Below are 98786 nucleotides of genomic sequence, written 5' to 3' on the forward strand. Positions count from 1 at the left end.
GACGGCGCCAATTTCGAGATGACCTCCGGCGTCGCCGACGCCTTGGCCCTCGGTCCTGACGGATCGATCGGCGCGGTGGTCGACTGGAAGAGTGATGTCGATCCTGATGCAAAGACTGTGAAACTCTATCGCGGTCAGGTTAGCGAATATCTCGCGGCAACCGGCGCGCCCACGGGACTCATCGTTTTTTTGACGTCCGGTCGAGTCGAGAAAATCGCGCCGGCGATTGGCTCGGCGCGGGTCTGATGGACGTCGAGAAAGTGAATTCACTCTAGACGATTGGTTCAACAGAGGTCGGCAAGCGTTGGTGGATATTTGGCAGCCTGCGGCCGAAGGGGCCGGAAATGCTGCCACTCCCGTATCGGTTATCTGTTTGCTAAGGTACAGCTTATGCGTTAGTCCGAATAAATATTGCCGAAGGGGCAACGAACAAAATGCATGTTCATTCTCTCGCCTTCAAAAATTTCCGACGATTGAAGGACGCACGGATCGATTTTGCCCATGACCTGACGATTTTCGTCGGGGCCAATAACAGCGGGAAGACGTCGGCCACTCACGCAATTGAGCTTTTCCTTTCGGGTGGTAAGGACAAGTTTACGGTTCACGACTTTTGCGCGGACTGCTGGACCGACTTCGAGAACTTCCCGGCCGAAGGCGCGGCCGACGCGAAGGTAGAATTTCCGGCCATATCCCTTGATGTCTGGATTGGCGTAGACGCGGACAATCTCTATCGCGTGGTCGAGTTGCTGCCGCGCGCCGCGTGGGAAGGATCGCTGGTCGGACTTCGGATCGAATTCGCGGCTAAGGATGCCGCGCAGACCCTCGCGAACTTCAGGGCAAAGGCGGCCGAAGCAGCCAAATTTGCAAAGACCAAGGAAAAAGACGGGCAGGACTACAAGCCTTGGCCGCGCAACATGCGCGACTATCTCTCCCGAGAGCTGAAGAACGAATATGGCCTGCGCTACTTCATTCTGGATGAGGCGCAGCTCAAGGCGAAAAGTGCCGACGCGGCCTATGCGCCCAAAGAGATCATCGGTGATGCCGAGCGATCTGGACACACCGTCATCAACTCGCTGATCAAAGTCGACTTCCTTAGCGCTCAGCGCCACCTAAGCGACGGGAACGCTCAGGCAAGGACGGAAGACCTCTCGAAACGGCTGAGCCGATTCTACACACGCAATCAGAAGAAACGGGAAGACGATCACAACGCGTTGCGAGCCCTCGCGCTCTCCGAAAACCAGCTCACCATACACTTTGCCGACGTATTTAGCGACACGTTCAAGTCGCTCCGCAAGCTTGGCTATCCAGGCCTCGCAAACCCCAGCCTCGAGATTCGCGCCGCGCTCAAGTTGGAGCGTCTCATGGGCGATCAGCAGGCGAAAGTTCACTACCTGTTAGAAGAGGCGACTGCCGACGCGGAAGCTCTCGCGCTCCCTGACAGCTATAACGGACTTGGGTTCAAGAACCTCATCTACATGGGCGTTGAACTCCTAGATCTGCATTCGGACTGGTCCACCACCGAGGAAGGCGAGGAAGACAAACGACAGCCTATCCACCTCATTTTCATTGAGGAGCCGGAGGCGCACATGCATGCCCAGCTCCAACAGGCATTTGTGCGCAAGCTCACCGACCTGATTCCACCTGCGGGTGGTGACGGTTATGCGACGCAATTTGTGATCACCACACACTCGCCGCACATTCTCTATGAGCGTGGTTTCCAGCCGATCCGCTACTTCAGACGCTCGCCGGAGACCGGCGCGAAGCAGAGCTCAGCCGTTTTCAACCTGTCGGTGTTTTACGATCAGAACGAGCCCGACCGGGATTTCCTTCAACGCTATATGAAGCTGACGCATTGCGACCTCTTCTTCGCGGATGCGGCCATTCTGGTTGAAGGAAACGTCGAGCGTCTGGTCCTGCCGCTGATGATAGCGCGAGGTGCCAAGAAACTCGGCGCGGCCTATCTGAGTATCCTCGAAGTGGGCGGCGCCTTTGCCTACCGCTTCCGCAAGCTGATCGAATTCCTCGGACTGCCGACGCTGATCGTAACCGACCTCGACAGTGTGCATCCACCATCGCCGAAAAAGGAAGAAGAAGCGGCAGCGGAAGACGACGCGGCCGCCGAAGCGGCGCAAGCGGCTGAAGACGCCGAAGACGAAGATGACGATGACGACGTGGGCCAAGACGTGGAAGGTGAGAAAAAGCCCAAGCCAAAGTCGAAATGTCCCGCGGGAACGCCGGGCGCAATCACTGCGAACCAGACCCTGCTGCAATGGCTTCCCGGCAAGTCATTGGTCGATGAGCTCCTGGCTGCGCCGGTCGGCAACAGACTTCAGGCTCCTACGGCGGATGGCGGCGCGCATGTGATGGTCGCCTATCAGTGCCCCGTGAATGCGACGTGGGGCACGGATACGCTCGAGCTCAAGAGTCGTACGCTTGAGGAGGCGTTCGCCTATGAAAATCTCGTCTGGTGCCAAAAGAAGGAGCATCACGAGGTTGGGCTCCGCTGGGCCAAATCGTCCACGATGTCGCTCGAAGACCTTGCTGCCAAAATCCACAAGCGGGTGAAGGGTGAAAGCTTCAAGAAGACGAACTTCGCGCTGGGGCTCCTGGCTAGCAACGATGCGAGCTGGGTTGTCCCCGCCTATATCCAGCTGGGTCTCGACTGGCTCACTAAGCATGTCGCGATCGGTGACGACACGATCGAGAGCGCCGCCGCGAAGCTGGAGCCTGCTCCTGACGCTGCCCGCAACGCTGTTGAGGCGACCGTATGACGAGCCGAGCGGGCAAGCCGGATACGCAGGCTGATATCGAGCTTCGGACTCTTCTTGACGCTGACGCTTCGACGGGCTTCGTCATGGTCTCGGGCGCGGGCTCGGGGAAAACCACTTCGATCATCAAGGCGCTCGATCACCTCCGAAAAACACGCGGACCGTACCTTCGCCAACGGGCAAAGAAGATTGCCTGCATCACCTACACCGAGGTCGCTGTCGGTGAGATATGGGGCGACGTCGGGAACGATCCGCTCTTCCACGTTTCGACCATTCACAGCTTCCTCTGGACCGCCCTCAAGCCTTTTCAGGCAGACATCGCAAGCTGGGTGGATCGCCGGCTCGATCAGAAGATCGCCGACACTGAAGAGAAGATCGCAGCCTTTACGAAACGGACGCAGGAGAAGACGCGGGTTCAGGCTGCGGCCGATATCGAGCGCTACCGCGAGCAGAAGTTGAAGATCGTCTCTGTTGACCGTTTCACCTATGGCGTCGGGAGTGACTACCCAAAAGGGATCTTGGGGCATGATGATGTGATCAGACTGTCGACCGAGCTCATCCGCTCCCAACCTCTCATCGCCAAGGTCGTCGGTCAGAAATACCCGTTCGTTTTCGTGGACGAGAGCCAGGACACAGCTCCCGAGGTGGTTGAGGCGCTCAAGGCAATATCGGAAGCGCTGGGTTCGAAGTTCTGCCTCGGCTTTATCGGCGACCCGATGCAGAAGATATACACCGCTGGCGCGGGGGTGATTGAGCCTCTCGCCGGATGGAAGCCCATCAAAAAGCCAGAAAACTTCCGGTGCCCTGTGGCAGTCCTGAAGGTCATCAATAACATCAGGGCCAGCGGCGACGGTCTGACCCAGACGGGCGGTAAGACTGAACTCGTTGGAGAAGAGCGAAAGCCCGTTCAAGGCACGGCAAAGCTTCTAGTCGTTCCCAAGGATGACCGGAGCGGGCGGTTGGCCGCAGCTCGCCAATGGCTAGCGGATCAACATGGCGATCCCCTCTGGCTCAGCGATGAGCCGGAAGCCGATGTGAAGGTGTTGGTGATCGCGCACCGCATGGCCGCCAGCCGTCTCGGCTTTGGCGGTCTCTACGAGGCCTTCCACGACAAAACGTCTGAAGGGCTGAAGGATGGGTTCGATGATGGCTCGCATTGGTCGGTACAGCCCTTCCTGAAGTTTCTGATGCCGCTGGTCCTGGCCAGCCGAGCTAACGATCAGTTCGAGGCGATGAATCTGTTGCGCCGCTTCGCTCCGTCTCTTCAGCGCGAATACGCGCGCGCGAACGCGTTGCCGGCGATCCTCAAGGAGCTGGACAGAGAAGTGAAGACCCTCGCCGAGGTATGCGGCGCGACCTCAACCGTTGCTGCGTTCGAGGCACTGAGGCATCTTCGGGATGGCAGGATGTTCAGGCTGGATGATCGCCTTCTGACGGCGATGGCCGAATACAACGCATCCGTTCCGCCCACGGACTCAGGCGACGCGGCAGCTTTGCAAAAGCTACTTCACACTCCAATGGAGGAGCTCTGGTGCTACCGGACCTACATTGAGGAGCAGTCGCCCTTCGAGACGCATCAGGGGGTCAAGGGGGCTGAGTTCAGCCGCGTCCTGACAGTTCTCGATGACGAGGAAGGCCGCCACAACCAGTTCTCATACGGGAAACTTTTCGGCATCACGCCGCCGTCCGATACGGACCGAACGAACCTGAGTGAGGGCAAGGAGACAACTTTCGACCGCACTCGGCGTCTGCTGTATGTGTGCTGCTCGCGTGCCGGAAAAGATCTGGCTGTGATTTTCTTCGCGGACGATCCTGCGGCGGCGCATGCCGCTATCGCGGGCCTTGGACTGTTCCCGGCCGGGGACGTCCACAATCTTGCGATCGTCTAATCCGAGATGCATGCTGCGGCCTCGCCACCACGTGATCGAGCACCGGCAGCATTTTAGACCGATCTGATAGTTCGGCGGACCGGCGGCGCGGCGTTATGCCATTCCAAGTCACGGAGGCGGTCATCGCCAGCGAGCGCACACAATTCCCGATTATAGGCGCCGATGACCAGACATATTCGACCGGTGGTGAATTACTACTCGTTTATGTGCGATCCGCTTTCGTCTGCGGTTAGACGATACGTCATTCTTTAGCAGTCGAGCTTGACCGGTGGCCACTAGCCACTTATGTCTCGTGGTATCGGTCATATACGACGCGTGGTTAGCCCTTGCCACGAAGCTGAAAGGCCCGCATTTATTGTTCAAACAAGCGGTGAGGCAAGACTACCATGGATGGAACCACTCAGCAATCAAGCGAAACGGCGGGCCCGACGCCCTTCGTGAGAACAACCAACAAAGCGTCAGCCGAGAAATGGGGGCAAGCGGTGATGGATCTCGGCTTCTGCCTGGTTCCTTCGCTTCTTCTTCGTGCACAGCGGCGCCTGAACCTGAATCCGACGCAGCTCGCGGTTTTGCTACAGCTCTGCGATTTCTGGTGGGATAAGGAACGAAAGCCGTTCCCCAGCAAAGAAACTCTCTCTCAGCGGCTCAGCCTCAGCGAGCGACAAATTCAACGATATATCGCCGAACTCGAACAAGAGGGGCTCGTCAAGCGCATCGAACGCCGCGCGGCCAATGGCGGCAAGCTGAGCAATACCTATGACCTCTCCGGTCTGGTGAAGCGCCTGCAAAGCCTGGAACCGGAGTTTCGCGAAGTGGAGGAGGCCAGCAAGGCAGCGCGCAAGGCCGTTTCGAAGCGAGGCTATAAGCCGCCGGCCCGGCAGACGTCCGCCAAAACGACTTCCGCATAGGCGGTCCGAAGGTCGTACGGACCCCATAAAAAGCTGAGCCCCGGGCGCATGCCAGAGGCAGAGGCGTATCCAGGGCTTACGAGGACAATATGAATTCCAACGAGCCAGTAGTCAAGGGCGCCTTCTCGTATACGGACACATTGCTCGACGGCTTGGAGACGTCACTGTCACCGGAGCGAATGACCGCTTATTTATCTCGGACTGGCGGGGACCGTCTAGGCGCGGTGCGTCTATACACGTGGAATACCGCGGTCAGCGCCGCTTTTTATGGACCGCTGCAAGGCCTCGAGGTGGCCCTCCGCAACGCTATGCACCGCGAGCTGAGCGCCAAATACGGGGCCGACTGGTACGATAATTCAGCCTGCGGCCTCGATGCTGGAACAGAAGCGAGAATCGCCGCGGCGCGCGCCGATCTGGCGCGAGATCAATATGTCGATGATCCGCCTCATATGGTCGCGGCGCTTTCGTTCGGGTTTTGGGTCGGATTGTTGGGCTCCGGCGGCAGGCTCTCTGGATACGGTAAAGCCAACTACGAAATGACCCTCTGGCGGCCGGCGCTGTATCGGGCGTTCCGCCATGTCAAAATCAATCGCAAAAACGCGCACGCGCCGCTCGATTATTTGCGAACATTCAGAAATAGAATCGCCCACCACGAGCCGATTCTCGATCGCCACCTGGCAAAAGATTATACCTCGATTCTTCAAGTCGCCGGCTGGATTTCGCCCCCAACCCAAACGTGGATTTCTCACCACAGCCGGGTCCCTGCGCTGCTCGCGCAGTCTTCCGACGATCCTCACCTCATGTTTTGATCAGTTTATCATCAATGTCTGCACTTGCCGCGACACAAATTCCAAAACCGGCCGACGAACAAGCCTTCGAGCGGGCTTCGGTTGTGCTTTTTCGCTGCCTTCTTGGCGACCCGAATGTTTCGCGACACGGTCGCAGAGGCCAACGGCAAAACGGTGTCGACCTGGTGGGGATAAGGAATGGCGATCCGGCTCATCTCGTCGGCATCCAATGCAAGCTCAAGGGCGCCGGCCATGAGCTCTCGGAGAAAGAGGTTCGGGACGAACTCACCAAGGCTCTCACCTTTAGTCCAGAACTGCGCGAATATTTCATCGTCACCACATCGCCAGACGACGTCGACCTTCAGCAGCTCGCTCGCGAGCTGGCAGTTGATCTGATCGCGAAAGGTCGACGTCTCCTCATTCATGTCTGGGGCTGGAACACGCTCGAGGAGCGAATCAGCGAACACGCCGACGCCCTCAAAGCCTTCGATCCCGGCCACGGCGTCTTCAGCGAGCAGATCCTCGAAAAAGTGACCGAAGGAGTCGACTTGCAAGTCGACATCAAAAACGATCTTGCCTTAGGTTTCTCAGCGATCAATTCCTCCCTAGCGCAGATTGTCGACCGGGCGCTTATTGCGCATCCCAGCGACGCAACGGTCGCTGCAAACGTGCTCGAAGCCCACCTCGATGCGGAAATCGATGAATTTCGTGACCTAGCGAATACCGGCAAACCCCGCACCGCGCTGTCGCTCCTAGAAAAACTTCGAGACCGCGTTGCAATTTCAGCATCCGGCAGAATTTTGTTTCGCATCAAGGCCAATATTGGGAGCTGCCTCCTGGCGTTGGGCGAAGACGCCAAAGCAGCCCAGCTCCTCGCCGACGCCTTTGACCATGCGCCGACCGAGCCCAAGGCCGTCGCCAACAAGGCTTTGTCGCTACTCCTTCAGGGAAACTGGCGCCAGCTTATGGAATTTGGCGAAGCCGCACTGCGCGTAGATCCGACGAATGAGGGCGTTGCAGGCTATCTCGTGCAGGCGGCCCGCTTCGACGAAGCCATCGACGAACCAATGACCCTATTGCCTCGCGACGTCAAATCATCAGCGGCCGTCGCCGTCGGCCGAATAGCGTTCTTGCAGCACCGAGGCCGAAACCTTGATTGGTGGCAAGCAGCTCGGGAAGCCCGTGATGCGCATCCTGAAGACCCGCTTGCCCAACAATTTGCCGCCGAAGCCGACCTTGACCAGATCCTGCGCGATCCGCATTACCAGCGAAAGCGTCTGTTTGGTCCCGGTGAACGTGGCCGGCTCATGGCCGCGACATCTCTGCTGCTTTCGCTTTGGGATAGAGCGCGCGTCAGCGAAGCAATCGTTCGTCCTGAGCACATTACGCTCTGCAGCAATCTCGTAGTCGCTTTCTTCGCTTTGGAAGATTTTGCTAAAGCCATTGAGATTGCGCGGCAAGGCCTGGCGCTTTCGCCCGACAACTCCGAACTCGTCGAGAGGGCCATGGCGGCGGCGATCGACGGCGTCGACGATCAGTTAGCGCGTGAGTTGCTGCCGAAGCTGCCGTCTAGTCCGGAATCCGTGATTCTTGCCTTTCGCTTTCATGCGCACCACAGCGACTGGGCGAAGGTAGCCGAGATTTGCCAAACGCATCGTGATCAGATCCCCGAGGTCGAGCGCGCTTTGGTCACGACAGCGGGCCAGCTAGCAGAACTGAAAGCTGCCGGCGCCAAAAATGTCGAGGAGGAAATCCACCTCGCCACGGTCAACGCCGCGGATGACCCGAGAGCGAGCATCGTCGCCGCTGACTTCGCAATGACGTTCGGCTTTGAAGCAATCGCCGACGAAGCTTACAAGAACGCGCTAAGGAACATCGACGCCAACAGCCATATCGCCTCCCGCCTCATGGTTTCGATGCACGGCGCGAAACGCGGCGACTGGAAATCGGTAGCAGATTTGCTTGACGGACAAGTCGGTGAAGAGCGCGACAGCCGCGAGCTTCGAACCCTCGCGACCGCGCTCGTAAACGACCTGCCGATACGTAAACGCGCCACCCGCTTCTTCGAACGCCTACCTCAATCGATCGGGAGCCTCCCCTTCTACCTCCACGCTTCGGGACTGATGCATTTCAATCGCGGCGCGCTGAAACAGGCGGAGGCCGATCTTCGCAAAGCGATCGATGTTGGCCATAACCTGACCAACTATCTCGCCCTTTTCGCCATTCTTCGCCGAACCGAACAAGCGGAGAAGATCTTACCAATCCTGGAAACGCTCGAACTTGCAACGCTGCAAGGCACGCCAGGCCAGAAAATGCACTTGGCTCAGGCGCTCCTGGCGGCGGGCCAAAAAGAGCGCGCCCTTGCCTTCGCTTACGCAACTTTGACGTCAGCGCCGAACGACCCCGACGCGGCACTTCGCTATTTTGGCCTATTAATGGCCGATCCGGATTCCCGTGTCATCCCGCCAACAACCCGGGTCGGTGTCGACGCTTGGGTCCGCTTGGAAGGCGTCAACGGAGAAACGTTTCGATTTATCATTGAGGATGGCGTTGATCGTCCGGCGGACGGTATTTTGAGCCCAAAACATCCGATCGCCGCAGCGGCGATCGGATTGGAGGTCGACGCTTCCTTCGAGCAGAAAAAAGCCATTGGAGGCGATACCACATGGCGGGTTGCCGAAATAAAGCACAAATATCTGCATGCGCTGCACGACGTGATGGAGAATTTTCAAACCCGGTTTCCAGAGTTGACGGGCATTCATAAATTTTCGATCCGCGACGGCGACATCCAACCCGCGCTCGATGAGGTGCGACGGGTATCCGAGGCGAACAGACAACTAGCCGATCTCTATTTGGCTCAACATCTCCCATTAGCTCTCGCCGCCGCCGCGGTCGGGAGAGATGTTATTAGTTTCGCGGACTATGTTAGGACGCTCGACCGCAACATTGAAGTGTGCGTCGGAACCGTTCCCGAGCGACTTGCCACGCTCAACATCATCATACAAAATCGCACGAACGGTGCCGTTCTCGATACATATACCGCGTGGACTGCGGCGACGATGGATATACTTGATGTTCTCGTCGCCGTCTTCGGAAGGCTCATTGTCCCGCAATCCGTTCTCGATGATTTGCGCCTAATTCAAGCGAAAAATGACCGCCCTGCAGGTCGAGCGATGACCATCGCGTGGCACGACGGGCAATATTTCAGACAAGAATTCACGAAGGAGGACATAGAGGCGCGTTATCGTTTCATCGGCGATCAGATCAAAAAACTCGAGGCGCGTTGTCAAGTTGCGCCCAGCGACGCGCCGGATGACCCTTCAGAGGTTGCGGCCATTTTGACTGAAACCTTCGGACCGCATGTGCTTGATGCGGCCAATTTTGCCGCCGATGGCATCGTACTGCTGTCCGAAGACATGTATTATCGCCAAGTCGCAGAAGAAGCTGTCGCCGCCAAAGGAACCTGGCTCCAGCCGGTTCTCGCCTTCGCCCGCGATCAAGGAATGATTTCGCGTGAAAGATATGCTGACGCTGCGCTCAAACTTGCGTTGCGGCAACACAGCCATCTGGCTCTCGAACCAGAGACTCTTGCCGAGATTTTTCTCGCCGACACTACTGAAACTCTGGATCTATTTCGTTCCGCAGCTGCTTTTATCGGCACCAAGACCGCCGACATGAAGTCCCACCTGATTGTTGCGTCGACGTTTCTTCAAAGGCTTTGGAGCGCCCAGGCTGCCGTGTCGCTTAAAGCAATGCGTGCGACGGCTCTGGTATTGCACCGCCTGACCACCCATCACGCTATTGAATGGCCACTTGCTCTCGCTTTTGTGAAGGACGGAGCAGATTGGCGGCTGCAACAATATGTCGATTCGTGGGTGATCGGACATTTCCTGCCTATCACTAAGCTTGCCGCCGCTGAGTGCGATCTCATTGCGTTTCAGGCGACCTTGCAAATCCGCATTTATTCAAGAAAGCGAAGCCATTCAGCGCTAGCTTCGACTTCGTGGCCATTTGGCTATTAGACGCGGCATGTTGAATCTGCATCACAAGAGCGCCGGCGCGACCCGTCCCGACTTTCTCGTGCCGGCCTCATCGCCCTCCTTGAGTGTTGAAGTCGTCGGATTGGGCCGTTGGCATCACAACCGACTATCGTTTTTGTCTTGCCACGGGATCACAGAATGCCCCAGGCGCGATAGCGCCGCCGCCCGGTAAGCTCGCGCAACCCCAGTTCGACGATGAGGTTTTGTCCGGCCCGAGCCGAAACCTTGAGCTCCTGCGCCAGCAGCTCTGCGGTGACGATCGGCTTCGCTAGAGCTAGATCCAACGCCTGCGGCAGGTGCGAACTCCCCCTCCGATTTTTAAGTTTTCCCGCGCGCGACGCCCGCGCCAACAGCCAGCGGTCGTGATCCTTCAGCCCCTGTTCGGCGGCGGCCAGAATCGACGCCAGCCAGTACAGGATTTTCGAGGTCGAATCCCCTTGTTTGAGCCGCAGCCGCGGGACCGCTCGGGCGCCGGAGTTCACGCAGAGCAGATGGCTCCTAGTTTTGCCGCGCTGGCGCAACAGCGCCGCCGCGAGCAGCCGCCCCAACCAGGGCGCGTGCTGCAGCGGTTCGATGTCGTCCCAAAGAGCGGCGAGCATCGCCGCCGCGAGGGTCGGCGGCAGGCTGGAGGTCTGATCGACCGCTTCCCGCCATTGCTCCATCCGCTCATCCTCGTCCCAGTCGAGATCGTAAACCAAAGGATCGCGCTCCTCCGGATCGAGCGCCGGCTTGCGTTCGAGCGCGCGCGCGGCGCCGGCGAGCGCGGCGTCGAGCGCCGCCAATTCGGCAGCGAGCGGATCGTCCGAGTCCGGATCGCCGTCGTCGAGCCAGGGCCCCTCCCCGTCCGCCTCGTCGCTCTCCGACGGAGTCTCGGCCCTCCCCTCCCCTTCCGGCAAGAACGCGCCGCCGCGCAGTGCGGCGAGGCCTTCGGCCGACAGCGCCCAGCCCGGCGCCATGGAGAGGATTCGCCGGCGCGCGCCGAGCACGCGGCCGGCGCGGATAATTTCCGCGGTCGGGGCGCGGGCGTCCATCTGGGCGTCGTGCAGGACGAGGTCTTCGAGATGCGCCAGCCCGCCCTCGATCCACAGCGAGGCGCAGGCGTCGGAGAAATGCGTGCGCGAAACCCACCCCTCCCGGATCGGACTCGCCCGCAGCCGCTCGTCGAGCCGGGCAAGCGCGTCTTCGGCCAGAGCCAGAGGGGCATTGATTTTCGCCCAATCGAGCCTTTCGACGATTTTTGCGTCGGCTTTCACGCGCCTGTGTTTCCTGAGAATATTTCGCTATACCGAAGCTAACATAGCTTTCACTTCCGTCATAGGCGCAACTGTTTAGCGCGTCGTCTCACTATCGACAGGGATAGCTCTCCGAAGCCTCCAAGGGGCATTGGGAGGATCAATCGACGGAACGATAGGCCTGGCATTATTTCCCTCGGCGGAGGGCCCAGCCAGCCACACGCGACGCGTTTTTCCGGCTAGAAGCCCTTATAATCCTGGCTTTCCGCTTTCAAAGCCTGTGGGCGCCTGCAACGCGCCGAGCCTGTCTTGCCCATCCGAAGCGCTGAATCGGCCTCTATGGCCCGCCGTGGGGATCGATGAACGACGCCTGCAAACGGCCGTTTGCTAACAACTTCCGATATTGTACAAACGCCTCAAATACCGCCTTTGTCGGCGAGCCGGAATTTGTGAGATTCCACGCCTTGGGCGGCGTTTCGCGCGTAATTATGAGACTCCCGGAGCGCGATTATGAGACTGGGCCGAGCGTAATTTGTAAGACAGAGCCTCTGACGACCCGCGGCGTGACGTTCCGGCTCCAGCCGACAGCACGGGTCCTGCCGCGCGAAGGCGTTGAAGGTGGGTGTAAACTTGCCGACGCAGTGCGGACGGCCACGGCCGTAAGGCCTCGTGCACGCGCGCTTCCCCCTCGGCGTCACTGGCCGCAATGACCCGAGCGGCGTGTGCTGCGGGGTCGTCCGCCAGGCGAGCGATGGCGATCGCCAGGGCATAATTCCGCAGAATCGAGCCTCGAGCGAGCTCGGTTAGCGCAGGGGAGGCCGGCTTATCGAGCAGCGGCGCGACGCGATCGTATTCCGGCACGACGACAAGCAGCGCCTGGCGGGCAACTGGCCGTTGAATGACTTGATTGTCGCCCTGCGCCGACTGCGGGAGCACCGGCGGCTCATCGAGGGACGGCGGCGCCATGCGGCGATGCCGTATGGTCAGGAATTGCACCAGATCGGGGACTGACGGCAAGCTATCGTCCCTGTCCTCGGCCCAGGCCCCAAGCCGAGCTGAGCCGCGCCTGGCCAGGCGATCAAGCAGATCAGGCGTTCCGCCCGGCAGCAGCGCCCTCAAAATGCGCCGGGCCGGCGACCGCAGCCTGTTTTCATGCGTGGAGCACCAGAAAGACCAGGGCAACGCTGCATCTTTCCGGCGGATCGCCGGGCTGGCGCCGCATTCGGGACAGAGGAACCGAGTCTTGGTGGAAATCAAGAACTGGGCGTACGGGGCGATTTCCCGGAACGTCATCGCATCAAGGGCTGCGGGCGTCAGCCCGGTGCGCGCGGCGAGCAATAGGCTTTCGGTGTCCTGCAAACCCCGTTCGAGCGTTGTCGCGCGTTTCCCGGCGAGACCGCAATGATCGAGAAGGCCGGAGGTTGTGGTCTCGTAGAGGCTCGCCAAGCGCGCAAGCCACGACGACAGCCGTTCGCCGGGCGCGGGGCGTGGCGCGACCGGCCATCGCTTGATTGGCGGCCTGCCGCTCACACCGGCTCTCCCAGCAACGGCGACAGGATTCGAGGATCCTCGACATTGCCGCCAAGGATGCGTTCCTCGCCGCTTTCGAGCGCGGCGATGGCGAGTTTCGTCATCAGCGAGAATATTCCCGCCGTGATTCCGCCCGTCGCCTCGACGATGCGTTTGAGCGCGCGATCGTTGATTTCGCTTGGCCGGCGGAGCGGCAGCGTGCGCAGCAGACTGCCGATCAGCCCGGCGAAATCCTCGTCGTTTCGCCACGGCGGGAGGGTAAAGGCCTCGAAGCGACGCACCAGCTGCTCGTCGGTTCGAAGCGCGTTGCGCGCCTGCTGGGTGCCGACACATACGAGCGGGATCCGCAGTTCGTTTCCCAGGAAGCGAAGCATGTTCAGGAATCGCGCTTGTTCGCGCACCGTGCCCGCCCGCAGGCTGTGGACCTCATCGATGACGAGAACCCTGGGCTGGATTTCGATCAAGAGGCGCAGCACCAGGCTTTCCAACCGACCAAGTGTCGCCCGAGGCGGCTCCGGCGCCCCGATCGCGGCCAGAAGCCGCTTGTAGAAGCGCGCCTCGTCGGGTCCCGAGACCATCTGCACGACGATGACCGGCATATGCTCGACGCCCTTCGTTGCGTCAAAATGCGTCGGGTGGTCGCGGGCAAATTTCTCGACAATCATCGTCTTGCCCATGCCGCTCGCGCCCACAATCAAAAGATTGGGCATGCGAGCGCGCTGCGGAAACGCGATAAGCTCCTCGAGCTTGGTGAGCGCGTGCTGCGCCCGGGGATAGCGGATCCAGCGGTCAGCGCGAATTTTGCGGATGCGTTCCTCGGCGCCCAGCGCCGCCGTTGGCCGGCTGGCGGGAAAGAGATGTCCGAAATCGTCAATCATCCCATTCCTCCACCTCGAAATAGGGCAACAGCCGCGAAGAATCGTCCTTCGGCTGCTCGAGATTGGGCGAAACGTCGATTATTCTGATTTCCGGCGCACGCGCGCGCCGCGCCGTGTCCATGCGCGTCGCCTTGGTTGCACGGATGGCTTCGTCCACCAAGTCGCGCTGGGCAAGAATGGTGGCGAAGATGATTTCCTCATCGACGGCCTTGCGACCCGCCGCCCGCAGGGCGCGCAGCGCTGCCCGGTGTTCCCACAGCGCGATAGCAGGCCGCGTCAGGTCGGCTGGTCTGGCTTCAAAATATCCCTGCCCCGTCGCGACAAACACCACGGAAAGGTCCCGCGGATCATACTTGATCGTAAATTTTTCCTCGCTGCGGCCCATGAGCCGGCGGAGCTCGTCCGACCAGTAGCGGATGTGGAAGAGGTGTAGCCCGTCGCGTTGCAAGAGGCGCTTCTCGGCAGGCAAGAAGTCAATCAGAAACTGCCTCGGATCGGCGGGCGCCCGGACTGCCACCGTTTCGATGCGCGCCTTCCACGCCGCGACGGGAGGCATATCAAGCGCCTTGTGAATCCGTGCGTGGTATGCGCCGACGATTTCAAGCGCGAGGTAGGTTTCCAGTTCACGCAACGTCATCGCCGCATGCGCTTCGGGATTGAGCGCTCCGCGCTCACGAACGTTCGAAAAATGTGAACCTGGAAGGAGATGAAGGGCCCCCATCATCGTCCCGATCAACCGTTCTATGTGTCCGCCAAAGCGAGGCGTTCCGGGAGGACGGTAGGCGAGATCAATCCGGTATTCGGCGCAGGCCCGCTCGAAGGCAAGCGCATGAAACTCCGCGCCATTATCGACGTGGATGGTGTTCGGAATCCCATGTGCAGGCCAATCCGCCGCAATCGCACGAGCGGCGAGCCAACTGGTCTTGTCCATGACTGAGTGAGTCAGGCATAGCGCCACCGACAGCAACGAAGGCGGCTCCAGCGAGAGGTGGAATCCCATCGCCATGCGTGTGTTGACATCAATGGCGAGCGTCAACGTTGGCCGGCCCAGCGGAAGCCTGCTCACCGGATCGACCACCGTGACGTCCACCTTGGTGTGATCGATCTGGACAATGCTGAGCGGCGCGGCGGCTTCAAGCGTTCCGGGCGTCGCCAGAAAGACAGGGTCCGACTTGTCTTTGCCTTCTCGCTTACGAAGCAGTTCGCCCGGATTCTGGCTGGCAAGCCAGCGCCCAAGCCGACGAATCGAGGGCGCGGACAGCCCCGCCCGGCGGCAATCAGCGGCGACTTCGCGCCAAAAGCGCGTTTGCGTTGGCCGCCGATGCGTCGCGTAAAAATCCCGGAAATGCCATTCGACAATCGACTGGACCGCTGGCGCCAGCGGCTGCATCCCGGAATTCGGCCCAGGGCGGCGCGCCAGGAGCGTGCTGACTCGACCGTCCGCACGAAATCGTTTCAGCCAGCGAAACAAGGTCGCCCGGCTAACCCCGAGAACCGTCATTGCATGCCGGATCTCACCCGCCGATGGCCGATCTGGCAATCGCGACAGAACTTCTGCCCGGCGTTGCGCCTCCATCCAGGCTTCATGGTCCACACTGCTGTAATCCATGGACAGCCTCGCCATGCGGCTGCAAGCTGGTCTCATAAATTCCGAATCAGTTCCGAGGCCAGTCTCAATAACCCCGAATCAATCTCACAAATGCGCCAAGTCTAAGGCTTTGAAATCCCAAGGTCGCCAATCTCAATAACCCTGGCAATCCGACAACGTTTCCGGCTCATGTCGATCCGATCGACAGATTCGAATTCGTCCGAAACCTGCTTGACCACGTGCGCCGTTGCGCGCGCACCGTTTTATAATGCCCTAACTTGAGCCACCAGCCCATGGCGTCAGCACTCGCAGCAACACATTTCAAAGAAATGCGCCCTTGAAGGCGGCTGCGCTTCACGATATGGTCATGATAGTTATAATGACCATTTTTGGAGGATGCTTATGGCGCACGCCAACCATCACTGGACGGTCGCCGACGCCAAAGCTCGGTTGTCTGAACTCATCGAGTCAGCGCGCCGGGAAGGCCCGCAAACGATCACGAAGAACGGCCGATCGACGGCCGTCCTCGTCTCCGTGGAGGAATGGGAGCGCAAGACCACGCGGTCCGGCTCGCTCGCGGAATTCCTGCTCAATTCTCCATTGCGAGGCGCCGATCTCGACATTGAGCGGTCGCAGGACGATGCGCGAGAAATCGACCTGTGAGCTTCCTCATCGACACGAACGTGATTTCGGAACTCACCAGACCAAATCCCGATCCGCGAGTCGTTTCATTCCTGCACGAGACCGACGAGGATCGCCTCTTCGTCAGCGTCATCACATTGGGTGAGCTGCGCCGAGGCGTAGCGCTCAAGGCGGACGGACGCGCAAAATCCGCGCTCGACGCTTGGCTTCGCCTGGACTTGCGCGAAAGATTCGCCGGCCGGATCGTCGATGTCACCGCGCCGGTCGCCGACATGTGGGGGGAATTGATGGCGACGGCCAAGCGACAGGGGACGGTACTGCATGCGATGGACGGATTCCTCGCAGCAACGGCCCTTGTCCACGACAAGACACTCGTGACGCGCAATATCAAGGATTTTGCGCCGTTCGAAGTATCCCTTCTCAATCCCTGGACGCCAATCGCCAAGACCGATTGAAGGCGGCCACCATCAACAATCGGATCGGACACCTCAATGGAGCTGACCACACAAAGGTGACGAAGCTTCCGTCAAAATCCACACACGGGCCTTCTGGCCGCCTTCTGGGCTACGCCCGCGTCTCGACCGAGGATCAGGCGACCGATGCCCAGACCGACGAGCTGCGCGCCGCCGGCTGCGCGACGCTCTACCAGGAGCATGGCTCCGGCGCCTCACGCGCGCGTCCAGAACTCGCCCGGCTAATGCGCGAGATCCGCGCTGGCGACGTCCTCGTCGTCGTGCGCCTCGACCGTCTGGCGCGATCCGTTAGCCATCTGCTCGAAGTGATCGAACGCCTGGAAGCGAAGGGCGCGCATTTTCGATCATTGCGCGATCCTATCGACACATCGACGCCGCAGGGCATGTTCACGCTCCAAGTCCTCGGCGCCGTCGCCCAGCTCGAGCGCGCCCTGATCTCCGAACGAACGAAAGCTGGAATCAAAGCCGCGCGCGCGCGCGGCAAACTGCCGGGCAATCCCGGATTGCGCGCCAAGGACCCGGCCGCCATTCGCAAGGCTGCGGAGGCGCGCAATCGTGTCTTCACTGGCGACGTCATCGCGTCAATGGACCGTTGGCTTCCGACCGTCCGCCGGATGCGGCCGTCTAGCCCGTGGGAAGACGTCGTTCGCGTGCTGAACATGGAGACCGGCGTTCTCTGGACGGTCGAGCGTCTCCGCCGCGCCGTGCGCCGAACGGTTCGCGAGCGCCTGGCTGACCCAAAACTGTTGGAGCGAAGCCCGCGCAGAGCGCCAGAAGACCGGCTGATGATACTGGTCGCCGGCATCGCCATGGCCAATCCCGACATGCCGCTGCGCGCGATCGGCGCCCAACTCGAGGCCATGCGCGAGCGCACACCCCGCGGGGGCCGGCAATGGGCTGCGTCGTCAGTCAAAAACCTGCTCGACCAGGCGGCCAAGCTTGGCCTGGCTCCGACCGCCCCGAATCTCGAAGAATGAAAACTCTGATAGTCGAACCCGGTGTGCATGCGTCACGCCGTCTTCTTGTCGCGTTTCCGGGCGCCGATCAGCGCCATCAACATCGGACCAATCGAAAACTCCGCAGCCTCCGCCTTGCGCGTAAGTTCTCGCAAATAGCCGCCGGCGCTGTTGATCGCGGTGCCCTTTTGCAGGATCGCGGCGACCGCAATCGCCGCCTGAACCTCGCCCATCGCGGCCTGCGCTTGCTCCCAGGCGCTTGGACTGACGCCGAGCATTGGGCGAACCACGGCGGTTGTGGCCATGAAGTCGCGCCAGTTTGAAATCCCGCCTTTGGCGTAATCGACGATGTCGGGACAAGCGTCCAGGATCATCCCCAACGGGTAGGATCCTTCCGGCATCCTCCGCGGTTCCGGATTTGCCTCGACCGTTGCCCCCTGCTTTTTCGGAAAGCCACGTTCAAGTTCAATAAGAGAGTCTGGATTTGAATTCTGTATGTGCCGCTCAGTTTGAGACTCATTGCCGCTTAAATTTTCAGATTTAATATGAGTTTCCAACAACGTGAGCACTTCGTCGGCGAGCATCGAGAGCTCATCGGCGATCGGCGCGAGTTCGTCTCGCATCGCCGTGCGCGGAATCCGCTCGACTATGCCGCGATAGAGCGTGTGAACCTCGTCCCAGTTGGCCAGCCCCTGCCCTGCTTGGCGTGTTGGCACGCTTTCCTCGATGCCGGTCGCGATCATCTTGGCAATGTCGCGCCGACAGAGCGTGATGCGCTCGCGGACGAGTTTCAGCGCCCGCGCTTCGGCGCTGACCTCTTCAGCCAAGGCTTCGAATTCCTCGGATCGAACCACAAGCGGCGAAAGGTCGAAGCCAAAGGCGATCTCCACCTCCCCTTCCCTGTCCTTTCGCGCATAGCGCTTGCCATTGGGGCTGTCGCGCCGGACAATGAGGCCGGCGTCCACGAGCGACGCGAGATGACGCCGCAGCGTTGCCGGCGCCATTCCGTGCGCGCGCAGCGACAACTGCTGGTTCGACGGGAAGACGATCAAGGCATCTCCGGTCAGCGCCGTTTCGGGATGAAACGACAGAAGCGCATCGAGCACGGCAAGCGCCCGCTCGGATACGCCGATGCGAGCCTTAGCCGTGCAGATCGCCCGAAATACTTTCCATTTGTGCACCACCTTTTCGGGCAGGCGCGTTTTTGCAATCGCTTGGTTGGCCACATGGGCGAGCGTTAGCGATCGCCGCCCGAAGGGCGTCGTGGAGGTATGTGGTTCCATATCTTTTGCCCTCATCTGGCAAAAGAAATCCGCTCGCCGAAACGGCGTCAGCCTCTCGCGAGACTCTTGACAATGATTCGCGGAAGTGGGAATCTCAACTTGCTTAGGATTGAGAAGGGCTTCCGGGACGCTGTTTCGGTGGCCTTTTTCTTTTGCGGGGTTAATCTCCGTTCATTGTTGAAGTCGCGTCTTGCCGGAACTCCTCGTAAATTCGAGAGAGATGCGCCGACAAATAATCTCCGAAAGCACCAGCACTCGGCTCCTTGGCCTTGATCGCCAGAATGAATCGCTTTCCTTCACTCGTCATTTCAGCGGTAAGGGCTCCATCCGACGGTGCCCAGCTTCGCTTAGCCGAAGCGCTTTGCGCGTGTGGGCCTTTTTTGATCGATTTTATTCTGGCGACCAATGCATTGAATTTCTGGTCGCTCGTCAGCGCAGTAAAATCATCCCCATCGATAAAGCTCAACGCGCTGTCCAGATGAGAAGGCTTCTCAAGCAGCAATTTCAGCTCATACCAGCGATCGCGGCCTATCCCCTTCGCGGCGCCGACGGCTCCAAGGATTTTCTCCGGCAGCGCGGCTACGGAAAGCATTTTGGAGAGCGTGGCGCGATCGATACCAAGCGCCTTTAGAACGAGGGCGTTGTCATCATCGTAGTGCAGCCGGACGAGGCGGGCCGCAAAAGACGCCTTCTCGATAAACGACAGGTTCGCGCGGGCGGAATTTTCCTGGCCTTGCGCGACAACGTGCTCTGCGTCTTTCATCTCTTTGACAACGGCGCGTACTTTGCGGCCGAGCAATTTTGCGGCCTTCAGCCGACGATGGCCAAACACCACCATGTAGCGCGACAGCGTCGAAGGATGGGGGCGCACGAGGATAGGCGAATCCTGCCCGTGGTCCTGGATCGCCGCCAGCAATTCGGCGAATTCCTCCTCGTCAGAATCGATTCTGTCCTGAACGAACGAGACGTCGACGATGGCTGGATCGAGGTCAACAATCGTTTCCCCTTCGATGAGCTTGTCGGCGCGCGACGCCATCTCTCCAATGGAGCTAAGAATCGATTTCGAAGCCCCTCTTGCCGCATATTCCAATACGGGCTGCGGATGCTCTGGCTTGTCGTCGGCGAGCACATTGGCGAAAGGGTTTTTACGGGCCATCCGCATCTCCTATCGGCTTAACATATTGAATGAGCGTCGGCTTTTGGACGTTTTGACGGCAGTCAACATTAGGGCCTTCCCCATGCGCGATGGATCAGGCCCTGAATTTCAAAATTCACAGCGTCCATGCATTCGATCGCGCGATCATATGTGTCGCGATTGAAATTAGCCTTTTCGACCTCATAGAGGGTCTGCTTGGTCAGGCCCGCATCGGAAATGGCGGTCGACTTGACCATCGGGCTTCTTAAAATTTCCTCGGTCAGCATCGATTGCATGAAGCCCAGCATCTGCACCTGCGGCACATCTGTGGGTTCGTAGCGTGTGATCAGATAGCGGAGCCAGTCCATTCTCACGTTGGCGCCTGCGCGTTTGATCGTCTTTGTGATATTGCCGAGCATCAGCAAAAACTGGCTCATGGACATCAGATCGAGCATTTGCGGATGAACCGTGATCAGAACGGAAGTAGCCGCCGTCAATGCAGTGAGCGTGAGATAGCCCAGCTGAGGTGGGCAATCGATCACCACGACGTCATAGCGCCCATCAACATCAGCGAGGGCATTGCCTAGCCGCGTGAAAAATCGCTTACCTTCCTGCGAGGTCTGCATCGCAAGTGGCGTCTCGTATTCATATTCCTGCAGCTCCAGATTGGCCGGAATAATATCGAGCAGCGGAAAGTTGGTCTTCAGAATGATATCCTTGATGGATTTTCTCTGTTCGTCGTAGCGAAGGGCATCATAAAGCGAGGGATCGCGGTCGATTTCCGGTTGAAAGCCGTGCAGGGCCGAGAGCGACGCCTGCGGGTCGAGATCGATGGCGAGAACACGGTGGCCTGTCAGCGCGAGGTGTTGCCCCAAATGCGCCGCCGTGGTCGTCTTGCCTGACCCTCCTTTGAAATTGGCGACGGCGATGACCTGAAGTTTTTCATCGCCTTTTCGGTGCGGAACGTATTTTCGGGCGTCGGAGCGGCCATTCTTGTCGAGATAATGCCGAAGTTCGATCATCTGCGCCGCGTCGTACAATCGGCGGCCGCCCGCAACGACCAGCGGTTCCGGTCCTTTGCCTTCAAGGTGAAGCCGTTTCAGGTTATTGGGACTGACCCCGAGATAATGGGCGACTTCAGCCATGGGGAAGCGGCGAAGCGTTTTCTTGGCGTCGGGCGGAAATTTTTCCTGCCGCAACTGATCGAGCTTGCGCGAAATTTCCGCGCCCTGGGCAAGGATCGTATCGTCAAATTCAAAAGAAGGGAGAGGAAGCATGACGACCTTCAGAGATCCTGGCGCTAATTGAGCCGATAGGGCGGTATTGGCGCCAGTATCTCCGATTCTCTTCTGTTGGCAAGAAATATTAGGTTAATGGAAAGTTAATGGAAATAGAGGGCGGCAGATCAACGCCGATTGATATGAATTTGCCAATCTCAGCCCCCTATCCAGCAAACGATGACATGCTCCTTCGGCCTGGTCTCGCTCCATCCTTGCCACCACAAAGGTTTGAACGTCCAACATCCGTTTAACATATTGAAACAGCGTTCTCTTTCTATTGTTTTGACGGCGGTCAACATCCAACCCGTGGCGAGATGTTCCGCAAAAGTTTGCCACGGCAACTGAGACCGCCCTGGCTGTCGCCGTTCGGTTGGCCGGGCGCTGATATCCGCGCCCGACAACTGCCTAGATTGCCAGAGTTACGGCCCGCCCACCCTCGACAGAATAACGGGAAGCTTGTCGCGCTCGCACCGGAAAATTACATTTCATCAGGACATTCGCTTTCGCCGCATAGCGGAAAGCGACGGGAAGATGTCGAACTGGCCGTCAGCGGTGTGCCGGATCAAAGATCTGAAAACGCCCCCAAATTTTCCACGGGTTTCTCGTCCGCGCGGACCATTTTTTTGTTCGTCGTCGCAAGCAAGCTGGTGGACATAGATGGAGACGATTCCAGCCCGATATTGGCCGATTAATCGCGCACCTTCGTTCCAGGCGTCGGGGCTGGCGCCGAAACTCGGTCGAAGCGTCCTGCCGGCCTCGATGATGTGGGTTTGAGACCGGACAATGCCGCAAAACTCAGTGAGCGAAGGACCCGCCTGATGAATGAGGGCGAGAGGAATTTCGCGGTTTTCCTCTCGCTCGTTACATCGAACGCCGCTCCCCACTTCTTTATCGGAGGACCTCGCGCCAAAGGCGCGTCCTATTTTCCTCGCAATACGCGATGATCCGGCGATCGCACTGATATTTGAAGCTAACGGCAGCGGTTACCCGGTTAGCCGAGGCGCTGTTTTGCATAAATCGCGGCGTAATCATCGGACCCGTCAGGCGTCCGAATTTCGACGTTCTCAAGTTCGGGATGGCGTTCGCGGAAATGTTCGGGAGCCTCACGACCAGGCTTGTCGGGATCTGCGAACACAATCACGCGGCGCACGATTGCCGGCAGAATAACAAGCGGCAAGCGACTCGAGCCGCAAGACGCCCATGTTGGAACGCCTGTTGTCAGGCGACATCTTGGGGTGAGAAATCGAATGCAACGAAATCAAGTGTTTAGGCTTCGCCATGATATTTATGAATATCCATCTAATTTGATAATCTGCGTTGACTTGGCCATCAATTGTGAGAATTTTGGTGCCGAACGTTAGAGCAAATTCGGTGGCCGGAATGAGCGACGATGAACGCGTCTTTGACGATGACGAAAAGCAGCGCGCATGGCTCGCGGGACTGGCGCGCGTTTTGGCTAATCCCGCCATGCTTCGGGATCTGCGCAGGGCGACCCTTCTGAGGGGCCAGCGAAACTTCGATAAATTCTGCCGCGAAGCGAAATTCGAACTGCCCGAGGCCGCCGACGCAAGCCATCAATAGTGAGAATGTTGCAGGACGAAATTCTCACTATTGATGGCCAAATCCCAAATAATCTTCATATTCTCATTCCAAGGTGGCTCCTGACAACAGGATCGTTCATGCTCACAAATTGAACGCGTGGAATTCGACGTTGCTGCCCACGGCACTGATCGTGTTGCCAAAATTTTCGAGAGTTCACGCCGTTTGCGCGTGGAGGCTTCGGTCGCTCTTAGGGTCCACGCCTTGGAATTCGCCGATTTAGTGTCGGGCCTGCTGTCAGGCGACATCTCGGGGTGAGAAATCGAATGCAACGAAATCAAGTGTTTAGGCTTCGCCATGATATTTGAGAATATCCATCTAATTTGATAATCTGCGTTGACTTGGCCATCAATTGTGAGAATTTTGGCGCCGAACGTTGGAGCAAATTCGGTGGCCGGAATGAGCGACGATGAACGCGTCTTTGACGATGACGAAAAGCAGCGCGCATGGCTCGAGGGATGCAGGCGCGAAGAGGCGATCAGCCGCCTTTTGGAGCGGCACGGCGACACGCGCCTTTCGATAGGGGACGTCGATGAGGTTGCCTGGGAATTGGGCGTCAGTCGAGCGACGCTGTACCGGCTGATCACAGCTTACAGGGCGAAGCGAACCGTCAGCTCCGTTGAACCGCGCAGCCGGGGGCGGCGCAAGAACGCTTTCGTGTTGGACCGCAAGCGGGAGAAGCTGATTTCGCAGGCGATTCGGGAAATCTATTTGAAGCCCGAACGGCCGACGATGACTTATTTGATCGAACAGGTGAGGGCGAAATGCGGGCGCGCCGAATTGCCCGCGCCGGACCGGCGGACGATCAAAGCGCGGGTTGACCGGATCGACAAGCGCGTGGCGGCGCTGAAACGCAAAGACAGCAAAGGCGCCAAGGCCACGAAGGCGGTTCCTGGTCAATACGTCGCTTCGCGGCCCTTGGAGGTCGTGCAGATCGATCACACCGAGGTTGATCTTTTTCTGGTGGACGAGACGACGCGCGAAGCGATGGGCGTTCGCCCTTGGGTGACTCTGGCGATCGACGTTTTCACCCGCATGGTGGTCGGGTTCCATTTGTCGATGGATAAGCCATCCCGGGTGTCCATCGGTCTTTGCATGCTCAACGCGGTCTACGACAAGAGCGCGTGGCTGAAAGAAAACGCGATCGACGCGCGTTGGCCGGTGGCGGGGCTGCCCGAAGCTCTTCATGCCGACAATGGCGCAGACTTCAGAAGCAAGGCGTTTTCCTGGGCGTGCCGGGAGGAGGGCATAAAACTCATTTGGCGGCCGGTTGGCGCGCCGTACTACGGCGGCCACATCGAGCGGCTGATCGGCACGATCATGGGGCGCGTGCACTTTTATCCTGGGACGACCTTCTCCAACTCCACGGCGCGGCAGGACAACGACTCCGCCCGGTTCTCGGCCATGACGTTCCGGGAGTTCGAGTGCGCCCTGGGCTGGGAAATCGCTGGGCGTTACAATCAGGAAATACACAGCGCCCTCCTGCGTCCGCCCATTGCGGTCTGGGACGAACACGAGGCGTCGACCACGCTGAGAATGCCAAAGGACCGAATGACCTTCTGGGTGTCTTTCCTGCCTGACGCGTATCGAAAACTCAGACCGGACGGCATCTGGATTCATGATCTCCCCTATTGGTCGAACGCCCTGTCGGCCGAGGTCGGCAGGCACGCAGGCGATTTGCTGATCAAGTATGACCCAAGGGATGTGTCGCGGATTTTCGTCCAACACCCGTCGTCGGGCCATTTCATCGAGGCCCGCGCGCGCAATCTTGGGTTCCCTGCGATCAGCCTGCGCGAATGGAGGCTGGCCAGGAAAGCGCTGCGACAGAAGGGCAGGGGAGAGCGTGACAACGACCAGCTCATGCGGACGGCGTTGGCCCAACGCCAAATTGTCGCCGATGCAATCGCCAAGACCGCGGCGGCGCGCAAAACGTCGCCAAGGCCACAAATAGCGGTGGACGACTTCGATTCTGGATCGATGACCGGCATCGACTCGCGCATACCAAGCCGACTGGAGCTTTTGGACCGGCAACCTAATGTTAAAGCCAAGCCACCTGACGGATGAAGCGGCGAACGTCCTTCTCGGCACACCTGACGAGCGGGTCTATCATATCCAATCGAAGCGGTGGATCGCCTATCCAAAAGGCGTCCAGATTCTCGACCAGTTGAGCAAAATGCTCAAGCATCCGCGCACCACGCGGATGCCCTCGCTGATCGTGTACGGCGACAGCGGGATGGGAAAATCCATGCTGGTGGACAAGTTCATGGCGGACTGCGCGACGGGCACTGGGACCGACCGGGCGCCGAATCCCAACAAAGTTCTCGTTGTCGAGCTGAGCGGGCGCCCCACCGAACGAAGGCTCTTCTCACAAATCCTCGACGCCGTCGATGCGCCCCATAGCCCGCGCGCCAGTATCGTCGATGTGGAGAGGGGCGCCATCAACATTCTTCGCGACATTGGCGTCCAAATCCTCGTCATCGACGAGATCCACAATATTCTCGCCGGTTCATGGCGGGAACAGCGTATCGTCCTGAACACCCTGAAATTCCTGAGCAACGAGCTCAAAGTTTCGCTCGTCTGTTTCGGGATATTGGAGGCGAGAGACGCCATCAACGGCGACGTTCAATTGGCGCGCCGCTTCGACGCCGTTACATTGCCGCGATGGACCGCAGGCAAAGAGTTCGAGCAACTCGTCCTCGCAATCGTCCGCAACCTCCCTTTGCGGGAGCCAAGCGTCCTGACCGTGAAGGGTCTGCGCTGCGTTCTCCAACTCAGCGGCGGCGTCAGCTCCCGCATATTTCGCATGCTCAACGACCTCGCGATCCAGGCGATTGAAACGGGCGAAGAACGCATCACTGACATGTCGATCGAGAAATATAAGCCGGTTTCGGAAAACGAGGTGGCTTTCCAGTGAGCTGCGGGATCGAACCCAACGCCAAACCATTGCCGGTCGTCCTCAATGCGGCGCGCGACGAATTGCTCTCGTCCTGGCTTGCTCGACACGCCCGATTTTACGGCGTAACGGGTCCATTTTTTGCCAAGTGGCTCGGCCTGGGCGACACTCGACTCTCGGCGCTCGACCGTCGCCTCGGCTTGGGGCAAGTCGCTCTATTGGCGGAAAGGTTCCGCTGCGATCCGGCGGCGCTAATCGATATGACCCATATCGACAAAAGTGACGGCCAAGTTAGCGATCTCATCAGCCGGGGCAGGCGACCGCAAATCTGCCACCCCTGCGCGGATCGCTACGGTCAAGACGGCGCCGAAGGCGCCGTTCCAAAACATTGGAGCAAGGCGTGGCGAATTACGTGTCCCGCCTGCGGCCTTGCCTTTACGGACACGAACGAGCATCACGCCAGTCGCGCGACGCTTTTGGAGACGACGCCATTTGACGACCTGTGGTCGGAGGCCATCGCAGGCGAACAAATTGTCGAGCGATATCTCGCGGACGGAGGACACGACGAAAGCTCGCCGATCGCAATCCTGAAACTATTGCTGGTTCAGACCTGGAAGCCAATCACTCGCGATCTCGAACATCCCGTCGTCGGATGGGTATTGGGCACGCTTTTCCCAGATTTTGATGCACGCGCGCGACCCATCAAGCGGCGCGTCACGCATGCGGCGATCACGACGCTTCCCATAGAGTTCCGGCCGGCATTGCTCGCGGGGCTGGCGCGCGTTTTGGCCAATCCCGCAGTGCTTCGGGAGCTGCGCAGGGCGACCCTTCTGAGGGGCCAGAGAAACTTCGATAAATTCTGCCGCGAAGCGAAATTCGAACTGCCCGAGGCCGCCGACACGAGCCATCAATAGTGAGAATATTGAAGGACGAAATTCTCGCTATTGATGGCCAAATCCTAAATAATCTTCATATTCTCATTCCAAGGTGGCTCCTGACAGCCGTTTTTTGCGACGCAATTTCATCAACTGATTTCAGGCGATAGGACTGCCTGCGGAATAGTCGAATTGAAATCCATTGTCAGAAAACGCGGTCGGATCTTCTGCAAGCCCCTGAATCTTCATTTCCCTCAAATTTATCGCCTGTCGCGACGCATGCCGGCTGAGCAAATCTCTGCGGCGCCGGGCGAATGGATAGCTGGAAGCCACGTCGAATTTTCTCTCTCCGGCGAGGCGTCTTCGCGGTCCGGAATTGTCTGTGTCGAACCCATCGAACATCTGGCGCCGTCCGACCAAAATTCGCTGGTCCTGCGCCACCACTGGTCGCGCTCTCGGGCTCAGGCCTATCTTCAAGGCGTGGAAGATAGCAATTCCGTCCTGCCGATCGGCGGCGTTTTCGTTTCCGACCAAGCCTTCTTCACATTGATCCAACGCGCCACGTCTAAAGCCTGGCGAGGCCCCGCCATTTTCTACCTCGCCGACCTCTTCGAAGACGACGGGGTATTGGGCGCCCAGAACTGGGAGACGTCGGCTGCTTGCGACGGAATCATCAAGCGCACCGACATATTTTGCAATGGCTGAATGCGGAAGACCCCGGCTTGTTAGCCGGGGTCTTGTGCTGAGGCTCAGTCGGCCCGGCGGCCGCTGGGGCGGGACCAGATCAGCGAGAAACCATCGCCGTCCTCGTCGTCGAAGAGGTTGGCGTAGATCGGGGCGGTGAAGCTCGGATCGTCGAGCTTGAGGCCAAGATAGTCGCGGCCTTCGTTGGAGCGCTTGGACCAGGCGGCGCCGATTTCGACGCGGCCCACCATGACCCGGTGGCTGGGGGCGTTGTCGCCGGTGGCGCGGGTGTCGGGGACGATGCGCACGCCCTTGGCCCGGACGCTGAGGGTGACGATTTCGCCGCTGAATTCATTCGAGGCGGTCTTTTTGAAGGTGCCGATGGTCGCCATTGTAAGTCTCCGTTTTTGTGGTCCGAGCCCGCACCGTTGCGGCCTCGATGGCGATTGACCGGCCGGAGGCGACCGACGCCGCACCCATCCGGGCCGGAGCGCAGCGGAGGATGGCGGGGAGCGACTTTCTTGCCTCGCGAGGAATGGGCGATCCGGGGTCCCCGCGCGGCTTGGCCCGCGTGGGGTGGTCCCCAGGGGAAGAAAGTCGTGACGCGCCGTTGCGGCATAGGCGGTCGAGGCGAAGCCGGCCTTCGGCCAAATCGCGCAACAGAAGAGGCCGTTCCGGAGCGGTCGATGGACAGGAAACATGGGAGAGGGGCGGCGACCTTTGTGCTTTTCACAGTGGCCATCCGCGGGGAGGTACGGTAATTCCACGCTCGATCACCGCGCTTCAGAGAATGAGCACATCGATTCCAGTATAGCGCCGATCCGCGCCGCGTTCTTGGGCATTGCCCAGCGGCGCCCCGGCGGCCGTCCCCCAGGGCTGGACCTAGAGCTCGCTCCATCCGCCAACTCGGCAACGATCTTGTCGGTGATTTCGGAACAGATGTGCACTTTACCTCAGCGCGCTGGCTATAGAAGGTGGAGCTATTGTTTTTTGCGAGATTCCTGTTTGAGCCGATCTGAATTTGATGACGCGTCCGCCACCGCGGCTTTGGTCCCTGCCCGGCAATGATGCGACGCCATTCAGCCGCGAGGACGATCCGCCTGAGCGCGTCGCGCTGAGAATTCTCGTCGATGATGATTTAAAGGAATACGCCCCGCCCTGGTCATACGAATTCCGGGACGGCGACTTTTTCGCCATTGGATCCGGCCTGGCGCTTCACGAAAGTCTATCCGTTCGCGGATGGGCGCTATGGCGCGAATAAGCCTGGCGACGCCATCGGGCACATTTTATCACCGCAAAGTCGACGTCAGTCTGTGACCGCAAAGGGGGCGTTGTGGGGTCTCCCCGCAGAAGGGGGTGCGCCGGCGACCATGGCGCCGGTCAGGGGGAAGGCTTTCCCCGACGAAGAGAGCGAGTCTTTGAATTTGCACAACCTCGGCGCATACACCGAATTCAAGGGTGCGGAAGCAGATCTGGAATTTCTTCAATGAGGTGTTTTACACGTTGAAGGCATGTATCAGCGAGTTCCCGCCACGGCTCCTGAATCGCCAATTCCATCAATTCGGCCTTGGCGTATCCCGGCTTTATCGCTGCGAGCCGAGCCAGGATCGCCGCTTTCTTGCCCGCGATAAGTGGGAGATTCTCCGCGAGCAATTCAGATGCGAAGCGATCGACCACGGCAATATCAAAAATATCTCTGACTTTGAGCTGCGGGCCGCGGTAATGAAGCTTTTTGATCGCGATCTCGACGGGATGCTCTATCGAAACCGTGTTGCCATCAATTGATTTCGCCAAATCGGGGATCGACGTGAATTTCGATGCGACGATGAAGTCGATTTCGCCTTCGGGATAGACAAGCTTCAGATAATGAGCCGTCTCATCATAGGCGTCGCAGCTCCAAATATCCTCGGAAACAAGGCGAGGAGAGATATAGGAAAGATATTGCGGATCGTCGATAAAGGCGTCGACGTCCTTGCTTAATCGATGGTCCGTATGAACCATAAGCGCGGTTCCACCGCCCAAGACCCAACTCGGTACTGGCCGGCCTAACTGTTCGAGCTTGAAGAGGCCGCTAATTGTGCGCTTAAGCAGCAGACGCCAATAAGACAAACTGCTCCTCCAAGCCGGGATTGCTCTCGCCGGAGAAGTCTTTGACGGCTTCGTAGGACGCCGTGAGATTGCTCTGAGAAACGCCGTGCTCCGACGCAAAGCTCAGCACTAGCTCAGGCTTCAATTCCGTAAAAAAGCTAGCGAGATGCGCAGGCCAACCCGCAATCATCATCTTAGCGAGGCATTCCTCAAGAATAGCAGACGAAATATTCCGGCTGTACGGCGCGTTCACGGTCGCGAGCACGAGCTTATCCACCCAGGAGATTGCCCCGGGTACGACAGGCGATTCAGAGTGGGCGGCCAACGTAACCATCATAAATATATAAGCCTTAACGCAGAAATAGTCGAGCAATGCCAGAAACCGTCCCTTCCGAACCGTTTCCCTTGCGAGAGCGATTACATGCTCTGCGTCGCTGATGTGCCCGGCGTGGATTCCCCCTATGTCGAAGCGATGGCGTCCGATTCCGCGTAAACCTTCAAACATCGAAGCCTCGGTATCTTGGCCACCGACGGATCGAAGACGTGCGAGGCTAGCGTTTCGCCTCTTTCATCGCACTGGCTATCGCCATTGTTTCGACTGAAACCCGCGTGACGCGGGCGATCAGGTCGATGACCTTTTCCTTGTAGTCGGCGAAACGGTAGGTGTTGAATTTCTCGCGGATAGTCGGGTCTTTCGGGGTCTTTTCCTTGTATTGATCCAATATCCAGTCGAGGCCGGAGCGGTTGCCAAGGCGGTAGGCGAAAGCCTCGGGCGGGATGCCGGTCAGCGTGGTTTCAGAATCCAGCTTGATGATCCCATCATTGGGCAGGGATTTGAGGATCGGCTTGGCCGCCACTCCTGCCGCACGGGCGCGCGGGTCCGGCGTCTCAACCCGGGCGAGCGGCCAGGGATCCACGGTTTCAAAGCCGATATGCAGGCGCATCAGCTTATCGCCCCAGTCCGCCCAGCTCCAGAAATCGGGGTAGAAGGGCAGCCGGGGGAACTCGCGCTTGAGGTTCTGCGCATATTTTTCGCGATAGGTCGGATCATGCAGCACGCCATACACATAGTGGAAGATGGCGTCCTTGGTGATCGGCTTCGCCTTGGTTTTTCCATAGCGTTTTTCAAATTGTTTCAGCGCCCAATCGGTGATGTTGTCTTGTTTGCCATTCGATGCAGAATAATAAGAGCGTGACAAAACTTGAGCGGCGCTCGGCATAAAAAAGTCTTTGTTCGGAATTTCTGTTACCGCCAAAGCGGAGAACAACGCCCTGTCTTCGGCAACATAGCAGATGCCAATGTTCTGGCCCGCGCTCGGCCCGAATAGATGCGGTACTTGATAAACCATCTCGTTTAATTGACCGCTGAAATAAAGTCTCTTTTTTGTAAAAGGTCGATAATCGCTGGATGATCGCAAATCACGGTCGTACGTATATATTTTTCCACTATTTAAATCGCGTTTAACCGCTCTCGTCCATTTTATATTCGTGTTCAACTTATCTATAGATACGCTTTTGTGTCGTAATTTTGAAAATTTGTCACGATCTGGATTATAAGAATCAATAAGGAAGCCGACCTTCTTCTCTAATTGAGTATCATCACAGGAATATACCCATTCGTCGCGATTGGTAACAACGCCCAACGAAAATAGTTTGAAAATCGCCTTTTCCTGCCCTTTGGCAGTGGAGGCCTTCGTGCGCTTATCCGCCACCGGAATGAGGCTATCCCAATCGTTGTCAGTCAGGTTCACCCAATTGGCGCTCTTGTCCGGCGTGATCTGCTCGTACTGAATTTGCGCAGCCGAGGTGCTGCCCAAAAAGGCCAGCTTATCTTCCGCCGTGTCCATTTCCGGGCGACGAGCGTAAAAAATATAGCTGCTCTTGAGGGCTCGTTTCTTCACCATGAAGGAAATGGCGACGCCAGTCTGAATGCCAAAGACGTTATGTTTCGTGCCAGATAACTTTGGATTGGCGCGCACGTCGCCACCGAGATCGACGACATAAATCTCGGCGAAATCCTGAGCAACGCAGCGGCGAAAGCCATCAAAAGTGCGGCTGTCGATAAAACTGCGGTTGGTGATGAAGGCCAGCACGCCATCGTCATGCATGCGATCCGAGGCCCAACGGAAAAACCGCGCATACATGTCGTAAAGCTTGGTTTTTTGCGCCGTGCTCTGCTTGATGTACGTGTCCTTTATGCGTGAATCGATTTCCGCATATTCTCGGTTTTTGTTGTTGTCGTTTTCATTTTGCTGGTTGGCGTTATATGGCGGATTGCCGATGACGATAGAAATCTTGCGATTATTTTGCCGTGTGATGCGCGCAATATTTTCTTCGGAAAGCGAGCCGAACAAGTCGCCGACGTGCTGTCCGGTTCGAATGCCCAAGGATTTGACATTATCCAGCGTGTCGACAAAGCAGAGGTTGGGATATTCGCCGAACTGACCGGTGATAGTCGCGTAGGTTGCCTCAATATTCAGGTTGGCGACATAATAGGGCAGGATCGCCACTTCATTCGCATGTAGTTCCTCCTTGTATTTATGAATGAGCTTCTGTGGCTGCCCGCGAAAATGTTCGAGCAGCTCGCAGATAAATGTGCCGGTGCCGGTCGCCGGATCGAGGATTTCGACATGCGGGTCGATCAGCGCCTTGCCGAAAATGCTTGTGGCACAGCCAGTCCGCCCCCTCGACCATGAATTTGACGATCTCATGCGGCGTATAGACCACACCGAGCCGGTCCGCCGCCTTTGGATTATAGACCTTGTAGAACCTCTCATAGATGACCTTCAAGAAGGTCTGTTTCTCGATATGGCTGGTAATCTGCGCGGCGTTGGCGCGGATGGCCGCGTAATAGGGTTCCAGGGCCTTCAGCGTGTCGCGCTTGATCCCCTTGGTGAAGAATTTTTCTTCCAGCCCGTAAAGCTGCTTGGCGATATTGTTTTCGCGGTGGAAGTCTCCATCGCTGAAGACATGGGCGAAGATTTCCTCGGTCAGGATATGCTGGATCAGCATTTCCTGAATATCGGCCTCGGTCACCGCCGGATTGATCGTGCCCTTGGCCTGTTTCAGGAAGACGTTGGCCGCTTTGCGGAATGGCGCGTTATCCGCGTATGCGTCGGTAATGCGGGCGCGCAAAGCCGCGAGGACTGCAGGCAGGTCGGTCGAAAACTGCGCAACCGCCTTGCGGAAATCGGCGATTTCCTGCCGCTCGTAACCGAAAAACAGGGCCAGCAGACGCGCCAGCTCATCGGTGTCGAGCATCTTGCAGCGCAGCACTTCCCGCCGGTTCTGGATCAGGACAGCGGTGCGCGTGTCCTCGAAAATGATATTGTCCTGCGGATAGCCCTTGGCCAGCTTTTTGGCGATTTCGCCGTCGAGGTCGTCGGCGGTGTCCTTGGCCTCCCAATATCCGAGCGGCACGCGCAGATCGTGCAGAATGGTCCCGTCGGGCCGGATGCGATTCTTCTGCGGCGACTGAAACTCGTATTGGTTGATAAAAATGAGATGGTTCTGCTTGGCCCAGGTCTTGAGCAAATCCTTGAAGGCTTCGCTCGTTATGCCTTCCGTGCTTGAGCCGGAGTATTTTTTGTAACGATCAATCTCATTCAAATATTTCTGGATCAGCAATTGGCTCATGAACCGTCCTCTGCCGCAAAGTCTACCCGGCCAAGGCAGGGGCACGCAATTCCAGTGGAGCTTTCGCCCTCCACACCGGGCTCGTCAAGGCCGCCTCTGGGCCGAAATGCTGTCGGTCGCCACCGAACCACACTGCCCGACTTTGTCGCGTCAGATCGGGGCGCGAGGGGATCACCCGAACTGTGTGGTTGCCGATTTTGATGGCGACCTTGAAAGATAGCGATAAAAGGCGCATATTTTGCCGGTAAATTCAGGCAAAGGATCGGACATTGGCTCAGACGCGTAAAGGTAGGATCCAGACTTCAGCGGGCGGCAGCGCTGCGGTTAAGCGCGCGTCTTCGAGCGGTCAATTCGTGAGAACTGAATTGGGAGCGCCACTGATCGCCGGGTTTATCGATGAGGGCGGTCATGTCGCCGTACAACGGATTGCCGAGAGTTTCGGCATGTCCAAGGGTCAGCTCGCCGAAACGGTCGGTCTAGGACGCGAGACGTTCCACAAATCGGCTCGCACAAATGCGGTTAAAACCCAAAGTCGCGTTCGGGAGATGTTGGAGATCGTGAGCCGGATTTCCACTTGGGCCGGCGGCCAAAATCAAGCGATGGCGTGGTATCGCGCGCAGCCCATCGCCGCATTCGGCGGCCGGACTGCGGAAGCTTTGGTCAAGTCTGGCCAAGCAGCGGCCGTCCGCGACTATCTCGACCATCTCGCGATGGGCGGATTTGCGTGAGGTTTGAGCAAACGTGCTTTCGCGCGCACGATCCTCGGTGGGCGTTCAAGCCCCTCTCTGGCGACGGAGCAGCAATCCGGGGAGCCCGCTTTAACCCAAGAGGCATGCCTGCTCTTTACCTCGGCCTGGATATCATGACCGCTGTGAAGGAGGCCAATCAGGGTTTCGCTCACAAGATCGATCCATGCATCTTGTGCTCCTATGAGGTCGCCTGCGACGACATCGCCGATTTGCGGACTGTTGAGTGCCGCGCCGAACATTCCGTTCAGATGGAAGATTTGGCATGCGGCTGGTTCGCTTTGCTGGCGGCCGGCAAAGAGCCGCCGACGTGGGAAATAGTCCGCCGGTTACACAGTGAGGGTAAGGCTGGCATTCTTGTCCCGAGCTTTGCCCCTGGAGCAACCGCGGAGGACCATAACCTTGTTCTCTGGCGGTGGGATGAAAATCCACCGCACCAAGTTCGCGTATTCGACCCCAGCGGACGATTGCCGAAAGATCAGCTCTCGTGGCGCTAGGAAAAGCGCTCGATCCATTTGAGGTCATTGAAATCGAACCGTGGCTTGGAGCCAACCTTGAGCTTGGCCGGTCCATTCGATGGTCGACCTGGCAACGATCAAGACCCAATTGCTGGAAAGGCGTTACCGCGCCGACGAGGTTCCTGCCGTGGGCGGAGCCGGCGTCTATGCGTTTTTTCTGGCCGGGACGAACCTCATTGTTGTTCTGGCGTGCGTTTCGCTGACCGCCGTCGGCCCGACACCAGCAGACGCCGCAGATAGCCGTCGCCCTGCTTGCTGGTGCTCATCACGTGATCTTTGCCGCCACTCGGATTCTGAACTTTGGCTTTCGGCAGATTTCTTGTTGGATGCGGCAGAGGTGCAATCAACGATCGTTGAACCCAGCGGGATCTTCTCCCGATATCGCTCAAACTGTCTGAGGCAGAGCGCCGCAGAGCGCGTAAAATTGATGAGGCGAACGACATCGTGGAACTCATCGTCGCCAGCGGTCAAATGTCCACAACCGGAGTTCGAATATCTGACCGCGCCAATCACGAGTGGGACAGAGATTACAAAAAATAATTGCCGGCGGGGTCGTTCCACGGATGCGTCAGAGTCGCTTTCGCATGCTCAGACTACCTCAATATAGTTCAGGACCCGAAAATGTCGTCGAGCGCCGTTGCGGGAGGCAGCGCTCGACAACTTGCGTCACATAGCCAAAAGCTCCTTTCGTCGCAATTATCCGGCGACGTCAATCACCCCGGCATAGTGAGTTGGGTTTTCGGCTTGTTCTTCTGTGAACTTTTTTCAAATAGACTAGTCATTTGTGGACTTATCTAGAAGTGAACACCACCGAGCGCGAGCGCAAGGCATCCCAAGACCAAATCCTAAGGTAAAGTAGAGGAAAATACTTCCCACGTCAATCCGAATGCGCGACCCCTTCCGTACAAATGAAACGCCTAGGAGATCACGCGGCCCTCAAGTCAAACTAACCCAAGACTGGGCATCTCCCGTTTTCGCGAGCCGGTCAGGCTACACGACTTCCCGGGTTGCCGCGGCCACTTCGGGCTCGAAATCGCTTGGCTGTGGAAGCGTCTTGAGGACCATCACGGACACATTGCACAGGCTTTTGCACAGGCTGACCGCCAATGAAAGAGTTAGTTCGCACTGATTCAAGGGGTCGGCGATGCCTGCTTCCCACAAGTCCACGGCGTCGCGTCTGGTACGCGCGTCCCAGTCGAACCAAACGTCCTCCCTCGGCTGCCAAGCCAAACTCATCTCTCCCACATTGGCCAGTATAGCGCTCCGTGGGGCTCTCAAGGCCGATGCCACCGCCTGGAGGCCAGCCCTGCGCGCCAGACACTCCTCTTCGGCCAATCCCGCCTCAATTTCTCGCGCCGCCCGAATGTAGGCGGAACCGCCGCCAGCGACAACACCGGATGCCAGAGCAGCTCGAGTAGGCGCGCACGAAGAACATGCTGCTGTGGCAGAAGCGGACATGGGCGACTTTGACTGTCGTGGTGACGCCGTCGAGCAGGACGATCTCGTGGCTCTGGAGGCGACCATGCCAATCGTAGCTGACCGACCCGAAGCGCCAGGCGCGCCGCCAGGTCTTGGCGTAGCGGCGCACCGCGTCGTAGCCGCCCTCGTAGCCAAGATCGCGCAGCGTCTCGAAAATCCGGATCAGCGTGAGCCGCTCTCGCGCCGGCTTCTCGCCGTTCGACGTGAGCAATCGTTCCAGATCCTTTGCCCAACGCCCAAGTTTGGGCCGCGGCTGAACCTCGCGCTGATAATCGAAGGCGGTCACGCCCGAACGAAGAACCTTGCGAACCGTATTCCGCGAAAGCCTCAGCTCGCGCGAAATCTCCTTGATCGACTTGCCTTTGACAAAATGCTCACGCCGAATCCGGCCAATTGTCTCCACAATCAACATCCCCGCCCGCCCGCTTGCCAATGCAAAACGGGCAGCTCTTCAGGCCAACCTGTCGGGGGGCAATTTTGGAAGCCGATCCCCCGTTCATGGGGTTAAATTTGGGCTCTGACGCAATTTTGATGGCAATCTCTCCTATTGAAAGCCGATGACGCGCGCCCGGAGCAGGTCGATTTTTCGCCTGCCGTACATTTGACGCTTCACGAGCTTTAGTTTGGTAATCTGACCCTCGGTCTAAACCCGGGGCGGTTCATCAGAGCCCCGTGGGAGAATCGGCTGCGTCCGCCGCTGGGAACTTGGCTACGCCGCGACTGCGTAATTCCATGAAGCGGTTTTGCCCGGTTCGCCACCGCCGCCAGAGACGCGTCGAGGACCGTGAGCACCTCCGGGGTTTGGCAGAAGCCAAAGTAGCCGCTCCCCGCCCATGGCGGGCAACCGCCTGCCGTGGTTTATTGGAACAGGATTGAACCCGACCAGCAGGCCCAGACAGTAGCTTAAATCACCACGGAATTTGTCCAACCAACGGGGAGTAGCTCAGACTCAACAAGTTTTTAGATCGGCTCTTAAACCTGAATCGAACGCAATTGACGTGCGCTGCGATCGAGTTTGCGTCTGAGCAGCAAGCGAAGTGTAGCCGCGTTGGAATAACCTACCTGTTGGGCAATCTGCTCGACGCTGGCGCTCGTGGTATGCAAAAGATGGGCTGCACATTCCACTCGTAGATCCTGGAAATATGACAGCGGAGATTTGCCGAGCGCGCCGCGCAGCCGACGCGCCAAAGTGCGTTCGCTTGCTCCGGCTGCAAACGCCGCGTCCTTCAAGGAAAAACCGTCAGCCAGATGGTTGCGAGCCCAGCGCTCAAAGCGATCGAGAACAGGATCGCAATGCCCGAGATGATTGGGAACAACGTAAGGCGCCTGGGAGCGTCGCGGATCGGCAACAAAATACTTCGCAGTTAGGGCTGCTAGCTCCGGATCGGAACGCCGTACGAGATGTAAAGCTAGATCGACGTGGGCCAGGGCAGCGCCCGCAGTGACGATTCGGCCCGACTCCACGAGCATGCGCGATTCGTCGAGGCTGACCAAAGAGTAACGGGTTCGAAACAGAGCCGCTAGCCACCAGCTGGTCGTCGCAGACAAACCGTTAAGGAGCCGGGCTTCGGCTAGAATGAAAGTTGCTGTACAGGCTGCTGCGATCAACGCTCCTTGCCCGTTCCAGTGGCGCAGTAGCCGGCCGGCCTCGGCGACATCCCGTCGTTGAAGGGCGATTAGCAGCGTTTCCGGTTTTTTGGCGCCAAGGGCGGGAACGATTACCATGTCCGGGCGCGGCAAGCCCGTCCCAGTTACAACGGGCACAATCAAGCCCTGAGCTGTCGTCACTTGTTTGCGCACGCCCAGGAGCGTCACCGAAAATCGAGGCGTCGCAAGGCCCGCGGACTCGGCCAGTTCGTTCGCGACGGCGAAGACGTCAAGCAGAGCGCCTAGGCCGGTATCAAACGCCCCGTCCAGTGTCAGGAGATAAATGATCATGGCGAGAATGGTACCATTATTGGCGAACTTGCCAAGTTACAAAACCAGCAGTATCGCCTATGCTTTCGCCGTTGCCACCATGAAAAAGTGAGGTCGTAAATGGTCAAATTAGCGTTGTTTGCGCGTCTGGAAGCCAAGCCGGGCCAAGAGGCCGCATTGCAGACATTTCTCGAAAGCGGCTTGGCCCTTGCCAACGCCGAATCGCTGACGCCGGTTTGGTTTGCTTTGCGCTTTGGCGCGTCCACATTCGGGATCTTTGACGCGTTCGCCGACGAAATCGGACGCGAAGCTCATCTCAATGGAAGCATCGCCGCAGCACTAATGGCGCGCGCCGACGAGCTGCTGGCCGAGCCGCCACGCATTGAGAAAGTTGATGTGCTTGCGGCTAAACTCCCTGGTTAGCTGAAAGACCGCAGACCAGGTTGCGGCGCAGTATTGATGGCGCTCTGAGTCTCAGAGCGCCATTCTATCGTGGCTCGTAACAAATCCATTGTCGACCGCCAGTTCATCGGCCTTTTAATCAATTTGAGTTTGTTTATCTGGGCTCCGATCTGGCGTTTCGACCATGGTGATGTGAGCGCAGCTCGGACGACGGCCTTGACTAATACAACACTGCCGATGAAGGACGCCCGATGATGGCGAGTGAGCCTTGATGCTTTGCTTTTCTCGCATACAAACCAGCTATCGTCGGCAAACTCGAGGCGACGGGCTTGGCGAAAAAGACGGATCTAAAATGCAGCGGCTACTAAGCCGCCGCACTTTAACGATTGAACGCGGCGCGAAAACGACCTTGCGTCGCATGGCAGGCGCTTCTCGCTCCCGCCATAACTTTTTACGCCAATCAGAAGTCCATGCCGCCCATGCCGCCGCCCGCCGGCATGGAGGGACCGGCGTCCTTCTTCGGCGCTTCGGTGATGATCGCCTCGGTGGTGACGATCAGGCCGGCAATTGAAGCGGCGTCTTGGATGGCGGTGCGCACGACCTTGGTGGGGTCGATGATGCCCGCCTTGACCATGTCGACGTATTCGCCGGACTGAGCGTCATATCCGAAGTTGTAGTCAGGCGATTCGATCAGCCTGCCGACCACGACCGCGCCATCGGCGCCGGCATTGTCGACGATCTGGCGCGCCGGGGTCTGCACGGCCTTGCGGACGATGTCCACGCCGGTCTTCTGATCGGCGTTGGCGACCTTCACGGCGTCGAGCGCCTTGATGGATCGGAGTAGAGCCACGGCGCCACCAGGAAGGACGCCTTCTTCGACTGCCGCGCGGGTGGCGTTGAGGGCGTCTTCGACGCGGTCCTTCTTTTCCTTCACTTCGACTTCGGTCGCGCCGCCGACGCGGATGATCGCGACGCCGCCGGCCAGCTTGGCCAGACGCTCCTGCAGCTTCTCACGGTCGTAGTCCGAGGTGGTTTCCTCGACCTGGGCCTTGATCTGGGCGATGCGGGCCTCGATCTCGGGCTTGCCGCCATTGCCGTCGACAATGGTGGTGTGCTCCTTGTCGAGACGCACCTTTTTCGCGCGGCCAAGCTTGTCCAGGGTGACGTTTTCGAGCTTGATGCCGATGTCTTCCGACACGACCTGACCGGCGGTCAGGATGGCGATATCCTCCAGCATGGCCTTGCGGCGATCGCCAAAGCCCGGCGCCTTGACGGCGGCGATCTTCAAGCCGCCGCGCAGCTTGTTGACGACGAGTGTGGCCAGGGCTTCGCCTTCGACGTCTTCCGCGATGATCAGCAAGGGCTTGCCGGTCTGGACCACGGCTTCGAGCACCGGCAGCAACGGCTGCAGGGTCGAGACCTTCTTTTCGACGATGAGGATATAGGGGTCTTCCAGCTCGGCGATCATCTTCTCGGCATTGGTGATGAAATAGGGCGAGAGATAGCCGCGGTCGAACTGCATGCCTTCTACGATGTCGGTCTCGGTCTCGAGGCTCTTGGCCTCTTCCACCGTGATCACGCCTTCATTGCCGACCTTCTGCATCGCCTTGGCGATTTCCTGGCCGATGAAGGTGTCGCCATTGGCCGCAATCGTGCCGACCTGGGCGATTTCGTCGTTGGACGTCACCTTCTTGGAATTCTTCTTGAGGTCGGCCACGATGGCTTCGACAGCAAGATCGATTCCGCGCTTGAGATCCATTGGGTTGAGGCCGGCGGCGACCGCCTTGGTGCCTTCGCGAACGATGGAGGCCGCCAGAACGGTGGCGGTGGTGGTGCCGTCGCCGGCGATGTCATTCTGCTTGGAGGCGACTTCGCGCACCAGCTGGGCGCCGAGATTCTCGAAGCGGTCAGCCAGTTCGATTTCCTTGGCGACGGTGACGCCGTCCTTGGTGATGCGCGGAGCGCCGAAGGACTTTTCGATCACGACGTTGCGGCCCTTGGGGCCCAAAGTGACCTTGACGGCATTGGCGAGAATTTCAACACCGCGCAGCAAACGGTCGCGGGCGTCGGTGGAAAAACGGACGTCTTTGGCAGCCATGTTTTAGCTCCTGAGATGGGTAAAAAGGGGTTTTGGGAAGAAGTCAGCCGACGACGCCGAGAATGTCGGATTCCTTCATGATCAGGAGGTCCTGACCGTCGATCTTGACTTCGGTGCCGGACCATTTGCCGAACAGCACACGGTCGCCCGCCTTGACGTCGAGCGGCACGAGCTTGCCGGCTTCGTCGCGCGCGCCGGGGCCGACGGCGACGATTTCGCCTTCTTGGGGCTTTTCCTTGGCGGTGTCGGGAATGATGATGCCGCCCTTGGTCTTCTCTTCGCCTTCGAGGCGCTTGACGACGACGCGGTCATGCAGGGGACGGAAAGTCATGATTTTATTTCCTGTCGATTGACGCCAAACCCGACCTTCGAGCAGGGCTGTGAATTCGCGCGCCAATTAGCACTCATCGAGCTAGAGTGCCAATAGGCCGATGCGGAGATAGGGTCAGTGCAAGTGCTTTGTCAATCCGTCCTCTGTCGTTCGACAGAATCGTCATCGGATTTTCGCGCCCTACCCTTCTCATCAGCAGTCCGGGCGGCTATCTTCAAGCGCTGTCGCGGCATCGACGCTCACGGAAGCGTTTCATCAAGAAAATTGGCAGATGCGGCATAACACTTGCCCCGTCACCGCCGATGCCGTCCGATCCGGACCCGTCATGCCGCCTAGACCCTGTGTTCGCCGTGTAAAGCGATGGCGGCCCGCCCCACTGCATGTCCCTGATCGAGGATTGCGCCGGGCTGGCCGGCTCCGAGCCTCAGACATGGGGGACGGGCCTAATGAGTAATATCGTTTTCGTGGGACCGGATGTCCATAAGGCGACTATCGCTGTCGCCGTCGCAGACGGCGCTTGCGGCGGCGAGGTTCGCGAACTCGGCTACTTTCTCAACCGTCCCGATCACATCGCCAAATTGGTTGAACGGCTTGCGAAGGGCGGTCGTTCCTCGTCGTTCTGCTACGAGGCCGGACCTTGCGGATATGGCCTTTATCGTCAGCTGACCGGCCTTGGCCAGGAATGCATGGTGGCGGCGCCGTCCCTCATTCCCTTGAAGACGGGAGAGTCAAACCATCGCAGAAGCGGAAAAGGCGCGTAAAAATTCTGCGACCTGAGGAGACAAAGCGCTGATGGCGACCGAAAAGGCTGCGTTTCGCATCTGCAATTTTGTTTTCCCAGGCCACTATTCAGATTTTGTTAACCTGACCCGATTGCCCTAGCCACGGCGGCGCATCCGCTTGCCGTCGGGCAGCATGTGCGTAATACTATTCAAAACTTGGGTTCGGTCTCGATTCAAGTTGCAGAGTAAGCCATGCCCATCCTTGATATCACGCCGATCGAAGGCAGCTCCGACGAAGCCGAGGCGCGGCCGTTGCAGAAAGTGGCGGACGCCGTTCACGAAGCGATCGAGGCGCGGAAGGAAACCATCGCATCTTCATTCGGGAAGTGCCGCCCCACCATTTTTCCGTCGGCGGGGTAGCGAAAGCGGAGAACTAGCGGCGTCTGCCCGGGGGCGCTGTCTTTATCCTTATGGCCGGATTGGGGAGGAACGCATGACCATACGCTCTGGAAGCTGCCTGTGCGGCAAATCGCATTTCGCGCTCGACGACGAACAGCCGACCGTCGCCATCTGCCATTGCACCCATTGCCAGAAATCGACCTCCTCGGCCTATTCGGTCAATGCGATTTCGCCGCGCGCAAAACTCACCGTTTCCGGCCCGCTGAAAAAATTCGCCGACAAGGGCGACAGCGGAGGCGCGGTCGATCGCTGGTTCTGCGCGGATTGCGGATCGCAGGTATGGACCGAGGCCGAGGCCATGCCCGGCGCCGCCATTGTCAAGGCGGGTTGTTTTGACGACACCAGCTGGCTGAAACCGACTCTGGAGATCTACTGCGACTCTCGGCAGAAATGGACGCCGCTTGTCGAGGGCGCCGCCAGTTTCGCCAAAATGCCGGGTTGAGTCGGAGCCAACGATTCAGGCGATGAATTGGCCACGCCGCCATTTTCGCAAAAAACGCGGCGACCCCTGCCGAGCGGGTCGGGCCGGGGACTGAGTTCTTTTGGCCACCCCCATTTAAAGTCCCCCATAGGGGATCCGTAAATCCCTCGCCTTTAGGCGACCGGGATGCGATCCTATCTGGATGCAGGACTACAAGCGCGGCAGTCACACCGATATGGGACTGCAAGTACCGCATCGTCTGGGTCACGAAATATCGGTACCCAATATTGGTTGGGGACGTAGGCGAGCGAACGCGTGAATTATTGCGAGAAATCGCTCGGGCAAATGAGATGACGATCTATGCCGGAGCGATCAATCGAGACCATGTGCATATGCTGATCTCAATTCCTCCGCAGCGTTCGGTTTCTCGGGCGGTGCAGTCGTTGAAGGGGAAAAGCTCGCACAAACTTCTGTCGGAATATCAAGCGCTTCGCAAACGCTATTGGGGCCAGCACTTGTGGGCAACTTGACAGACGAAGTCTGGAAACAGTATATTGAGGACAAGAAACCGGAGCAGCCGGATGATAGCTTCAAGGTTGTGTAGTCTTATCGGCCCAAGGGGCCGATCGATCCGCCTTTTAGCCGTAACCTGAAGCCACCGCCTTTAGGCGGTGGAGCGTTTACAATGGAGTCTGGCCAGCGCAGCTACGGTGATGATCGGTTCCACCCAAAGAGTTATCGGTCTCGGCAAAATACTCTTCTTTCCCGACCAGAAAAACTGTTCGCTCACCTGACTTCTTGGCGCTTGGTAGAGGCCACGCCCCTTACGTTCGATTAGACCCCCGTCGAGGGCTAGATGTGAGCTTGCAATAGGTTGTCCATCCGGACTGGACCGAGGAAAGTGGAGTTGCGAAGCTTCTCCTTTTCCCGGAGGCCCGGATGAACATCCATAAGAATGCCCGTTTGACGCCGCACGGTCGAGCGGAATTGGCGCGCCGCGTCGTCGAAGGCGGCCACTCGATCGGCGAAGTCGCGGACGCAACCGGCACCGTGGTGTCATCGGCATGAATGTGATCGCCCCGCAGGACATGAGCTTTCAGCGAGGCCAGGACCGGATCAAGCGTCACGACGCAGCCGCCGACCCAATCGGCCAGGGTCAACGTGTCGATCTCAACCCCTCGCGGGCGTAAGTGGCGCGCTGGCGATTGAGCGGCTGATGCAACAGGAACTTCCCCACCAGGATCATCGCCAGCAGGCGCGGGCCGGCAAATCCGCGCGCGATCGGATGCGAGGGCGCCGGCGTTCGGTAATCGCCTCGCAATCGCGGCATGTGAACTTTTCGCGCACATGCTCGATAATCTTCCATTGCCGGGGCTCGCTTTCGAGCGTCCTGGTCACAACCTCGCCGAGCTTGTGCCGTCGCGCGCCTCCGCATTTGCCGCAGGCGCAAGGCGCCGGCTCGACAACCCGCTCGACCGGCATATTTTCCGGAAGCTTGCGCGGCCCACGCGGCGCCCGCTTGTGCTTTTCCTTGGCGGCTTTCGTCGCGGCGATCTCGGCTTTGGCTTCTCCGGCGCCCAGCGTCTCTTCCAGATCCTCGATCGCCGGTTCGAGCTGTTCGATCAGCTGTTTGCCGCGCTCGGAGGATTGTCCGAACTTTTCACGCCGGGCCTTGGCCGACAAGAACTTCAGGCGCTCGATCTCCAGCCGGATGACCATGGCTTCGCTCTGCGCCGCTATCCTTTCCGCCTGTTCCTGCGCCAAAAGTTCGCCCTGCGCGAGGATCATCGCGTGGGCGCTGGCGAGGTCGGAAGGGAGAGGATCGGAGGGGTTTTCCCCGCTCCGATTGAACCATATTTTCCGTTGAAAATCGGCCAAAAAAACAGCCTGAGTCAATCAGCCGCACGCCACCCTGCCGTCTCCGGACGCCATGTTTTCTGAGGCATTCGCCAGTCGATTCCGGAAAGCAAATAGGATAATTGCGCCGTCGAAATTGTTACCACGCCGTCGGCCATCGAGGGCCACAGAAAACGGCCGCGTTCAAACCTTTTCGTGAACAGACACGCGCCCTTATAGCGCGACAATCTGGGTGAGAGGCCGTGTTGCCTCACCGAAGAATGTTCCCGAAGCCCCTTGGCTGTTGCCTCAACCATTTTGCTCCCGGCATTTTCGCTAAAATTTCCGCTGGAGCAAGGGTGACGGCGAGGTGTTTGGCTGCAACCGCCAACATCGTCGGCCATTCATTATCGCGGAGAGCCGTCTTGGCGAGCGGGTCGGGTTTGTCAATGATCGCACCGCGACCGCCTTTGGCGGCGGCCCGAAGGGCCGTCATTGACAAAGCCGGCTCCGTCTCGCCGATAATGGTGGTGGTGCGATGAACGGCCAACCCGGGTCAACTTCCTCTGTCTTCTGGGACGTCGAGCGGCGGAGTTCTGGCGGATCAAACACCAGATCATGAGCGCGCTCGCTGCGCCAAACTTTCAGCCGACGTTGCAAGGTGCGCAGCAGGCATGCGGGATAGTCGCCAGGATATTCAGCTTGAAGCTTGGCGAGCAATTCGCTGCCCGATCGCCACGGTTCGGCCAAGAACCAGGCTCGCAGTTGAGTCGTGACGGCGACGAGTGGGTCGGGTCGACGTCGTTCGCGTTTTGGTTTCGGCTTGGCTCGATCGGTCGGCCGCGCTTGACCGTCCTTCCAGGCAATGCGTAAGCCTGACAGGAATTGCTCGATGGGCAAAGGGGCCGTCTTCTCCTGCGCGGGCGCTGAAACATCGGCCAATTCGACGAGGCGACTTTGGCAAGCGCGGATTTCGCGCAAGAGCGCGATCGGGTCGAGACCGCGATATGTCACCTGCAACCGTTCGCGCGCGGTTTCAGGCAGGCGGGCGTCGGCGAGCAGGCGTTGGTGTGGGGTCGTTGGCGCGTCATAGCGTTTGCGCACGTGCGCGCCATCGCGCTCTTTGCTCAGCAATTTGAACGAGGGCTGGAAGAAGTTCACGAACAACCGGGACGCGCGATAGAGCTGCGCCAACGCCGCGGCCGCCGTCAGCCCTTCAAACCGTCGATAGCCGACCATCCGGCGAACGATGGCCCCGTTCTTCTGCTCGACGAAGGCTTGGTCGTTCTTTTTATATGGTCGGCATCGCGTGAACACGACGCCGGCCTCTTCGCAATAGGTCTTGATGGTCTCGTTCAGGAAAACCGTGTCGTTGTCCGTGTCGAAGCCAAGCAACGCGAAAGGCAGCTGCTTGCGCAATTCGGTCAAGACTTCGCGCAACAAATGTTGCTCGCGCACAAGCAGCGGGGCGCATTCCGTCCAGCCGGTCGCTACATCGGTGAGAACGAAGGTGTAAAGAAACCCGCCGCGCGGAGAGGGTCCGCTATGGGCGACGAGATCGGCTTCGACGAAGCCCGGCTGCGGGTCTTGCCAGTCGGCGAAAGTGCGCACCGCCACGCTGCGTCTGAGCGCGCTTGAGGCCTGTCGACGGGCGACGCCGAGACGGGATTTTTCGCGGACAGGCCGCAGCGACCTGTCGATGGTCGCGGCGCTCATCGCCAGGATCTTGGATGTGATTTCCGGCGCCGGCGACAAATGGCCGTGGCGTTCCATCGCCTCGATAAGCAAGGGCAGCAAAGGCTTCAGCCTTTTGCCGCAGACCCGGTCGGACGCCTCCCAGAGCACGATCAAAGCGGAGCGCGCGGGCTCGTCATAAACCCGTCGCAGCGCCCTGCGAACCGCCGGCCGTTCTTCCTTGCTGGCCCGCAGAAGACGCATCGCGTGCTTTCGGTGATAGCCAGAGACGAGGACGAACTCGTCGAGGAGTCGCGTCTTTTCGGCGCGATCGGCCTTACTATAACGCTGCGCGACAGCCGCCGTCATTTCCCTGCGCGTGGCCATGCTCATCCGCCTCATCGTCTACCCCATGCTCTAATCGCTCTCGGGAGCAAATTAGATGAGGCAACGAGGCGCTATTCAGGAGCATTTCGCATGAGGCAATGCGTCGGCGTCGGCGATATTGGCGATTGTGGCCTGCGCCGCCGGGCGTCCCGGCCCCCGTTTTCGCTCGATGGCCTGCCGGCGACGATAGCTTTCGACGTTCAGCTCGAAGATCTTGGCGTGGTGGACGAGGCGATCGACGGCGGCGAGCGTCATGGCGGGATCGCCCTGTTGGGCGGTTTGAGCGGGAGCGGCGTGCCGCCGATGAGTATGCGTCCGGCATGGACCGCCTGTGATTTCGCTGGCAGATCGGTAAGACACTATACGTATGCATAGTCATACTCACAGTGTCGAAAAGCTGGCGATCGTCGAGACGGGGCGTCGCCGCCGTTGGTCCGATGAGGAGAAGCTGCGGATCGTGAGCGAAAGCATGGCGGGTCCTCGCCTGGTTTCGGCGACGGCGCGGCGCCACGGGATTTCGCCGGGCCAATTATTCACCTGGCGTCGCGAGCTGCGCGTTCAGCCGCAACGGCCCGCCATCGAGCCGCCGCAGATGGTTCGCGTCTGCGTTGAGGCCGCCCCCAAGGCGAGCGGCTCGCCATCAATGGTCGAGATCATTCTTCCAAGCGGCGTCCGGCTCGTTGTCGCGTCCGACATTGATCCCGTTGCCCTGAGGCGGATCATGAACGTCATGGCGCCGAGGTGATCGGGCTGTCGAGCGACGTTCGCGTCTGGCTGGCGACGGGCCACACCGACATGCGCAAAGGCTTCAACTCTCTGGCGTTGCAGGTACAGGAAACGCTGAAACGCAATCCGCACAACGGAAATCTCTTTTGTTTCCGCGGTCGCCGCGGCGATCTTTTGAAGGTGATCTGGCATGATGGCCAAGGGGCCTGCCTTTTCGTGAAAAGGCTGGAGCGCGGCCGGTTCTTGTGGCCTTCCATGGCCGATGGCGTGGTGACGATTTCGGCAGCCCAGCTGTCCTATCTTCTGTCCGGGATCGACTGGCGCATGCCGCAGAAAACATGGCGTCCGGAGGCGGCGGGGTGATCTGCGACCGATTGACTCGGGCCGCTGTTTTGGGACGATTTCGGCGGACAGATATGGTTCAATCGGAGCGTGGAAAACGCCTTCGACCCACTTCCTTCCGACCTCGCCAGCGCCCATGCGATGATCCTCGTGCAGCGCGAACAGCTGGCGCAGCAGCAGGCGGAAAATCTCGCCGCGCAGAGTGAGGTCAAAGTCACCCGGCTGGAGATCGAGCGCCTGAAGTTCCTGCTCGCCAAGGCCCGGCGTGAACAGTTCGGACAATCATCGGAGCGCGGCAAGCAGCTGATCGAACAGCTCGAACTGGCGATCGAGGATCTGGAGGAAACGCAAGGCGCCGAACAAGCCAAAGCCGAGATCGCCGCTCCGGAAGCGACGAAGGAAAATCACAGGCGCGCGCTGCGCGGACCGCGCAAATTGCCGGACGATCTGCCGGTCGAGCGGGTTGTCGAGCCGGCGCCTTGCGCTTGCGGCAAATGCGGCAGTCAGCGGTTGCGCAAGCTGGGCGAGGTCGTGACCCGGTCGCTGGAAAGCGAACCGCGGCGCTGGAAAATCATCGAGCATGTGCGCGAAAAATTTACCTGCCGCGATTGCGAGGCGATCACCGAACCGCCGGCGCCCTCGCATCCGATCGCGCGCGGCTTCGCCGGCCCCAGCCTGCTCGCCATGATCCTGGTGTCGAAGTTCCTGCTGCATCAGCCGCTCAATCGCCAGAGCGCAACCTACGCCCGCGAAGGCATCGAAATCGACACCTCCACGCTCGCCGATTGGGTCGGCGCCTGCGTGGTGACGCTCGATCCGATCCTGGCCGCGCTGAAAGCCCACGTGCTGCGCGGCGCGCGCATCCATGCCGATGACACTACGGTTCCCGTACTGGCCAAAGGCAAGACCGTGACCGGCCGGTTATGGACCTATGTCCGCGACGACCGGCCGTTCGGGGGCAAGGGTCCGCCGGCGGCCTTCTTCGAATACTCGCGCAATCGCGCCGGCGAACACCCGCAAAAGCATCTCACCGGCTGGACCGGGATCATGCAGGCCGACGCCTATACCGGCTACAACGCGCTTTACGAGGCGGCGCGCAAGCCCGCGCCGATCAAGGAGGCGGCCTGCTGGGCGCACTGGCGGCGCAAACTGTTCGACCACGCCAAATCGGGCAAGGCGCCGATCGCGGTCGAGGCGGTGCGCCGCATGGATGAGATCTTCGCCTGCGAGCGGACGATCACCGGCAAACCGCCCGATGAGCGCGTCGCCTTGCGAAAGGAAACCGTTGCGCCGCTCGTCGCCGACTTGCGCGTCTGGCTGTCCGAACAGCGCGCGAAACTGTCGGCCAAGACCGATCTCGCGAAGGACATCAATTACGGCCTGTCGCGATGGGTCGAGTTTGCGCGTTTCCTTGACGAAGGCCGAGTCTGCCTCACCAATAACGCCGCCGAGCGCGCCCTGAGAGGCATAGCGGTCGGGCGACGCAACTGGACGTTCGCCGGTTCCGATGCCGGGGGACGCCGGGCCGCAGCGGTTTTCACGCTGGTCGAGACGTGCAAGCTCAACGATATTGATCCGCAGGCTTGGCTCGCCGACGTCCTGGCGCGCCTGCCAGATCATCCCGCCAAGCAGATCGACGACCTGCTGCCGTGGAAATGGAAAGAGCGCCAACTCGCCGCCACTGTCGCCGCATGATCGCTGAAGCGGTCAAATCCGAGGCTGCTGCGGCGCCGGTCGGATGCGTACGCCGATGAACACTTCAAGGCGGGTCGTCATAAAGCCGCACGCGCAGCCGACACCCGATCGGCCGCGAGGGGACCGTGTAGAACACCTTGCGCAATGTGAAGCCGCCCGAGGAGGTGACGTTGACGCCGACCTCCTCATAATCGCTGGTGCGCCGCTCTGGCAGGGTTTTCAGCTGAGCGCGCTCCGCTTCGTTGTGCCGGCTGACGATCTCGTCGACTAACCGACGGTAGGCGGGCAGATCCTCGAAGTCGGCGCTTATGCGCATAAGCAGCGCGTCCTTGATGGTCGCCTTGAGATGGCCGTGCGAGCCTTCGACAGAGCCGTTTTCGCTCGCTTTCCGATCAGCGCTGCAAGATCCCCCGGCGTCAATTTCGCCTTATCCTCGCGAAGTCCGCGGTCCCCGCTTCGTCGAAGATGCAAATTCAGGTTTGTTTCGATCGGACATCGAACCCGGCGTAAACACTACCGGTTCCCGCCGGGAGGCTTATCCCGTTGAATCCGGTAGCCCTACATGTAGGGTTTTGAGCGGCGGCAATCGCGCGGCCACCCGGACGCTTTTCGTCGACAGTCACCGCCATTCCGCTCTACTATCAATTATATATCCGGGTCGGCGCATTTCTGGGCCTTCGTCTCGGGAGCGTTGGACTTTGCCAATCCGTCGATTGCTTATCCCGCAAAGCTCTGCTCCGCTACTCGAACGCTCCTTCCGCAACCAGCTCACGGTAAACACCCTCTGTCCCTTTGAACTCCGCGGGATTAGGCAGCTTCTCCGCCCTCGTGATGAGCACCTCCGTCGTTAGTAGCGAACCCGCGATGCTGACGGCTACACTCAGAATTTCGCGAACCATGCGGAAAGAGTCAAGAACTCCCGCTTCTTCAAGGTCTCCGTACTCTCTCCGCGCCAAGTCCAACCCATAGAAATCGTGTCCCTCAGCGAGTACGCGCGCGATCACTTCGTCGGGCCGATAGCCGCCGTTGCGCACGATCCAGCACAGGGGAGCCTCCAGCGCGGTGAACAGCGCGTTAGCGCCAGCTAATTCATCGCCATCATCTGCCACCATGGCCTGGCGCGCGCGTTGAGCCGCTCGAAGCATCGCAACCCCCCCGCCCGGTAGCACCCCCGTCTCCGACGCTGCAAGCATCGCCCGCCGGGCATTCTCGGCAAGCGGCAGCCTGGCTTTGATGGCCACATCGCTGACACCACCAATACGCAATGTCGCTGTCATCCCTAGCTGGATCTTCAACCGGTCCTGCAGCTTTTCAACAAAATCCGCTCGCCCGGTCGGCGACGCGCTTCCGATATCCCCCTGTTCGGCCTCAAATCTCAAGGACGCGATGTGATCCTCGCGCTTGCCCAATTCACCTCGGGGACCAATCAGCGTAATGTTCTCACCATCAATGACGGCGGCGTCTGCCTCGCCCAAGTCGCGGCGTTGTAACCTTCTCAGCTCGTAAAATCCGTTTTCGACGTAAGCTGTGCCGCCGCACAAGACCGCTAGATCGGCAAGACACTGTTCCCGTGTTTCGCCGTACATCGGCGGTTTCGCCACAACCGTGTCCACGACGCCGCCGCGCTGATTTTTCAGCAGGCCGAGGCGCGTCCCCTCGCCAATGTCGTCAGCGAGAATGAGGAGGGGGCGGTTCTCCTTCCTCGCCAATTCTAGCGCAGGCAGCAGGTCTTCAAACTCCGCGAGATCGCCATTAAAAAGCAGAATGAGCGGATTTTCGATCCGCCGAGCCCCGGTCGGGGGCAACAGCTCCCGTAACAACGTATTGGCTCTAAAGCTATGCCCCATCGTAACATCGAGGACGTCCGTGACCAAATCGCCCATCTCTATCTCGATCAAGCCCTTTGCTCCGACTCGATCAAAGGCGTCGACGAGCATGGAAGCAATGCCGGCATCGCCGTTTGCGGCAGTGCGCGCCACTGTTTCTAGGGCGTGGCGGCCGGCTGGTCGCGCCATAGCGGCCAGTTCAGCAAGCACCAAACAAGCGCCTTTCGCCATGCCGTTGCGCACAGCATGCGCGTTCGAATTAACGGCTGCTAGCGTCAGGCAGCGCGTGGAAAGCGCCGCCGTGAGGACGATAGCAGTGGTGGTGCCGTCGCCGACCGATGCTGAGACATCCAGCGCTGCGTCGCGCAAAACGCGCAAACCCATTTCCAGCTCCGGATCGGTCACCCCCATTGCCCGCACAACCTCGACGCCATCCTTGGTGACGATGGGCGCTATTTTGCTGCGATGTTCCATAACGACGAACCGCCCACTTGGCCCCAAGGTCACGGCTACGACCTCGGCCAGCGCACGCATTCCAGCAGCGAGCGAACCTGGCGCGCGCAGGCCGGTGGTAATGCGGCGAGCGCCAACTCTACTGTCACCCATTTGATCCATTCCTGTTAACATGCCTCATCGTCTCGTAAACTATTTCGCGCCGAAGTTCCTTCAGCCGCGCGAGACGCGCCCAGATCCACAGTAGCTTGCGTTCGCCATAGCCAAGTGCGCTGCGAAGCTCCGCCTCGGCTTCACGATCTAGCCTTTGTTCAAACAACTCGACCAACTCTTCGAGCCGGTCCTCACAAAGACGATCCATTAAGCCTGACCGACGGTCCTCCAGCTGTCGGATGTCCTCATCCAACACCCTCACAGCCTCAGACAAATGTTCGATCGCCTCCAGATCGAACCCCGTCATCGACTCTTTGGTTGGAGGTTCAGCCGCCACTGGCCACGAACTCCTCCAAATGAATCAATTCCCCGGGAATACCGAGACGGGCGCAACTCGCTTGCGCTGCCGCCACCATTGGCGCGGGGCCGCACAAATAAACCTCCGGTTGTTCGTTGACGCCAGCAAAATGCGTTTCAAACGCCCCAACCGAATGGCCCACATACCCCGACCAGCCCAAAGGCGGATCCATCATGGCAAGATGGAGTGTTAAATTAGGCATGGAAGCGGCTAGCTCGCGGAGCTCGGTTTCGTAAAACATGGTCGCGCTGTCCTGCATGCCGAAGAACAGATGACTTTCGCCGGGATAACCTTTGCGATGAAGTTCACGCAACATGCTCACGAGCGGAGCCAACCCGGTGCTTCCGCCAACAAAAGCCTGCACACGGCCGCTCTCGTGGAGATGAAAATCCTCCACCATCGTTTGGCCGTTCATCTTGAACGTAAACTCTCCAAGCGGCCCGCGCATGTTCACCGCCTGACCGGGCGCAGCGCTCTTTTCCAGGTAAGAAGCAAACCGTCCGCCGGGAACCTTTCGGATGAGAAATTCCAAAACGCCATCCTCGTTAGGAAGGTTGGCAACCGAAAAAGCGCGAGCCTCCTGCGTGTCGGGTATCGCAATTTCGACGTATTGTCCGGGCACGAAATCCACCCGCACTGGCGTCCCAGTGACTTCATCCAATGCCTGCAAAACTAGCTGGTACACAGTGTCGGAGAGGAGTCTGACGCTCTGTACGCGTCCACTAAGGCTGCCCACTACAGCTTCGCCCAGACGATCACTCGCGTAGGAAAAATTTAGCACGAGATCAGAACGTGGGAAGGTATCGCAGGTTACGACAATCCCTTTTTCCTCTTCGTCCGAGGGCAGCACCTGAATGTTGATTCGATCGCCAAACTCATAATCGCCTTCCACGCAGAGAGCTTTGCAACTGCCGCAATACGCCTTTCTGCACTGACAAATAAGTCGTACATTTTGACGCATCGCCGCGCTGAGAATATCTTCCTGCGCTCCGCATTCGAAACACAATGACGCGCCGTCTTCAAAGTTAGCTGTTATGGAGTGCATCGGATCCATGATCTTCCCGTTATCATCTGTGTTTCGCCTGTCGCCCTATATCTGCGGGTATCTGCGGGTCCATGGCTAAACAACGTTCACGTTTATTGGTGGCCTTGACTGCGAATGTTCGCAGCTAACCCCCCTTTACGTTCACCGAAGCGACTGCTACTGCCGCCGGCTTCGGTGAACGTTAATGAACCCCCCGCCGCGCCTCGCATTAACGTCAGGGCGCGCCGGCGGTGCAGGTTCCTCAATCGACCATCCAGAGCAAGCCGGGAATAATGAAATTTCCCGCTCGCTCTGGATGCACCTTAACGATCACTGCACGCTGATTTCAGTGACGCCGCGCAGCTGGCGCAACTCATCAAGAGGGATCGTCAAGTATGTTGGCGCTCGCAACTTAAGCAACTTGCTGACGAGTGCCTTTTCTACGGGAGCGAAATAATTGATTGGCATCATGGGCGGCTTACAGGCCTTTCTGTAAGCAGTGCAAATCTTCTGCATCGCGATCGGATCATGAGCGCCATCAGCCTTTTTGAGCCACCGGCTTGCAACCGTGGCAGCACATTCCCCTTCGATCGTCTTGTTAAGCAAAGCATCGTCCGAAATACTCTCCTCGCTATGGAGTTGAGCCAACCGCATCTCAATTCGGGACTCGATCCAATTAGCCTCCTTTTTTAATTCGTATGTCTCTCGGTCCGGCCCGAGATGTTGGATCTTGAATGCTTTCAGGCAAGCTAGCGCATCGGCCACTGTGCCCAAACTTGCTATTTTCGCAGCCCATTCCTCGCGAACAGGTGACGTGTACCAGTGTTGCTTCATCTGCTCGATCTCCTCAATAGACGCTTTCGACTTTGGTTTCCAGGCCAAGAAGCTCATTCGTGACGATGAACTCATTGCCCAAGGTTAGCGCCCTGCCAACTGTGGTACTAACGTTAACAAGCAAATCGTAGACCGTATATTTCTTCCCCAAAAGCTCCGAGGCCTCGTCGCAATCAATTACGATCTTCCCCGTGGCCTTGATCCACCAGTATCCGCCGCGATCTTCAATGGCGATACTTGGATTATCCTCCCGCATTGGGATGATCATTTCCTCTACGATGATACCAATCTCTTCCGTCTTCATCAGAGCCACAACGACAGAATCGCAGGAATGAAGAACTGAGTTTTTTTCGGAGAGAAAGTCATCGATAAAATTCTGGCCTTGCATGGCATTGGTTCCAGAATTGTAACCGTTTATCCCTTTGTCTTCGTCGATCTTTACCGTCATGTTTTCTCGCCTTTTCAATAACCAAGCATCACTTCAGCGACCAGCGCATCGCGATCGAATTTGTAGTCCAAAGGCTCTGCGAAGCGCTGCGCCCATCCGTCCAATACCCGCTCGACGGACGCCTGCACGCCCGCGCGGCAAGTGAACCCATCCACCTTGACGGGTACTTCCTTGTAAATACTAATGAACGCCTTCAAGGCAGCAATGGTCTGCGGCAAGTGACGATCAGTCCAGGCCCTCAGATAGCGGCGATTATGGGCGCCGTAGACGGGCTCGTCTTTGACGAGCATCTTCAGGCAAAGCGCCTGAAGCCCGTCGGTAGCCTGTTGGTGATAGGTGAGCGCCTGCCCCTGAACGAGCGACGTCAGGCTATCTCCGTGGATGCCAGCGAGACGCTGAAAAAATTCCCGGCGAACAAACTGTCCGAAAATGTCGTCGTAAATCCCATGAATAGCCCACAGCTGCTCAACCCAGTCATAGGTCTCGCCCCAGATGCGCTCGACGAACTCGCGCCCCGGCTTCCACGCCTCTCCCTTGGTCCAGGCCTGTTTCCCGCTATCCGTGCTTGGATCGAAGTCGGGGAATACCTTGCTCAGCAGAACCCGCTGCATCTGAATCATCTGCGCTTCGTCGTTTTTGTCGAAGCCAGCCTGGGCGATCCAAGTTCTAACCAAATCCCCCAAAGTAGAGAAAACAGTGCTGGAATGGGCGTTGAACAACCCGAACTCGTTAAACAGCATTGCAGGATAGTGTTTTGCAAGAATATTTTGACGCCAAGCGGTATTCATCATCTTGTGATCACCGGACTCAGCCCAGCTCTTCATCGCGCGCTCGACAACCTGACCTTCTTCGGCCTTCTGCTTGACGTATGGCATGAACCAACGTTTCGCGGGATCGCGAAAGTAGTACCAATTGCCGGATAAAATGGCAGTCGACTCGATGCTGTAATTGGACCTGCCACCGGGCCATTTCTGCACTGTCTCGCCAACTTCCTGGCTCCCTGGCACCGCATCATGAGAATTCTGCGCATGCAACATCACCGCTTCATATTCGGTGAGACGACGCCAGCCCCGCTTAGCGAACGGAATATGATCGCGCTTGGCCTCAAGCGGCTTTTCCGGAACGAGAGCCTGTATAAGGGACTGGCGCTCAGGATCCACCATGCCTCGAACGAAGAGTTGTGAACTCATTTTCTCTTTCCTTATTAGATAGGTTGGCTGTCTCGCGTCTCGGCGCTCGAAACAGAGTGATTCAATGTATTAGAGCGCGGTCGCCACGCGCTTCCTCAAGCAAACGGCGACCGCGTTAGACAGCCGTTACTTGACCGGCTGCCAGTTCAGGATCTTCATCGGGTCGGGGATGACGACGCCGCACCGCTGCAAGTCTTCCACCGTCCACATGCCGGTATTGCGAAGATGGGGTTGGGCCATCAAGGTCTTCCCATCGCTCCGCACGCCACCAGCCGCTTTCACCAGGTCTGACAATTCCCATCCCTCGTACTGTTCGAAAAAGTTCACCAATTCGTACCGCTCGGGCTCCTGAAGCCATTGGCGCTGGCCGTGCAGATCCGAGAATGCGAACCGCTTACCATTCTTCTCGAGGTAGGAGGGGTTGCTGGCGCCCTTGGTCAGCGTCGGGCAGAACGGCAGACCCGACGTGTGGTCCAAAAAGACGCCATGGCCGTTCTGCATCAGCCACATGATCGGGATGAAGCCTGATTTCGGATCTTCGCTGCCCAACGCGGCCCATTCCTGGTAGATCTTGCCGTAATGATCGTACCAGCCCGGATAATTGGCCTCGAACCATTCCATGGCCGTCGCGTCAGGCATTTCCATACGAATGCCGGTTAGCGGCCAAAGCGCGTAAGCGAGCAGGGCCAAATCGTGATGCGCCCAAACCGCGTCCTTTTTGGCGTCCGGCAGACACTTCGGCGTCTTGATGCCGAACTTCTGCAAACGGCCAAGCCAAATGCCCGCCCAATCTTCATAGACCCAGCGGTTCCAGGACTTCGCCCAGGGCTCAACCTTGAATTTTGAGCCGTATTCGAGACCAACGCCGACGAACGGCGTCAGGAACTTGTGCTGCGTCCAGAACGCGTTATCAAGGTCGGTCTGGAGGTATTTCATCGACTCCGGATCATTCATGATGGAAACGAGCGTCTGGTAACCATTGGCCATATGGCGCAGCTCGTCGGTCTCAATCGACAGGAAAACTGTCGGGGTGATCTCGTCGCCGTTGGCAGCGGCCCATTCCGTGATCGAAACGATCAGCGGGTTGGTAAAGCAAGCCTCGGCCACGACCTGAAGATTAATGGAAGACTCGACAGCGTCGCCCGCCAGGAACCCTTCGCCAAAGGCGCGCTTGACACCCGGATATAGCGGATTGATCGCGCGCAACTGGCGCATATTGGTATGGCCCGCCGGATCGTAATAGTGCTTGCCGTAGTAGTAATTGACATAGGCGGTCTGATTGGTGTGACGAATCTCGTCGATGACCTGGGCGAGATAACCATTCTTCTGCTCCGGCGACTGGGCTGTATCCCACAGCAGAGCGGATCCCGAAATGGCCCCGTATTCGCCCGTTTCGAGGAAGTTGGAAATGAGTTTCATGATCTCACCCCACTTCGGGTGCACCTTGTTGCCGGCGTCCAACCGGTCGAGCCCGTCGAGCAGGGTGCCATATTGGCGCTCCTCTTTGATCGACTCCATGCGCGCATATTCTTTAGCGGTAAGCTTAAATTGCTCCTTGGTGTTCACGTCCAAGTCGTACTTGGTCGGGTATTTTCCGCCCTTCGACTTGAAGTCCCAAGTAAAATCCTGCAACCATCTATGCACTTCCTGAGGTTCTACGCTACTCGGCACCGGATTTGCCTTGAGCGCCTGTTTTACTGCGAGATTTGAGCTAGCCATATTTCACTCTCCTATTTTGGATGAAAGCCTACTGTTTTGAGGGAGCTGCGCCCCCGGTGCTTCGTCAGCGATTCTAGCCTTCGCCGCGCGAAAAGAGCAGTTTTGTGACCGTCGGACGCTGGAAAAAAGCGATCTTGCGCCGCCCAGCGTCCGCGCAAGTCTCTGGACGATGAGCCCAGCTCATATGGAGATGCCTATCCCCTTTGAACAAATCCCACCGCCACATAATCTCCAGTTCTGTTGCGTAAACACGGTAATCATCCTCTGCGTATACTAGCATGGGTTTGCCAACCATTGGCGACTGGCCTGCTTCAACTGGAAGTTGAGGATCATCCGAACTATTCATCGTCGAACTATGCATTTACCGCTCGCCCTTCTTGTTGCCTTAGCTTAGACGGAAGTCCTGCCAACTGCACCGGCTCCCGCTTAAACCCGCGCTCAGAAGCACTTTTCTTTCTTTGGTCGGATTCGCAATCTCCCAGGTGGCGGCGATTTCACAAATTGCTCCCGCTCCTTCGGTCGCACCCCCGCTATGGCTGAATGCATTCGCATCGACCATTGTTCGCGGATCTTCGCTGCTAATCCACCGAACGGCGGGTCGGTAGTTTGTTTTCAATTAGTTTCGTCTGGCGTCCTCGGCCCTTTTTGCGGGTTTGTCGAAGGCGCATTTCCATCCCAGTTCCTAGCCGTTCCAACATTAAAAGTGGATCGGGGCCATTGTACTAAAGTACAGGCGTTAGTCTGACGAGAAAATCAACGGCGGCGGAAACGCCGGTTTAGCGGTGCCCTTGGCCGCCGCTTGTCAAGCTTTGCAGAGCAAGCCCGGTGTTCATCTCTCGCTGGGAAAGGTTGGGTTTTGTTCTTCAGCCAGACGGCGCGCCGCCTAGCCCTTGGCGCTCGCTATGGCAGCCTATGCCGGCTTTGAGTCGATCGATTTCGGCGATCGGATAAGTTAAAAGCTACGACGAACGTGTAACTCGCGCCAATGCGCGGGGCGTGTTTCGGCGCCGCGTCAGAAACGGTCGAGCGCGCGATCGAGCAGCTCGAACTGAGCTACTCCCCATTGGTTGGACAATTTCCGGGGTGGTAAGCTACTTTCTTCGCCTGCTGGTCAGGTTGAATGGCATTCCAATAGACCACGGCAGGCGGTTGGTCGGCTTCGACCATGCCGCGCCTCACTTCCCGGTCCAGGGTTTGAGCTTTCTGGACAAAAAATCATTGGCGACAGCCAGTTCTCCGATCTTGGCGCGCAAGTCCCCGACGGCCCCTTCGTCGATCTCAGCCGTCTTCTGCCGCCTCGTTCGAAAATATCCTGCGCTCCTTCAAGCAGCGCCTTTTTCCATTGGTGGATCATGGTTGGATGCACGCCATAAGCTGTCGCCAGCTCGGCCGCGGTCCTCTCGCCCTTCAACGCTTCCAGCGCGACGCGCGCCTTGAATGCCGCGTCATGATTTCTGCGCTTCGACGTGTCTGATCTCCTCGTTCACGGAGACCAGCAGACATCAGAGGAAGGCTGTGGACTTATTCAAGGGCGGACCCCACTCTGCGAGGTTTTTCGCATTGATCCGCCAAAATGTCTTTGCAGCTATCATCTCGCCTTAGGGCGGGTCGCCACGCGCCTTGTCGAGATCCGTGGATAGGCGGCCAATTAGGTTGCCGACCGCGCAGCCAAAGGAGCAAACCTATCTGGACGGCGGAGGCAGGCAAGAGTTCAGACCTCGGGCGAAATTATCTCGTTTTGCCGGGCGGAGGCGTGGACGAACATTTTCTATATGCGATGAAGGTTCGCCTACGCTGTCTTGAAAGCTCAACCTTCGGCGGTGGTGGGGTCAATTATCGTCCTGACTTCGGAGATGCGATTCGCAGGAAACCCCCCGCTTTCGGCATGCTGGCGGACCGCCCGCTCGTCCGGCGCGATATAAATGCAATACACTTTGTCGTCGGTCACGAAGCTCTCAACCCACTGGATCTTTGGTCCCATCTCATTGAGAACCCCACAAGATTTTTGGGAAATTCCAATGAGGTCCGCTTTCGCGAGTTTGCCAGCAGCAGGGATCTCGCGTTCGATAAGATATTTAGGCATGAGGTTTCCTCTCGTTCGTGATTGTTATTCCATCCGCAGCGACCCGGACGAATCCAACGTGGTTCAATTTTGATTGGCAGGCCAATTTGAAATATTTCAATCTGATCGCCGAGCGGCCCTCCTCTCCGGTTGAACCAAGGCTCCCTTTTCGATGGTGCGCATCACCTCTTCGAAAGCCTCCATAACCGATGCGTTGCGTTCAAGCGCCCAGCCGACGAGGCTGCCGCCTTCGAGCGAACTAAGGAGAAGCAACGCCGTTTGTGCAGGGGAGATATTCTCCCGGAGGGCGTGATCCGCAGCCCCCTCTTCGAGCACCTCCGTTAGCCAGTCGAGGTGGATTTGAAAGAAATATTTTATACTCTGGCCCATAACCTCCGGCAGCGCGGAGCGCTCTGCCGACAGGGCGGCGCAGAGTGGAAGCATCCCCTTGTCGAACCCTTCAACGAACCCTTGCGCGTAGGCGCGTAGTCGTTCACTTGGCCTTTCATAGATGCGTTTGATGTCCGCGAGTGACGAAAGGAAACGCTCAACATATTCCCGGACGAGGACGACGATCAGATCTTCCTTAGTCGGAAAATAATAATGAACGCTCGCTTTTGTGATCGCGACGCGGTCTGCCAAGTCGGCATAGCTGAAGGCCGAATAGCCACGCGTTCGGATTAAAAACTCCGCTTCGTTCAAAATCTCCGTTCTCGTATCCAGGGTCATTCCTAAACTTACCGATTAATTGGTAAGTTTGTCAATGGATAGGAATCCCGCGGCAATCATTAATTTGCTGGGCAGCATAGGCTGTCCTTTCGGCAATCAGCAGATCGCGGACAGGACGCAGAGGCTGCATGTCGAGTCGATGCTCAGTTTTAGCGCATCGTTAGCTGGGCGATGACGGCGCTGGCGATGGCGGCGGGTGCCGTTTGGAGGGCGCTTCCTTCGAGCCGGTCAGCGATGGGTGGCGATGGCGGCTGGTGATCCACCGCGCGCCGGGCTCGAGGCGTATCGCTCGGCTGGCGTGAAATAGGCGGCAGACCGATCTCGCTCGGTGTCAATTCAGCTCCGACCACGTTTGCCTTCCGCACCGTTCAGTTCGATGACTTCATCGACCTGGTAGCGGCCTTCGGCGGGCTCGGGACAGATCACCCCACAGCGCTCAGACCAGATTCCTGCGCAACAGCCGATAAGCAGCGTAGGGTCATCAGCCATCGGAACTTCCTTTAAAACAGCTAAGGTGAAACGCAAATCTCCAAGAAATTGGAGCATCCTTTATGCTTTTCACGGGGATCAGTCGCGGCTGATCCCCGTCGCGCGCGGAACGCGGATTTATCGGCTTCCCGCGGAATATGACGCGCCAGGTCCGCAGAATGCGCAAAACTTTTGATCACGCTGCCATCCCCGACTACCAAGCCCTCCGCGAGCGGCCCGTGGAGCGAGCCAAGGCGGCGCTGTTGTTTTTCGTAAGAGACTGCCTCGGCATCAATTTTTGGCGTTTTTTGCAGCCCTCCCACCATGCACCGTGGCGATGGAGGCCTGCGGTAGCGCTCATTATTGGGTCCGCGAATTCGGAAAGCTGGGACATTCCGTCAAGCTCATCGCCCCGGCTTATGTGAAGCCATTCGTTAAACGACAGAAAAACGACGCTTGCGATGCAGAGGCGATCTGCGAAGCAGCGCAACGTCCGACAAAGAGATTTGTCTCCGTCAAGACCGAAGAGGCGCAAGCTGCGGCGATCCTGTTCCGCACCCGCGATCTGCTCGTTCGCCAACGCACCCAAGTTATCAACGCCTTTTGCAGCCATTTGAACGAGTTCGGCATCGTTGTCGCAAAGGGGCCTCAACACGCGCCCAAGCTGGTAGAACCGAAAGACCTTCGGCGACAGCCGCCACAAGATGCATCCGAAGATCGAGCGAAAGCGGTTTGCTCATGCATGCCAGCTTCTTTCGCCAGCACGCAGTTGGAATCTGACTGGCGCCACTTTGGGAATCTAAAGGGTGATGTGAGGTCCGCGGTGCGATGTTGGGCGCGGTCGGGCGCGGACCTCACATAACCCCTGGGATTCCCTAGCGAGGGTTTGCGTGATTCATGAGATGACGGCTTATGGATGGCTGATCAATGGACGTGGACTGGCAAGCCGATATCGAACACTGGCTTGAGCTGTTTGTCGCGGCGTTGCGGTACAAGACGAGGGCGCGGATGTGTCCGGCCTATATTGCCGGACTGATTGGTCCGGGAGACCGCATGAGTGTTCAGCCGATGGCGGCGCGCGCTGGCGAGGTCGGCTACGATCAGCTTCATCATTTCGTCGCTGCCGGAGTTTGGGACAGTGCGCCACTCGAGGCAGCTCTGCTGAAGGAGGCAGATCGCCTGGTTGGCGACGAAGCGGGGTTTCGATGACACGGCGTTGCCCAAGAAGGGACGTCACTCGGTTGGCGTCGCGCCACAATATGCCTCGTCGCTCGGAAAACTGTCAGTCGCTGGTCTCAGTAACGTTGGCGTCGCGCGAGCTGCCGGAGACGATGGGCCTGCGGCTACTCTAGCTTCTTGAAATAACGGGCTTTGCGGCCGATCCAGTACAAGGGTCAATGGCACTAAAGAGCAGTATCGGGTGAGAATTAGTCGGGATAAAGGTATGGTGAGTTGGACGCAAGATCCTTGAAGCGCTCAAATCCCGGGGAGGTCTTGCGGGCGGGGGTATCGCCAGCGCTCGCGTTTCGCTCCGCATCGGCGGGAAAAGCGAGGATGCAGCGCGGCTCCCTTCGTTGCATCGCGCGCCAATCGAGGTTCGTGCGGCCACGACTCGACGGCTTCAATCGGGGATGGCGACAGAGAATTTTCGCCGACGGGCGTTCAGAAGCATGCAACGAAATCTTGAGCGGTTCGGTCGTCCTGCAACGCGCGGCCCGGCAAGGCCGGCGGCGACATCAACTCCGATCCGTTTCTGGCAAGCGCCGGCAGGCGCACGATTAATGTGGAGGAAAATCTATGTATCAGGAAGCGGTCACAAAACTTACCGGCGAGAATCTGATCAAGGCCAAATTCGACAATTTCATCGGCGGCAAGTGGGTCGCCCCGGTGCGCGGCGCTTATTTCGATAATGTCAGCCCGATCAGCGGCAAGGTTCTGTGTCAGGTCGCCCGCTCCACGGCTGAAGACGTGGAACTCGCCCTCGACGCCGCCCACGCCGCCAAGGATGCCTGGGGCGCCGCCTCCGCGACCGAACGCTCCAACGTGTTGCTGAAGATCGCCGACCGCATCGAGGCCAATCTTTCGACCCTCGCGCTGGTCGAGACCCTCGACAACGGCAAGCCGATCCGCGAGACGACCTACGCCGACGTTCCGCTGATGGCCGATCATTTCCGCTATTTCGCCAGCTGTTTGCGCGCCCAGGAAGGCGGCATCTCGGAAATCGACCACGACACCGTCGCCTATCATTACCATGAGCCGCTCGGCGTGATCGGCCAGATCATTCCCTGGAACTTCCCGCTGCTGATGGCCGCCTGGAAGCTCGCCCCGGCGATCGCCGCCGGCAACTGCGTGGTGATGAAGCCCGCCGAACAGACCCCGATCGGCATTCTGGTTCTCGCCGAACTGATCGCCGACCTGCTGCCGCCCGGCGTGCTGAACATCGTGAGCGGCTTCGGCGCCGAAGCCGGCAAGGCCCTGGGCCAGAGCAAGCGCATCGCCAAGATCGCCTTCACCGGCTCGACCGCAACCGGCCGCATGATCGCCCATTACGCCGCCGACAACCTGATCCCGGCGACGCTGGAGCTGGGCGGCAAATCGCCGAACATCTTCTTCGCCGACGTGATGGACGAGGACGACGAATTTTTCGACAAGGTGCTTGAAGGCTTCGCGCTCTTCGCCTTCAACCAGGGTGAAGTCTGCACCTGCCCCAGCCGCGCCCTGGTCCAGGAATCGATCTACGACAAGTTCATCGAGCGCGCCGTCAAGCGCGTCCAGGCGATCAAGCAGGGCAGCCCGCTCGACATGACCACCATGGTCGGCGCCCAGGCCTCGAACGACCAGATGCAGAAGATCTTGTCCTATATCGACATCGGCAAGCAGGAAGGCGCGCAATGCCTGACCGGCGGCACGCGCGCCCATCTTGGCGGCGAGCTGGAAGGGGGTTATTACATCGACCCGACCGTCTTCCACGGCACCAACAACATGCGCATCTTCCAGGAAGAAATTTTTGGACCGGTGCTGTCGGTCGCGACCTTCAAGGACGAAGAAGAAGCCCTGAAGCTCGCCAATGACACGATCTACGGTCTCGGCGCCGGCGTGTGGAGCCGCAACGGCAACCGCGCCTATCGCATGGGTCGCGGCATTCAGGCCGGCCGCGTCTGGACCAACTGCTACCACCACTACCCCGCTCACGCCGCCTTCGGCGGTTACAAGGAATCGGGCGTGGGCCGTGAGAATCACAAGATGATGCTCGACCATTATCAGCAGACCAAGAACGTTCTGGTCAGCTATAGCACCAAGGCTCTCGGCTTCTTCTGAGAACGGGCTTGATCAAAAAAATGAGCGCGGCCCTGGAGACGGGGCCGCGTTTTTTTGCCGACGCCTATGTTGGCGTTAGGACTCAGACCCATAAAATGGTTGGCATGGGCGCGGCGTTATGATTCACGGATTCCGAGAGGAATCAGTGATGAATCGGGATCAATTCTGGCAGACACACAGTTTCCGAAGATCGCGCCGCATCTTCCCACGGATACGCGCGGCAAGCCGAGGGTCGATGATCTGCGCGTCATCAGCGGAATCGGTCGTGTGTTGAAATCTGGCGTTCGTTGGATCGACGCGCCTGCCGATTACGGACCGAAGAAAACGCTCTACAATCGCTATGTGCGCTGGGCCGCCAAGGGGCGTCTGGTCCGATCTTTTCCAGGCCCTTGCCCCTGCCGCAGTCCGCCGACCGAGGTGCTGATCGACTCTTCCGCCGTGAAGGCGCATCGCTCGGCTTCGGGCGGGAAACGTATGGCCCGCCCCGTCGGCAAGTGGTTTTTTCAGCTGGCTGAACAATCTGCGAAAACGTATCCGGCCTTTCCGCCAAGGCGGTTGGCCAAGATGGAGATCCGCGCGTCCTAATCCTCATAAGGGGGCCGGCGTCGATGCGCCATTTTCTGCCCAAGGATTCCAGGACACCGGTCGACTGTCAGTCCATCTTCCTTTCACCACCCGCAGACATCGCAGGCCGGCAACGCTTTCGCGCCGGCCAATTCTCCTTCAAGCTGTCAGTGGAGCCGCCTAATAAACGCGTTCATGCCTCAGCATCGCCCAGACGATGCGCGCCATCTTGGCGGCAAGCGCGACGACCGCGACATTGCCCTGCGCTCGCGATAGTAAGCCGCGCAGCCAAGAGCCCAATCGGGTGTCGCTCTTTTTGAGCGTGGGCATGGCGGATCGGGCGCCTTGGATTATCATTTTGCGGAGATATTTACTCCCGCGCTTCGTAATGCCGGGCTTGTTTCGAAGACAGGCTTTCGCTTGGGCTCAAGGGCACGATGAGCGAGGCCGAGTCGCTTATCCTCAAGGGCCGCTTGCGTGAAGGCCGGCGCGAGAAGGCCCGACGAGGCGCCGCGCGGCTACGTGCTCAAACCTTCCGGCGAAGTCGCGCTTGACCCTCACGGGGGCGTCCAACGCGCGATCCGGCTGGTTTTCGCTGTGTTTGAACGCCGCGGTTCGCTCAGCGGCGTATTGCGGTATCTGGTCAATCACAATCTGGAGCTGCCCGATCTCGTGCGCTGCGGCCCCGCCAAGGGCGAGCTTTGCTGGAGCCGTCCCCATCGCGCCACCTGGCGTGCTTCATCATCCCACCCAGGCCGGGGCCTATGTGTTTGGGCGACGGCGCCAGGACTGGCGTCGCCAACTTCCAGGCAAGCCGCCCAGCGACCGGCGCTTCGTGCGCGATCCTCAAAACTGGACCGTGCTTCCTCAGAATGCGTTTTCTGCCTATATCGAATGGAGCGTCTTCGAAAACAACCAGCGGCAGATGGCCATGAACCGCTCTCGCTATCCCGGCGTTCCGCGTGGCGGCTCTTGCCGCGCGACAATCAGCATGAGAACGCGTGTCAATCAGGATGAGAATCTCCTGGAGGAAGGGCGTAGCCCGACCAGAGGCACAGCCTAATGGCGAAGCGTTTTTTTGAAGCCTTCCGGCGATCGCGGCCAGCCGGTTAACCGGGGATTTTTCCGCATTGGAGAAATCGCCTTGTGCCCGGCCGCCATGTAACCGACCACCAGATGCATGAAATTCCGTCAGACCGAGCCAGTCGCCTTTGTGGCGGCCAAGGCGTCGTTCAGGATGGCCACGGCCTATCGCATCGAATGAGATCCCCGCCTGCCGCCAGCAAAAAAAGAGCCGCTAGCAGGCGACAAAGCAACGAATAAGAACTGTTGCATTGAGGACACAATGCAAAAAAAATACCTTTTAGAAGCGCTGCACGAATGTATATTTTTTAGATTGAAGCACAAATGTGCTAGCCGTCGGTGTCGGGCTTTGTCATCAGTCGGCGCAATATTGGCGCTTAATGGGCGACAGGAAGCGGTCAACGAAAATCAAATAGAGGGTCTTGGAAATGACATTCATCCGTCGTGGCGCGATTGCGGCAATTCTGTTTGGCTCGATTGCGCTACCAGCGCTAGCGGCCGATCTTCCGTCCGGCGGGCAAGCGCCGGTCTTCACTCCCGTGGCTGACACGTTCGACCCGTTCATGATTCGCGTTCGCGGCCTTGGGGTTCTGCCGCAGGGACAGGGCACATCAGTGTCCGGCGCTGGTCCGATTTCTGGTACGCTTGCCGGCGCCTCACTATCTAATAATTTGGTTCCGGAAGGCGACGTCACCTATTTCATCACCCAACACTGGGCTGTTGAGGGGGTTGTCGCGGGGTTGATTCACGCTCGCCTGACTTCCAATGCTTTCGGCACGGCGGCCATCGCCAACACGACATTGCTGCCGCCGACGTTCACATTGCAATATCACTTCGCCTTAGGTCCGATCGACCCCTATGTAGGCGCCGGCGTGAACTATACTTGGTTTTTGTGGACCAAATCCTCGGTTCTTCCCTCGAATTCGGTCAATATTCACCCGAGCGCTGGATTGGCCCTGGATGCTGGTTTTGATTACTATTTGACTAAGCATTGGGCCCTGAACGTAGATGTCAAGAAGGTTTTCCTCGAGACTGCCGCCAATACGCCATTTGGCGTGAACTCTGTTCACCTCAATGCCAATCCTTGGCTGATCGCTTTTGGCGTGGGCTACCGGTTCGGCGGTGGCGGTGGGGAGACGCCGGTTGTCGCCAAGTATTGAAACATAAAATGCGCCCTCGCTATGATTTCATGAATGTGGTCGACAGATCCGTTCAGAGGCGAATCGTGGCGAGGGATGTCAAGAGCGTCATGTTCCAAAAGGATTCGATTTCGGCCTTGTCGACGCCAAAGGAATCGGCGGCGTCGATGATTTGCTGAATCTCGCTGAAAGTCAAACCGCCCTTCGAAACGCCGCCAGGGTGGCCGTCAAGGTTCTAGCTCATCAACTTGACGGGCTCGACAAGTCGCTCAACGATCTGCGGGGCGAAATCGCCAGCGCTCAAGCGCAATGCGAGAAGAATCGTTTGCTCGACGAGATTCCCGGCGTGGGCAAGCTCATCGCCACGGCGGTCGTCGCTAATGTGCCGGACCCGGGCGTGTTCAAATTGGGACGCGACTTTGCCGCCTGCCTCGGCATTACGCCGAGGCAAAGTCCGAGCGTCCGTTTGCCGACGCTCGGCGCCATCACCAAACAGGGCAATTGACACATCCGAACGCTGCTCGGTTCTCGCAGCGACCTCCCTGTTGCGCGTCATCGGCAAGCGCAAAGGCCCGTTGCACGATTGGTTAGATGTTTAGGCCCGGCATTTGATGGATTGGATCGAGTCTGAATCGTTCGGGCTCTTTTGTCCATGCTTCGCAGACGGCTTCGTAAGGCGTGAGGCCCTTGAGCGTTTTCAACCGACGGACAAAATTGTAGGCGGCCACAAAGTTTTCGAGATGAGCCGCGAGCTGCGCGTGATCGTCATAGTGATAACGTTTGGTGGTCGCCTCCTTGATCGTGCGTCGCCTGTAAAGCGTACAGGCAATCATCTTTAGTCGACGCCGGCTTACCTGTCGCCCGCCTCCTTCGCCTGCGTCTCGGTGATCGCGGAAAGGGCGGCGCTGGCCGATGTGGTTTCCACCGCCATTTCGGTGGTCGGTCCCGACAAGGGATTGACTATGCTGGGTCATTACAAGGCCGACACCTGTGGCGTGAGCAAGGCGGGGAGGTCCGCGCGAGTCCGGGGTTTCCGCGGCAGAATCTTGCCAGGACGTCGCCGGCCGTTTCTATTCGTCGCTATGCTGGGCGGCCAAGGCGGCGCGCGCCGGCGGGTATTTCTGCGCGGCGGAGCGTTGCAGCCATTGCTCCGCCTGTTCCGCGTCGACGGGGCGGCCCTTGCCGGTCTTGAACATCACCGCGAGCGCGTATTGCGCCTCGGCGTCGCCCGCTTGCCCGGCGATCATGAACCGCCGCCCGGCCTCATCGAGGTCGCGCTCGACGCCCTGGCCGGATTCGTACATCCAGGCGAGTCGCGTCTGGGCGCGGCGGTCGCCGCTGTCGGCCAGTCGCTGGTAGATCGCCGCCGCCTCGGCTTGGCGACCGCTGCTGCTCAGCAGTTCGGCCTGCTCGAATTCGCTGGGAGGTCGATCGGGGTGCGCCAGTGACGCCAGGCGATCGGCGGCGTCGTGGTCTCCCTGTTGCGCGGCGAGGCTCAGAAAGTGGCGCGCCTTGTCGATGTTTCGCAAGGGGCCGTCGCCGCTGTAAAGGACTCCCAGGCGGTATTGCGCCTTGAAGCCGCCCGCGTCGGCCGCCGCGACGTAAAGGGATTCGGCCTTGGCGAGATCCTTCGGTTCGCCAAGGCCGTCCTCGGCGAGGATGGCGAGGTTGAACAGCGCGTCCGGGTTGCCACGTCCGGCCAGGACTTCCCATACATGCCGGGCGGCGTCGTAATGCGCCATTTTGAATTCGGCATAGGCCTTGTAATTGCCCATAGCCGGATCGCGAATCCAATCCGCTTCCGTGGTGTCCTGCGCAAAGGCCGGGCCGGCGCCGGCCATCGCGACGATGAGGAGGAAAACATGTTTCATGATTATGACCTTCGACCGGATGAGATGTTTGTGGCGCTCCTCCTGCCTCAGCCGGAAGAGCGCAATTTTTTCGCGCGCAACGACGCGTCGTGCCTGCGAAAACGCCGAAAGACTTTCGTTCACCAGATTTCGTCAGGCCGCTTCGACGAAGGATGGTGGAAGCGACCCGATTTCATCAGTCGGTGGCGGAACGGGGAGCCAGCTTGAACACCCAGTAGGAGCCGCCCTGGTCGATTCCCTTGAAGGACTTGGCGACTTCGCCGCCCCACAGCGGAACAGCGCCGCCCCAACCGGCCGAGATGCCGATCATTTGCGCGCCATCCTGCTCCCAGGCGATCGGCGGGGCGACAATGCCGGTGCCGACGTTGAACTTCCAGAGTTCGGCGCCGGTCTTGGCGTCGAAAGCCTTCAGATAGCCTTCAGGCGTGCCGGTGAAGACGAGGCCGCCAGCGGTGGTCAGGACGCCGCCCCACAGCGGAGCCTTGTTCTTGTATTCCCACACCACCTTCTGGGTGGCGGGATCGATCGCCTTCAGCGAGCCGATATGATCTTCGAAGACCGGCTTGATGTTGAAGCCCGCGCCAAGGAAGGCCGCACCCTTCTTGTAGACGACCGGCTCGTTGTGGATGTCCATGCCCCATTCATTCGACGGCACATAGAACAGTTTGGTCTGGTCGGAATAGGCGATCGGCATCTGGTTCTTGCCGCCGAGGAAGGACGGAACCGCGAAGACTTCGGTTCCCTTCTTGCCATCGGCCGACAAGGACGGATCGCCCGGACGGAAATCGTCGTTGTAGATCGGACGACCATTGGCGTCGATGCCCTTGGCCCAGGTGATCTTGCTCACGAAGGGCATGGCCGAGATGAACTTGCCGTCCGTCCGGTCGAGAACATAGAAGAAGCCGTTGCGGTCGGCGGTGGCGCCGGCCTTGATGGTCTTGCCGCCCTTGTTCAGGTCGAACGGAATGAACTCGTTCACGCCGTCATAGTCCCAACCGTCATGCGGGGTGGTCTGGAAGCCCCACTTCATCTCGCCGTTTTCCGGGTCGATGGCGATGCGGGAGGCGGTCCACTTGTTGTCGCCGGGGCGCAGCCAGGAATTCCACGGCGCCGGGTTGCCGGTTCCGAAGAACACCAGCTTGGTTTCCGGATCATAGGTGCCGCCGAGCCAGGTGGCGCCGCCGCCCGTCTTGTATTGGTCGCCGGCCCAGGTCTCGTTGGCCTTGCCGGTCATGGTGGTTTCTTTGCCCTGATAAGTGCCGGTCAAGCCTTCGAGAACCGGGCGCGACCACACCAACTCGCCAGTGTCGACGTTGCGGGCCTCGACGCGGCCGACGACGCCGAATTCACCGCCGGAGACGCCGGTGATGATCAGCGCGCCATTGGCCTTGGTCGGGATGATCAGGGGCGCGGCGGAGTTGGAATAGCCGGCCTTGAAGTCGTCGATGGCCTTGTGCCACACGACCTTGCCGGTCTTGGCTTCGAGGGCGACGATCTGGGCGTCGAGGGTCGCGAAATAGACCTTGTCGCCGTAAATGGCGGCGCCGCGGTTGATCACGTCGCAGCAGGGCATGATGCCTTCAGGCAGGCGGTGGTCGTATTCCCACAGCTTGTCGCCGGTCTTGGCGTCCATGGCGAAGATGCGGCTGTAGGACGCGGTGATGTAGACGACGCCGTCATGCACCAGGGCCTGGCCTTCCTGGCCACGCTGTTTTTCGCCGCCGTAGGAGAAGGACCAGGCCGGGACGAGGTCCTTGACGTTGGCGGTGCTGATCTGTTTGAGCGGGCTGAAACGGTGACCCTGAAGGCCGCCATTGGTCAGAACCGACTTCGGATTGGTCGCGTCATTGAGCAGATCGTCGCCGGTGACCGGGCCGGCGTAAGCGGCGCCGGCAAAAGCCATCCCCATGACGGAAACGCTGGCCAACAGTATCTTTTTAATCATTCCCATTCCTCCCAAGAAGCCGCGGCGGTGGTTCCGCCGCATTTTAGCCTGGCGCCAAAGCGGAGCCCGCCGGGCGTCTGACCTCGCCGGAGCTTGACGCGTTTAACCGAAACGTCGCCCGCGCTCCAACATTTCTGTCGACCGTCACATTCCCAAAAACGGCGTCCGTTTTCAGGAACTTTTTTCGGTCATTGATCTTCCTTCGGCCGGCGCCAAGTGACGCCATAGGCCGAGAAAATCCTGTTCAATTCGCCGGAGGCCGAAAGCCCGGCCGTTTCCCTGTCGATGGCGTCGGCCAGATCGACGGCGCTGGCCTGTACGGCGCCGCCGACCGGCCATTCCCGTGCGAAAGGATGTTTGGGATAGACGATGCTGACGGGTTTGGCGGCAAGGGAAATCCCGAGAGCGTGCGAGTCGAAAACGCCACGTTCTTCCCCAAATTTATGCCAGATCGTAGAGCGCGGCACCGCGAAGGGAATTGTACTTTGGCGCCCATGATGGCCGATTTCGCGCCCGCCTCGCGCACATTACTTTACTTTCGCGGCGCGCGGCGCGTAAGGAGTTGATTGCTCAAACGTCGCTTTTTTTTCGCGGACGCGTTAGAACGGGCGCGGCGTGAAGCCCTAGATTTCGTCGGCGGAATCGCGCGCGGCGACTTCACGCAAATCGGATCGCACGCGGCGAGCTGTTCGGAACAAAGCCATCGGTTGGCGAGATAAGGGCCAGACGAGGCGCATTGGTGGGACCAATCATGCCGACGACCGCCGCGCCGGCCGTGCCCGGGTTTTCTGGGTGCTTGGAGGCGCGAGGGAATAATCCTTGGCGGATGGCGGCGTCGAGGCGATAGCGGCGCGAGAACTGCGGGCAGCGTCGTGGTCATGATGTGTCGCATCGAAAATAATGGGCGCGGGCGAGATGGCGCGGCCTGAGAGGGTTGATGTGGCAATCACATCCTCTCAGACAGGAGGCTTCAGTCCAGAAGCCTCGCCGCAGCTCCCGCGTCTCGACCGCCAGGTGGCCGCTCCTGTCAGGATGTGGGCAGGAATTCGCCCGGAGGGTAAAGCGGATCGTTCCCGTGGAGACGAAGGGCAAGATGATCTCGTTGAGAGTCCAGCGCCTGCGAGCCGAAAGCAAGGTCGTGAAACAGATTGAGACGCCTCGCCTTACTGATCCCATCATGCGGCGGCCAAACGCCGACCGCGAAGAGAAGCGCGTGACCCACGCGAACGAAACGACCACCATTTTGGAAGATCGAACAGGAGCAGCTTGACTTCAGCGACCCCAATCAGAGAAGACGCTTAGCTCAACTGACCTTGCGGCAAGTGAGCAGAACTGCTGGCAAGGTCGTTTCAGACCGCATCTATTTCATCCTGTCATTGCAAACCTGCAGCATCGGCGTGTCGGAACGCATGTTCGGTTTGGTTCGCGTTTTGACCAAATCGAACGTTTTCAGAAGGGGTCCTCAGGTGGGGAACTCGTACCGCGATCACCACTATTACCGCCACCGCCACCACCGCCTCCTCCTTGTCCATAGCCTCTGGTGGCCGGCGGCGTTGCGGTAACACTGCCCGACGTTGACGGAGGCCGCATGTCACCGGCATTCGGGCCGCCAGTCGCATCCTCGATCGCGCCGCCGATCTGACCACCGACGGCGCGGCCGAGCGCCGTGATTCGCGAAATCACCCGGTCCGCTGCGGAATCCGCTTAGGAACGCACCCGTGCGGTATTAAGACGGGCAGGTTGGAACTCATATGGAAATTCGCATATTTTCAGGAACCTTTTTGATCCTGAACCATCGAACGACGGTAGGAGAGAAATCGTGAGACAAAATTCAGAGGGGCCGCTCGCGCATGACGCCGATGGCAAGCTGGAAGATGCCGAATTGGTGCGGCGCGCCTTGCAACGGGATGGCGGTGCGTTCCGGACAATCATGCAGAAATACAATCAGCGACTTTACCGCATTGCCCGGAGTATTCTCCGCAACGATAGCGAGGCGGAGGATGTCGTTCAGGAAGCTTATGTCAGCGCCTTTACCCACTTCGACAGCTTCCGCGGCGACTCCAGTCTATCGACCTGGCTCGCTCGAATCACGATGAATGAAGCACTGGGACGGCTCAGAGCCCAGCGTTCGACTGTGGATATCGTGAAATTCGAAACACAGCGAACCGCGGCGGAAATCATTCAATTTCCTCTCACGTCAAAAGCCGACGATCCGGAACGAACGATGGCTCAGCGTCAAATTCTTCAGCTTGTCGAACAGGCCGCCGACAAGCTTCCCGAAGCCTATCGAATTGTTTTCATCACACGGGTTATCGAAGGAATGAGCGTCGAAGACACCGCGGAGATCCTTGGCGTTCGACCTGAAACCGTCAAAACTAGGCTGCACCGCGCCAGACGGCTCGTTCGCGAGCAATTAGACAGGCAGATCGGCCCCGTCCTGATGGACGCCTTTCCATTCGCCGGCCGGCGGTGCGAGCGTCTGACCGTCGCGGTTCTGGCCCGTCTCGGCCTGTCCGGCTAATCGGGAACCTTTTCGCCCGCGGTCCATCTAACAGGCTTCAATTATGCGACGGGCGTCGTTTCGACGTCTGTACGGAGGAGTGTGCCCGTGATTCCGATTGTACATGCGCTGGATTGCGCAAGAATGCCGCAGCGCGAAGTCCAGAAGCCGAGTCGGGCCGAAGTCGAAGCTGCGGTGCGCACAATTATTCGATGGACCGGCGAGGATCCCGAGCGTGACGGCCTGATCGAGACTCCCGCTCGCGTGGCCCGCTCTTTGGAGGAGTTTTTCTCTGGCTACGACCAAGACCCGGCGGAGATTCTGGAAAAGACCTTCGAGGAGATCGACGGCTACGACGAAATGATCGTGCTGCGCGACGTACGCTTCGAAAGCCATTGCGAGCACCACATGGCGCCGATCATCGGCCGGGCCTGGGTGGCGTGCATTCCAGATGGCCGCGTGGTCGGCATCTCCAAGCTGGCCAGGGTGGTGGACGTTTACGCCAAACGCCTGCAAATTCAGGAAAAGATGACGGCGCAAATCGCCAACACCATCAACGACGTGCTCAAGCCGCAGGGCGTTGGCGTGATCATCAAGGCGACGCATCATTGCATGACCACGCGCGGCGTCCACAAGCCCGGCACGGACCTGGTCACCAGCCGCATGCTGGGATGCTTCCGCGACAACGCGCTGACCCGCCAGGAATTCCTTGGCATAGCGACTTGATATAGAGTGGGGCTCGTCAATTGCTGCTACGATGGAGGAGTAAACATGGCTGAAGAGCAAGCTCCGCCGGCTGGACCAGATCTCGCAGAAGGCGTTGCATGAAATGACTTCACCGGCGAGACCTTGCTCGGCCATGTCGGCGATCAGGATGTTTCGCTGGTGCGCTCGGGCCCGGAGATTTTCGCTATCGATGCGCATTGCAGTCATTACCACGGGCCGCTCGCCGAGGGCCTTGTGGTCGGGGACAGCATCCGGTGTCCCTGGCATCATGCCTGCTTCGACCTTAAAACCGGGGAAGCGACGCGCGCTCCGGCGCTGAACCTGCTCGGCGTCTGGCAAGTCGAGCAGGAGGGCGATCGCATCTTCGTCCGGCAAAAACGCAACCAGCCAAAGCCGCGCGGCAAGGGTCCCGTAAAAGCGGCCGACAAGATTGTGATCGTCGGGCGGCGCCGCGGGATTCGCCGCGGCAGAGATGTTGAGGCGGCAGGGGTTTTGCGGCGGCATCGTCATGTTGAGCAGCGATATCGCGCCGCCGGTCGATCGGCCAAATCTGTCGAAGGATTATCTCGCCGGCAATGCTCCGGAAGACTGGTTGCCGCTGCGCCGGGACAGCTTTGACACTGAGGCCGGCATCGACCTGCGACTCAAGACCGAAGTTGCCTTGATCGATACCAAGGCGGGCAACATCATTGTTGCCGACAGTGGCGCTGTTGCCTATGGCCGTGAACCTCAAATGCCGGAATCGCCGATCTCTGCGCCATTGTATAGACGGTCCTTTCGGCGACCTTGAGCAACGTGGCCGCCTCCGACAATTTCAGGATCTCGTCCGGCACGACGGCCTTTCGACGGTAACCGATGGCAAAGGATGCCAGCGCACCCTGGGTAATGCCGGCGCTTTTTGCGTTCGGAACGCCACGCCGGACATAGTCGAAAGTCGTGCTTAGGCTTCGCATTTCGGCCCCGATTCCGTGGAAAAATTCCCCTCAACCTGAACAGTGTCGAGAGGGTCCCCTCGCGCCAACGAGCGCGTTTCGTCGTATATGCAGAGGACAAACGATATTGGATAAAGATTTTGATGAGACGTGGCGGTTCATTGAAAGCATCGAGCGTTCCAGCGACGCGGCCGAAGTCGAACGTTCACTGCTGAAAATTGCCGTCCAGTACGGCTTCAACTCTGTGTTTGCCGGCATCGTACCTACAGCCCGCGTCTCGCCCGAGGAGATCGCATCGCGGATCCTGTTCCAGCGTTTCCCCTCGGAATGGTCGGCCCGCTATCATGACCGCGGCTACGTCTTTCGCGACCCGATCGTTCATCGCCTGCAACACGAGCGAACCCCCTTCGATTGGGAGGACGCATACCGCTCCTGCCCGGCGGCGAAGGACGTTACGCTTATCAAAGGCGAGGCGGCGGAATTCGGCCTGCGCGAGGGCTATGTCGTTCCCGTGCCGACGCTCGACGGCAGCCTCGCGGCGGTGTCGTTCGGCGGCTCTAACGCTGACGTCGACGCGGAGGGCCGCGCCCTGCTCGGCTTCGCCGCCAGTTACGCGGTCGGCGCCTTTCTCCATCACCAAGAAAGCCGCCGGCGTCTCCTCGGCAAGGTCAGCCCGCGAGAATTCGACTGCCTGCTCTGGGCGGCCGAAGGCAAAACCGATTGGGAGATTTCCGTCATCCTCGGAATCTCCAAGCCCACCGTCGTCAAACACCTCTTGTCGGCGCGCGAAAAACTCGGAGCCGTCACCAAGGGCCACGCGATCGCCATCGCCCTGCGGATGAAGCTGCTGCGCTGAGTTCGAATTCTGGCGCCGTCGCTGGCGCATCACGCCATTCGCTGACCTTTGTTCGTCTGCGCCTCGGCGCCCTCGCCCTCGATGTCGTGCAAGACCTTTTCTTGCTCGGCGCGGAGTTTTGCCAGCGCGTTGGACTCGACCAACGCCTGCGGCAAAGGCCGCGCCGGATGATCGGCAAGGATGTTCGCCGCCTCTCGCGCCGCGGCAGCCTCCCGCGCCTCACGCGCCGCAGCTTGCTGCGCGCCGGCGACGATTGCCCGATCGGCGAGGGTGTCGCGCTGCGACTCGGGATCAACCCCGCCCCTTCCCTCCTGGCGGCGCTTGGCGTCGATCGCCCGATCCGCGAGTCGCCGCGCCTCCGCCGCCTCCCGCTCCTCTTTCGCGCGGATCGCCTCGGCGCGCGAAAGCTCTTGGGCGCCGCCCTCTTGCGCCCGTTGCAGGTCGATGCGGTTGACGAGCGTCTCAAGATAGCGCGCCGACCGCTCCCGAAACTGCTGTTTGGTCGCGCCGTCGAGAAGATCGGCGGTGCGCGAAACCGCATCATTCATCAAGCGCAGATCCTTCGTCATCTTCTCCGACGTGATCGCCATGTCCTGGTTCTCCTCGGCAAAAGGGCGACGCGTTTTTCGATCGCGTGTAGAATGCCGCCGACCGCCTGCGCGAGGCTCAAACGCTCGAGCATGTCGCGGGCGGCGGCGTTTTCCGGATTTTCCCGAACGATTGCGCTCCAGGCCGCGACGCCCTCGTTGACTGCGCGGCGGTCTGGTTCCGACGCCGGCAACCGGATCGGATTTGTCCGCGCCGTGCGGATGCGTTGGCGGGCGTTGTCGATGAGACGCTGATTGGCCGGATCGGCGGCATAGGCGCGGTCGCGCGCCTCGCGCGCCGGCCGCGGCCGCTCGGCTGTGTCGACGACCGCCTTGTCCTTCGGGCCGTAGCTCTGCGACGACGCCCGCTCCTTCGCCGAAGTCGCGACGATTTTGAGCCCCTGCGCCTGCGCGTGCTCGGCGTAAGATTCGCGCCAGTCGCGAAACGTGTCGCGGTTCGGATGGATTTTTTGGCCAGACTCGTTCCTGACGGTGATGACCGCGTGGGCGTGGATGTGCCCGTCGGCCTCCTTGTCGTTATGGACACCGAACATGAATTTGTGGTCGGCGAAACGGTCGTGCAGGAAGGCGCGTGCAGCGTTGGTCAGCGCCGCGACGTCGGTCCCCGCCTTCGCCGAAATGATCAGATGCATCGTGTCACGCGACGATTGCGAACGCAGCGACGGGCCCCATTGCCGCGCGGCCAAACGAATGTCGCCCGGGTTTGCGATCGTCTCGCCGCGGTCGTCGGCCGCCGCGCCTTTTTCTACGAGCCTGGTTAGCCGGTCGCCGACCCCGTCCCGGCCGTGCCCGGCGGCGCCGGGGACGACGGCGATCGTCTGCGGCGCGAATTCCGTGGCGGCCTCGATGCGCGCCTTGATGGCCGCTTCGGATTTGCCGTCGAGGCGACGGCGCGCAAATCCGTCCCCCTCGGCGTCAACACGCTCCTCGCGGATGCGGAACCGCTCCTTCGGCGCGCCCGCCGTCGCGATGACCACGCGCGCCTCGATTTCGCCCGAAGGCGAGGCGTCGATGCGCCAGGCGTGACAATGCCCCTCGAATCCGGCGGCGACCGCCTTTTCGTATGCCGCCCGGCCCTCGGGCGTGTCGGAAACGCCACTCAACTTCAGCCGTAGCGCCACGACGTCCTGACTCTCCGCCCGCCTGGAGAAACTCGCCGACCAGGCCTTGATTTCTTCTGCGACCGCCTCGCGGTCCGTCAGCATGCGTCCGTCATGGGTTTCGAGGGCGACGTCATCGCGTTGCACATATTGCCCGGTCGCCGTCGCCCGAGCCGCGCCGCGCGCGTAAGACACCACCTTGATGACGGCGGGCTGGTAGCCTGCGGCGAGTTTTCTCGCGCGGCCGAGTGCGCCACCGCTCTTTCCACCGCCACCGGATAGGTCGCCGGCGATCGTCGCGCTTTCCGACCGCGGAGCGCCTGTCCCACCCGTCACCCCGCCGCCACCAGAGGCCACAGGCAGGCGGCGGCGGCGTTCGTCGTCCCGGCCGCCGCTGATCGTCCTGCCCTCAATGCCGGCCTCTCTGGCTGGTGCCTCCGTCGGTCGCGGCGCCTGCGCGCGGCGCCCCCGCGGCGCGTCATCGACGACGCCCGACGGCCACAGTCGCCGGCGCTCGTCCCGTCCCCCCAGGACCGCGCGCCGGGTCGCCTCGACTTGCCCCAGCCACCAGTCGATTTGGGCGGCTTGGCTCATTGGTCTTCCGCCGGCAAGGTCAGTTTCGCCTCACGCCGCAGCTTCGATCCGTAGGCAACCGTCATTTCGGTGAGCTCGTCATTGAGTGCTGAGACGACCTCGTGCAGGCCGCGCCAGACCGCCTCGCTGTCCTCCAGCCGCACAGCCTGGCCGCGATGGATCGCTTTGAGAACCTGCGCCAAGTTGCGGCCGACCATCCGCACCTGGCTCGCCAGCTCGACGACGGCTCGCGTGTTCTCTGCCGAGAGCGCCGGCCCCGCCTGCACCGAAGCGCGGATCAGCCGCCGCACGACTTCGGCCTTTGGCAGGCCGAATAGCGTCACGGCCTCGGCCAGGCGGCGCTCGTCGGCCTCGGACAATTCCGTCCGCAGGCGTGGCTTGCGCCTGGGTTTTGTGACGGAACCGGCTGTCAGGCGACATCTTGGGGTGAGAAATCGAATGCAACGAAATCAAGTGTTTAGGCTTCGCCATGATATTTATGAATATCCATCTAATTTGATAATCTGCGTTGACTTGGCCATCAATTGTGAGAATTTTGGTGCCGAACGTTAGAGCAAATTCGGTGGCCGGAATGAGCGACGATGAACGCGTCTTTGACGATGACGAAAAGCAGCGCGCATGGCTCGCGGGACTGGCGCGCGTTTTGGCTAATCCCGCCATGCTTCGGGATCTGCGCAGGGCGACCCTTCTGAGGGGCCAGCGAAACTTCGATAAATTCTGCCGCGAAGCGAAATTCGAACTGCCCGAGGCCGCCGACGCAAGCCATCAATAGTGAGAATGTTGCAGGACGAAATTCTCACTATTGATGGCCAAATCCCAAATAATCTTCATATTCTCATTCCAAGGTGGCTCCTGACAGCCTCGGTGGTGCGCGCCACCGCGCAACCGTCATTATTCGACAGGACAATGACCGGCCGACGCTCCAGCTTCGGCTGGAAAAGCCGCTCGCAGGAGCAATAAAAACTGTTGCCGTCAATGAGCGCGAAGGTCATCAGGGCCCAGCCCGGCGGAGGCCGCGCAGACACCAGGTCACGACGCCCCAGATTTCGACTTCCGCGCATTCCGGCAGGACAAAGGGCGGCATCCGGCGATTGGCGCATTGCAGCAGTTCGCCGCCGCCGCGCAGATTGATCCGCTTGATCGACCGTTCGCCATTGACGATGGCGATAACAGCGTCACCGTGCCGGGGCTCGAGGCTGCGGTCGACAACGACGAGATCGCCGGGAAAAATCCCGGCGTCGATCATCGATTTCCCCTCCACCCGCCAGAGAAACGTGGCCGGGGGATTGACGATCAGCAACCGCGTGAGATCGATGTTTTCATCGAGATAATCGTCTGCCGGGCTGGGAAAGCCGGCGCAGACCGAGTGGAGGGCCAACGGCAAGACGAGTTTGGTCCCGACCAAGCGCAGGGGAGCCATGGGGTTGCTTTCGATCAGGTTATCATAGGAACAAAACTAGAACGATTTGGCGCACGTTTTGTCAAGGTCTCTGGCGTAGGAGGCAGGGGCTGCCCCGTCGATTTCGGCGGTAGCTCTTTTGTCGCGCCGCCGGTTCCGGGGGCGAAGACCGCAGCTGGCGAATGATCGTTCGCGGGAGGAATGGGGGGTCCGGCGCGCGATTATTGCGCCACCGGACCTCGGACTCGTTGAATTAACGGGTAAATGGATCGAATTCGTGCACCACGGCCGCCGGATCGCCGTCATATTCGTCGGTCGGCATGACGCCGTAGTCGCCGTTGCCGGCCTGAAAGACGATGATGCAGACCATGAGGGTGTTGGCGAGGTTCCAGGCGCGGAGGTGTGCGGTGCTGAGGGCTTGAGACATTGTTCCGGCTCCTGTCTTGGAGGCGGGGACCATCCCCGCTTGACAGGCGCCCGATGAAGCCGGCGCAGGGCCGCAATCACCGCGCAGGCGCAGCCGCAGCGGCCGCACGCTTGCGTAGCGGACCCTTCACGGGTTGATGGCGTCAGGCCGTGGGCGGGATCAAGGATAAGCGCTACTGGAAGCGGGGATGGTGCTCGGTGCTGAGATTTGGAGCGGAATGTTGAATGAACGTGTGCGCCGCTCACGGGCGGATTGCTAGGACTGGTCCCGATAAAAAATCGGTCGATGGCTGAATGGGAAAGATGCGCCAATAGCGGAACTTGATTGTCGCACAAAACGCCAACGGGGAATTCTACCACGCAAAAGCGGGGCGGAGATATTGCGTCGCGATATCGCGGTTATGGTCGGTGATCCCCCGGTGCCGCCGCCGGAGGCTAGCAGCGTATGGCTTTCCGCCGTCCGCCTCGCCGGCTCAGGAGTCCGAACGGGTGGCTCGGTTGAACGTTGCGCTCGCTTCCTGTCCGAGCGCTTCCATAGCGCGGATGAAGGGAATGGGGCCATAACTGATGCGCGCGACGCCGAGTTCGGACAGACGGGCATGCGATGGCAAACCTTCCATGACCATGACGTTCACGGGCGTGTTGCCTCACCGAAGAATGTTCCCGAAGCCCCTTGGCTGTTGCCTCAACCATTTTGCTCCCGGCATTTTCGCTAAAATTTCCGCTGGAGCAAGGGTGACGGCGAGGTGTTTGGCTGCAACCGCCAACATCGTCGGCCATTCATTATCGCGGAGAGCCGTCTTGGCGAGCGGGTCGGGTTTGTCAATGATCGCACCGCGACCGCCTTTGGCGGCGGCCCGAAGGGCCGTCATTGACAAAGCCGGCTCCGTCTCGCCGATAATGGTGGTGGTGCGATGAACGGCCAACCCGGGTCAACTTCCTCTGTCTTCTGGGACGTCGAGCGGCGGAGTTCTGGCGGATCCAAACACCAGATCATGAGCGCGCTCGCTGCGCCAAACTTTCAGCCGACGTTGCAAGGTGCGCAGCAGGCATGCGGGATAGTCGCCAGGATATTCAGCTTGAAGCTTGGCGAGCAATTCGCTGCCCGATCGCCACGGTTCGGCCAAGAACCAGGCTCGCAGTTGAGTCGTGACGGCGACGAGTGGGTCGGGTCGACGTCGTTCGCGTTTTGGTTTCGGCTTGGCTCGATCGGTCGGCCGCGCTTGACCGTCCTTCCAGGCAATGCGTAAGCCTGACAGGAATTGCTCGATGGGCAAAGGGGCCGTCTTCTCCTGCGCGGGCGCTGAAACATCGGCCAATTCGACGAGGCGACTTTGGCAAGCGCGGATTTCGCGCAAGAGCGCGATCGGGTCGAGACCGCGATATGTCACCTGCAACCGTTCGCGCGCGGTTTCAGGCAGGCGGGCGTCGGCGAGCAGGCGTTGGTGTGGGGTCGTTGGCGCGTCATAGCGTTTGCGCACGTGCGCGCCATCGCGCTCTTTGCTCAGCAATTTGAACGAGGGCTGGAAGAAGTTCACGAACAACCGGGACGCGCGATAGAGCTGCGCCAACGCCGCGGCCGCCGTCAGCCCTTCAAACCGTCGATAGCCGACCATCCGGCGAACGATGGCCCCGTTCTTCTGCTCGACGAAGGCTTGGTCGTTCTTTTTATATGGTCGGCATCGCGTGAACACGACGCCGGCCTCTTCGCAATAGGTCTTGATGGTCTCGTTCAGGAAAACCGTGTCGTTGTCCGTGTCGAAGCCAAGCAACGCGAAAGGCAGCTGCTTGCGCAATTCGGTCAAGACTTCGCGCAACAAATGTTGCTCGCGCACAAGCAGCGGGGCGCATTCCGTCCAGCCGGTCGCTACATCGGTGAGAACGAAGGTGTAAAGAAACCCGCCGCGCGGAGAGGGTCCGCTATGGGCGACGAGATCGGCTTCGACGAAGCCCGGCTGCGGGTCTTGCCAGTCGGCGAAAGTGCGCACCGCCACGCTGCGTCTGAGCGCGCTTGAGGCCTGTCGACGGGCGACGCCGAGACGGGATTTTTCGCGGACAGGCCGCAGCGACCTGTCGATGGTCGCGGCGCTCATCGCCAGGATCTTGGATGTGATTTCCGGCGCCGGCGACAAATGGCCGTGGCGTTCCATCGCCTCGATAAGCAAGGGCAGCAAAGGCTTCAGCCTTTTGCCGCAGACCCGGTCGGACGCCTCCCAGAGCACGATCAAAGCGGAGCGCGCGGGCTCGTCATAAACCCGTCGCAGCGCCCTGCGAACCGCCGGCCGTTCTTCCTTGCTGGCCCGCAGAAGACGCATCGCGTGCTTTCGGTGATAGCCAGAGACGAGGACGAACTCGTCGAGGAGTCGCGTCTTTTCGGCGCGATCGGCCTTACTATAACGCTGCGCGACAGCCGCCGTCATTTCCCTGCGCGTGGCCATGCTCATCCGCCTCATCGTCTACCCCATGCTCTAATCGCTCTCGGGAGCAAATTAGATGAGGCAACGAGGCGCTATTCAGGAGCATTTCGCATGAGGCAATGCGACGGGCATGGACACGTTGTCGCATATTCGCCCGATCAGCGCATCGTCCTCAACGCCGGGGACGAAGTAACCTGACGCCCCCGCGTCCGCATAGGCCTTGGCTCTGTCGAGAGCTTCGCCGACTGCTGGGCCTGCGTGGTCCTTCTGTTCGAAGAAGATGTCGGTGCGGGCGTTGATGAAAAGATCGATGCGCCTTTTCTCGGCAGCGTTGCGAATGGCGGCGATCCGTCGCGCTTGCCGGTGGATATCATAGAGGCCCGAGCCCTTCACGACCCGGTCCTCGAAATTGACGCCGACAACGCCCAGATCGAGCAGCCGCGAAACATTGTCGGCAAGCTCGCCGTCGTCCTCGCTGTACCCGCCCTCAAAATCGACGGTGACCGGGGCGTCGACGCTCGCCGCGATCCGCCCCACGATTTGCTCGGCGAAAGCGATCGGGATGGCCTCGCCGTCCCGATAGCCGTGCGCCGCCGCGACGGACCAACTGCTCGTCGCGATCGCTCGCCCGCCCGCCCGCCGCGAGAATCGCTTTGGCGCTGCCGGCATCCCATGCATTGTAGAGCAGCAGCGGCGCGCCTTTGACGTGCAACTCGGTGAAGCGGCAGGCATTGTGGATCTGGCTCATTGCATCCTCTCCTTGGTTCGTCGATTGCATTGGCCGCGACGATGAGGGTGGGCGCGTTCCTCGATCGCGAGCGCCGCCGCGACATAGCTTTTGGTTTCCTGATTAATAAATCTATCGGTAGATAGGCATTGACGGCCGAAACATCCAGGGTTATTTTTTCGATAACGATCTATCGATAGGTCGTGAAAGGCAGTGGAGAGAAACTGGTGGCGCGACCGCCGCGCGCTCTGGTCGACATGGCGTGATCGAGGATATCGTAAGCGTTGTGGCGTTCCTTTCCGGCCCGTGCACAATCGATGCTGACCATCGGTGCGAACGCTTTATCGGTGCATCGATTACCGCCTGCTGGTTCGGTCAATTGGGATATAAGCCCCACCATCGGTGGGCGCGGACACTGCAGCACTCGCAGGGAGGGATCATGTACGCCCACGCGATTTCGCAATGCGCGCAAGCTTTGAGGAACCTGGAGACTTGGCTCGAAAAAGCCGAGCAGCAGGCAGCCGCCAGGAAGTTCGACGTCGGCGTGCTGATGTCCGCCCGCCTCGCGCCCGACATGAAACCGTTCATTTATCAGGTTCAGAGCGCGTGCGACTATGTCAAGGCGGCGGCAGCCTGGCTATCCGGGCAGACGCCGCCCGGGCATGAGGACACAGAGCAGACGATCGACGACGTGCGGGCCCGCATTCGTAAGACCGTCGCCTTTGCTCTGAGCGTGAAGGAACCGCAATATGCCGGGGCCGCCGCGCGGAAAGTCGCCCTGTCTTTCGCGCCCGCCGGCAAGGTCCTTGGCGGCGAAGACTATCTCCTGCAAATGACAATTCCGAACGTCTACTTTCACGTCGCGATGGCTTACGCGATCCTCCGCCATAACGGAGTCGATATCGGCAAGATGGAGTTTCTCGGCCCGGTCAATTGGATTGACGCCTGATTGGTGCAAGCGGTCAAGCAACTGCCTCCTCGCGCCGTCGCAACAGGTCGCAGGTTGCGCGGTCATACGCCGTTGGGTCTCGGAGCGCATTGGCGACGACCAAGGCGCCCGTGAGCGTCGACAGGAATTCGGCGGCTTTGCTCTGCGACAATCCTCGGGCGACCAGCTTGTCAAGGCACATTTTGAAAAAGCCTTTCACTTCGCTCGACACTTCCTCCGGCAGGTCTTGCGAGGCGGCACCGAGCACCGTGCATGGGCACATGCTAGGTTCAGACATGGCGGTTCCTCGAAAGATTTTGGTCCAGACCCGGATAGGATCGGGGTCCTTCGCCAGCGCTTCGTCGACGTGCTGCGAGACCGCTTGGGCCCAACGCCGGATAACGGCCGCGGCGAGATTTTCCTTGGTCGGAAAGTGGTAGTGGACGCTTGAACTCTTTATCCCCACATCCGCCGCGATTTCGCGAAAGCTAAAGCCGCCGAAGCCGCCGAGTCGCATGCGCTGTTCCGCTGCGTCCATGATAGCGATCTTGACCTCGCTCACGCAGTTCTCCCTTAGCTATCTTCCGATAGATAGCTAATGCTCCAGAGCGAGTGCTGTCAATCCGCCACTTCTCGCGAACGGTCCATCGCGCTACGCTCACAATCCGCTCATCGCCGCCGTCGAAATTTTCGATCGCGACGGGCCACTTTGGGTCCACGAGTGTGAGTTCATTTTGCTAGCAGAATGTCCACTACGTGGGCGATTGCCGCCGGCGGGACCGCAGAAATCATTCCGCCGAAAGAGCAGAAACGGCGCTCACGCGCCGCCATCCTAAAACTTCCAGACCGGGATCCCGAGTTTGCGCGCCTTGTCGCAGAGGTTTTCCTGGATGCCTGTCCCGGCGAACACCATGACTCCGATGGGCAGAACATCGAGCATTTGATCGTTGCGCTTGAAGGGCGCCGCCTTGGCGTGTTTCGTCCAGTCGGGTTTGAAGGCGATCTGCGGGACTTTGCGATGATCGGCCCAGCGGGCGGCGATCAGCTCCGCGCCCTTGGGCGAGCCGCCATGCAGCAGAACCATGTCGGGGTGCTTGTCAAAGACCTTGTCGAGTTTGTCCCAGACCAGGCGATGATCGTTGAAGTCGAGGCCACCGGTGAGAGCGACCTTCGGGCCGACGGGCAAGAGCACCTCGTTTTCGGAGCGGCGCTTGGCGGCAAGAAAATCCCGACTGTCGATCACGGCTGAGGTCAGCGCCCGATGATTGACCATCGACCCGGCGCGCGGGCGCCAGACGGAGTGGAGGTGGCGCTCGAATTGGTCGGCGGCCTGATCGCGGAAGAATTCCATGCTGTTCCTGCGCTCGATCAGCGTCTGCCCTTCGGCGGTGAGGCGCTCGAGCTCGACCGAGCGGATTTCTGAGCCGTCCTGTTCTTTCTGGCCGCGCTTTTGCGCCTGCTCGTTGTCGTCGAGTTCGCGCTCGATCCGGCTGGCGGCGCGGTGGAAGAGATTGACGGTCGACCAGAGCAGGTCTTCGAGGTCGGGTTCAAGGCGGGTGTCGCCCAGGGTGGAGACGAGGGCGTCAAACATGTCGGCGACGGCGCCCGCGACGATCCGGGCTTCGGGAAGCGGTCGGGCGTCGGGCTCATCCTGGAAGGGACGATGGCCATAGAGCTGGAGTTCGGCGAGGAGGTGCTCGGTCGGGGATGAATTCTGCGCTTCAAAGCCGGTTTCGTCGCATTCGGTGGTCATGGCGCTTGCCTGTCTCGGATCGACCGCGCCCATCGCGGCCTTCGTGGCGACGAAAGGCGGCATGCGGAGCGGACCTGCACTCCGCAGGGAACCGAAGGAGCCGAAGCAAAGCGGAGGATGGCGGCGGCCGGCTATTTTGTCTCGCGATGTAAAGGCGGCTTGTCCGCCGACGGAAAATAGTCGGTCACAGCCATTGCCGGTCCGATCCGCTTGCCGCTCGATCGCCCTCTCAGAAGGCCGTGGGCCCGGTCCTCTCCGAAGCTGCGCAAAGCGCCACACTCGAATGCGACATCAACCCCGCGCCAGGATGCAATTCATGAGGCGGCGCCGACGCCTGAGACCGTCTCCATGAAACGCGCCACGTCCTCGGGAGCCAGCTGCCCACGCAACGACTCTTGAAGCCCGTCGGCGTCGAATGCGCGGAGATCATCATTGAAATCCCCCAGGCTTGGCGATAGCGCAATCGCCTCGATCCCGGCCGCTTTCGCTCGGTCGATCAAACCCTCTGCCGCTTGGTCCCCAGCCGAATCCCTGTCACGGGCGATATAGAGCCGGCGCAATTTTGCCGGGAACTGGATGGCGGAGAGATGCGCGGCCGACAGCGCGGCGATCATCGGCAGAGCGGGCAAGACGCAGCGCAGCGACAACATGGTCTCGATGCCTTCGCCAGCCACCAGACAATCCTGCGCCATTCCAAACCGCACGCCATGGCCCAAAAGATGTCCCATCGCCCGCCTCGGCGTGTCAATCGGCGCCTTGTCTTGCCGCAAAGGGTCGAGCCAGGTGCGATGCGCGCCGGTGATCTCGCCGTCGAGATCGGTGACGGCGGCGATCATCGCCGGCCAGCTCTGGACTCGAGAGCGTCGATCAGGCCGGCAATAGCAATGGGGATGGAAGCGGAGGTTTTCCGCTCCATGCGAGGACATGACGCCGCGCTTGCGCAGATAGGCTTCCGCAAGCGTGCCCGAAATCGCCCGCGACATGGCGACCAGCCGCCGCGCCGATTCCGACGATCCAGATGGCGCCGAAGTCTGCCGGCGCCCACTTTCGGGCTCCGGCCTCGGAAGCGCCAGAAACCGCCTGGCTTCATCGACAACGTCGTGAAACTGGACAAGGCCGCAGCTCTCGCGGATGACGTCGAGCAGATCGCCGTGCTCGGACGTCGCCGCATCAGTCCACCTGCCCGCCGCGCCCTTGCCAAAGTCCGGTCCTATCAGCCGGACGAACATCGAGCGTCCTGGCGTATTGCGCACATCGCCCACGAGCCAATAGCGGCCTTCGCGTCGGCCATTGGAGAGATAATGACGGCATACCGCTTGCGCCTCGCGCGCAAGACGGCAGGCCAATTCACTCGCCGGCGCCATTGTTCAGGCCGCCGCCCGCTCGGCGATGCGCTCGAGCGGGTAGCGCTCCAGCACCTTGCCCAAAACCTCCGGGCCAGCGGCGTCGGTCGGCACGAACATCCGCAGCTTCCAGGAAATGATCTCACCGAACAGACCATAAGCGCGCAGCCGGTCACGCATCATGTCGGTGAAGCCGGTCATTTCGATGCGATTGACTCCCATGACGCGAACCCGGCGAAGCTGCAGCCCCTCGCTGAGATCGAGGATGGTCTTGCCTTCGATCAGCGCGGCGAAGGCGCCTTCGGGCGACAGGCTGGTCGGGCCGGTTTCAAGCGCAATTGCCGCCCAGGCCGCCGAGACCTTGCGGCCGACAATGCGCTCCCCGACGTCGGTCTGCAGCCTGTAGACTCGGGACGATTCGTTGGGCAGACGCTTCCAGATCGGCAGGAGGAGGCCGGAAACAATGTGGATCTGGCTCTCGGTGAATTCCGGCACGTCGGCGAGTTCCGCCAGCCAGGCGCGGACAAAAGTCGCGCGGTCGGCCTCCTGCCAATGGGTCTGCGGCATCATCCCGAGCGCAAGGGAGGGATGCTCCATCGGCCGGATCAGCCGGACCCGGCGTTCGACCTCACCATCGTCGAGCATGACGCTGGGGCTGGGAACCTGCACCGCGGCGCGGCCCGACTGGCTGTTGACCAGCAATTTTGTCCGCGGATCAGACAATCGGTCGAGCGCGTCTTCCAAGGTCACCGGGCGATTTCGCTCGCGCTGGGTGATCGTCAGCAGCGTCGTTTCGGCTGATGTCCCCGGATGGGTGTAGATCGTCCGCCGGTCGGTGACGACAAAACTCTCCGCCGTCAGCGTCTCCAGCCCGACGTCATAGGTTCCTGACGCAATCGCGCCCTCGATGCGGGCCGTCAACAATTGCTCGAACGCCGTGAACAGGATGTTTTGCAACTCGATGGTCAAAGCCAGCAGGCGGTTGAGGAAAGTCGTGATCGGCGGCAGATCGTCCTTGATGCCATTGCTGTCGGTCAGTGCGAGGCCGGTCGCCTCCTCGAAGGCGGCGAGAGAGCAATTCTCGACCTTGCCATTGACCAGCAGCAGGTAGAGCTGGCGCAGCGCGTCGCGGGCGTAAAAGCTTTCAAGATTATCTTCTGGACGGAACAGCCCCTGCCCTCCCGTCTGCCGCTGGCCCTTGGTGATGGCGCCGAGCGTGTCGAGGCGGCGCGCGATGGTCGATAGAAAGCGTTTTTCGGCCTTCACATTGGTGGCGATCGGCCGGAACAAAGGCGGCTGGGCCTGATTAGTGCGGTTGGTCCGCCCAAGACCCTGAATGGCGGCGTCGGCCTTCCACCCGGCCTCAAGCAGATAATGGACGCGCAGGCGCCGGTTCTTCGCCGAGAGTTCGGCGTGATAAGAGCGCCCCGTGCCGCCGGCGTCGGAAAAGACCAGGATGCGCTTGACGTCATCCATGAAGGCCTGGGTTTCTGCTAGATTCGCCGAACCCGCCCGGTTCTCGACGACAAGGCGGTCCACCCGGTCCGATCCGGTCTTGCGGATGATCCGGCGCGAGCGGCCCGTCACTTCCGCCACCAGGTCCGCCCCAAAACGCTGGACGATCTGGTCGAGCGCGCCATGCACCGGCGGCAGCGAGGCGAGCTTTTCGATCAGCCGATCACGCCGCGCGGCAGCGTCGCGGCTTTGCACCGGCTGGCCATCGCGAAACACTGGCCGCGAGGACAGATTGCCCTCGCCGTCGGTGAAGGGCTCATAAAGCTGGGTCGGAAAACTGTGGGCGAGATAATCGAGGACATATTCGCGCGGGGTGATGTCGACCTGGACGTCGCCCCAGTCCTCGGTAGGGATTTCGGCGAGACGGCGCTCCATCAAAGCCTCGCCGGTTGAGACGATCTGAATGACCGAGGCGTGGCCGGCGGCTAAATCGTGGTCAATAGCGGCGATCAGCGAGGGCGTCTTCATCGCCGTGATGAGGTGATTGAAGAAACGCTGCTTGGCGCTCTCGAAGGCTGAACGCGCGGCGGATTTCGCCTGCCGGTTCAGCGTACCGGTCTCGCCAGTGATGTTGGTCGCCTCGAGCGCCGCGGCGAGGTTGTTGTGGATGATGCTGAACGCGCCGGCATAGGCGTCGTAAATGCGGATCTGCTCGTCAGTGAGCTGATGCTCGAGCATGTCATATTCGACGCCTTCGTAGCTCAGCGACCGCGCGGCATAGAGGCCGAGCGCTTTCATGTCGCGAGCCAACACCTCCATGGCGGCGACCCCGCCCGCCTCGATCGCCTCGACGAATTCGCTACGGGTGGCGAAGGGAAAATCCTCGCCGCCCCACAGGCCGAGCCTTTGGGCATAGGCGAGATTATGCACGGTGGTCGCCCCAGTCGCCGAGACATAGACGACGCGCGCATCTGGCAACGCGTGCTGCAAACGCAGTCCCGCGCGGCCCTGCTGCGAGGCGGCCTGGTCGCCGCGCTCGCCCTTGCAGCCGGCGGCGTTCTGCATCGCATGGCTTTCATCGAAAATAATCACGCCGTCGAAATCGCCGCCGAGCCAATCGACGATTTGGCGCACGCGCGAGACCTTTTCATCGCGCGCGTCGGAGCGCAAAGTGGCGTAGGTCGTAAAAAGGATGCCCTCCGCCAGCCGGATCGGCGCGCCCTGGCGAAAACGCGACAGCGGCGTTACCAGAAGTCGCTCCTGGCCCAACGCCGACCAGTCGCGCTGCGCGTCCTCGATCAGCTTGTCGGATTTCGACACCCAGACCGCGCGGCGGCGGCCTTTAAGCCAATTATCGAGCAGAATGCCCGCGACTTGCCTGCCCTTGCCGGCGCCAGTGCCGTCGCCCAAAAACCAGCCCCGGCGAAACTGGAAAGCGTTTTCGGCGTCGTCGGAAGCCGCGGAAACGTTATCGAAGGTTTCGTCTACGGTCCAGAATCCAGCAAGGCGGCCGCCATGCGCCTCGCCCGCCTGGATGACGCTTTCGAGCTGGGCATCGGACAGCAGACCACTGGAAATTATGCTGGCGGGCAGATGCGGGCGGTACGTGGGTTTGGGCGGCGCGACCGAAGCCATGGCCGCCGACTGCACCAGTTTGGTCGGATGAACCCTGGACTCCGGGATACGGATCGACTGCAATCCGTATTCCTCATAAAGCGCCTCCGTCAGACTCCGGCCTTCGAGCGGCTTCCATTCCACCGTCTCATAGGCCAGCTCCAAAACCTCTGGGTCGGACGTCTTAGCCGGGAGCGGGGCTGGACGAGCGGCGATTGCGTGCGGCGCCCGCGCGATCATCGGGCGAACGGCGGACGAAACGCTGACTGGCGCCGCGAGGATCAGGCGCGCCGGAACCAATTGCGTCACCCAGCCGAGCAGCGTGGCGACATCGGGCGCAATCCCGGGCGAAGCCGGGAGGCTCGTCGGATCGGCGGCGGGAAGCCGGTCGATGACGGTCAGGCGCGTGTCGATGGTCGTGCCATGTTTGGCGAAGACCGCGCCGTCAATGGCGGCGGAGAAGACAACGCGCCCGCGCTCCTGCAGCCGGACGAAATGCTCGGTCCAGCTGGGGTTATCCGGCGCGCAACTCGCCCCGGTGATCGCCACCAGCCTTCCGCCTTCCGTGAGTCGAGCAAGCGCCGAAGAAATATGGCGAAGGGCGGCGCCTGCCATTTGACGATCGACATTGGCGAGCGCGGAAAAGGGCGGATTCATCAGCACGACACTCGGCGTCACGCCAACGTCGAGATAATCGTCAATCTGCGCGGCGTCGAAACGGGTCACCGCGACGCCGGGAAACAAATGGCCGAGCAACCCGGCGCGGGTCTCGGCCAACTCGTTCAGAACGAGCGACCCGCCGGCGAGCTCGGCGAGAATGGCCAGCAGCCCGGTCCCCGCCGAAGGCTCGAGCACGAGATCGGCGGGTGTGATCGCCGCGGCGACGCGGGCGACGAGCCCGAGCGCGATCGGCGTCGAGAATTGCTGCAGCGCCTGGCTTTCTTCCGAGCGGCGCGTATGCGTGGGCAAGAGACCGGCGATCTTGGTCAGCATCGCCAGCAGCGCGGCGGGCGAGCCGGCGCGCGCCTGCATCGCGGGACCAAATTTGCGCAGGAAGAGGACCGTCGCCGCCTCGCAGGCGTCATAGGCCATTTTCCAGTCCCAGGCGCCTTGGGCGTCCGAACCGCCAAAGGCGAATTCCATCGCCGCCCGCAACATCGGCGCGTCGACGCGCTTGCCGCGTTCGAGAGCGGCAAGAAGATTCTGCGCGGCGGCGAACGACGCATCGGGGGACAGCGGGCCAGCCGGAATCGGCGCGGCGGCGAGTGTGGCAAGGCGAGCGGGAGCATGGGTCATAGGGAACAACCTCAGGAGAGTTTTGCGGGATCGAACCGGAGCCTCTCTCTCAAATCCCACGGTTCATTCCCCTCCCGGCCCTCCTCTTCCTCTCCAGGCGAGCATAGAAAAAGGTCCGGCGCGAAGCGCCAGACCTAAGCCGCGTAGCCTTTTCGGTACGGCGCGACTCACGCAGCGGCCGCCAGGGCGGGGGCGAGGCGCCAGATCGGAAGAACGGCGCCGTCGGCCTCGATCGCCCGTCCCGTGGCGGCGAGCATTCCGGTCGCCGCGGCGACGTTGAAGAATTTTGACGTCGGATCGAGGATGACTTCGCCCGCGGCGAGGGTTTCGGAGACGCCGAGGATGTTTCGCGTCAGGGATCCAAGAAGACCTCTGGTTTTCGATGCGATCTGGAGAGCTACGGCGCCGTTGGCGACGTAGCTGGTCTGATAGAGGCGCGCGTCATTGACAGCGCAGACGGCGATGGGACCGAGGTCGATGGCTTTCAGGTCGAGGCGCACTGGATATTTGCTCCGTTAAAATTCCAGGGACGCGTGCGTTGCGACGCGGCGGCGAACGCGAGTGATGTCGCGCGCACTGGATTCGGGCGCGGCATTGCTGGGGCGGGCTGTGGGGGCCGACTGGATGACGCCTGCTGGCGACTCATTTGCCCGCCGGGCGTTTGGAACGGGCGCGGCCATGTCGCCATGTTCGACGGCGAGCGACCGGCGGTAGCCAAAGTTCATCCAGGGTTCGAAGCGGATCGCGGAAAGCCAGTCGGCGATGGTCGGGATGATGCCGCCGCAATCTTCCATAACATGCTGCTCGCCGATGAGACGGACGGGCACGTCTTTGCCGGCGCTGTTGGGAATGGTGACCCCGAACTGGCGTTCGCATTCGAAGATTCCCTGGCAGTGGTGACGCAGGGCGCGGTGGCGGGCGTCCGCCCACATTTCCTTGGTAGCGTCGAACCATTGGTGGATAGCCAGGTAATCGTCGGGCGCGCCACCGAACCGACGAGCCGACGACTGGGCGTGGAAATGCGCATGGCTCATGGTTGCACCGAGGTATTTGCCAGGGCATGCGCGTCGGAGTCTTTTACGACTGCATCAATGTCGCCGATTGGAAGCGTATCGTTTTCTGCAAAGCCCGTGTTCATCACGGTCTCGTTCCAGTAAACGTCGCTGGAGAAGGTCTTGTTGGCGAGATCGAAGGTGAGCGATGCGCCGCCACCATCCCCATCGTACCAATTGACGTCGGTGGCCTCGAGGTAGTCCTCGCCAAAACTCGCTAGGTCAGTGTAAAGCGCCGGATCGAGCGGGATCTCGGACGGGTACGCGCCGATGTCGTTGAGCTGTCCGGAGTCTCCGCAGCCGGAGAAATAGAGAATGACCTGGGTGAAGCCGGCGGCCGCGAGGCGAGCGGCCAGGGCGTTGCGAGTTTCGACAATTTCTGCGGGAATATCGGTCATGGCGAAGAGCCTCGGGAGAGTTTTGCGGGATGAACCGGAGACCTCTCTCTCAGATCTCCCGGTTCATTCCCCTCCCGCCCCTCCTCTTCCTCTCACGGCCTTCCAAAGAAAAAGGTCCAGCGCGAGGCGCCAGACCCATTGATGCCGACCACCAACAACGCCGTCGTCAGCCGCGCGGCGGTTCGAGCAGCTGGTAGGATCGGCTCTTGATATTGGAAATCCGGTAGAGGCCGCCGCTGTCCGGCGCGCGAAACAGCACGCCGCCGCGGCCGCGCGGGTTGGCGATGACCTCCAGCCGTTCAAAACTCAGCCCATTGGAGAAGCGCAAGGCCTCGTCAAAGACGATCACCTGGCCCGCGCGCGGTCCGGGTTTGGCCGCCCGCGCGCGACGAGCAGCGAGATTCTCGCGGCAGCGCACGCGCCAGTCCAGGGCATATTTCGCGTCAATCGGCGTCAGCAGATCGAGAATCGAGGCAGGACACTCGCTTTCGCAAGGACCCAAGGTTTCATCCATGTCCTTGTAGCCGAAGACGTAGCCTTCCTTGTCGCGCGGATTATAGCGCACCAGGCACACCACGGCGAAGACGTCGCGTTTGCCCGTATCCAGGCGGATGTGCTCCACGGCGGCGTAATAGACGCGCATGCCGGCAAGCGCGGAGCGCAACACTTTAGACGTCATTTCGGGACGCGTGTAAGTGAATTGCGCATCGAGATATTGCTTCGGTCCGGAATGGCCGCCGAGCGATCGCATGTAAAGCCAGCCCATAGCTGTCTCCTGTCGATGAAGAAATGAAAGTCACGCGCCCGGCGCTATGGCCGGGTGTGTTTCGGATTGGGGTTTGAGAGAAAAACGGGACGACCGAAGCCGCCCCGCATCGAGATCATTCCGCCGCGATAGAATGCGGCTGCGGTTGATCGGGCTCGTCGGCCGCGGCCTCTTCTTCCTCGCCAGCAAGGAAGTCCGGCAGGGCCTCGGGCTCGTCGGCTTGGGCTTGCTCGACCGTCTCGATTTCGGCGAGCCGCAGCGGCTCCGGCAGCCAGCCCGCGCCGTCGAGCAGGCGCGCGGCTTCGCTAGCCATGTCGCCCTTTTTCAAATGGTCGATCAGCTGCGCCGATTGCTCGCCCTTGGCTTCGCGCACCGCTTCGAGAATGCGGGCCTTCGGCACACGGCCGAGATAATTGTCGACCGTCGGCTTCCAGCCCGCCGCCGCCATGTCGAGATGGACCGCCCGAGCGAGGGTATCTCCATGGGTCATTGCGTCGGGACGCCGGTTCCAGGGCTCCTTGACCACATTGACGGTGAGCGAAGCGCAATGGGCGAGCAGGTTCGCTTGGTTGACCCCATCCAATCCCGCCAGAACGTCCCAGAGGTCGGCCGGCGTTTTCGGCAGGAAATTCGCCCATTGCTGATGACGCGCTTCGATCGCGCGCGCCGACGCGCTTTCCGCCAAACCCGGCGCTTGAGCGGAAAAGGCGGTGTGTTTCGCCGTGATCTCGAGGCAGCTGTTGGACGCAAATCGGTAGAAGGCGCTGAGGCAGAGTGCATGGAGCACCGCCTGCAGCGCGACGTCGGGATCATTGGCCAGGCTGTTGCGCAAAGCCAGCGTGCGATGCGCCGTCAGCTCGGTGACCAGCCGATCCGACAACGGCCGCAAAACATCCTCCTCCTCGGACGTCTCCGGTTCGCCGCCCGTCGGGGCGCCGCCGATGGCGATGATGGTTTGCGGGGCGGCGGTTGCGGAGCCGGCGGGCGCCGTGGTTTCGGCCTCGCCGGCCTCAATCGGAGTCAATGGCGCAACCGGCGCGACCGGCGCTTCATCGTCGGGACGCACGAAGCCGCGCACGATCTGCAGCGCGCCCTCGTCGTTTAGGCTGACAAACGCGCCGGCCCGGGCGATCTCGGCCGGATCATAGCTGAGGGGACGCTGCTCCAAAGCCGCAATCGCCGCCTCGATTTCGCCCAGGCGCCGATCGGCCTCGTCGGGCAATTCGTCGGCGTCAGCATATTGCGCCTCGAGCGCCTCATATTCGGCCCGCAGCGCTTCGAGACTGGCTGTCTCTTCCGCGGTAAAGTCAATCGCTTCTCCGGTCAGGCGACGCAAACCGGCGGTGTGGCCATAGGGAAAGTCCGCGGCGATGGCGATCCATTTCCAGCCTTCGGGACGGAGCGCTTCCGCTGCGGCTTGCAGCTTCTCGATCACGAGCTTGTCGAGCAATGCCGGGTCTTGCAGCCAGCCCCCGTCATCGTCGGTCTGGAACAGGTCGCGCAGCACCACGCCGCCCGCCGCCTCATAGGCTTCGACGCCGACAAATCGCGCGCGACGATCCAGAGCCTTGACCGCGCCTTCGGTGAGCTGGCGGCGGATGTAATAGGCTTCCTTGTTGTAGGTGCGCGAAATCGCCTCCCAAACCTGCTCCTGGCGCGCATGATCGTTGGTGACGGTGAAGGCCATCAATTGCTCCAGCGTCATGCCGTCCTCGGCATAGACATCGAGCAATGTGCTGGAGACCGCGGCGAGACGCAGGCGCTGTTTCACCACGGTCGGGGTGACAAAGAAGCGCGCGGCGATGTCGTCATCGCCGAGGCCCTTTTCGCGCAACGCCTGAAACGCCCGGAACTGATCGAGCGGATGCAGGGCGACGCGTTGGACGTTTTCGGCCAGCGAATCCTCCTCGGCGAGACCGCCTTCGCGCACCACGCAAGGCACCGGCGCGTTCTTGGCCAGGCGCTTCTGCTTGACCAGCAGTTCGAGCGCGCGAAAGCGGCGACCGCCGGCGGGGATCTCGAACATGCCGGTTTCCTGGCCTTCGGCGTCGAGGACAGCGCGGACGCTGAGGCTTTGAAGCAGCGTGCGCCTGGCGATATCCTCGGCGAGCTCCTCGATCGAAATGCCAGCCTTCAAGCGCCGGACGTTCGACTGGCTCAAAACCAGTTTGTTGAAGGGAATGTCGCGCGAGGCGCTGAGAACGATTTTTTGAACTGCATTCGCCATTGTCTTTTCTCCGCGACGGGCGCCGAAAATCTCTCTCTCGGCTCCTACCCGTCACGAAAATCGGCGCAGCCCTCTGACTCTGGGCCGCGCCGTTTCAAACACCTCAACCGGATAGGCCCGCGCGCCTCAGCCCTGCGTTTCGGCAAGACCAGGCGAGGCGGACCCTTTTCATTCAAGCCGCGACCTGCTCATCCTCGTCAGTAACAGCGGTTTCGGTTCGCGTGGCGTCCGGCGCAAAGCCGAGAATGAAATCCGCCGCCTTCGAAGCCGCGCTCGCTGCGCGCACGATCGCCTTATTATCGTCGTGCAAAACCTCGAGCCAGGATCCGATATAATCGGCATGCCGCACCGTCGGCGTGATGCCAAGCGAGGCGCAAAGAAAGGCTGCGGAGATTTCGGCGATGAGTTCTTCGAAGGCGTATTTCTTCGACCCGAACGATCCGCTCAGATCGCGATTGAGCCGAGACAGATGGCCGCTTGCGTGAGAGACCTCATGCAAAGCAGTGCGGTGCCAGTTGATCGGCTCGAAATAGGCCTGGGGAGGCGGAACCTGCACATAGTCGAGTCTAGGTTGATAGAACGCCCTGTCCCCGCCGATGCGGAAATCCAGGCCCGTCGCCCGGATCAAAGCTTCGACCTGCGGCAGAACAAGTTCGGTTTCGACCGGTGGCACCGCCGCCATCAGCTCTTCAGGCAGGCCCTCGCATTGGGCGACATTGAACACCGTGAACCGCTTGAGGAAGGCGATCGACCTGGCTTCATCGCCAGTCTCGGAGGCCTTGCGCCGTTCATCCTCGGGCGTGAAGCGGTCGGCGTAAACGACGGTCGTGCCGCGCTCGCCCTTGCGTACGTGACCGCCAAGGCTCAACGCCTGACGAAAGGTCAGCCAGCTCTGGCCGGTAAATCCATGCTCGATCACCGCGCCCCAGAGAATGAGCACGTTGATTCCGGTGTAGCGCCGGTCGGTCGCGGCGTTCTTCGGCATGCCCAAAGGCGCCATTCCCGCCGCCGATCCCCACGGCTGGACCCAGGGCGCGCGGCCCGCCGCCAGCTCGGCGATGATCTTGTCGGTGATTTCGGAATAAAGGTCCGTCCGGTCCTTGCCAGAACGGGCGTGATTGAGAGTCTTGGACATCGCAGCAGGTCTCCGCGACGGGCGCCGCGAGCCTCTCTCGCAACCTTTCTCCCCGTCACGGAAAATCCGATCCGCACTCTAACTCTCACGAGGGCGTTGCGGGGTCTCCCCGCAGATGGGGGTGCGCTGGCGACCTTGGCGCCGGCCAGGGGGAAGGCTTTCCCCAACATGCGACCTATTTTCGTTATTCCAAGCCGGCTCTAACGTGCTCAAGATATTGATTTGTTTAGCGAGAAAATTGCTCACGAAAGTCGGCAACCAACGCGACAAGGCGGATAGGTAAAATTTGCCTTATGCGGCAATTACGGTGCGGACCATGAATGAGTGCACCACAACATATAGCTAGAACGGCCTGACTTGCGCGGCCGGGTTGCGCGCGACCTCGTGGCGGATTTCAATCATCAATCGATCGCGCAGTGCGGGCACTCCACGGAGGTCAATGGGACCTTGCAGGAACTGCCCCGCGAAACCGGCAAAATCGTGAATGTGAAGCGCGAACGCGACCGCGTCGCGCAGCACAGGGCCACCGTGCGGTGAGAAAAACACAGTCTCTGACGGCCATCCGACCGGCCAGCGGTCTGCCATTAGACTGCCTCGAAGCTCCATGCATCCGGATGGGTAGTTCTGAACCGTGTGCGCTTGGGGCATCGCCAGCATCCGAACCAATGCAACCACGCGGCCATGTTGCGCCGGGTCTGGCTGATAATCTGGTTCCGCGCTCTCGGTCACATATAGGCCGACAAGACCCTGGCTTCCTGCCAAGCGCCCCCCAAGTTGTACTAGATTGCGCTGCCCTTGCGAGGTAGTGCAAAAATGACCGCCCTGAGAATCGACGCTGAAGACAGGGGAGAGGGCTTCGATTGATGTCATGCCGGTTCTGGATTTCCGTTAAGGAGGCAGCGCAAGCTTTGTAACTTTTGTAGGCCAATTAGTGCGATCCCGCAAAGAGGTCCGCACGCTCACCGTCTACCCCAAAGGCCCTGTGTAAAGCACGCCATCGGGGAATTGTCGCCACATCAGAATCAGCGACGGGTTGGCCTCGCTTGTTATGAAGCCCCGCTCTTCGACGGTGTTTCGAAGCTTGTCGTCTGCTGACGGGATTATGATCTGCGACCTTAGCTCTTGGGGCAGCTTGGACAAATCGGTTTCGAGGTGCGGTTCTGAATCCAACGAGGGATTCGGTACGAAATGTGACAGAGGGATCATCGCCATGCCGCTACTCTCGATGAAGCTTTCCAGGGACAACGGTCCAGCTTGCACGAGTTCATATTCGAATCGAAATTCAAAGGGGACTAGCGCCCGCTCAAACTGAACCTGCACTCTGTAGGTGGGGCCAGTTGCCGGAGGATGTGGCTCCACCGCAATGACAGTTCCGACTTCATCTGCTCCAATGCCGTAGTCGAACCGGACGCGAGTTTCAGGCCTGAAGCGGACGCGATCTCCCTGACGAAACCTTCTAAGTCTCACGCCGGCCGCCTCCCCATTCTCTTTGATGAAAATTACGCCCGCCGCTCTGAGGGCGCGCGCGACTGCGGCGACTTTCTCCGGGTCGCCGTCATATTTGCGCGTCTCGAAATTTGAGAGCGTGTTTCGATGCACTCCGGATGCCTCGGCCAATCGATCAAGGGACCAGTTTAGCGCGGCTCGGGCCGCACGCATTTGTTCGGGCTGCATTAGCAGAGACCTATGATAATCACACTTGTGAAATTATCATAACATAATCCCCCTGGCAATATGCGTTGCGCGGCTTGCAAAGTTTGTTTTTATCTACTACACTTTTTGTGTGGTCATGTTTTGTGAGGGCATGTTATGAGCAATTGGTATGAGTCGTATGCGAGCACCGAAATCGGCCGGAAACTTTCGAGAATCGTCAACCGACCTGATCGCATGTTTGAGTTTCGGTTTCTTTCGGTCTGGGGCAAGCCTGCAGTGCAGGCAGTGGCGAGCGCCGTCGGGCCGATTATCAATACATTGCCTGACAAACGCGCGCGCGATGAAGCATCTCAATTCTGCGGATGGGCTGTAGGTCAGCGGTTGCGCCGCGCCGGATTCGAAATCGCGCAGCATCGAGGCCGCGTGAGCGATGCGCCTTTCAAGACCGGAGCCGTCTGGCGACGGGCTAAACCTCTTCAGTTCACCAATAACCCGGGCCCTGTTGGGGAAGGTGGTTGCGTCGAGCTTGGGGTTGAACGCGACACTGAGGGGACGATTATCGGGCGCTGGCGATTGATCACGACGGTGACACCCGGCGCGTTCATTTTGCACGAGATGGAAGGGTTCCGCGAGCCCATCGAAACGGCGTTCCGCGATGCAGTCGAATACGCAGAGCGTTATGGATTCACAACCTTGCGGATCACCGATCGTGACGGTCTTTTCCCGCAAGAGGATCGTGATAAAATTCTATTGACCCTTTCTCAACCGTCGGCCGAGAA

General features: G+C 59.9%; 86 protein-coding genes and 14 pseudogenes (1 of these 100 running past the window's edge). 39 read left to right on the forward strand and 61 right to left on the reverse strand.

What is annotated here, in order from left to right; genetic code table 11:
* The 6 genes from K2U94_RS19550 to K2U94_RS19575 all read left to right on the forward strand — a co-directional run.
* On the forward strand, nt 1-246 hold the 3' end of the coding sequence (locus K2U94_RS19550; RefSeq protein ID WP_243068975.1) for a UvrD-helicase domain-containing protein. The gene continues 3180 nt to the left of window position 1, outside the view; 246 of the gene's 3426 nt are visible here — the last part of the coding sequence; its start codon lies beyond the left edge, outside the window; its stop codon occupies nt 244-246.
* A 188-nt stretch (nt 247-434) separates the two neighbouring features.
* Nucleotides 435-2771, forward strand: a complete 2337-nt coding sequence (locus K2U94_RS19555) for an ATP-dependent nuclease (RefSeq protein WP_243068976.1) — start codon at nt 435-437, stop codon at nt 2769-2771.
* Entirely contained in the window at nt 2768-4657 is a 1890-nt protein-coding gene (locus tag K2U94_RS19560; protein ID WP_243068977.1) for a UvrD-helicase domain-containing protein, read from the forward strand. Before K2U94_RS19555 ends, K2U94_RS19560 begins: the two co-directional genes overlap by 4 nt.
* A gap of 386 nt (nt 4658-5043) precedes the next feature.
* Nucleotides 5044-5565: a helix-turn-helix domain-containing protein gene (locus tag K2U94_RS19565; RefSeq protein WP_243068978.1), complete on the forward strand. Its 522-nt coding sequence runs from the start codon at nt 5044-5046 to the stop codon at nt 5563-5565.
* 89 nt (nt 5566-5654) lie between these two features.
* On the forward strand, nt 5655-6374 hold the full coding sequence (locus K2U94_RS19570) for a hypothetical protein (RefSeq protein WP_243068979.1): 720 nt from the start codon (nt 5655-5657) through the stop codon (nt 6372-6374).
* Nucleotides 6375-6388: 14 nt separating this feature from the next.
* Nucleotides 6389-10375 (forward strand): PIN domain-containing protein, encoded by a 3987-nt coding sequence (locus tag K2U94_RS19575; RefSeq protein WP_243068980.1) that lies wholly within the window; start codon nt 6389-6391, stop codon nt 10373-10375.
* A gap of 149 nt (nt 10376-10524) precedes the next feature.
* On the opposite strand, the gene K2U94_RS19580 is transcribed toward K2U94_RS19575, so the two are convergent.
* The 4 genes from K2U94_RS19580 to K2U94_RS19595 all read right to left on the reverse strand — a co-directional run bounded on the left by K2U94_RS19580 (nt 10525) and on the right by K2U94_RS19595 (nt 15642).
* Entirely contained in the window at nt 10525-11646 is a 1122-nt protein-coding gene (locus tag K2U94_RS19580) for an RHE_PE00001 family protein (RefSeq protein WP_243068981.1), read from the reverse strand.
* Between the two features lie 465 nt (nt 11647-12111).
* Complete coding sequence (locus K2U94_RS19585; protein ID WP_336606187.1) at nt 12112-13155, reverse strand: TniQ family protein; 1044 nt, start codon at nt 13153-13155, stop codon at nt 12112-12114.
* On the reverse strand, nt 13152-14033 hold the full coding sequence (locus K2U94_RS19590; protein ID WP_243068983.1) for a TniB family NTP-binding protein: 882 nt from the start codon (nt 14031-14033) through the stop codon (nt 13152-13154). The genes K2U94_RS19585 and K2U94_RS19590 overlap by 4 nt, the downstream gene beginning before the upstream one ends.
* On the reverse strand, nt 14026-15642 hold the full coding sequence (locus K2U94_RS19595; RefSeq protein WP_243068984.1) for a Mu transposase C-terminal domain-containing protein: 1617 nt from the start codon (nt 15640-15642) through the stop codon (nt 14026-14028). The genes K2U94_RS19590 and K2U94_RS19595 overlap by 8 nt, the downstream gene beginning before the upstream one ends.
* A 375-nt stretch (nt 15643-16017) precedes the next feature.
* Between K2U94_RS19595 and K2U94_RS19600 the strand changes: the two genes are divergently transcribed.
* From K2U94_RS19600 to K2U94_RS19610, 3 genes are read left to right on the forward strand one after another with little or no spacing between them, the layout of a single operon-like run.
* Complete coding sequence (locus tag K2U94_RS19600; protein ID WP_243068985.1) at nt 16018-16284, forward strand: type II toxin-antitoxin system Phd/YefM family antitoxin; 267 nt, start codon at nt 16018-16020, stop codon at nt 16282-16284.
* Complete coding sequence (locus K2U94_RS19605) at nt 16281-16718, forward strand: type II toxin-antitoxin system VapC family toxin (protein ID WP_243068986.1); 438 nt, start codon at nt 16281-16283, stop codon at nt 16716-16718. Before K2U94_RS19600 ends, K2U94_RS19605 begins: the two co-directional genes overlap by 4 nt.
* 56 nt (nt 16719-16774) lie before the next feature.
* Complete coding sequence (locus K2U94_RS19610; protein WP_243068987.1) at nt 16775-17713, forward strand: recombinase family protein; 939 nt, start codon at nt 16775-16777, stop codon at nt 17711-17713.
* 32 nt (nt 17714-17745) lie between these two features.
* On the opposite strand, the gene repC (K2U94_RS19615) is transcribed toward K2U94_RS19610, so the two are convergent.
* The 4 genes from repC (K2U94_RS19615) to repC (K2U94_RS20855) form a co-directional block, all read right to left on the reverse strand.
* Nucleotides 17746-18975, reverse strand: a complete 1230-nt coding sequence (gene repC / locus K2U94_RS19615; protein WP_243068988.1) for a plasmid replication protein RepC — start codon at nt 18973-18975, stop codon at nt 17746-17748.
* Nucleotides 18976-19135: 160 nt separating this feature from the next.
* Nucleotides 19136-20131, reverse strand: a complete 996-nt coding sequence (gene repB / locus K2U94_RS19620) for a plasmid partitioning protein RepB (RefSeq protein ID WP_243068989.1) — start codon at nt 20129-20131, stop codon at nt 19136-19138.
* Between the two features lie 68 nt (nt 20132-20199).
* On the reverse strand, nt 20200-21387 hold the full coding sequence (gene repA / locus K2U94_RS19625; protein ID WP_243068990.1) for a plasmid partitioning protein RepA: 1188 nt from the start codon (nt 21385-21387) through the stop codon (nt 20200-20202).
* A gap of 491 nt (nt 21388-21878) precedes the next feature.
* Nucleotides 21879-22274 carry a replication initiation protein RepC gene (gene repC / locus K2U94_RS20855; RefSeq protein WP_369334845.1) on the reverse strand — a complete coding sequence of 132 codons (396 nt, stop codon included), beginning with the start codon at nt 22272-22274 and terminating at the stop codon, nt 21879-21881.
* A gap of 496 nt (nt 22275-22770) precedes the next feature.
* On the opposite strand from repC (K2U94_RS20855), the gene K2U94_RS19630 reads away from it, so the two are divergent.
* The 5 genes from K2U94_RS19630 to K2U94_RS19650 all read left to right on the forward strand — a co-directional run bounded on the left by K2U94_RS19630 (nt 22771) and on the right by K2U94_RS19650 (nt 27462).
* Complete coding sequence (locus tag K2U94_RS19630) at nt 22771-22971, forward strand: hypothetical protein (protein ID WP_243068950.1); 201 nt, start codon at nt 22771-22773, stop codon at nt 22969-22971.
* 417 nt (nt 22972-23388) lie between these two features.
* Entirely contained in the window at nt 23389-25053 is a 1665-nt protein-coding gene (locus K2U94_RS19635) for a Mu transposase C-terminal domain-containing protein (protein WP_243068991.1), read from the forward strand.
* Nucleotides 25025-25903, forward strand: a complete 879-nt coding sequence (locus tag K2U94_RS19640; protein WP_243068992.1) for a TniB family NTP-binding protein — start codon at nt 25025-25027, stop codon at nt 25901-25903. Before K2U94_RS19635 ends, K2U94_RS19640 begins: the two co-directional genes overlap by 29 nt.
* On the forward strand, nt 25900-26796 hold the full coding sequence (locus tag K2U94_RS19645; protein WP_243068993.1) for a TniQ family protein: 897 nt from the start codon (nt 25900-25902) through the stop codon (nt 26794-26796). The genes K2U94_RS19640 and K2U94_RS19645 overlap by 4 nt, the downstream gene beginning before the upstream one ends.
* A 153-nt stretch (nt 26797-26949) precedes the next feature.
* Complete coding sequence (locus K2U94_RS19650; protein WP_243068994.1) at nt 26950-27462, forward strand: hypothetical protein; 513 nt, start codon at nt 26950-26952, stop codon at nt 27460-27462.
* A gap of 44 nt (nt 27463-27506) precedes the next feature.
* On the opposite strand, the gene K2U94_RS19655 is transcribed toward K2U94_RS19650, so the two are convergent.
* The 5 genes from K2U94_RS19655 to K2U94_RS19675 all read right to left on the reverse strand — a co-directional run bounded on the left by K2U94_RS19655 (nt 27507) and on the right by K2U94_RS19675 (nt 33165).
* A complete protein-coding gene (locus K2U94_RS19655; protein ID WP_243068995.1) occupies nt 27507-27833 on the reverse strand; it encodes a DUF736 domain-containing protein in 327 nt (108 codons plus the stop codon).
* Nucleotides 27834-28893: 1060 nt separating this feature from the next.
* Nucleotides 28894-29550, reverse strand: a complete 657-nt coding sequence (locus tag K2U94_RS19660) for a nucleotidyl transferase AbiEii/AbiGii toxin family protein (protein WP_243068996.1) — start codon at nt 29548-29550, stop codon at nt 28894-28896.
* A complete protein-coding gene (locus K2U94_RS19665) occupies nt 29525-30034 on the reverse strand; it encodes a hypothetical protein (RefSeq protein WP_243068997.1) in 510 nt (169 codons plus the stop codon). Before K2U94_RS19665 ends, K2U94_RS19660 begins: the two co-directional genes overlap by 26 nt.
* Nucleotides 30035-30080: 46 nt before the next feature.
* On the reverse strand, nt 30081-32039 hold the full coding sequence (locus K2U94_RS19670) for a type ISP restriction/modification enzyme (protein ID WP_243069051.1): 1959 nt from the start codon (nt 32037-32039) through the stop codon (nt 30081-30083).
* Between the two features lie 28 nt (nt 32040-32067).
* A complete protein-coding gene (locus K2U94_RS19675; protein WP_243068998.1) occupies nt 32068-33165 on the reverse strand; it encodes a hypothetical protein in 1098 nt (365 codons plus the stop codon).
* A 353-nt stretch (nt 33166-33518) separates the two neighbouring features.
* On the opposite strand from K2U94_RS19675, the gene K2U94_RS19680 reads away from it, so the two are divergent.
* Both K2U94_RS19680 and K2U94_RS19685 read left to right on the forward strand, forming a co-directional pair.
* Nucleotides 33519-33893 (forward strand): antitoxin Xre/MbcA/ParS toxin-binding domain-containing protein, encoded by a 375-nt coding sequence (locus tag K2U94_RS19680; RefSeq protein WP_243069052.1) that lies wholly within the window; start codon nt 33519-33521, stop codon nt 33891-33893.
* Nucleotides 33890-34408, forward strand: a complete 519-nt coding sequence (locus tag K2U94_RS19685; RefSeq protein WP_243068999.1) for an RES family NAD+ phosphorylase — start codon at nt 33890-33892, stop codon at nt 34406-34408. Before K2U94_RS19680 ends, K2U94_RS19685 begins: the two co-directional genes overlap by 4 nt.
* A 1435-nt stretch (nt 34409-35843) precedes the next feature.
* Here the strand turns inward: K2U94_RS19685 and K2U94_RS19695 are convergent.
* Both K2U94_RS19695 and K2U94_RS19700 read right to left on the reverse strand, forming a co-directional pair.
* Nucleotides 35844-36320: pseudogene (locus tag K2U94_RS19695) on the reverse strand (IS21 family transposase); the annotation flags it as partial.
* 560 nt (nt 36321-36880) lie between these two features.
* Nucleotides 36881-37846 carry a GlxA family transcriptional regulator gene (locus tag K2U94_RS19700; protein WP_243069000.1) on the reverse strand — a complete coding sequence of 322 codons (966 nt, stop codon included), beginning with the start codon at nt 37844-37846 and terminating at the stop codon, nt 36881-36883.
* A gap of 99 nt (nt 37847-37945) precedes the next feature.
* Here K2U94_RS19700 and K2U94_RS19705 point away from each other — a divergent pair, with 99 nt between their 5' ends.
* Nucleotides 37946-38248 (forward strand): putative quinol monooxygenase, encoded by a 303-nt coding sequence (locus K2U94_RS19705; protein ID WP_243069001.1) that lies wholly within the window; start codon nt 37946-37948, stop codon nt 38246-38248.
* Nucleotides 38249-38687: 439 nt separating this feature from the next.
* On the opposite strand, the gene groL is transcribed toward K2U94_RS19705, so the two are convergent.
* Nucleotides 38688-40325: a chaperonin GroEL gene (gene groL / locus K2U94_RS19715; protein WP_243069002.1), complete on the reverse strand. Its 1638-nt coding sequence runs from the start codon at nt 40323-40325 to the stop codon at nt 38688-38690.
* A gap of 43 nt (nt 40326-40368) precedes the next feature.
* Entirely contained in the window at nt 40369-40656 is a 288-nt protein-coding gene (groES, locus tag K2U94_RS19720) for a co-chaperone GroES (protein ID WP_243069003.1), read from the reverse strand.
* 446 nt (nt 40657-41102) lie between these two features.
* Here groES and K2U94_RS20860 point away from each other — a divergent pair, with 446 nt between their 5' ends.
* The 5 genes and pseudogenes from K2U94_RS20860 (at nt 41103) to K2U94_RS19745 (ending at nt 43326) form a co-directional block, all read left to right on the forward strand.
* Complete coding sequence (locus K2U94_RS20860; RefSeq protein ID WP_425332561.1) at nt 41103-41417, forward strand: hypothetical protein; 315 nt, start codon at nt 41103-41105, stop codon at nt 41415-41417.
* A 213-nt stretch (nt 41418-41630) separates the two neighbouring features.
* Nucleotides 41631-41798 carry a tautomerase family protein gene (locus tag K2U94_RS19730; protein ID WP_243069004.1) on the forward strand — a complete coding sequence of 56 codons (168 nt, stop codon included), beginning with the start codon at nt 41631-41633 and terminating at the stop codon, nt 41796-41798.
* A 73-nt stretch (nt 41799-41871) separates the two neighbouring features.
* On the forward strand, nt 41872-42279 hold the full coding sequence (locus K2U94_RS19735) for a GFA family protein (RefSeq protein ID WP_243069005.1): 408 nt from the start codon (nt 41872-41874) through the stop codon (nt 42277-42279).
* Nucleotides 42280-42460: 181 nt separating this feature from the next.
* Nucleotides 42461-42862 (forward strand): annotated as a pseudogene (gene tnpA / locus K2U94_RS20865) (IS200/IS605 family transposase).
* 335 nt (nt 42863-43197) lie between these two features.
* Nucleotides 43198-43326: a helix-turn-helix domain-containing protein gene (locus K2U94_RS19745; RefSeq protein ID WP_243069007.1), complete on the forward strand. Its 129-nt coding sequence runs from the start codon at nt 43198-43200 to the stop codon at nt 43324-43326.
* Between the two features lie 26 nt (nt 43327-43352).
* Here K2U94_RS19745 and K2U94_RS19750 read toward each other — a convergent pair.
* The 5 genes and pseudogenes from K2U94_RS19750 to K2U94_RS19770 all read right to left on the reverse strand — a co-directional run.
* Nucleotides 43353-43588, reverse strand: a pseudogene (locus K2U94_RS19750) (IS66 family transposase); the annotation flags it as partial.
* A complete protein-coding gene (locus K2U94_RS19755; RefSeq protein ID WP_243069008.1) occupies nt 43501-44046 on the reverse strand; it encodes an IS66 family transposase in 546 nt (181 codons plus the stop codon). The gene K2U94_RS19755 and the pseudogene K2U94_RS19750, both read right to left, overlap by 88 nt.
* Before the next feature lie 104 nt (nt 44047-44150).
* Nucleotides 44151-44498: an IS66 family insertion sequence element accessory protein TnpB gene (gene tnpB / locus K2U94_RS20605; protein WP_336606188.1), complete on the reverse strand. Its 348-nt coding sequence runs from the start codon at nt 44496-44498 to the stop codon at nt 44151-44153.
* Between the two features lie 202 nt (nt 44499-44700).
* Nucleotides 44701-46170, reverse strand: a pseudogene (locus tag K2U94_RS19765) (ISNCY family transposase); the annotation flags it as partial.
* 60 nt (nt 46171-46230) lie between these two features.
* A pseudogene (locus K2U94_RS19770) lies at nt 46231-46419 on the reverse strand (ATP-binding protein); the annotation flags it as partial.
* Between the two features lie 103 nt (nt 46420-46522).
* Here K2U94_RS19770 and tnpA (K2U94_RS19775) point away from each other — a divergent pair.
* From tnpA (K2U94_RS19775) to tnpC, 3 genes are all read left to right on the forward strand, one after another.
* Nucleotides 46523-46900, forward strand: coding sequence for an IS66-like element accessory protein TnpA (gene tnpA, locus K2U94_RS19775; RefSeq protein ID WP_243067327.1), 378 nt, complete (start codon nt 46523-46525; stop codon nt 46898-46900).
* Nucleotides 46897-47244 (forward strand): IS66 family insertion sequence element accessory protein TnpB, encoded by a 348-nt coding sequence (tnpB, locus tag K2U94_RS19780; protein ID WP_243069009.1) that lies wholly within the window; start codon nt 46897-46899, stop codon nt 47242-47244. The genes tnpA (K2U94_RS19775) and tnpB (K2U94_RS19780) overlap by 4 nt, the downstream gene beginning before the upstream one ends.
* A 120-nt stretch (nt 47245-47364) precedes the next feature.
* Nucleotides 47365-48918, forward strand: coding sequence for an IS66 family transposase (tnpC, locus tag K2U94_RS19785; RefSeq protein ID WP_252393806.1), 1554 nt, complete (start codon nt 47365-47367; stop codon nt 48916-48918).
* Between the two features lie 51 nt (nt 48919-48969).
* Here the strand turns inward: tnpC and K2U94_RS19790 are convergent.
* The 12 genes and pseudogenes from K2U94_RS19790 to K2U94_RS19840 form a co-directional block, all read right to left on the reverse strand.
* A pseudogene (locus tag K2U94_RS19790) lies at nt 48970-49303 on the reverse strand (IS21 family transposase); the annotation flags it as partial.
* A gap of 355 nt (nt 49304-49658) precedes the next feature.
* Nucleotides 49659-51350, reverse strand: a complete 1692-nt coding sequence (groEL, locus tag K2U94_RS19795; RefSeq protein WP_243069010.1) for a chaperonin GroEL — start codon at nt 51348-51350, stop codon at nt 49659-49661.
* Entirely contained in the window at nt 51343-51687 is a 345-nt protein-coding gene (locus K2U94_RS19800) for a hypothetical protein (protein ID WP_243069011.1), read from the reverse strand. Before K2U94_RS19800 ends, groEL begins: the two co-directional genes overlap by 8 nt.
* Nucleotides 51677-52762 carry an FAD-binding oxidoreductase gene (locus K2U94_RS19805; protein WP_243069012.1) on the reverse strand — a complete coding sequence of 362 codons (1086 nt, stop codon included), beginning with the start codon at nt 52760-52762 and terminating at the stop codon, nt 51677-51679. The genes K2U94_RS19800 and K2U94_RS19805 overlap by 11 nt, the downstream gene beginning before the upstream one ends.
* Before the next feature lie 300 nt (nt 52763-53062).
* Nucleotides 53063-53566, reverse strand: coding sequence for a hypothetical protein (locus K2U94_RS19810; RefSeq protein ID WP_243069013.1), 504 nt, complete (start codon nt 53564-53566; stop codon nt 53063-53065).
* 13 nt (nt 53567-53579) lie between these two features.
* Nucleotides 53580-54014, reverse strand: a complete 435-nt coding sequence (locus K2U94_RS19815; RefSeq protein WP_243069014.1) for an MmoB/DmpM family protein — start codon at nt 54012-54014, stop codon at nt 53580-53582.
* 14 nt (nt 54015-54028) lie between these two features.
* A complete protein-coding gene (locus K2U94_RS19820; protein WP_243069015.1) occupies nt 54029-55204 on the reverse strand; it encodes a ferritin family protein in 1176 nt (391 codons plus the stop codon).
* 126 nt (nt 55205-55330) lie between these two features.
* The gene (locus K2U94_RS19825) at nt 55331-56923 is read right to left on the reverse strand and encodes a ferritin family protein (protein WP_243069016.1); all 1593 of its coding nucleotides are present in this window, start codon (nt 56921-56923) and stop codon (nt 55331-55333) included.
* A gap of 1111 nt (nt 56924-58034) precedes the next feature.
* Nucleotides 58035-58373 (reverse strand): annotated as a pseudogene (locus K2U94_RS20870) (transposase); the annotation flags it as partial.
* A 357-nt stretch (nt 58374-58730) separates the two neighbouring features.
* Entirely contained in the window at nt 58731-59006 is a 276-nt protein-coding gene (locus K2U94_RS19830) for a DUF4242 domain-containing protein (protein ID WP_243069017.1), read from the reverse strand.
* Between the two features lie 96 nt (nt 59007-59102).
* The gene (locus tag K2U94_RS19835; protein ID WP_243069018.1) at nt 59103-59714 is read right to left on the reverse strand and encodes a TetR/AcrR family transcriptional regulator; all 612 of its coding nucleotides are present in this window, start codon (nt 59712-59714) and stop codon (nt 59103-59105) included.
* Nucleotides 59715-60050: 336 nt separating this feature from the next.
* Nucleotides 60051-60203 (reverse strand): hypothetical protein, encoded by a 153-nt coding sequence (locus K2U94_RS19840; RefSeq protein ID WP_243069019.1) that lies wholly within the window; start codon nt 60201-60203, stop codon nt 60051-60053.
* Between the two features lie 220 nt (nt 60204-60423).
* On the opposite strand from K2U94_RS19840, the pseudogene K2U94_RS19845 reads away from it, so the two are divergent.
* From K2U94_RS19845 to K2U94_RS19860, 4 genes and pseudogenes are all read left to right on the forward strand, one after another.
* Nucleotides 60424-60852, forward strand: a pseudogene (locus tag K2U94_RS19845) (IS110 family transposase); the annotation flags it as partial.
* Between the two features lie 257 nt (nt 60853-61109).
* Nucleotides 61110-61528: pseudogene (locus K2U94_RS19850) on the forward strand (transposase); the annotation flags it as partial.
* A 451-nt stretch (nt 61529-61979) separates the two neighbouring features.
* Nucleotides 61980-63500, forward strand: a complete 1521-nt coding sequence (gene adh / locus K2U94_RS19855; RefSeq protein ID WP_243069020.1) for an aldehyde dehydrogenase — start codon at nt 61980-61982, stop codon at nt 63498-63500.
* Nucleotides 63501-63662: 162 nt separating this feature from the next.
* Nucleotides 63663-63971 (forward strand): annotated as a pseudogene (locus K2U94_RS19860) (transposase); the annotation flags it as partial.
* Between the two features lie 273 nt (nt 63972-64244).
* On the opposite strand, the pseudogene K2U94_RS19865 reads toward K2U94_RS19860, so the two are convergent.
* A pseudogene (locus tag K2U94_RS19865) lies at nt 64245-64457 on the reverse strand (hypothetical protein); the annotation flags it as partial.
* A 1118-nt stretch (nt 64458-65575) separates the two neighbouring features.
* Here K2U94_RS19865 and K2U94_RS19870 point away from each other — a divergent pair.
* Together K2U94_RS19870 and K2U94_RS20680 are read left to right on the forward strand one after the other, a co-directional pair.
* Nucleotides 65576-66307, forward strand: a complete 732-nt coding sequence (locus K2U94_RS19870; RefSeq protein ID WP_243069021.1) for an OmpW/AlkL family protein — start codon at nt 65576-65578, stop codon at nt 66305-66307.
* A 199-nt stretch (nt 66308-66506) separates the two neighbouring features.
* Nucleotides 66507-66791: a transposase gene (locus tag K2U94_RS20680; RefSeq protein WP_243069022.1), complete on the forward strand. Its 285-nt coding sequence runs from the start codon at nt 66507-66509 to the stop codon at nt 66789-66791.
* Between the two features lie 82 nt (nt 66792-66873).
* Here K2U94_RS20680 and K2U94_RS19880 read toward each other — a convergent pair.
* From K2U94_RS19880 to K2U94_RS19895, 4 genes and pseudogenes are all read right to left on the reverse strand, one after another.
* A pseudogene (locus K2U94_RS19880) lies at nt 66874-67092 on the reverse strand (IS3 family transposase); the annotation flags it as partial.
* Nucleotides 67093-67356: 264 nt separating this feature from the next.
* Complete coding sequence (locus K2U94_RS19885; RefSeq protein ID WP_243069023.1) at nt 67357-68157, reverse strand: tetratricopeptide repeat protein; 801 nt, start codon at nt 68155-68157, stop codon at nt 67357-67359.
* Between the two features lie 175 nt (nt 68158-68332).
* Nucleotides 68333-70102: a PQQ-dependent methanol/ethanol family dehydrogenase gene (locus tag K2U94_RS19890; protein WP_243069024.1), complete on the reverse strand. Its 1770-nt coding sequence runs from the start codon at nt 70100-70102 to the stop codon at nt 68333-68335.
* A gap of 188 nt (nt 70103-70290) precedes the next feature.
* Complete coding sequence (locus tag K2U94_RS19895; protein WP_243069025.1) at nt 70291-70569, reverse strand: hypothetical protein; 279 nt, start codon at nt 70567-70569, stop codon at nt 70291-70293.
* A gap of 608 nt (nt 70570-71177) precedes the next feature.
* On the opposite strand from K2U94_RS19895, the gene K2U94_RS19900 reads away from it, so the two are divergent.
* The 5 genes and pseudogenes from K2U94_RS19900 (at nt 71178) to K2U94_RS19920 (ending at nt 75116) form a co-directional block, all read left to right on the forward strand.
* Nucleotides 71178-71372: a hypothetical protein gene (locus K2U94_RS19900; protein WP_243069026.1), complete on the forward strand. Its 195-nt coding sequence runs from the start codon at nt 71178-71180 to the stop codon at nt 71370-71372.
* Between the two features lie 546 nt (nt 71373-71918).
* On the forward strand, nt 71919-72623 hold the full coding sequence (locus K2U94_RS19905; protein WP_425332563.1) for an RNA polymerase sigma factor: 705 nt from the start codon (nt 71919-71921) through the stop codon (nt 72621-72623).
* 123 nt (nt 72624-72746) lie between these two features.
* Nucleotides 72747-73328 carry a GTP cyclohydrolase I FolE gene (gene folE, locus K2U94_RS19910; protein WP_243069055.1) on the forward strand — a complete coding sequence of 194 codons (582 nt, stop codon included), beginning with the start codon at nt 72747-72749 and terminating at the stop codon, nt 73326-73328.
* A gap of 45 nt (nt 73329-73373) precedes the next feature.
* Nucleotides 73374-74052, forward strand: a pseudogene (locus K2U94_RS19915) (Rieske 2Fe-2S domain-containing protein); the annotation flags it as partial.
* A 212-nt stretch (nt 74053-74264) separates the two neighbouring features.
* Nucleotides 74265-75116, forward strand: a complete 852-nt coding sequence (locus tag K2U94_RS19920) for a helix-turn-helix transcriptional regulator (protein WP_243069027.1) — start codon at nt 74265-74267, stop codon at nt 75114-75116.
* A 29-nt stretch (nt 75117-75145) separates the two neighbouring features.
* On the opposite strand, the gene K2U94_RS19925 is transcribed toward K2U94_RS19920, so the two are convergent.
* From K2U94_RS19925 to K2U94_RS19935, 3 genes are read right to left on the reverse strand one after another with little or no spacing between them, the layout of a single operon-like run.
* On the reverse strand, nt 75146-75706 hold the full coding sequence (locus K2U94_RS19925; RefSeq protein ID WP_243069028.1) for a hypothetical protein: 561 nt from the start codon (nt 75704-75706) through the stop codon (nt 75146-75148).
* Nucleotides 75682-77418, reverse strand: a complete 1737-nt coding sequence (locus tag K2U94_RS19930; RefSeq protein ID WP_243069029.1) for a relaxase/mobilization nuclease domain-containing protein — start codon at nt 77416-77418, stop codon at nt 75682-75684. The genes K2U94_RS19925 and K2U94_RS19930 overlap by 25 nt, the downstream gene beginning before the upstream one ends.
* Nucleotides 77415-77777, reverse strand: a complete 363-nt coding sequence (locus K2U94_RS19935; protein WP_243069030.1) for a hypothetical protein — start codon at nt 77775-77777, stop codon at nt 77415-77417. The genes K2U94_RS19930 and K2U94_RS19935 overlap by 4 nt, the downstream gene beginning before the upstream one ends.
* A gap of 212 nt (nt 77778-77989) precedes the next feature.
* On the opposite strand from K2U94_RS19935, the gene K2U94_RS19940 reads away from it, so the two are divergent.
* Nucleotides 77990-78190, forward strand: coding sequence for a hypothetical protein (locus tag K2U94_RS19940; RefSeq protein ID WP_243068950.1), 201 nt, complete (start codon nt 77990-77992; stop codon nt 78188-78190).
* 85 nt (nt 78191-78275) lie between these two features.
* On the opposite strand, the pseudogene K2U94_RS19945 reads toward K2U94_RS19940, so the two are convergent.
* From K2U94_RS19945 to K2U94_RS19975, 7 genes and pseudogenes are all read right to left on the reverse strand, one after another.
* Nucleotides 78276-78410, reverse strand: a pseudogene (locus K2U94_RS19945) (Y-family DNA polymerase); the annotation flags it as partial.
* Nucleotides 78410-78838 carry a LexA family protein gene (locus tag K2U94_RS19950; RefSeq protein ID WP_243069031.1) on the reverse strand — a complete coding sequence of 143 codons (429 nt, stop codon included), beginning with the start codon at nt 78836-78838 and terminating at the stop codon, nt 78410-78412. The gene K2U94_RS19950 and the pseudogene K2U94_RS19945, both read right to left, overlap by 1 nt.
* A gap of 232 nt (nt 78839-79070) precedes the next feature.
* A complete protein-coding gene (locus K2U94_RS19955) occupies nt 79071-79244 on the reverse strand; it encodes a hypothetical protein (protein WP_243069032.1) in 174 nt (57 codons plus the stop codon).
* A gap of 472 nt (nt 79245-79716) precedes the next feature.
* A complete protein-coding gene (locus K2U94_RS19960) occupies nt 79717-79878 on the reverse strand; it encodes an isocitrate lyase/phosphoenolpyruvate mutase family protein (RefSeq protein ID WP_243069033.1) in 162 nt (53 codons plus the stop codon).
* Between the two features lie 12 nt (nt 79879-79890).
* Nucleotides 79891-80169: a hypothetical protein gene (locus K2U94_RS19965; protein WP_243069034.1), complete on the reverse strand. Its 279-nt coding sequence runs from the start codon at nt 80167-80169 to the stop codon at nt 79891-79893.
* Between the two features lie 6 nt (nt 80170-80175).
* Complete coding sequence (locus K2U94_RS19970) at nt 80176-81696, reverse strand: transposase family protein (protein WP_243069035.1); 1521 nt, start codon at nt 81694-81696, stop codon at nt 80176-80178.
* Nucleotides 81697-81756: 60 nt separating this feature from the next.
* The gene (locus tag K2U94_RS19975; protein WP_336606189.1) at nt 81757-82392 is read right to left on the reverse strand and encodes an isocitrate lyase/PEP mutase family protein; all 636 of its coding nucleotides are present in this window, start codon (nt 82390-82392) and stop codon (nt 81757-81759) included.
* 257 nt (nt 82393-82649) lie between these two features.
* Here K2U94_RS19975 and K2U94_RS19980 point away from each other — a divergent pair, with 257 nt between their 5' ends.
* The gene (locus K2U94_RS19980; RefSeq protein ID WP_243069037.1) at nt 82650-83336 is read left to right on the forward strand and encodes a DUF1993 domain-containing protein; all 687 of its coding nucleotides are present in this window, start codon (nt 82650-82652) and stop codon (nt 83334-83336) included.
* Nucleotides 83337-83349: 13 nt separating this feature from the next.
* Here K2U94_RS19980 and K2U94_RS19985 read toward each other — a convergent pair whose 3' ends face one another.
* From K2U94_RS19985 to K2U94_RS20040, 12 genes are all read right to left on the reverse strand, one after another.
* Nucleotides 83350-83877 (reverse strand): TetR/AcrR family transcriptional regulator, encoded by a 528-nt coding sequence (locus K2U94_RS19985; RefSeq protein ID WP_243069038.1) that lies wholly within the window; start codon nt 83875-83877, stop codon nt 83350-83352.
* A 270-nt stretch (nt 83878-84147) separates the two neighbouring features.
* The gene (locus tag K2U94_RS19990) at nt 84148-85068 is read right to left on the reverse strand and encodes a DUF2493 domain-containing protein (protein WP_243069039.1); all 921 of its coding nucleotides are present in this window, start codon (nt 85066-85068) and stop codon (nt 84148-84150) included.
* Between the two features lie 314 nt (nt 85069-85382).
* Complete coding sequence (locus K2U94_RS19995) at nt 85383-86432, reverse strand: DUF7146 domain-containing protein (RefSeq protein ID WP_243069040.1); 1050 nt, start codon at nt 86430-86432, stop codon at nt 85383-85385.
* Between the two features lie 3 nt (nt 86433-86435).
* Nucleotides 86436-90776, reverse strand: a complete 4341-nt coding sequence (locus K2U94_RS20000; RefSeq protein ID WP_243069041.1) for a strawberry notch-like NTP hydrolase domain-containing protein — start codon at nt 90774-90776, stop codon at nt 86436-86438.
* Between the two features lie 167 nt (nt 90777-90943).
* Nucleotides 90944-91276, reverse strand: coding sequence for a hypothetical protein (locus K2U94_RS20005; protein ID WP_243069042.1), 333 nt, complete (start codon nt 91274-91276; stop codon nt 90944-90946).
* A 15-nt stretch (nt 91277-91291) separates the two neighbouring features.
* Complete coding sequence (locus tag K2U94_RS20010) at nt 91292-91810, reverse strand: DUF6915 family protein (protein ID WP_243069043.1); 519 nt, start codon at nt 91808-91810, stop codon at nt 91292-91294.
* The gene (locus tag K2U94_RS20015) at nt 91807-92226 is read right to left on the reverse strand and encodes a DUF6878 family protein (RefSeq protein ID WP_243069044.1); all 420 of its coding nucleotides are present in this window, start codon (nt 92224-92226) and stop codon (nt 91807-91809) included. The genes K2U94_RS20010 and K2U94_RS20015 overlap by 4 nt, the downstream gene beginning before the upstream one ends.
* Before the next feature lie 166 nt (nt 92227-92392).
* A complete protein-coding gene (locus tag K2U94_RS20020; RefSeq protein WP_243069045.1) occupies nt 92393-92992 on the reverse strand; it encodes a DUF6927 domain-containing protein in 600 nt (199 codons plus the stop codon).
* A gap of 115 nt (nt 92993-93107) precedes the next feature.
* Complete coding sequence (locus K2U94_RS20025; RefSeq protein WP_243069046.1) at nt 93108-95219, reverse strand: ParB/RepB/Spo0J family partition protein; 2112 nt, start codon at nt 95217-95219, stop codon at nt 93108-93110.
* Between the two features lie 172 nt (nt 95220-95391).
* Nucleotides 95392-96354: an ArdC family protein gene (locus tag K2U94_RS20030; RefSeq protein ID WP_243069047.1), complete on the reverse strand. Its 963-nt coding sequence runs from the start codon at nt 96352-96354 to the stop codon at nt 95392-95394.
* 342 nt (nt 96355-96696) lie between these two features.
* On the reverse strand, nt 96697-97224 hold the full coding sequence (locus tag K2U94_RS20035; protein ID WP_243069048.1) for a hypothetical protein: 528 nt from the start codon (nt 97222-97224) through the stop codon (nt 96697-96699).
* A gap of 96 nt (nt 97225-97320) precedes the next feature.
* A complete protein-coding gene (locus K2U94_RS20040; protein ID WP_336606190.1) occupies nt 97321-98028 on the reverse strand; it encodes a helix-turn-helix domain-containing protein in 708 nt (235 codons plus the stop codon).
* A gap of 135 nt (nt 98029-98163) precedes the next feature.
* Between K2U94_RS20040 and K2U94_RS20045 the strand changes: the two genes are divergently transcribed.
* The coding region (locus K2U94_RS20045; protein WP_243069049.1) for a hypothetical protein at nt 98164-98786 on the forward strand (623 nt) is incomplete at its 3' end.

The organism is Candidatus Rhodoblastus alkanivorans (assembly GCF_022760755.1).
In the GTDB taxonomy this organism is placed as follows: domain Bacteria; phylum Pseudomonadota; class Alphaproteobacteria; order Rhizobiales; family Beijerinckiaceae; genus Rhodoblastus; species Rhodoblastus alkanivorans.

What these genes read in the sequence shown, in the direction of transcription:
- K2U94_RS19925 (WP_243069028.1), bottom strand. Translation starts at nt 75,706, where the DNA reads ATGGCGATCACGTCGGAGAAGATGACGAAGGATCTGCGCTTGATGAAT.
- K2U94_RS19840 (WP_243069019.1), bottom strand. Translation starts at nt 60,203, where the DNA reads ATGGCTGATGACCCTACGCTGCTTATCGGCTGTTGCGCAGGAATCTGG.
- K2U94_RS19830 (WP_243069017.1), bottom strand. Translation starts at nt 59,006, where the DNA reads ATGCCTAAATATCTTATCGAACGCGAGATCCCTGCTGCTGGCAAACTC.
- K2U94_RS19590 (WP_243068983.1), bottom strand. Translation starts at nt 14,033, where the DNA reads ATGATTGACGATTTCGGACATCTCTTTCCCGCCAGCCGGCCAACGGCG.
- tnpC (WP_252393806.1), top strand. Translation starts at nt 47,365, where the DNA reads ATGATCCTCGTGCAGCGCGAACAGCTGGCGCAGCAGCAGGCGGAAAAT.
- K2U94_RS19820 (WP_243069015.1), bottom strand. Translation starts at nt 55,204, where the DNA reads ATGAGTTCACAACTCTTCGTTCGAGGCATGGTGGATCCTGAGCGCCAG.
- K2U94_RS19955 (WP_243069032.1), bottom strand. Translation starts at nt 79,244, where the DNA reads ATGTCTCAAGCCCTCAGCACCGCACACCTCCGCGCCTGGAACCTCGCC.
- K2U94_RS19990 (WP_243069039.1), bottom strand. Translation starts at nt 85,068, where the DNA reads ATGACCACCGAATGCGACGAAACCGGCTTTGAAGCGCAGAATTCATCC.
- K2U94_RS19810 (WP_243069013.1), bottom strand. Translation starts at nt 53,566, where the DNA reads ATGAAGCAACACTGGTACACGTCACCTGTTCGCGAGGAATGGGCTGCG.
- K2U94_RS20000 (WP_243069041.1), bottom strand. Translation starts at nt 90,776, where the DNA reads ATGACCCATGCTCCCGCTCGCCTTGCCACACTCGCCGCCGCGCCGATT.
- K2U94_RS20025 (WP_243069046.1), bottom strand. Translation starts at nt 95,219, where the DNA reads ATGGCGAATGCAGTTCAAAAAATCGTTCTCAGCGCCTCGCGCGACATT.
- K2U94_RS19835 (WP_243069018.1), bottom strand. Translation starts at nt 59,714, where the DNA reads ATGACCCTGGATACGAGAACGGAGATTTTGAACGAAGCGGAGTTTTTA.
- K2U94_RS19555 (WP_243068976.1), top strand. Translation starts at nt 435, where the DNA reads ATGCATGTTCATTCTCTCGCCTTCAAAAATTTCCGACGATTGAAGGAC.
- K2U94_RS19635 (WP_243068991.1), top strand. Translation starts at nt 23,389, where the DNA reads ATGAGCGACGATGAACGCGTCTTTGACGATGACGAAAAGCAGCGCGCA.
- K2U94_RS19565 (WP_243068978.1), top strand. Translation starts at nt 5,044, where the DNA reads ATGGATGGAACCACTCAGCAATCAAGCGAAACGGCGGGCCCGACGCCC.
- K2U94_RS19975 (WP_336606189.1), bottom strand. Translation starts at nt 82,392, where the DNA reads ATGCCTGCCGCTTCACCGAGTTGCACGTCAAAGGCGCGCCGCTGCTGC.
- K2U94_RS19730 (WP_243069004.1), top strand. Translation starts at nt 41,631, where the DNA reads ATGCCCATCCTTGATATCACGCCGATCGAAGGCAGCTCCGACGAAGCC.
- K2U94_RS19595 (WP_243068984.1), bottom strand. Translation starts at nt 15,642, where the DNA reads ATGGATTACAGCAGTGTGGACCATGAAGCCTGGATGGAGGCGCAACGC.
- K2U94_RS19700 (WP_243069000.1), bottom strand. Translation starts at nt 37,846, where the DNA reads ATGATCATTTATCTCCTGACACTGGACGGGGCGTTTGATACCGGCCTA.
- K2U94_RS20030 (WP_243069047.1), bottom strand. Translation starts at nt 96,354, where the DNA reads ATGTCCAAGACTCTCAATCACGCCCGTTCTGGCAAGGACCGGACGGAC.
- K2U94_RS19885 (WP_243069023.1), bottom strand. Translation starts at nt 68,157, where the DNA reads ATGAAACATGTTTTCCTCCTCATCGTCGCGATGGCCGGCGCCGGCCCG.
- repC (WP_243068988.1), bottom strand. Translation starts at nt 18,975, where the DNA reads ATGGAACCACATACCTCCACGACGCCCTTCGGGCGGCGATCGCTAACG.
- K2U94_RS20020 (WP_243069045.1), bottom strand. Translation starts at nt 92,992, where the DNA reads ATGGGCTGGCTTTACATGCGATCGCTCGGCGGCCATTCCGGACCGAAG.
- K2U94_RS19735 (WP_243069005.1), top strand. Translation starts at nt 41,872, where the DNA reads ATGACCATACGCTCTGGAAGCTGCCTGTGCGGCAAATCGCATTTCGCG.
- K2U94_RS19705 (WP_243069001.1), top strand. Translation starts at nt 37,946, where the DNA reads ATGGTCAAATTAGCGTTGTTTGCGCGTCTGGAAGCCAAGCCGGGCCAA.
- K2U94_RS19600 (WP_243068985.1), top strand. Translation starts at nt 16,018, where the DNA reads ATGCTTATGGCGCACGCCAACCATCACTGGACGGTCGCCGACGCCAAA.
- folE (WP_243069055.1), top strand. Translation starts at nt 72,747, where the DNA reads ATGCCGCAGCGCGAAGTCCAGAAGCCGAGTCGGGCCGAAGTCGAAGCT.
- adh (WP_243069020.1), top strand. Translation starts at nt 61,980, where the DNA reads ATGTATCAGGAAGCGGTCACAAAACTTACCGGCGAGAATCTGATCAAG.
- K2U94_RS19890 (WP_243069024.1), bottom strand. Translation starts at nt 70,102, where the DNA reads ATGATTAAAAAGATACTGTTGGCCAGCGTTTCCGTCATGGGGATGGCT.
- K2U94_RS19675 (WP_243068998.1), bottom strand. Translation starts at nt 33,165, where the DNA reads ATGAGCCAATTGCTGATCCAGAAATATTTGAATGAGATTGATCGTTAC.
- K2U94_RS19805 (WP_243069012.1), bottom strand. Translation starts at nt 52,762, where the DNA reads ATGGATCCGATGCACTCCATAACAGCTAACTTTGAAGACGGCGCGTCA.
- K2U94_RS19745 (WP_243069007.1), top strand. Translation starts at nt 43,198, where the DNA reads ATGAACATCCATAAGAATGCCCGTTTGACGCCGCACGGTCGAGCGGAA.
- tnpA (WP_243067327.1), top strand. Translation starts at nt 46,523, where the DNA reads ATGCATAGTCATACTCACAGTGTCGAAAAGCTGGCGATCGTCGAGACG.
- K2U94_RS19970 (WP_243069035.1), bottom strand. Translation starts at nt 81,696, where the DNA reads ATGAGGCGGATGAGCATGGCCACGCGCAGGGAAATGACGGCGGCTGTC.
- groEL (WP_243069010.1), bottom strand. Translation starts at nt 51,350, where the DNA reads ATGGGTGACAGTAGAGTTGGCGCTCGCCGCATTACCACCGGCCTGCGC.
- K2U94_RS20015 (WP_243069044.1), bottom strand. Translation starts at nt 92,226, where the DNA reads ATGACCGATATTCCCGCAGAAATTGTCGAAACTCGCAACGCCCTGGCC.
- K2U94_RS20035 (WP_243069048.1), bottom strand. Translation starts at nt 97,224, where the DNA reads ATGACATCAATCGAAGCCCTCTCCCCTGTCTTCAGCGTCGATTCTCAG.
- K2U94_RS19995 (WP_243069040.1), bottom strand. Translation starts at nt 86,432, where the DNA reads ATGGCGCCGGCGAGTGAATTGGCCTGCCGTCTTGCGCGCGAGGCGCAA.
- K2U94_RS19630 (WP_243068950.1), top strand. Translation starts at nt 22,771, where the DNA reads ATGAGCGACGATGAACGCGTCTTTGACGATGACGAAAAGCAGCGCGCA.
- K2U94_RS19640 (WP_243068992.1), top strand. Translation starts at nt 25,025, where the DNA reads ATGTTAAAGCCAAGCCACCTGACGGATGAAGCGGCGAACGTCCTTCTC.
- K2U94_RS20040 (WP_336606190.1), bottom strand. Translation starts at nt 98,028, where the DNA reads ATGCAGCCCGAACAAATGCGTGCGGCCCGAGCCGCGCTAAACTGGTCC.
- K2U94_RS19570 (WP_243068979.1), top strand. Translation starts at nt 5,655, where the DNA reads ATGAATTCCAACGAGCCAGTAGTCAAGGGCGCCTTCTCGTATACGGAC.
- K2U94_RS19665 (WP_243068997.1), bottom strand. Translation starts at nt 30,034, where the DNA reads ATGTTTGAAGGTTTACGCGGAATCGGACGCCATCGCTTCGACATAGGG.
- K2U94_RS19950 (WP_243069031.1), bottom strand. Translation starts at nt 78,838, where the DNA reads ATGGCTCCCCTGCGCTTGGTCGGGACCAAACTCGTCTTGCCGTTGGCC.
- K2U94_RS20010 (WP_243069043.1), bottom strand. Translation starts at nt 91,810, where the DNA reads ATGAGCCATGCGCATTTCCACGCCCAGTCGTCGGCTCGTCGGTTCGGT.
- groES (WP_243069003.1), bottom strand. Translation starts at nt 40,656, where the DNA reads ATGACTTTCCGTCCCCTGCATGACCGCGTCGTCGTCAAGCGCCTCGAA.
- K2U94_RS19870 (WP_243069021.1), top strand. Translation starts at nt 65,576, where the DNA reads ATGACATTCATCCGTCGTGGCGCGATTGCGGCAATTCTGTTTGGCTCG.
- repB (WP_243068989.1), bottom strand. Translation starts at nt 20,131, where the DNA reads ATGGCCCGTAAAAACCCTTTCGCCAATGTGCTCGCCGACGACAAGCCA.
- groL (WP_243069002.1), bottom strand. Translation starts at nt 40,325, where the DNA reads ATGGCTGCCAAAGACGTCCGTTTTTCCACCGACGCCCGCGACCGTTTG.
- tnpB (WP_336606188.1), bottom strand. Translation starts at nt 44,498, where the DNA reads ATGGCCGACGATGTTGGCGGTTGCAGCCAAACACCTCGCCGTCACCCT.
- K2U94_RS20860 (WP_425332561.1), top strand. Translation starts at nt 41,103, where the DNA reads ATGAGTAATATCGTTTTCGTGGGACCGGATGTCCATAAGGCGACTATC.
- K2U94_RS19755 (WP_243069008.1), bottom strand. Translation starts at nt 44,046, where the DNA reads ATGATCCTCGCGCAGGGCGAACTTTTGGCGCAGGAACAGGCGGAAAGG.
- K2U94_RS19815 (WP_243069014.1), bottom strand. Translation starts at nt 54,014, where the DNA reads ATGACGGTAAAGATCGACGAAGACAAAGGGATAAACGGTTACAATTCT.
- K2U94_RS19940 (WP_243068950.1), top strand. Translation starts at nt 77,990, where the DNA reads ATGAGCGACGATGAACGCGTCTTTGACGATGACGAAAAGCAGCGCGCA.
- K2U94_RS19930 (WP_243069029.1), bottom strand. Translation starts at nt 77,418, where the DNA reads ATGAGCCAAGCCGCCCAAATCGACTGGTGGCTGGGGCAAGTCGAGGCG.
- K2U94_RS19575 (WP_243068980.1), top strand. Translation starts at nt 6,389, where the DNA reads ATGTCTGCACTTGCCGCGACACAAATTCCAAAACCGGCCGACGAACAA.
- K2U94_RS19825 (WP_243069016.1), bottom strand. Translation starts at nt 56,923, where the DNA reads ATGGCTAGCTCAAATCTCGCAGTAAAACAGGCGCTCAAGGCAAATCCG.
- repA (WP_243068990.1), bottom strand. Translation starts at nt 21,387, where the DNA reads ATGCTTCCTCTCCCTTCTTTTGAATTTGACGATACGATCCTTGCCCAG.
- K2U94_RS19655 (WP_243068995.1), bottom strand. Translation starts at nt 27,833, where the DNA reads ATGGCGACCATCGGCACCTTCAAAAAGACCGCCTCGAATGAATTCAGC.
- K2U94_RS19560 (WP_243068977.1), top strand. Translation starts at nt 2,768, where the DNA reads ATGACGAGCCGAGCGGGCAAGCCGGATACGCAGGCTGATATCGAGCTT.